The organism is Paractinoplanes hotanensis (assembly GCF_023717965.1).
In the GTDB taxonomy this organism is placed as follows: domain Bacteria; phylum Actinomycetota; class Actinomycetes; order Mycobacteriales; family Micromonosporaceae; genus Actinoplanes; species Actinoplanes polyasparticus.
Genome location: NZ_JAMQOL010000012.1, coordinates 113,479 through 212,163, shown reverse-complemented (window position 1 = coordinate 212,163; position 98,685 = coordinate 113,479). Strand labels below are relative to the sequence as shown.

Sequence of the window (98,685 nt, the reverse complement as noted above, 5' to 3'; positions counted from 1 at the left end):
ACCACTCCGGTCGAGCCTGGCCCGACCACTCCGGTCGAGCCTGGCCCGACCACTCCGGTCGAGCCTGGCCCGACCACTCCGGTCGAGCCTGGCCCGACCACCCCAACCGAGCCTGGCCCGTCGACCCCGGTCGAGCCCGGCCCGGCTACTCCGGGCGAACCTGGCCCGACGACCCCGGCTGAGCCAGGCTCTGGAGCTCCCGAGGCGCCGGCTCCGCCCGGCTCGACTCCGGTTGTCCCGGAGACGCCCACGTCCGGACCGGAGCCGTCGGCCGGCTCGTCGGCCCCGGCCGGGCCCGATCCCGCCCCGGCCGCCGCCGCCGAATCGGCCGACGCCACGGCCGCCGCCGAATCGGCCGACGCCACGGCCGCCGCCGAATCGGCCGACGCCACGGCCGCCGGCGCCGTCGTCGCGGGTGCGGTGACCGCCGGGGCAGTCACAGCGATCGCCGGAAGCTCCCCCTCGGCTCCGGCCGCAGCCGCTCCGGCACCCGCGACGGCCCCGCAGCCTGCGACCGCTCCGCAGCCCGCGACCGCTCCGCAGCCCGCGACCGCTCAGCAGAGTTCTCTGCCCAACCCCGTCCGGGACACCCCCGCGCTCGCCGATCACCGTGGCGGCGGCGTGGTCGGCAGCCCCGTCAGGCCCCCCAAGGCCGACGAGGACGACCGTGACGACCTGGAACGCCCCGCCCCCGCCGCCTTCCTCGGCGAGGACGACCGCGCGTGGGGGGCCACCGGCACCTCCCGCCAGACGGGCGACGACTACGTGCCGGTGGTCCGGCCGGACGAGGAGGACGACGACATGTCCGGATGGGACGACGCCGACGCCGCCTGGCTGAGCCCGGCGGGTGAGCGATGACCGGCCGCGCCGTCTGGCGACGGGCGGCCGCTGCCGCCGAGGAACCGGCCGAGGAGCGCCGTCTGCGCTGCGGGGGCCGTGAGCTGTCCGTCGAGGAGCGCTACCAGCTGATGCGGGAGCGGCGCCTGGCCCGCAAACGGGAGCAGCAGGAGGAGGCGGCGGCCGGCAAGCCCGAGCCGAAGCCTGACGAGGAGGAGGACGAACTGAGGGTGGCCGAGCGCTTCCGCAACGACCGGTACGCGGTGAAGCTGCTCAAGCAGGACGACGACGCCTGGGGCGGGCGCGCCGGCGGCCCGGGGGATCTCGGATGAGCACTGTCACCGTCAAGCGGCCGCCGCGCGCGGCCGGTCCCGAGGCGCCCGAGGGCCGCGTCGAACTGCAGGAGCCGCCGCTGATGGCGGAGGAGGCGCCGCTCGACTTCCGGTCGTTCGCCATGATCGTGCCGATGGGGCTCGGCATGGGCGCCATGATGGCCATGTTCGGCCTCTACAGCCGCGCCCCCGTCATGTACGTGATGGGCGGCGCGATGGCCGCAGGCATGCTGCTCATGGGCGTCATGCAGATCGGCCGCGCCGCCAGTGACCGCAAGCGGAAGATGCGGGGCGAGCGGCGGGACTTCCTGCGCTACATCGCCCAGCTTCGCAAGCAGGCCCGAACCGCCGCCGACCAGCAGCGCCGCCACGTGCTGTGGAACAACCCGCAGCCGAGCTGGCTGTGGTCGCTGGCCATGAGCAGCCGGCTGTGGGAGCGGCGGCCCAGCCACGACGACTTCGGCCGGGTACGGATCGGGCTGGGCCGGCAGAACGCCGTGCTCACGTTCAGCCCGCCGTCGACCAAGCCGATCGAGGATCTTGAGCCGCTGGCCTCCATCTCGCTGCGGCGGTTCTCCGAGGCGTACCGCACGGTGAACGGCATCCCCATCTCGGTCGGGCTGCGCAGCTTCACCAGCATCGAGTTCGAGGGGCCGGTGGACCCGGTCATCGACCTGGCCCGCGCGATGGTCGCCCAGCTGGTCACCTTTCACGCCCCGGACGAGCTGCGGGTGGCCGTGCTGGCCGAGGAGGTGCACAGCGCGCCCTGGGAATGGGTCAAGTGGCTGCCGCACAACGCGCACCCCACCGCCTTCGACGCGGCCGGGACGGTACGCCTGTTCGCCGGGGCCCACGACGACCTGATCGAGCTGCTCGGCCCGGAGATCACCGACCGCGGCGACCACGACCGCACCGCCCGCCCGAGCGCCACCGAACCTCTGCTGGTGATCGTGGCGCACCTGGCCGAGCTGCCCGACAGCTCGCGGCTGCTGGGCGCGGGCATCCGCAACGTGGTCCTGCTCGACCTGACCGGCGACATGCCGGGCGGCCCGAAGGTGCTCCGCCTGACCGTGGACGGGGACGAGGTGCGGTTCCCGGCCGGCGACACCACGGGGACGGCCGCCCGGGACGCGCTCGGTCCGGCCCAGTGCGACGCGCTGGCCCGGATCATCGCGCCGAAGCGCACGAGCGGGACACTCGACGTGGTCGACGAGCCGATGGACTCGAGCTTCGAGCTGACCGCCCTGCTCGGCATCCGGGACGCGTACACCTTCGACGTGCCGGCACTGTGGCGTACCCGTCAGCCGCAACGTAACCGGCTGCAGGTGCCGATCGGCGTGACCGAGGAGGGCGAGGTCATCGAGCTCGACCTGAAGGAGTCGGCGCAGGGCGGCATGGGCCCGCACGGCCTGCTGATCGGCGCCACCGGTTCGGGCAAGAGCGAGCTTCTGCGGACGCTCGTGTGCGCGCTCGCCGCCACCCACAGCTCGGAGATCCTCAACCTGGTGCTGGTCGACTTCAAGGGCGGCGCCACCTTCCTGGGCATGGAGAAGCTGCCGCACACCTCGGCCGTCATCACCAACCTGGCCGACGAGCTGCCGCTGGTCGACCGGATGCAGGACGCGCTGCAGGGGGAGATGACCCGCCGGCAGGAGGTGCTGCGGGCCAGCGGGTACGCGTCGCTGTTCGACTACGAGAAGGCCCGGGCGGCCGGAGCGCACCTGGTCCCGTTCCCGGTGCTGCTGATCATCGTGGACGAGTTCAGCGAGCTGCTCTCGAGCAAGGCCGAGTTCATGGACCTGTTCGTCTCGATCGGACGGCTCGGTCGCAGCCTCGGTGTCCACCTGCTGCTGGCCTCGCAGCGGCTGGACGAGGGCCGGATCAACCGGGTCGAGGGCCACCTGTCGTACCGGATCGCATTGCGCACCTTCTCGTCGATGGAGTCGCGGTCGGTGATCGGCGTGGGCAAGGCCTACGAGTTGCCGCCCGAGCCCGGCAACGGCTATCTCAAGCTGGACACCACCAACCTGGTGCGCTTCAAGTCCGCGTACGTCTCGGGGCCCTACTCCGGAACCGGCGCGCCCGGCGACCGCCGTGAGGACGACGAGCAGACCGAACTGGATGTCGTGCCCTTCACCACGCGGCAGGTGGACGTGCGCCGCGATCCGGGCCGCCCGAAGCCCGCGGCGCCGGCCGCGCCCGTCGCCGACGAGACCGGCCCGAGCCTGATCGAGGTGCTGCTCGACCAGCTGGCCACCTCGGGCCCGCCGGCCCGCCAGGTGTGGCTGCCCCCGCTGTCGGCCGCGCCGAGTCTCGACTCGCTGCTGCCCAGCGTGGTGCCCGATCCGGTACGCGGCATGACCGTCGAGGACCCGGCCGCCCGGGGTCGCCTGCGCGTGCCGGTCGGCGTCGTCGACCGCCCGCAGGACCAGCTGCGCGAGCTGCTGATCGCCGACCTGGGCGGCGCCGACGGCCATGTCGGCATCGCCGGCGCGCCACAGAGCGGCAAATCCACGCTGTTGCGCAGTCTGATCCTGGGCCTGGCCTTCGCCAACACGCCGCGGGAGGTGCAGTTCTACGGGCTGGACTTCGGCGGTGGCGGTTTGTCGTCTGTCGCCGGGCTGCCGCACATCGGCTCGATCGCGACCCGGATGGAGCGCGACCGCGTGGTCCGCACGATCCAGGAGATCGGCCAGGTGATGGAGCAGCGCGAGGCCGAGTTCGCTGCCCGCGGGCTGGACTCGATGTCGGCCTACCTGGCGGCCCGGCAACGGGGCGAGATCGACGATCCGTTCGGCCACGTGTTCCTGGTGATCGACGGCTTCTACACGATGAAGCAGGACTTCGCCGAGCTCGACTCCCGGTTCCAGGAGCTGGTCTCGCGCGGCCTGTCGTTCGGCATCCACGTCATCATCACGGCCACCCGCTGGTCGGAGATGCGCACCTGGCTCCGCGACCTGATCGGCACGAAGCTGGAGTTGCGGCTGGGCGACGCGATGGAGTCGGAGGTGGGTTCGCGCAAGGCGGCCACCGTGCCCAACCAGCCGGGCCGCGGTCTGACCGCGGACGGCCTGCATTTCCTGGGCGCGCTTCCCCGCATGGACGGCAGTTCCCAGGTGGACGACCTGGCCGAGGCGACCAAGGCGGTGACCGGGGAGATCGGCACGTTCTGGCCGGGGGCGCCGGCGCCCGGCGTCCGGTTGCTGCCGACCCGGCTGCCGGTCGGGCAGTTGCCCGAGCCGGAGCCCGAGTTCAGGGTCAGCCTGGGGCTGGACGAGCAACGCCTGGCCCCGGTGTGGCACGACTTCATGGCCACCCCGCACCTGCTGGTCTTCGGGGACAACGAGACCGGGAAGTCGAACGTGCTGCGGCTGGTGCTGCGGGCCATCCAGCGGCGCTACACCCCCGAGCAGGCCAAGGTGGTGCTGGGTGACTCGCGGCGTGACCTCGACACCGCGCTTCCCGCCGCCTACCAGGTGGGCTTCGGCTTCACCGGGGACAAGTTGTACGACCTGGCCGGCCAGGCCTCGGTGTCGATGAACCGGCGGGTGCCGGGCCCGGAGATCTCCTCGGAGCGGATGCGCCGCCGCGACTGGTGGGACGGCCCCGAGCTGTTCGTCGTGGTCGACGACTACGACCTGATGACCAAGGGGACCGGCGCCGGGTCCGCCCTGGACCCGTTGCTGCCGCTGCTCGCGCAGGGGCTCACGATCGGCCTGCACGTGATCGTCGCGCGCAGCACCTCGGGCGCGATGCGGGCCATGATGGACCCGGTCATCCGCCGCATGTGGGAGCTGGGCACGCCGGCCACGTTGCTGTCGTACCCCAAGGAGGAGGGCAAGTTCCTGGGCGAGGCGCCACCGCGGCGGCTGCCCCCGGGACGCGCTCAGCTGGTGACGCGCCGGGGCGTGTCCCTGATGCAGACCGGCCTGGTCGATGAGTAGACCCGGTGTCGTGAAAGGACTTCGCGGATGACCACCGCCATGGACCGGCAGCTGTGCCGGATCACCGTCATCGGCCCGGATCGCAAGATCGACCTGGCCGTGCCCTCGGCGACCCCGGTGGCCGGGCTGCTGCCGGTGCTGCTGCAGCACACCTCGTCCGGCCGCCGCCTCGAGAGCGACGAGCCCGAGGGCGCCTGGGTGCTGCAGCGGCTGGGTCAGACGCCGTTCGAGCTGACCGGCACCCCGGAGAGCCTGGACTGGCTCGAGGGCGAGGAGCTTCATCTGCGCCGGGCCGAGGACCCGTTGCCCGAGCTCGACTTCGACGACGTCGCCGAGGGCATCGCGACCACGGTGAACCGCCGCCCGGACCGCTGGCAGCCGGAGTACCGGCGGGTGCTGTTCCTGATCCTGTCGGTCGTGGCGATGGGCGTGCTGGCCGCGGTGCTCACCGACCGGGGTCCGGTGCTCCCGCAGGTGATCGCGGCGGGGGTGCTGGCGGCGGCGTTCCTGACGGCTTCGCTGGTGTACGCCCGCAAGGTCGCCGACGGCGCGTTCGCGCTGCTCTTCGGCCTCGGCGCGGCGGCCTTCGCGGCCCTGTCGGCGTCCAGCGCGGTCGACGGCGACCCGGCCGGCATCGCGGTCACCGGCCCGGCGCTGCTGGCCGCGGTGACCGCGGTGGCCGCCGTGGCCACGACGCTGCTGGTGGCCCAGCGCACGGTCACCCCGCACCTGCCGTTCGCGCCGATGATGGTCGTCGCGGTCACCGGGGCCGTGGTCGCCGGCGTGCTGCTGATGCAGCGCGGCTCGGGCATGACCTCGCCGCGCGCCGCGGCGATCGCGGTGGCGATCGTGGTCGCGGTGATCGTGGCGGCGCCGCGCGCGGCCGTGAAGCTCGCCCGGCTGCGCGGGCCGCAGCTGCCCAAGACCGGCTCCGACATGGCGTACGACGTCGAGCCGGCCCCCTCCGAGGTGGTCCGCCGCCGCACTGACGACGCCGACACCTACCTCACGGTTGCCCTGGTCACCTCGGCGCTGGTGCTGCCCGTTCTGTTCCACTTCACCCTCGGCTCGCCGGGCTGGCCGGGCTGGACCCTGGTGCTGGTGGTATCGGGTGCAATCCTGTTGCGCGCGCGTACCTTCCTCGGCCTGTGGCAGCGGCTCGGCCTCACCGCCGCCGGTACCGTCGGCCTCCTCATGGTGATCATGCGACTGTCCTCGATGCTCTCCGGCGGCTGGCGCTGGGTGCTGCTGTCGGGGTTGCTGGCGATGGTCGTCCCGCTCGTGCTGGCGGCGATGCGGCCCTGGCCCCGGCGCATGCTTCCGTTCTGGGAGTACGCGGCGACGTTCCTCGACGTGGCCACCGGCGTCGCCGTGCTGCCGATCCTCGCCCAGATCCTCGGCCTGTACGCCTGGGCCCGCGGGCTCTTCGGGTAGGCCGCGGTGCAGACCCAGCGGGACCACGTCCACGCCCACACCTTCATGATGGGCCGGCTCAGCTCGGCCCTGGTCGAGGGCGACCCCACCGGCGCCGAGATCCCCGGCCGCCGCGCGCAGACCGGCCTGCTCGTCGGCCTGATCCTGCTGCTGCTCCTGGTCGGCGGGTTCATGGTGTACGGCTGGATCGTGCCCGGCGGCAGCAAGGCCTACCGGCAGGCCGGGGCGATCCTGGTCGAGAAGGAGACCGGCAACCGCTACGTCTATCTGGACGGCGAACTGCACCAGACGCCCGACCTGACCTCGGCCATGCTCATCCAGGGCGCCGCCGCCAAGATCAAGCTGATCTCGCGCAACTCGCTGAAGGACGTGCCCCGCGGCCTGCCGCTCGGCGTGGCCGGGGCGCCGCAGCAGATGCCCGCGCCCGACGCGCTGACCAAGGGCCCGTGGCTGGCCTGCCTGCCCGGCTCGGTGGCGCCCGGCGCACGCGTGTCCGGGCTGGGCGTCAATCTGGACCCGGACACCCCGGCCACCCCCTTGGGCGAGAACACGTTCCTGGTCGTCCGGGATCCCGGCGGCACGCCCTACCTGCTGGCGAACTACCTCAAGTACCGCATCGACGACGACGCCGTGCTGGTCGCGCTGGGCGCCGGCGCCATCAACCCGCCGGTCGCGCCCGCGATGTGGCTGGGCTGGCTGGGCGACGGCCCGGCGCTCGCCCCGGCGAGGATTCCCGGCGCGGGCTCCGACGGACCGCGGGTCGGCGAACGGTCGTACGCGGTCGGGACGCTCTTCCGCGAGGGCGGCGACCAGCACTTCGTGCTCAAGCGGGACGGTCTCGCGCCGATCAGCCGCACCGAGTTCCTGATCGCCGACGCGAAGACCCCGGGCCCGCCGGTGGCGGTGGACCCGGCCGATGTCGTGAGCGCCCGCCGCTCGGCCGACCGGTCCCTGCTCGACCGGCTGCCCGACCTCGCGTCGCTGCGCCTGGCCGACGCCTCCGGCCAGGCGGTCTGCGTGCAGCAGCGGCCCGTCGCGCCCGAGGTGGTCGGCAGCATGGTCGTGCTCGCGCCGACCTGGGCGGCCGCTGTCTGGCCCGACGGGAAGACGACCGTGGTGGCCAGGCGCGGCAGCGGCATGGCCGTGCTGCCGGTGCCGCTCGCGTCCAAGGTGGCCGCGAAGAAGATCTCCTTCATCTCCGACGAGGGCGTGGCCCACCGGCTGGCCGACCAGACCACGGTCGCGTCGCTGAAACTGGCGGGCGCCGCCCCCGTCCCGTTCCCCAAGGAACTGCTAGCGGCCCTGCCCGAGGGGCCTGTGCTGAGCCGTGAAGCCGTCACCAGCCTGCCGAGAGGGTAGAAACCGTGGTATCCATCCGCAGCCTGCTGCGCGGTGACCGGGACAACCCGGGTCACGGCGTCGTCCAGCACACCGTCGGCAACGCGCTCGTGCTGCACACCGAGGACGCGATCAGCGCGGAGGCACAGTCGCTGGCCCTGACCGTGGTCGAGGACACCGAGAACGACGTGGTGGTGCTCGATCTGGGGGCGGGCCTGCCGATCAGCTCCTGGGAGTCGATGGCCGGGGTGCTGCCGCGCCGCCGCCGCGGGATCCGGTTGATGGCGTGCGGCGAGCAGCGCAACGGGGCCGCGATGGCCGGCCAGTGGTTCGCCGAGAGGCTGGGCCGCACGGTCATCGCCCCGGACGGCGACCTGATCCGCGGGGCCGCGGGCGGCCTGTTCGTGCACTCCGCGCCCGGGCCGTCGGCCGCGCGCAGCGGCTGGGTGCGGTTCCGGCCCGGGCGGACGCCGGCGTGGCACGCCAAGCGCTACCCGACACCGCTGTGGGACCAGGCCGTTACCGAGAGCCGGGTCTCCAGCTCGACCGGGGAGATCGAGCCGCTTCCGGGCGGCGTCTGGATCCACGACGTGCGGGAACCGGAGGTCGTCGCCGGGCACCGCGAGCGCCTGGTGGCCGACGTGCCGTGCCAGCCCGAGGTGATGACCGTGCTGCTGGGCTGCCCGGGCACGCCCGCGCTCTCGCTGGACGACGTCGTGCGGTTCTGGCGCGACCTCGACGAGGAGAGCCGGGCCCGGGCCCGCTTCGTCCAGTACGGCGACGTCCGGCTGCCCGAGGGCGAGGCTTTCGGGCAGGCGCTGGCCGATCTGCTCGGCACCCAGGTGGTCTGTTACACGGGCGTGCCGATCGGCTCACCGGCCAAGTTCGAGGTTCGCACCGTTCGCGAGGACGGCGTGCTCGGCTGGCCCCCGTTCGCGCTGGAGCTCAAGTATCAGCCCCGGGCCCACCCGAACTCGAAGGGCCGCCGGCCGTCGATCGTGAGCCACCGTGGCCCGCTGCGCTGGGTCGAGGAGGTCGAGGACCGGATCTACTGGTACGCCCCGGACGCCGTCATCGAGGTGGTGCAGGCGGGCCTGTGGATCCGCCCGGCCGAGGAGCCGCCGAACGCCGAGCGGGTCCGCGCCACGCGGCTCGACCCCGAGGGCCGCACGCTGATCTTCGACGACTCGGCCACCGAGCGCAGCGGCCGGATGCGGGAGCTGGCCGAGGACCTGGCGGCCCGGATCGACCCCGTTCTGGGGGAGGAGAGCGCGCTGTTCCCCGCCTCGGTGCTGGTGCCCGGGCAGAAGCCGGCCGGCCGGGCCGACGCGGTGCTCTCCGCGGCCCTGCCGGTGGCGCCCGAACCGGCGAAGGCGATCGAGGCGCCCACCGTGGCGCCGGCGTTGCCCGCCCCGCCGGAGGCGCCCGCCCTGCCGGTCGCGACGGTCTCGGTGTCGCCGGTCGACCTGGCGCCGCCGGTCTCGCCCGCTGCCCTTCGCATCCCGATGGCGGTCGCCCCGTCCGTGGAGATCCCGCCGCCTCCGGCCGCCGGTCCGGGAGCACCGGTGGAGTCGGCCGGGCGCCTGTCGCCGGCTGAGCCGGTCGCGCCCGCGCGACCCGCGCCTCCGGTGGCGCCGCTGTCCGTGCCGGCACCGGCCGAGCCGATGACCGTCCCCGGGGCCGTCCAGGCCGTCACCATCCCCGAGCCGGTCGTGCCGGCTGTCCAGGCGCCGGCCGTCGTTCAGTCCCCGGCCGCGAAGTCCCCGGCGGAGCCGGACCCCGCGCCAGCCGCGGACGAGGTGCGGCGCCAGCCCGTCCCCGCCGCGTCGGCCTCGGCCCTGCTGCCCGGGCGCCGGCCGCTCGACGAGGAGCGCTCCTGGCTGCGGCGCACGCTGAGCCGCGAGTTCGACACGATGGCCAGCTCGGTCGCCCGCATCATGTCGGAGCACCCGGGCCTGCAGGGCTCGGGCGGGGTCAGCGCCGACGACATCCTGTCCGATTCGGTGGCGGTCCGGCTCTACCTCTCCCGCCGGGGCACCGGCATCGACGCCGGGCTGCGGTCGGGGGTCAGCGGCCCGCACGTGCCGCTGGCCCGCTGCGTGGTCGCCGGCCTGTCGCGGCTGCCCTCGTTCCGGGGCACGACGGTCTATCGCACGACCCCGGCCGGCGTCGAGTGGGACCGCTACCGCGAACGCCGGCTGGTCACCGACTGGTCGTTCGTCAACGCGCTGACCGGCCCGTGCGAGAGCCAGCAGGGCGACACCGACGTGCTGTTGTGGTCGATGACCGCCCGGCGGACCGCGCTGCTCGAACCCGACGGTGACGAGCATGTCGACGACCGGGTGCTCTTCCTGCCCGGCACCCACTTCAAGGTCCTCGAGCTGCGCGAGCCGTCCGCCGACGGGCGCGGTGCGGTGCTGATGCGCGAGATCGGCGCCAACGAGATCGACGAGGACGGCCGGGTCGACCCCGAGCGGGTGTCGCTGGACGAGCTGGCCGTCACGTCGCTGCGGCGCAGCATCGAGCGCTGGGCCACGGCCGACCCCAAGCGGCGGGTCGGACCGGCGGCCGGGGACCGCTTCGGCCTGCTGCCCGGGCTGGACCGGGCGGGGGTGACCGCGCGATGAGCCGCCACCTGGTGGTCGGAGGTGGACAGCCGGGCGCCTTCTCGACGATCGGCGCCGCCCTGGCCCGGGCCGAAGCGGGCGCGACCATCACCGTCCACTCCGGTCGGTACGCCGAGAAGCTCGTGGTGGGACGCCGCGTCACGATCAGCGCGGCCGGCGACGGCCCGGTCGAGGTGCGCGTCGAGGAGGGCAGCGTGCTGGTCGTCCACGGCGAGGGCGCCCAGCTGCGGGGGATCACGCTGGCCAGCGCCGACGGCAAGCTGGCGGCGGTCGACGTGTACGCCGGCGAGGTAGCGCTCGACCACTGCGTGATCATCGGGGCCGCCTGGACCACGCTGCTGGCCCGGCTCGACGGCTCGCTCGCGCTGCGCGACTGCGAGGTGCGCAGCCCGGCCGGGGCGGGCGTGGTGGTCACCTCGGCCGCGCCCAGCACGATCGAGGACACCGTGATCACCGAGGTCGGCACCTCCGGGGTGGTGGTCACCGACAAGGGCGTGCTCACGTTGCGCCGCTGCGCCGTGCGGGGCACCGGCGCCAACAGCGTCTGTGTCAACGGCGACGGCCGGCTCACCGCCGAGCAGTGCGAGATCAGCGGGGCCGGCAAGCCCGCCGTCGTCGTCGAGCAGCGCGGCTGGGCCCGGATCCAGCGGCTCACCGTGACCGGCAGCGGGAACGTCGATCTGTTCCTGCGGGGCGAGATCGACGTGCTGATCAGCGACTCCCGCTTCACCGGGGCCGCGCTGCAGTCCGCCCACGTCGCCGATCGCGCCGCGCCCCGCTTCGAGCGGTGCGACTTCGAGGGCGCCGGGCACACTGCCGTGCACATCACCGGCCAGGCCAAGCCGAGCTTCACCGACTGCACGTTCGCCGACGCGCCGGTCGGCATCAGCGTCGAGGACGAGTCCGCGCCCCGCTTCGAGGGCGCCACGCTGCGCGCCCCGGCCGTGGTCGGCGGCTCCTCGGCGGTGGTGGTACGGCGGCTGCGCGCGTCCGGCGCCGGCCTGTCCGTCCAGGGCGGCGCCACCCTCGACGGCGCCGACCTCGACATCAGCCACACTCCGGCGCTGGAGCTGCGGGAGGGCGCCCGGGGCACGATCCGCGAGGCGCGGCTCGGCGGCCCGGTCACCGTCGACGGGGCCACCCTCGACCTTCGGTCGGCGCTGGTGCGCGCGGCGGGCGTCCGGGTCACCGGCGGCGAGCTGCGGCTGCGCGACACCGAGATCAGCGAGGCGCCGGCCGACGGCGTCGAGGCCGGCCCGGGGGCGGTGGTGCTGGCCACGGAGACCCGGATCCGGCGGGCCGGCCGGCACGGCGTCGCGCTCGGTGCGGGCAGCCGGGGCGAGTTCACCGACTGCGAGGTGCTCGGCAGCGGCGGCGCCGGGTTCGACGTCGAAACCACCGAGCCGGTCACCCTGACCCGGTGCGTGGTGCAGGACAGCGGCGGTGAGCAGGTGCGCCGGGCGGCCGGAGCGCAGGTGAGCGGTGAGGTGCTGAGCAACGGCCCGGTGTCGGCCCCGCCGGCCACCGCACCGGAGCCGGCTGACGAGGAGCCCGCGGGCGAGCTCGACGGGCCGCTGCGCGAACTGAACTCCCTGATCGGCCTCAAGGGGGTCAAGCACGAGGTCACCGCCGTCATCAACCTGATCAAGATGGCGCAGGTGCGGCAGCAGATGGGTCTGCCGATGCCGCCGATGAGCCGCCACCTGGTCTTCGCCGGCCCGCCCGGCACGGGCAAGACCACGGTGGCCCGGCTGTACGGCTCGGTGCTGGCCGAGCTGGGCATCCTGAGCAAGGGGCACATGGTCGAGGCGGCCCGGGCCGACCTCGTCGGGCAGTACATCGGCTCGACCGCCATCAAGACCACCGAACTGGTGACCAAAGCGCTCGGCGGCGTGCTGTTCATCGACGAGGCGTACACGCTGTCGGCCGGTTCCGGCGGGTCCGGGCCGGACTTCGGCCAGGAGGCCATCGACGCGCTGATGAAGATGATGGAGGACCATCGCGACGAGCTGGTGGTGATCGTGGCCGGCTACTCGGAGCTGATGGAGAAGTTCCTCGAGTCGAACCCGGGCCTGGCGTCCCGTTTCACCCGCACCGTGGAGTTCCCCAACTACTCGGTCGAGGAACTGGTCACCATCACCTCCAACCTGGCGGCCAAGCACTACTACGAGCTGACCGACGACGCGGTGGACGCGCTGCGCGCCTACTACAGTCGGGTGCCCAGGAATTCGACGTTCGGCAATGGCCGGGTGGCCCGCAAGCTGTTCGAAGCCATGATCAACAATCAGGCGTCCCGGCTGACCACCGCGCCCCCGGCCAAGGACAACGAGCTGAACCGGCTGACCGCGCTCGACCTCGCCCCGGAGGTGGAGCTGCTCGAGAACCTCCCGGTCGAGCAGCCGGGCCCGCCGGACGTGGCCGGCAACCCGGCCGGCGCGATCAACGCCACTCGCAGCTGGCGCCGGGTGTGCGGGCTGGTCGGCGCGGCGCCGGTGCGCGACGCCATCGGCGAGGCCCTGCTGCAGGCGTGCGAGCTGCGCAACCGCCGCCGGGCGTACGGGAAACAGGCGAACGTCCTGTTCACCGGCCCGCTCGGCAGCGGCCGCAGCGAGTTCGCCCGGCTCTACGCGGCCGGGCTGTCCGAGCTCGACCTGGTGCCGGTCGGCCAGCTCATCCGGGTGAGCACCGCCCGGGAGCTGGCGCCGCAGTGGCCCGGCCAGACCCGCAACCTCGTCGAGGCGGCGATGGCCGATGCCGAGGGCGGCGTCCTGCTGGTCGACTACGCCGGTGACGACGGCGCCGGCCCGGACGCGATGACCGAGCTGGTCGACGCCATGCGGCGAGCCCCGTCGGGCCCGGTCGTGGTGCTGCTGGCCGAGCACGAAGCGGCTCGTGTGTTGAGCACAGCCGTGCCCGCCCTCGACGAGGTTTTCGGACGGCGTTGGGACATGCCCGCCTACACCGCGCCCGAGCTGGCCGAGATCGTCGTGCGCCATCTGGTCCGGCGGGGGCACGAGGTACCCGACGACGTGCGGGCTGCCCTCGCCGAGATCGTGTCCGAGCTGCCGGACCGTACGGTCCGGGCGGCGCACCTGCTCTCCTGGGGCCTCACCCGCACCGCGGCGTCGCGCACCCTCGCGCTCGCCGACCTGACCGTCCAGCGGCACAGCGTGGGCCTGGCCGCCGTCTCCTAGGAGGTGCCATGAACCCCGGCCTGGAGGAGTTCTTCGAGCGTGCTCAGGCGTTCGAGCAGCAGCTGCGCGACGCTCAGGGGGACCTGACGCGGTCACTGGTCACCGGGCGGTCGGCCGACGGCACGGTGACCGTGCTGGCCACCGGGATGGGCAAACTGCACACCGTACGGGTGGATCCCGCGATCTTCGACCGGGGCGACGTCGAGGCCCTGCAGGAGGCGATCGCCCAGGCCGTCCGGGCCGCCGCCGAGAGCGCCGGCCGGCTGGCCGAGCAGAAGATGGGCCCGGTCGAGATCACTCTGCACTGACCGGGCCGGCCGGGCCCACACCGTACTCGGCCAGCCGCCGCCGGATCCGGCGCCCGTCCCACCGCGCGCCCAGCCGCTCGAACAGCGCCGCGGCCTCCCCGCCGGTCCGGGCCGCCTCGTGCGGACGCCGGGCGGTGGCCAGCAGCACTGCGGCGTCCTCCAGGGCGGACGCCAGCTCGGCCACCCGTCCCGCCGTCCGGTACTGCGCGGCCGCGGCCAGCGCGGGTTCCGGGTCGCCGGTGAGCAGCGCCCGGCACCGTGCCGCGGCCGTGAAGGCACGGGCCGGGCGCACCTCGCGCGCGGCCTCCTCGGCGCAGATCCGCCCGGCCCGCTCGGCGAGGTCGCGGCGTCCGGCGGTCAGAGCCAGCCGGGTTGCAGCCGGCAACCACTGGTGGCGCAACATCAGGGGCGCGTACTCGGGCACCAGCAGCGGGCCGAGAATCTCGAGCGCGTCGTCCGCCCGGCCCTGCTGCTCGGCTACCAGCGCGCGCGCCACCAGCAGGAAGTCGCAGCTCTCCCGTTCGGCGTCGCTGGCCGGCAGCGTCTCGGCCTGGTCGAGGTGTGCACGGGCCAGCACGGGGTCGTCGCGCCGGGCGGCGATCAGCGCCCCCACCCCGTGCAGCAGCATGCCGACCGCTCCGGGCTCGCGCATGCCCAGAAAGGTGACCCCCGGCGCGTCCTCGGTGGCCGCGCTCACCTCGGCCATCGCGTCGTCCCAGCGGCCGCGCCAGTAGAACTGCACCGCCGAGGCGACCGGCAGACCCGACGTCAGCTGGTGCCGGATGGCGTAGAGCGAGGCCGACCGCAGGGTCTGCTCGGCCTCGTCCAGCCGGTCCAGGTTCTGCAGCGTGAACATGCGGTTGTCGAGCAGGTCGAGATACATGCCGGGCAGGTCGGGGTGGTTGAGCATCAGGGCCAGCGCCTGGTCGGCGTAGGCCAGGGCGCGTTCGTGGTCGCGGCGGATCGAGTTGGTCAGCCAGGACGTCTGTAGCGCGTACGCCGCCTCGTAGAGCCGGCCGGCGGCCAGCGACCGCCGGTGGATCCCGGCCGCGGTCCGGTCGGCCCGATCCAGGTCGTCGAGCGGTCCCCGGTGGAAGTTGGCCAGCAGCACACGGTGCCGGGTGTGCCAGATGGCCGGCGTCCGCGCGTCGGACATGGCGTCCTCGAGCAGGCTGATCGCCGTGGTGCGGGCCTCCCGCCGGAACATCATCGCGGCCAGCAGCTGACGCATCTCGGCGCGGTCGGCCGGGTCGGTGGCCAGGCCGGCCGCTTCACGGGCCTCGTCGATCGGCCATCGCTCGTACCGGAAGTCGAGCTTGACCAGAGCGATCAGCAGCGTTTCCCGTTGCCGGGGTCCGGGCCGGCCGCTGCCGAGGGCGGCGCGCAGCAGCTCCCCGGCGATCCGCGGCGTCCGGCGCACGATTTCGGCGTGGTGCTGGACCAGCCACGACACCACCCAGTCGTCGATCACCGGCGTCTCCGCGGCCAGTTGCTCGGCCACCCGGGTGACCGCGCCGACGCCGCGGCGGGCCAGCACCTCGGCGGTGTGGCGGTGCAGACCGGCCCGCTCGCCGGCCGTGATGCCGTCGTGCAGCGCCTGCCGCAGGAAGGGGTGCCGGAACGCGAGCGCCGGCCCGGCGTCCACCACGATGTCTGCGCTCAGCGCCTCCTCCAGGTCGCCGATGAGGTCGAACGGAGACCGGCCGGTGACCGCCACCAGGTCCTCGACCGTGAACTGCGCGCCCAGCAGCGCGGCCATCCGCAGCACCTCGCGGGTGGCGGGCGAGAGGAGTTCGACGGTGGCGTACATCATCGCGAGCAGCGAGCCGGGCGCCCGCACCTCGACCGAGTCGGGGATCTCGGCCTGGCCGCCGGCCACCCGGACCAGGCCCCGGCGCAGCAAGGCGGTGGTCATCTCGGCCGCGCAGAGCGGGTTGCCCCCCGACTTCGACACGACAGTGCCCAGGTTCGGCCCCAGCGGGGCGCCGACCAGCCGGACTACCAGCTGGTCGACCGCCTCCGGGGGCAGCGCGCCCAGCCGCACCAGGTGCCCGTGCCGGGCCTCGACCCGGCGGCGCAGCTGGGTCAGCTCCCGGCCCTCCGGCTCGGGGCGGGCCGCAGCCACCAGCAGCAGCGGCAGCCGCCGGGTCAGTGCCACCAGCCGATCCCAGAAGACCAGAGTGGCCGGGTCGGCCCACTGGAGGTCGTCCACGACCAGCAGGAGCGGGCCGATCGCGCAAGCGGCCCGCACATAGGCGAGCAGCCGGTCGGCCGCCTCGTCGTCGCCGTCGGTGCGCAGCGCGGCGGCGACCGCCGCGACCCGGTGGTCCAGCGAGGACTCCTCGAGCCCCAGCGCCCGGATCAGCACCTGCCGGGGGACGTGCTGGTCGAGCTCGACGGCGATCGCCCAGCCGATCTGGACGCCGGTCGAACCGACGTCGGCGAAGGCAGCCGTCAGCAGCTCGGACTTGCCGATGCCGGGCTCGCCCTCGATCCAGACCGCGGCCCCCTGCCCGCCGGTCAGGTCGCGTACCAGACCGCGCAGCCGGCTCCGCTCGTCCTTCCGGCCGGCGAGCGGCGGCGCTCCGCCCAGCATCCGCGCGACCTGCGGCGGGAGCTGTGACGGCACCGGTTGTTCGGGAACGGGAGCGCGCATCCGCTCGTAGCTCTCGGTGAATCGGGCGCTCGGTTCCACTCCCAGCTCGGTGCGAAGCGTGCGGCGGGCCGAACGGTAGACCTCGAGCGCCTCGGTGTGCCGACCGGCTCGGTCCAAGGCGGTCATGAGCAACTCGTGGAGGGGCTCGTGCAGCGGATGGTCGCGGATCAGCCCGGTCAGCTCGGCCACCACGCCGTCGTCGCCCAGCTCGGTGAGCACCCGGGCGCGCTGCTCGACGGCGGCCAGCCGTTGCTCGGCCAGCCGGGCCCGGGCCAGCTCGAAGCGGTGACCGGAGAGCCCGGCGTACGCCTCGTCGCCCTGCCACAGCCGGAGGGCCTCGTCGAGAAGCGCCGCGGCCCGTTCGCCCGACTGCCCGGCGGCCTCGTCGCACAGAGCCGCGAACCGCTCGCTGTCGACGTCCTCGCGGAGAACCCGTAGCGCGTACCCGCCGGGGCCGGAGATCAGAAGGCCGGCGCCCAGCACCCGGCGCAACCCGGAGATGTACGTGTAGATGCTGCCGGCGGCGGTGGCCGGCGGGGACGTGCTCCAGATCCCGGCGATGAGCTCGTCGCGGCTCACGAAGCGGCCGGCCGCCGTGGCCAGCAGGGCGAACAAGGCCCGCTGCCGGGCCGCGCCCAGCGCCGGCTCGCGCTCACCGATCCAGGCCCGGACCGGCCCGAGAACGTGGGCAGTCAGTCGCTGTTCGCCGGTCATGAGCGCTCGGCGGCCAGCGCCGGGCCCGGCGTCGCGGCCGGACGGGGGATCCGGGCCAGGAGCGTCCGCAGCGCCTCGGCCCAGAACGGGGTGATCCGCTGCTCCCGCAGCGCCGCGCGGGCGATCTCGGCCGCGGCCTCGAACCGGCCTCGTTCCTCGTGCGACCGGGCCGCGATCCAGCGCATCTCACCCTCCAGTTCGGGGTCGGAAGTGCGGGCGGCCACCCAGCCCGCCTCGGCGGCAGCATTCCGGCGTTCGCGCAGCAACAGCCGGGCCAGCCACGCCGTGAGGGTAAGCCGGCGCGCGGGGGAGACGGCGTGGTGGGCACGGGCGCGCTGCAGCACGGCCACGACGGGCTGCGGCGCCAGCCAGGCCAGCGGCTCGACCCGGGCCAGCAGCCACGCGGCGATGGTGTCGTCGAGGGGGACATCGCCGGCCAGCAACTGCTCGACGATCAGCTCCGGCCGCCCCTCCTCGGCGGCCAGCCGGTCGGCGAACGAACGGTGCAGGGCCGTCCGCAGGGCGCCGGGCGTGCCCTCGTGCAGCGTGCGGGCGACGACCCGGTGCCGGAACTCGGCGCGATCCCCGTCGATGACTATGAGGCCGCCGTCGCGGGCGGGAGCGAGCGCCGCGGCCACCTCGTCCGGGTCGCGGTCGCCCGCGACGGCCAGTTCGGACACCGCGCAGGCGACGGGCCGGGCGCCGGGCCGGCTCAGCGCGTAGGCGCCGAGGAACGCGACGCCCCGCAGGGCGGTACGGGTGGCCTCGGGCAGCGACGCGAGGTGGGCGCCGACCGCAGCCGCGGTCGCGCCGGGCCGGTCCTCGGCGAGGTGACGCAGGTAGTAGGGGTTGCCGCCGGCGTCGTCGACGATGCGCGCCAGGCGTTGCGGCTCGGGCGGTTCCGCTGCGGCCGCCCGGATGAGCGCGGTGGCGGCGCCGGCGTCCAGCGGCGGCAGCGCGACGACATCGGCGGCCGGCCCGCCGTTCTGCCGTGTGGTCGCGACCAGGAGCAGCGAGGTCCGGCCGATGCCGGTGGCCAGCGCCGACCACACCCGAACGGTGTCGGGATCGGCCCAGTGCAGATCGTCGGCCACCAGGATCAGTGGCGCTCCGGCGGCCGCGTCGCGGATGAGCGCGGCGGCCCGCTGTACCCGGTCACCCGCGTGCTCCTCGACCGCGAGGGCCTGCAGCCGCTCGGCCAGTGGCGGGTCGGCGTCGGCGGCGCACTCGGCCAGCAGGCCGAGGGGTACCCGCTGGGCCAGCTCGTCGCCGACCGCCCAGCCGACCCGGGCGAGCCCGTCGAGCGCGGCGGCGACCAGCACCGTCTTGCCTGATCCGGGACCACCCTCGACACGGAGGCTGCTGCCGCGGCCGTGCCGAGCCTCGGTGGCGGCGCGGCGCAGGCGGCGTACCTCCTGGGTCCGGCCGACCAGGAAGAGGCGCTGCCGCGCGACCGGGGGCCGGCCGGACGATGGGGAGACCGGCGGACGGGCCTGGGGGCGGTCCCGCGGTCCGGCGCCGCCGGTCCCGGTCGTCAGCGCCGCCAACCGCTCGGCGGTGGCCAGCCGCAGTTCGGCCAACCGCAAACGCTGGGCCGCGGCGAACGGGCCGGGCACCCCGGCCATCGGCTCACCGTCCCAGAGCTCCAGCGCGGCCCGCACGGCGGCCAGTTCGGCCGCCGCGTCACCGGCGGCGCGGTGCTCGCGGGCGGTCTCCCGCAGCGCCTCGAAACGCAGCACGTCGATCGACTCCGGCCGGACCCGCAGCTCGTAGGTGCCGCCGCCCGAAGTCAGCAACTGGCCCGTCGCCCAGCGGCCGCGGGCCGGTTCGAGGGCCTGACGCAGCGCCGAGACGTACGTGTAGACGTTGGCGGTCGCGCTGGCCGGAGCGTCCTCGCCCCAGACCGCGGCCACCAACTGCTCCCGGGAGACCGCGCGCCCGGCGTGCAGGGCCAGCACGCACAATACGGCCGTGCGGCGGGCCGAGCCGAGGGCGATCTCCGTGCCGTCCCGCGACACCCGGACCGGTCCCAGCAGACGAAGGTCTATTCCTTCGTGCTCCGCCGACATTCTTCAGTTTTCCTTGTCTCAAGGGGATCGCTCCCGCTTTCCTGACCGCTGTGGAAATTTCGTAACGGTCAGGCCGTTATACCCCGTAGTCGACGTGACTCCGTCGGTGACGACAGTGATTCGTCTCACTGGATCGCCCATTCCGTGGCCCGCGTCCCCCCATTCTTAACCGTCTTTGTCGAACTTTCACAAGTGCCCGCACCCGATGTTCACCAGGGCGGCGGGTCAGGGTAAAGCGGGCAGTGAGCTGAGAAAGCGCTTCCGCGCGGATAGCCAGGCTGATGGACTCGCTTCGTGCCGGCCCGACCCGACAGCACCGCCTCCCCCTTCGCGGGCGAGCTGTTTCGCGCGCTCGCGGACGAGGGAAGGCTGACGCTGACTGCCGGTCAGGCCGACGCGGCCATCGCGGGCCTGGAGTTGACCCTGTCCGAGGTCCGTGCGCGGTTGCGCATCCTCCGGAGCCGGGATCAGACGTCACCCGGCCGGACCGGTGAGCTTTCCGACGACGTGGTGGACGCCGTTTTCGCTGATCAACTGGCTCCCGGGCGGATGGAACTGGCCATGGTGGAGATACCGAAATACATCGAGGCCCTGCGCCGCGCGCGCCGCTCCCTGTGACGGCTCGAATACCAATCCGTTACGCATCGACTTTCTTGATTGTGAATTCGGCTGTCCATTGCCGGGCGTGAAGGTGGCTTGGAGATTTTCTGAAGATCGCCTCCGTTGACTGGCCGGCGTCCCTCAACGCAGACGGAGGTTTCGGTGGAACGAGTTCGGGTGGTCCTGCAGGCTTCGGATCCGCTCAGCCACGCGGGACTCGCCAACCTGCTGCAGCCGGCTCCGGGTATTTCCCTGCTGAGCGTGGCCGACCGCCGTGATGCGAACGTTCTCGTGTTCGCCTACGAGCACCTGAACCCGGAGCTGGTGACGGTCCTGCGCCGCACCGCCCTCGAGACCGGCCTGCCCGTGGTCCTGGTGGTCAACGAGATCAGCGAAAGCGAACTGCTGACGGCGATCGAGAACCGGGTGGTGGCGATCCTGCCCCGCGGCGCGGTCAGTGCCGAGCGTCTGGTGCACAGCGTGCTGGCCGCCGCGACCGGTGGCGGGGTGCTGCCACCGAACATGGTCGGCGAACTGCTCAAGCACATCGACCGGCTGCAACGCGAGGTGCTCGCGCCCAACGGGCTCAACGCCTCTGGTCTCACCCCGCGCGAGGTCGACGTGCTGAGGCTGATGGCCGACGGCAAGGACACCCAGGAGATCGCCGGCGAGCTGTGCTATTCGGAGCGCACCGTCAAGAACGTCATCTACAACCTCACCCACCGGCTCAAGCTGCGCAACCGGTCGCACGCGGTCGCGTACGCGCTGCGCGCCGGGATGATCTGAGCCGGATGCGCAGACCCGCGCCGGTGGCGCCGATCGGCCGGCACACCGTGGGCAACGCGCTCGTGCTGCACGCCCGGGAGAAGATCGGCCCCGAGGCGCTGTCGATCGCGATGAGCGTGCCGGTCGACGAGGAGAACGACATCGTGGTCCTCGACCTGCACGACGAGCTGCCGATGGGTCTGTGGGAAGCGGTCGGCCGGGAGCTGCCCCGCCGCCGCCGCGGCATCCGGCTGGTCGTCTGCGGGGCCCCGCCGGACACGGTCGCCCTGGCCGGGCAATGGCTCGCCGACCGGCTCGGCCGCGCCGTCACCGCGCCCCACGGCCACGTGGTGCGGGGGAGCGCCGGGACCCTGCTCGTCCATGCCACGCACGACAGCGGCTGGGTGCGCCACGACCCCGGCCGCGGCCCGGTCTGGGCCGGTAAGCGCTACCCGCGCCCGTCGTGGGACGCCACGGCGGTCGACTGCCGGCCCACCGGAGCCCACGCCGCGGCCGAACCCCTGCCCGGCGGCGTCTGGATCCGGGACGTTCGCGACGAGGCCGCTTCGGCTGCTCACTGGCAGTGGCTGTCCACGGCCATGCCGTGCCAGCCGGAGGCCCTGACCGTGGTTCTCGGCTGCCCCGGCACCCCGGAACTTCCGCTGGACGACGTCGCCCGGTTCTGGCACGACCTGCCCGCGGGCGGCCGGCACCGGACCCGGTTCGTTCACTACGGCCCCGTACGCCTGGCCGGCGTGCCGCTCGGGCAGGCGCTGGCCGATCTGCTGGACGCCCCGGTGGTCTGCTTCACCGGCCTCCCCACCGGCCCGCCCGGGTACCCGCGCCTGGTCACGGTCCCGTTCGACGGCCGCCCGGGCTGGCTGACGCACACGCGAGAGCTCGGTTATCAGCCACGTTCGGGCACCACTGTGCCCTGGGTGCTGAGTTACAGCCCGCCGTCCGTGCTCTCCGAGGAGATCGAGCCGCGCGTCTACCGCTACACCGACGATGCGGTGGTCGAGTTGGTGCAGTCCGGCTTGTGGATCCGCCCGCCTCAGGCGCCGCCGCACGCCCGCCGCATCCGGGCCCGCGGAGCCGACCCGGTCCGTCACACGATGGTCGTGGACGACGCCGATCCGGCCCTGGTTCCCCGATTGAGCGAGCTGGCCGGCGACCTGGTGGCCCGCCTCGACCCGGACACGCGTGATCGCAGCATCCTGCACCTGGCCTCCGCCGTGGCGGGTTCCGCCGGCCGACGCCCGGCGCCGGCCGCCGCCGACGTGCACGGGCCGACGGTCGAGCTGCCCGTCGCTGGAGCCCGGCGGCTCCCGGTCTCGCGGCCGGCCCGTCCGAATCCGGTCGCGCCCGGTCCGGCCGCCCCGACCCCGCTTCCTGTGGTCGTGCCCTCCGTCGATGCTCCTACCGCCGAGCACGCGGTTGTGGCCTCGCGGCCCTGACCCCGGCCATCGGGTGCGGCGCCGTTGACGGCCAGGAGTATCGCGGCCATCATGCGGGCCGGACCGAGCTTCGGCCGGAGCGGGCAGCCCGCGATGGGTAGAGTGCTTCGCATAAAACACTTCAGCGATCGAAGCGAGGCGGGCGCCGGTGGCGAGCGAACGGGTCACCATCTATGAGGTGGCCGAACGCGCGGGCGTGAGCATCTCCACGGTCTCGAACGTGCTCAACAAGCCTGACCGGGTCAGTCCGGCCACCCGCGCCCGGGTTCTCGCGGCCGCCGACGAACTCGGGTTCGTGCCCAAGATGCAGGCCGTCTCCTTCGCCCGGCGCGCGGCCGGCCGGATCGGCGTCATGGCTCCCTTCACTTCCTACAGCTCGTATCTGCGCCGCCTGTCCGGACTGCTGGCGGCGGCCGCTCAGCTGGAGATCGACGTCGTGGTCTTCGACCACGAGTCGGCCGCCCTGGCCTCCTCACCGGTGCTGGCCAGCATGCCCATTCACGGCCGCCTGGACGGGTTGATCGTGATGGGGCTGCCGATCGAGGATGCCATCGCGGAACGGCTCCGGGAGCGGAACCTGCCGACGGTGGCCGTCGACGCCGACAGTGCGCTCTTCAGCCGGGTCGTGATCGACGACAGCAGCGGGGGCAGCCTGGCCGCCGCGCATCTGCGCGACCGCGGCCACCGCCGGGTCGGCTATCTGCTCGAGCGCCAGGTCTCCGACTACGAGTCCCAGGCGATCCGCCGGTTGTCCGGCTTCGAGCACGTCATCGGCGCGACGGGCGGGGACGTACGGGTGGCGACCAGCGACAACTCGGTCGCCGCGGCCCGGCAGGCGGCCGCCGCGCTGCTCGACGTCGCTGACCGGCCGACCGCCGTGATGGCCCATCACGACGCGCTCGCCGTCGGGGTGTTGCTGGCTGCCCGTGACCGCGGGCTCCGCGTGCCGGACGACGTCGCGGTCATGGGGTTCGACGACGGCGAGGCCGCGACCGCGGCCGACCTGACGACCGTACGGCAGCCCTTCGAGGAATCGGGCCACACCGCGCTCAGCGTGCTGCTCGGCCACATCGACGGCTCCGACCTGCGGTCCACGACCGTGCTCGACGTCCGGCTGGTCGAGCGTTCCACCACCTGACAGCCGGGCCGGAGCGCCTCGGCAGGCCCGGTGCGGTTCAAATAAAAGTGCTTTTATGGAAACGCTTGACACGCCGTGCCCGGTGAGGTTTCGTGCATGTAACACGGTGCTGGAGGCGACGATGCAACTGGACGAGGCGGTCCGGGCCTTCCTGGCCACGAAGCCGGATTCCGGCGACCCGGCCGCGCCGGTCGCCGCCCACCGCACAGCCATCCACGCCGGCACAGACTCGTTGTTCGCCCTGTGCACCCGGCCCAGCACGCGATCCTGGCAGGAAGACTTCCCGCGCAGCCTTCGCGAAGCGCATCACCCGCACATCTGAACAGTTCCGATTCCGCATCTCACCCTCGGCCGGCGGTGACGCCTCACCGCCGGACATTCCTTGCTCCTGGAGGCCTGCCATGGCTCATGGACCCATCAGCCGACGACTGAGTGCCACCCTTGCCCTTTCCGCCGTCCTCACGGTCACGGCCTGCAGCGCGCCGGGCGGCAGTTCGGACACGACCGACGCCGGCGCCAGCGCGGCCCCGGTCACGTCGGCCACCTGCGGCACCGATCCGGTCACCCTCTCCGGCTACTTCGAGACGGGTTTCCCGCTGCCCAAGGATCTGTCCGCCGAGTTCTCGAAGCAGTTCCCGAACGTCAAGTTCGACATCCGCGAGGACCAGTTCGCGGTGATCACCCAGAACGCGCCGCGGGTGCTGGCCGACGACCCGCCGGACCTGATGCGCCTGCCGCAGGTCTCCGAACTGGTCAAGGACAGCCTGCTGAAGAACCTGGACGGCTACGCCCAGGCCTTCGGGTGGGACAAGTGGCCGGCCTCGCAGTTGCAGCAGATGCGCGTGTCGCCGACCGGCGAGCGCGGTGACGGCCCGCTGTACGCGATGGGCCTCAACTTCAGCATGACCGGCATCTTCTACAACAAGAAGCTGGCCGCTCAGATCGGCATGACCAAGCCGCCGGAGACGCTGGCCGAGTTCGACGCCGTCCTCCAGAAGGCCAAGGACGCCGGGATCGCACCGATCAACCAGTTCAACGGCGGCGCGACCGGCGGCCTGGCCTTCCCGCTGCAGAACCTGATGGCCGCGTACGGCGAACCGGGCGCCATCAACGACTGGATCTTCCAGAAGCCCGGGGCCACCATCGACACCCCGACCAACCTGCAGGCGACCCAGCACCTGGAGAAGTGGATCAAGGCGGGCTACTTCGCGCCGGACATCAACTCGCAGGACTACGCGGCGATGATGAGCCGCTTCATCGGCGGCAAGAACCTGTTCATCTTCGACGGCGACTGGGAGTCGGGCAACCTCGACAAGCAGATGGCCGGCAACGCCGGCTTCTTCCTGATGCCGTCCGCGCAGGCCGGTGGCAAGCAGGCAGCGATGTCGGCCCCGCTGACGTACGGCATCAGCAGCAAGGCCAAGAACGCCGACTGTGCCGCCTTCTTCCTCAACTGGGTCGCGACCAACGAGAAGGCCCGCGACATCGCGGTCAAGGTGGGCGGTTCGCACCCGATGGGCCCGGCTGACGCTTACATGCCGGCCGTGCAGCAGGGAACCGTCACGGCGAGCACGCTCGAGGCCGGCGCGACCATCGGCGAGGACAACGGCGCCATGGACTTCATCGCCAACGCGACCGGGGCGATCTACGCCAAGGGCTGGACGCCGCAGCTGCAGAAGCTGGTGGCCGGTCAGCAGACCCCGGACGGTCTGCTGAAGTCCGTGCAGAAGGATTACGAGAGCCAGGTCAAGAAGTAATGTCGGCTCCCGCGACGGGGCGGCGCGTGCGACGTGCGCGCCGCCCCCGTGGCGCCTGGCTCGGCTGGCTGTTCGCGCTCCCGGCCGTCGTCATGTACGCCACTTTCGTGCTGCGCCCCCTGCTGCTCACGGTGCAGTACTCGCTGTACGACTGGAACGGCATCGGGGCGTCGACCTGGGTCGGGCTGGACAACTATCGCCGGCTGTTCACCGACTCCGAGCTGTTCGCCTCGATTCTGCACGCGTTCGAGCTGATCCTGTTCTTCAGCCTGATCCCGGTGCTGCTGGGCCTGTTCGTCGCGGCGACCATCCGGGGCATCGCCCAGAGCCGGTTGGCCACGGTCGCGCGCACCGTGCTGTTCCTGCCTCAGGTCATCCCGTTGGTGGCGGCCGGCATCATGTGGAGCTGGCTGCTGTCGACCACCGGCCTGGCCAACGAGCTGCTGTCCGCGGTCGGCCTCGACAGCGTCACCCGTGCCTGGCTGGGCGACTTCGACACCGCCCTCGCCGCGGTCGGCGTCATCGGCGCCTGGGTCCTGGTGGGTCTCTGCACGCTGCTGTTGCTCGCCGGCATGAGCAAGATCGATCCGGCGCTGTACGAGGCGGCTCGCCTGGACGGCGCGGGACCGGTCCGCGAGTTCTTCTCGATCACCCTGCCCAGCCTGCGCCAGGAGATCGGTGTGTGCGTCACCGTCACCGTGATCGCCGCGCTGGCCAGCTTCGACATCGTCTACATCGCCACCCAGGGCGGACCGGGCAACAGCACCATGGTGCCCGGCCTGGAGATCTACTATCTCGCCTTCTCGGAGCGCGAGGTCGGCAGGGCCTCGGCCCTCGCCGTAGCCCTGGTGTTCCTCGTACTCGCCGTCGTCCTTCCGTTGCAGCGACTCACCAGGGACGGTTCCCGATGATCGTCAACCGTCGCGAGACCTGGCTCGGGCGGGTGTTGCTCGTCCTGCTGATGGTCGTCACCGTCGTCCCGTTCCTCAGTCTGTTCGTCACGGCCCTGCACCCCGCCGGCACTTACCCCTCGGGACTGTCGTGGCCGGAGAGCCCGCAGTGGGGCAACTTCGCCGACGCGTTCCGCGCGGCCAACATGGGCACGCTGTTGCTGTCCAGCGGCTTGATCGTGCTCGGCGTCGTCCCGATCTCGCTGCTGCTGGGCACCATGGCCGGCTTCGCCTTCGGACACCTGCGGGTGCCGGGGCACCGGATCGGCTTCGTCATCTTCCTGCTGGGCCTCACGTTGCCGTTCGAGGGCATCATCACGCCGCTGTACTACCAGATTCGCGACATGGGACTGCTCAACACCCGCTGGGCCATCATCCTGCCGCTGATCGGCCTGTTCATGCCGTTCTCGGTGGTGTGGATGCGGGCGCACTTCGTCACCATGCCCGACGACCTGTCCGAGGCCGCGCGCATCGACGGCGCCGGCACCTGGCAGCTGTTCTGGCGGGTGCACGTGCCGCTGGCCATGCCGGCGCTCTCGTCGCTGGCCATCCTGCTGTTCCTCTGGACGTGGAACCAGTTCCTGCTGGCCATCGTGCTCGTCGACGATCCCGCCAAACGCACCATGGCCGGGGCGCTCGGCGCGTTCCAGGGCCAGTGGGGCACCGACATCCCGCTGCTGTGCGCCGGAGCGCTGCTGATCCTGGTGCCCACGCTGGCCGTCTTCCTCATCTTCCAGCGCCGCTTCGTCGCCGCGCTCCTGCAGGGCTCGATCAAGGGTTGACCATGGACCTGACACACCTGACCCCGAACGCTCCGCGGTTGCCGGAGACTGCCGTGGAGAGGGCCGCATGACCGGCGCTCAAGACTTCACCGACGACGACCGCCGGCATTTCGTCCGCTACACCCGGACCCGGTCGTGGCCGCTGCTGCAGCGTTTCCCGGTCAGCGACGAGCTGCACACCGAGCTCCTCGCCCAGATGCTGGACAGCTCGCCCGCGACGATCAGCTCCCTGGAGCTCTCGCTCGCCGAGGAGAGCCGCTCCGCCGCGGCCCGGCTGCTGGCCGACGAACCGTTCCGGCTTGCCCTGTCCCAGCTGCCGTTCCGGCCCGATGACGTGATCGTTGCGGTCGGTGACTCGATAACCGCGGATCGCCTCGGCTGGTTCGACCTCCTGGACCAATCGCTCGCCCTGGCCGGCGCGCCCGCGGCCACGCTGGTCAACCTCGGCGTCAGCGGCAACACCACCGCGGACGTGCTCGAACGCTTCGACCTGCTGGCGGCGGCCCAGCCCACCCACGTACTGCTGATGCTCGGCACCAACGACGCCCGGGCGCACGGCCGGGACAGCGGCTACCGCATGAGCACTGTGGACGAGACGGAACGAAACCTGCGGGCGCTGATCGATCTCGTCACCCGCGAGCTGGGTGCGGCGGTCACCGTCATGACCCCGCCGGCCGTCGACCAGCGCCGCATCGACGAGTTCTTCCGCGATTCGCCCGTACGCTGGCAGGCCGCCGCCGTGGCCGAGGTCGCCGACGTCGTCCGCAAGGTCGACCCCCGCGCCGTCGATCTGCACGCCGCCATCATCGATCCCGGCCACAGCGACCTGCTCGAGTCGGACGGCGTTCACCTCAGCCGAGCCGGCCAGCGGTTCGTCCTGGCCCGGATCGTCGAGCATCTCGGCGACGGCCGGCGCGCATGACGTTGTCCGCCCCGCGGTTGCAGGGTGGCTTCTCGTTCCTCGAGGGTCCCGTCTGGATCGCCGAGCAGGGCCACCTCCTCGTGTCCGATCTCGGCCCGGCCACCGGCGCCCAGCAGGTCCAGCCGTCGACGATCCACCGGTTGGTCCCGGGTGCGCCGGCCGAGCCGTTCGTCGTCGCCGGCAGCAACGGCCTGGCGGTCACCCGATGGCGACCGGACACCGAGGTGCGCGAGATCGATCAGTACGGCGGCGTGGGCCGTAAGCCGTAGTGCCGGCGGCCGGCCCGGCCGATCCCTGGAGGTCGGCCGGGCCGGGTCATCCGGCAACCATCGGTCATTGGAAAGAGGCGTCGTCGATCACCAGGTTGTCGGTTCCCGCCGTGGTCTCGACGTAGAGGACTGCCCTGGACAGCGTCCCGCTCCATGACGGTGTGGCACTGCCGGACAGCTGCGTCCAGCCGTTCGCGTTCACCGTCGCGGCCGGGGTGAGCTGGAGGTAGCTGGTGGTGCCGCCGGCTGTCAGGGCCAGGGTGGCCTTGGCGCTCGGTGTGCCGCTCTGCGTGCGGACCCACACGCTGGTGGTGTAGGCCCGGCCGTTGGTGATCCGGGACGTCACGTCCTGGGCCGGGCCGTTCCATGCTCCGGTGCGGCCGGTGATCGCGAGGGCCCGCGTTCCGCTGCGAACCGTGCCGGAGCCCGCGGTGAGTGTGCCGCTGCCGTTCACCTGCCAACCGGTGGTGCCGTCCTCCATCCCGGGGTTGGTGAGCAGATTCCCGCCGGTGGCGGCGCCGGTGAACTGCCACCAGTTCACGTTGAACAGGAAGCCGCTGCCGCCGGTGAACCTCAGGTAGAGGTCCTGGGCGCCGGCCAGGCCGGTCAGCCCGCACGAGACCGTCGTCCAGGCCTGCCAGCCGCCGGTGCCGGGCACGGTGCAGGTCCCGGCCAGGGCGCCGGTGGGGCCACCGGTGCGTACCTCGAGCCGCCCGCCGCTGGTGGCCGACGCGACCCGGGCCGTGAACGAGGTGGCCCCGCTGCCGAAGGCGACGCCCTTCACCTTGACGTAGTCGCCGTTCTCGATGTTGGCGACGTTCATCCCGCCCTCGGACGATGGTTCGGTCTCGACCCCGGAACTCCAGGCGATCGTCTCGGCCTCCTGCCGGGCGTACGGGTTGAGCGTGCCGTTCTGCGGGGCCCCGCCCGTGGTCATGGTCATCGTGGGGATGGTGCCGTCGGCGTTGTAGGTGAACTTCTCCACGGCTACCGAGCGGGTGTAGCCGCCCCCGCCGGGCAGGGCGCCGTTGTGGTAGAAGAAGTACGACCCGCCGTTGAAGTCGATGACTCCGGCGTGGTTGGTGAAGCTGCTGCCCTGGGTGGGCATGACCGTGCCGCGATAGGTCCACGGGCCGGTCGGTCCCGGCGCTGTGGAGTAGCCGATGAATTCGGAGCAGCACTTCGCGGCGAAGACGTTGTAGTACACGCCGTTGCGCTTGTAGACCCAGGGCCCTTCCTCGTACAGCGTCGGGCGGCTGGTGTTACCGGTGCGGGTGCCGAAACCCGCTGTGGTGAGCGGGATCTGGGTCACCCCGCCGCTGTAGCTGATCATGTCGCTGTTCAGCCGGACGTACCACAGGTTCGGGTTGCCCCAGTAGAGATAGGCCTGACCGTCGTCGTCGATGAACACGCTCGGATCGATCTCGCCGTTCTCGGCCAGGGGTCGCCCGATGGCGTCGGTGAAGGGGCCGGTCGGGCTGGTCGAGACGCCGACGCCGATGGCCATCCGCCCGGTCGTCCGGTTCTTGACCGGTACGTACCAATAGAACTTGCCGTTGCGGTTGACGACCTGGCCGGCCCACGCGTCGGCGCTGGCCCAGCCGAACGTGGCGACGCTCATCGGGGAGCCGTGGTCGGTCCAGTTCACCATGTCGGCCGAGGAGTACACCCGCCATTCCTTCATGGTGAAGTACGTCGAGTTGTCCTCGTCGTGGCCGGTGTAGAGATACACCCGGCCGTTGTGGACCAGCGGCGCCGGGTCGGCGGTATAGATCGTCTGCACGATCGGGTTGTCGGCCCGGGCCGGCTGAGCGCCGGCGGGGATCAGCGCGATCGCGCAGAGCGCGGCGGTGATCGAGGCGAGAGCACGACGGAGGCGGGCGGTCATCGCCGGCTCCACTGCTGGTTGGTCGCGCCCGTGCAGGTCCACAGCAGAGTCAGGGTGCCGTTGGCGGTCTGGTTGTTGTTCACGTCCAGGCACAGGCCGGACTGGTTGTTGCGGATGGTGCCGTTGCTCTGGAACGTCCACTGCTGATTGGTGCCACCGTTGCAGTCCCACACCTGCGCCTTGGCGCCCGCGGTGGCGCCGGCCGGTGAGTCGAGGCACTTGCCCAGCGCCTGCAGGGTCTGCCCGGAGGTGGTCCACCTCTGGTTGGCGGCGTTGTTGCAGTCCCAGACGACCGGCTGGGTGCCGTTGGCGGTGTTGCTGTTCGGCACGTCCAGGCAGCGTCCGGACGAGGTGCTGACCAGGCTGGTCGAGGCCGGTGTCTGCGGGTCGCCGGTGGTTCCGCCGCTGACCCGGTAGACGGCCGTGCCGTGTGCGGGCACGCTGGCGCTGATCGTGCCGCTGGTGGTGGTCGTGCCGCCGGTCCAGGCGTCGACCAGGGAGTACGACGACGCCCCGGTCTTCCCGATCGACGCGGCCGTGGTGGAGATGGTGCGGGTGGCGTTGCTCTGGTTGAACAGGGCCACCGCGACGTCGCCGTTGGACAGGCGCTTGGCGAGTACGCGCTGATTGCTGTCGCCCGCGACCTGGGCGCCCTGTCGGCCCAGCGTGTCCTGGTTGATGGCGATGAGCCGGGGGTTCTTCAGGATGGTCTGGGTGGCGGCGGACATGGAGCGGAGGTCGTTGCCGGCGATCAGCGGCGCGGCCATGACCGCCCACATGGCGAAGTGGGAACGCTGCTCGGTGTCGGTCAGCGTGCCCCGGCCGACCTCCATCATGTCGGGGTCGTTGAAGCCGCCCGGCTCCGCGTACCCGGCCAGGGGCACGTTGACGTCGATGATGTTCTGCACGCCCATCGGGTAGTCGTTGACCTGGTTGGTCTTCCAGACGAGCTGGATGTCCTCGGTGGTGCGCCAGATGTTCGCCACATCGCCCCAGTCGCGCTGGGGGCCGGTCTTCGAGTGGATGCTGTTCGAGTTGATGCTGTAGAGGATCGGCCGGCCGGTGGAGGCCAGCGCGTCGCGCATCTTGGCGAACGTGGCCACCTGCTCGTTGATGGTGCCGGTGGGGGAGCACCAGTCGTATTTGAGGTAGTCGACGCCCCAGGCCGCGAACTGCCGGGCGTCCTGGGCCTCGTGGCCCTGGCTGCCGGTGGCGCCCGGGTAGTTGCCGAAGTACTGCGCGCAGGTCTTGTCCAGCGGGGCCTGATAGATGCCGAACTTCAGGCCCTTGCTGTGGATGTAGTCGCCGAGCGCCTTCATGCCGCTGGGGAAGCGGGTCGGATCGGCCTGCAGGTTGCCGCTCGAGTCACGGTTGGGGTTCATCCAGCAGTCGTCGACCACCACATACTGGTAGCCGGCGTCTCGCATGCCGGTGGTGACCATGCTGTCGGCCATTCCCCGGATCAGCGACTCGTTGATGTTGCAGAAGAAGGTGTTCCAGCTGTTCCACCCCATCGGCGGCGTGCGTCCCACCCCGTTGTCCAGGGCCTGGGCCGGCGAGGCGGTCGCGACGGTCATGGTGCCCAGCAGCAGGAGGCCCGCCGCGAGCATGGTCTTCAGACGTCTCATGGCTTATCGACCCGTCCAGATCTGGTTGGCGGCGGCGGTGCAGGTCCACAGCTGGACGAGGCTGCCGGCGGTGGTGGCATTGCCCTTGACGTCCAGGCACAGCCCGGACGCGACGTTGCTGATCGTGCCGTTCGCGTTCAGGTTCCAGCGCTGATTCGCCGCACCGGAGCAGTCCCACAGCTGCGCCTTGACCCCGGGGCCGGCGTTCGTCGGCGAGTCGAGGCACTTGCCCAGTGACTGCAGCGCCTGACCGGAGACGGTCCACCTCTGGTTGGCGGCGCCGTTGCAGTCCCAGATGACCGGCTGGGTGCCGTTGGCGGTGTTGCTGCCCGGCACGTCCAGGCAACGCCCGGATCCGGCGCCGGCCAGGGCGCCGCCTGTCGGGGTGCCGCCGGGAGTGCCGATGGTGCCCGGCACCGACCGCAGCGCGGCGTACCAGACCGCGGCCATCTTGTCGTAGCCGCCGGCGGTGGGATGGATGCCGTCGATCAGATCCGCGGTCGTCAACGCGGCGTGCATGTCGACCAAGTGGACCCGTTTGCCGCTGCTCACCTTGCTCTGCACGATGCCCGGAAGGGTGGAGTTGAAGGTGCGGGCGGCCGCTTCCTGCCCGGCCGAGGCCAGGGGGATGAGCGTGGCCACGAACACGTCGGCGGCGGGTGCGGCCGCGGTGATGTGGTCGATCAGGGCCGAGAGCCGGCTCGGCGCGGACGCCACGTTGTAGTTCTGCAGGATGTCGTTGGTGCCGATGTGCAGCAGAACAGTGCGCGGGTTGGCACTGGCCAGCCACCGGGTGATGTTGGCGTCGATCTGGTCGATGCGCCAGCCCGGATGGCCCTGATGGTCGTGGTCGCCGAGCGCCGCCGGACCGTTGAACTGCGTGCCGACGAAGTCGACCCGGTAGCCGGCGCCGGACAACCGCTGCCACAGGCCGATGCGATAGCCGCCGGGAACCTGGGTCCCCTCGGTGATCGAGTCGCCGAGCGGCATGACGCGGACCCCGCCGTTGGACTCCGCCGCCGCGGCGACGCCGGGATGGGTGATGATGCCGGTGAGGGTGAGCGCGGCCGCGAGGACGGCGGCGAGGATCGGTCTTCTGGACCTGGGCATCGGTGCTCCTTTCGCAGGTTCTCCGGGGCTCAGCTGACCTGGACCAGGCGCCAGTTGTTGGCGGGGCTGCCGTTGTCGGCGTACTGCACCACCTGCGCGCCCCAGGTGCCGGAACCGTTGAGGATGGCGAGGACCTTGCCGCTGTTGACGTTGCGGATGCGGTGGGAGCCGTCGCTGTTGGCGACCAGGGTCCAGCGGTGGTCGGCGGTGCCGGTGTCACCCCACTGCAGGACGCGGGCGTTGTCACCGGTTCCCATGTTCTCGACGCCGAGCACCTTGTTGCTGTTGACGTTGCGGAACCGGAACGCCGAGCCGTCGGTCACCCGGACCCACCGATGGTCCGCGGTGCCGGTGTCGCCCCAGGCCACGGCCAGGCCACCGTCGGCGGTGGACATGTTCTGCACCCCGACGACCAGGCCGGTGCTGACGTTGACCAGCTTGAAGGTCGTGCCGGTGCCGCCGGAGGTCCCGGTGTTCCAGTAGACGGCGTAGTTGAAGCCCTGAGCGTCGTGGAACGGGCCGACGTTCACCGTGGCGCCGTTCGCCGTCGCGGTGAACGCGAGACTGCCGGTGCTGGTGCGGGCGATCGACGACACGTTCAGCGACGGCGCCGCGGACAGGGCGGTGTTGCCGTAGTTGCCGCAGAGCACCGCGGGTCCGTACGTGATGGCTTGGATGTTGGGGTTGTCGTTGGCCGCCTTCATGATCACGCGCATCGGCAGTCGCACCGTCACGACGTCACCGGCCGCCCAGGTTCTCGTGACGGTCGCGTAGCTGCCCGGGGTCGCGGTGACGTTCTGCACGGCGCCGTTGACGCTGATCACCGCGCCGGTGGTCCAGGCCGGGATGCGGACCCGGATGCTCCACGAACCGCTCATGGCGCCGGACAACGTCAGGGTGGAGGTGTCGCTGACCGGATAGGTCGTGGACTGGGTGACGGTGATCCCGCGCTGGCTCCAGGTGAGCACGGACGGCACGTACAGGTTCACCGTCAGCGTGGTGCCGTTGTAGAAGTAGATCGAGTCCATCAGCTTGGTGTTGGTCTCGATGCCGGTGCCCTGGCAGCACCAGAAGCTGTTGTAGTCCGTCGACCAGGTGCCCCCGCCCCACGCCGGGCCGACGCCGCGCCGTCCGCCGGGCTTGAGCGGGGTGAAGTACGTGATGTGGCCGTGGTTGTCGGCCGGGTTCTGCGCGCCGATCAGATGGTTCAGCAGCGCCCGCTCGTAGTAGTCGAAGTAGTCGGCCCGGTTCGGGTCGAGCAGCCACAGCTCGCGGGTCAACTTCAGCATGTTGTACGTGTTGCAGTGCTCGCATGTGTCGTTGCCGAGGTATCCGGCGATCGCGTTGGGAGGCCGGAAGTGCTCGGCCTGGCTGTTGCCCCCGATGGCGTACGTATGAGCGTTCGTGACCATCGCCCAGACGTTGGACGCGATGTCGCGGTAACGGGTCGTGCCGGTCGCCTTGTACTCGCGCGCGGCGCCGACCCACTTCGGGATGTTGGTGTTCGCGTGCTTGCCGTTGAGCTGGTCCTGGTTGGCGGCCAGCGGGTCGAAGATCGCGGCGTGGTCGAACCGTTTCGCGGTGGTGAGCCAGCGGGCGTCGCCGGTCTGCTGGTAGAGATCGGTCAGCACCTCGTTCATGCCGCCGAACTCGGTGTTCAGCACCGTCTGCATCTGGCTGTAGCTGAGCCGGCCGGTGCGCCAGTCGACCCAGCCGGCCAGCCTCAGCAGGACGTCGCGGGCCTGCGTGCTGCCCATGTACCGCCAGACGTCGAGCAACCCGGCCAGGGTCTTGTGGATGCAGTAGTACGAAACGGCCACGGGCGTGCCCGCTTCGATCGCGGTGATGTCGGACTCCGGAAAGCCGGACAGATAGCCGGCGTTGAATCCGGCGGCGCCGTTGTTCGCCTGACACTTGGCCAGCTCGGCGACCAGGTAATTGGCTTTGTCGCGGCAGGTGGTGTCGCCGAGCACCGCGTACGCCTGCGCCCAGGCGGTCAGGAAATGGCCCTGCATGTGACTGCGGAACGGGAAGTTCGGGGCATCCCATCCGCCGTTGGCGGCGGCCCCGTTCGTGGACAGCCGGTGGTTGGCGCGGAACACGTACAGCAGCCGGTCGACATCGACGAACCTGAGGTAGTTCAGGGTGCGTGTCTCGTTGTCCCGGAAGCGACCGGCAGTAAGCCTGACCTGTCCCAGGTCGAAGGGATAGGCCGACACACCGATGTCGGGCCGGGCCGGTGGCAGCACCGCCGCGCCGGCGGGTCCGGCCAGCAAGGCGCCGCCACCGGTGGAGGCCAGTGCGCCGACGCCGGCGGCCTGCAGCAGATGACGACGGCTCAGGGGTAACGAGGACATGGCGACTCCAAAGCACGGTTCAGCCGGATTCGGGGGCGGGCCGATTGTTAGGTGAACGTTAACAACCGCGTCGGGAATGTTACGGCACGGTCCGCTGAGTACTCAAGTAAGTGCCATGAAGTCGTGCATAAGCCGATGCACCGACGTCAATGCAATTTGGCATGCTGACGTGTTCTTGCAGGTGGCGGAGGGGTGCCGCGTCTCATATCAGTTTTTTAGTGATGACTTTTCGATAATGGCGAGAACACTTTTCCGCCGTGCGCCCGTCAGGTCTGGAAGAGCCGGGCTGACCTTCGTCCGTGATCAGACGGCGCCCAGCACGTGCTGGATGCCGGTCACCGCTGCTCCCCGCGCCCAGCCATGGAAGCTGGACGGCGCGATGGTGATGTCGAGGCGGCAGCGCTGGGTCTCGCCGGGCCCGGCGCGCAGCCGGTCGGCGACGGTTTCGGTCATGGCCGGCGAGGCGGCGAACGTGTCGATGTCCTCGCCGGCCAGGACGATGCGGGTCGTCTGCAGAGCGCCGGCGAAGGTGGCGGCCAGGTGCCCGAGAGCCCGGGCGGCATCGTCGATGAGCGTGGTCGCGGTGTTGTCGCCGGCGGCCTTGCGTCCGATGAGATCGGCGAGGGTGACGGGCTCCCCGGCGAGGGCGGAGGCGTGGCCTTCGAGGTCGTCCCGGTTGAGGTAGGCCGCAACGCAGCCGGGGTGCCCTATTCCGCATGGGGGGCCGTGGTTGTCCAGTGGCGCGTGGGCGAGCAGGTGCCCGTTGTCGATGAGCTGTTCGACGACGTGGCCCTCGCGGACGACGCCGAACCCGAGGCCGGCGCCCACGGTGATGACGCCGAAGGTCGCGTGGGTGCGGCCGCGCCGAACCACAGCTGCTCGCGCGCGAGCGCTGTCACGTCGTTGGTGATCACCACCGGCAGCCCGGTTCGTTCCCGCAGAGGCGTGGCCAGGTCGACGTCACGCCAGCCCAGGAATGTGCCCTCGCGGACGACGGACCGATCACGGACCACGCCGCCGAGGGAGATGCCGATGCCGTCCAGGGAGGGCACCCGCCGTCCCAGCCTGGCCACCAGCCGGGTCAGCACACGCACCGTCGCCACGACGGGGACCGAGCCGTCGGCCCGGCGCGCGGGCAGAGCCGCCTGCGCGGTCGCCTTGACGTCGCCGAGCATGTCGCACACGACGCCGTACGCCGTGGTGCCGGTGATCTTGCAGCCGGCGACGTGACGGGCGCCGGGCACCACGGACAGGATCTGGCGGGGCCGGCCGACGCCGGGAACCGGCTCGGCGTTCTCGGCGACGAGGCCTTCCTCAACGAGGGCGCGAGCCAGGCGGGACATCGACGCGGACGAGACCCGCAGCAGATCGCCCAGGTCGCCCCGGGTGGCCGGGCCGTGGGCCAGGAGATGGCGGGTGACCGCCAGTGCGCCGATGGACAGAGGTGCGTCCGCCGCCGGCTGTGGGAGAGTTGCGCCTCCGGTGGCGGCCGGGTCGATCTCGAGGTGCTGCAACGCGCGCAACGCGTGTGGACGTCCGACCAGAACGACGCCCTGGCCCGTCAGGCCATCCAGCGGTGGACCGCCCAACTGGTGCCGCCCGAGTATCTGGGCGCGCGTCAGCTCGCCCCGGTCCCACCAGACCCGTCGTACCCTGCCGTTGGCCTTCCGCGCGGGCACCGCCCTGTTCGGCCACTTCGGCATCGAGTGGGACCTCACCGCGGCCACCGACGACGACCTCGCCGGCCTTGCCGGCTGGATCGACGTCTACAAGGCGAACCGCGGCCTGCTGCACACCGGACGAACCGTCCGGCTCGACGCCACCGTCGAGGACGCGTGGACGTACGGCGTGGTCGCACCGGACGGATCGGCCGCCATCTTGGCGTACGCCCAGCTCGACGAGCTCCCGCACGAGCCGCCCCGATTCCGGATCCCGGGCCTGGACCGGTCGGCGCGGTACGCGATCGAACGGATCGACCCAGCCGCGTGGCCTTCCTACGAACCTCCGGCGGCCTCCGTCAGCGGTGCGGCCCTGGCCGACGTCGGGCTTCCCGGGCCACCCCCGGCGCCGCTGTCCATCGTCGTCCTCCGGCTCGTGGCCCAACGCTGAGGCGGCGGCCGCGTCTTGACTGTGTCCCTGGAACCCAGGCTGCACTCGAGGCAGCGTCGGACACGCCCGAGTTCCTCGTGGAGATCGAGGCCACCGCCGTCCTCGACTGAGGCGTGGCTGCTCGCCGCTCGACCGGGACACAGCGTCTGTGCGTACGCCGGTCGGCTCTTGACTGTGTTCCGACGACACGGTGTCGCATCTCTACCGAATGCTGACGAAGAATGGCAGGAGGTTGGACATGTACCGAAGACGTGGGCGTCTTCCTCGTCCACACCAACGCCTGCGCGCTGAACATCACCACGGATTGGCTGGCCGACGGCAGGATGCCGGCCCGGGACCTGTCCTGCCGAGCCGGCTGAGCACTCGTACGGGGAGCGCCTCCCGGCCGTCAGCTCGACGGCCGGGAGACGGCGAGCCGGTGGGTCAGCAGGCCGGCCATGGCACGTACGCCGTGACCGATCGCGCGTTCGTCGGGGGCGTGGGGCGCGCCGTTGATCCCCGTCGCGGTGTCGGCGACGCCGAGATAGAGCATCGCGCCCGGCGCCTCGTTGAGGAACAGGGCGAAATCCTCGCAGTTGAAGGGCCACGATGCCCGGGCCCAGACGACGGACTCCGGACCCAATGCCGTCGTCAGGTACTGGCCGGCCGCCGTGCTGAGCTCGGCCGAGTTCACCAGGGCGGGAAACGGGTCGACCGGGTGTTCGACGTGCCCGCCTGCTGCCACCGCGATCCGCTCGATCCGCGCGCGCAGCTCCGGAAGCCTTTCCTGCGGCCAGACCCGCAGCAGAACCTCGGTGGCGGGATGCCCATCGGCTGTCTGCGCGGTCCAGTGGGCGACGCAGACGGATTCCTGATCGGCCGCGGCGATCTGTGGCGCTACCAACGCTTGGAAGCGTGCTTGATATTCGTCGATGCTGCGGGGGAACTCGACGGTGCCGAGCGCGGCCACCTCGGACGCGACGGCGGCGGCAACCGATTCGTCACCACCCGGCAGCACCATCCGGACGTGGTCGAGCCCGGGCAAGCCGTATCCCGGCGAGACCGCGATGGTGCCGGCGGGGAAGGGGCTGCAGTGGACCGCATAGAACTCGCGCGGCGCGAGTCGTTGCACCAGGCCGGTTTCGAGCATCGCGCGTGCGCCCCGCAGGGGTTCCTCGGCCGGCTGGAAGACGAACACCAACCGGCCCCGTACGGGTTCGGATCCCCGAGCCAGCGTCCGGGCGACGCCGACGCCGATCGCGGTGTGCAGGTCGTGCCCGCACAGGTGCTCGACGCCGGGGGCGCGCGAGGCGAAGCCCTCGTCGAAGACCCGGCCCGACCGTGGGATGGGCAGCACGTTCGTCCGCGCGTCGACGGCGTCCATGTCCGCCCGGTACGCCACCGCCGGACCGTCCGCGGACCCGTCGAGCACCGCGACGACTCCGTGCCCGCCGACGCCGGTCGTCACCTCGAGCCCGGCCGCGCGCAACTGCTCCGCGACCAGCCCGGCTGTCTGCCGCTCGGCGCCGGCCAGCTCGGGGTGACGATGGATCTGGCGGCGGAGCGCGATCAGTTCCTGGTCGAGTTTCGTCACCGGCAGATCATGCCCTCCACCGTTGATCGGCCGCATCACCAATTCGCGGGCCGGCCGACCATGCGTTTTGCCGAAGCGGCATGCTCGAAGACATGAGCCATGAGAACCGGCGCCCGATCATCGGCGCACTTATTCTCGTTCTGGCCGGCGCGCTGCTGAGCGCCTGCGGCGTGGAGGCGGCGGATTCCCCGCCCACGCCGTCGAGCTCCCCGTCGCTGCCCGCGGTGGCAGCCTCCGACACCCGGCCCTTCCGGGAGCTCGAACGTCGATTCGGCGCACGCCTGGGCGTCCACGCAATCGACACGGGAACCGGCCGCACGGCCGGCTATCGCGCGGACGAGCGCTTCGCGCACGCGTCGACCTTCAAGGCCCTGCTGGCCGGGGTTCTGCTTCGCCGCCTGTCCGGCGCCGACCTGCGACGCGTCGTGAAATACACCGAAGCCGACCTGCTGGAGTGGGCGCCCGTCACCTCGAAGCACGTGGCCACCGGGATGACGGTCGACGCCCTGATCGCGGCCGCGGTACAGCACAGCGACAACACGGCCGCCAATCTGCTGCTGGAGCGGGTCGGCGGCCCCAAGGGACTGCAACGTGAACTGCGGAAGATCGACGACGACATTACCGATGTGAGCCGGAACGAGCCGGCGCTGAACGAGGCTGTCCCGGGCGACAAACGGGACACGAGCACGCCGCGGGCGCTCGGCACCGACCTGCGCCGGCTCGTCCTCGGTGACGTGCTGCCCGAGCCCCGGCGGCGGAAGATGGTCGACCTGCTGGTCGGTAACACGACCGGAGACCCGTACATCCGTGCCGGCGTGCCGTCCGGGTGGAAGGTCGGCGACAAGACCGGCAGCGGGGGATACGGCACCCGGAACGACATCGCCGTCGTCTGGCCCACCAGCGGTAGCCCCCTCGTCATCGCCATCCAGTCGGACCGCGGTGTGCCCGACGCGCCCTCGGCCGACGCCCTGATCGCCGAGGCGACCAAGATCGTCATCACGACCTTGAAAGGCACTCGATAGGTCGGCTCCGACGGTCGTGCGTGTCCTCATCGTCAGGCCTCGATGCGGCGGCCGGCCGTGTGCTATGCGGACTCCTCGGCCGCCTTGACCCTGTTCCGGGGACACAGTGTCGACTGGCGTGACTCGCGTATCCCGCCCATCGAGGAACTGCCGTGGATCTCTTGGCTCAGACATTCGACACCGTCACGCTGCTCTCGGGTCTGCTCGGCGCCGCGTACCCGCTCATCGCCGGCATCGCCGCCGCCCCGAGCAGATTTCCTCTGATCGCGCCCCTGCTCGGGGCCCTGCTCGTGACCGTGCTCGCCTGATGCCGCCCATGCCGTTGCCGCATCAGCTCTACCTGCTCAGTCATGAGCCCGCTCTGCGCCGGGCCGGGTGATCGGCTGGTGTTCGGCGAATGGCGCAGGCGGCGGGCCATCCAGCGCATCAAGCCCGGCGACGGGCGCCCGCTGAAGCGATTCCGCTGGTGGCAGACGCTGTCCCGATCCCTCCTCTATCTGCCCGCAGACGCCGCGGCGGGACGGCCCGTGGTCTACGCCGTGGAGGTCAACCACCTGAAGAGCGACGACAACGGCGACACCGAAGCGCACCTGTACCGCGATGACCTGCGCTACGCCCGGGTGCGGCTCCCCGCCGTCTTCCCGATCGAGGGCGGCACGATCGAGGTGATGACGTCGGCCTTCGGCATCCGGCGCTGCCACTTCGTCGCCGACGACGGATCCGAGCAGCAGCTCGTGCCCGACCCGCGCTCGGCCGAGGGGCGCCGCGCCCGCCTCGACCGCGAACGTCCCGCGCTCAGCCGCTGGATCGGTGTGCTGTCCCTCGTCCTGATCGTCGTTCCCCTGCTTCTCGGCCTGCCGCAGACCATCGAGTCGATCTCCCGATTCCCTCCGCTGGCCGAGCGCTTCGGCGTACTCGAGTCGCCCATCGACGGGCCGGCCTGGGTCAACATCGTGCTGGTGGTCAGCGCGACGCTCGGCAGCTCGGAGCGCGCCCTGCGCCTGCGGTACAACCGTTGGCTGGACACGGTGGCGGACTGAGGCCGGCATGTCGGGCGGCCGATCCGAGCACGCCCGGGCGGCGCGACTATGGTCGGACATGTCGCGTTCACCGAGCATCCGAGCGTTCCCGCCGGCGCGATTTCACGACGCGCCGAGAGGACCTCCCGATGCACCCACGATTCGCGGAACTGGGGTGGGCCCCCACCAGCATCGGCGAGATCAGCCTGCGCCGGCGGCTCGATCCCGTCACGAGGACCGAGGTGTACGAGGTCAAGCTCGACGACGAGTACCTGATGTCGAGCCTGTTCACCGTGGCCGAGGAGGAACTGGCCCGGCTCACCCTGGCGGTCCTGCCCGACGCCCCGCTGGAGGTCGTCGTCGGCGGTCTGGGCCTCGGCTACACCGCCCGCGCTGCTCTCGCCGACGACCGGGTCCGGTCGCTGACGGTGGTCGAGGCGCTGGCCCCGGTGATCGACTGGCATCGCCGGGAGTTGCTGCCGGAGGCCCGCAGCCTCACCACCGACCGCCGCACCACGCTGCTCGAGGGCGACTTCTTCGCCCTGCTGCGCGACGGCACGGGCTTCGACCCCGCCACCCCCGGCCGCCGCTTCGACGCGATCCTGGTCGACATCGACCATTCCCCGGTCAACGTGCTGAACCCGGCCCACGCCGACCTCTACACGCCCGCCGGCCTGGCTCGGCTCGGCGGGCGCCTGCGCCCCGGCGGCGCCTTCGGCCTGTGGTCGGACGATGCCCCCGACGACGCGTTCCTCGCCGTCCTGCGCGAGGCGTTCGCCACGGCCACCGCTCACGTGGTGCCGTTCGACAATCCGCTGACCGCCGGCACGTCCGCCAACACCGTCTACGTCGCCACCGATCCGCTCGGTTGACGGGGTCGTCCTGGTCGAGCGAACAGGTTGCCGGGGTGGTGCGACCACCCCGGCAACCCGGCGGAGACGTCAGGACAGGTGGAGGTAGTCGAGTTCGGCGTAGCCGGCGCCGCCGGTGAAGTTCGGGGCTCCCTTCGCGAGGCGGATGACGTTGTAGCCGGCGTTGAGCGTCACGGTGGTGTTCACGGTCGAGCCGAAGACGCCCCAGGCCGCCGTCGGGGGATAGCTGATCGTGGAGTAGGCGCCGCCGTTGTAGGCCAGGCCCTGGGTTGCCGTGGCGCCGGTGCCGTTGGCGTAGCCGAGCGTCATCGTGTACGACCGGGCCGCCGGCACGTTGACGATGAAGTCGACGAACGACTGGTTGCGGCTGTTGGCCGTGCCGTCGATCCGGCCGACGTACCCGCCGTTGGATGCCGAGCCCGACGAGAACCGGTTGGCGTTGACGGCTGTGGCGTTCTCCGCCTCGTAGCGCTGCTGCCAGGTGGCCGCGCCCGACGCCGGGGTGATGAGCAGTTGGTAGGCCGCCGCCGCGTCCATGCCGTTGACCGGCACGCTGATGCTGCCGTTGGCGACGGTGTAGGTCGCGGCGGACACGGTGACCGGCGCGCTCTGGTTGGTGGTGCGCCCGGTCGTGTTCGTCCGGGACAGGGTCACCCGGACCTGGGAGCCGAGTGCGCCGAGGCCGTTGACGCGTACGGTGTTGTTGCCGCTGTCGCCGCCCAGCACCACGTTCACGAAGCGCCGGGTGCTGTCGTACGACGCCACGCCGTCGAGCCAGGAGCCGGGGACCGTCTGCACGATGTTGCCGGCCATGTCGCCGTACCACTTGTAGGCCCAGTAGGACGCCGTCGGCGCGTTGTTGTGGAGCAGGCCGTTGAGCGTGCCCGCCTCGTACCAGTAGGCGCGCTCAGCCGACCGGACGCCGTGCCGCTCGAAGACCGCCATGTAGTGCACGGCGACGCTCGGGATGTCGACCTGGCTCGGCGACGCGTACTCGTTGATCGAGATGGGCCGGGGCGAGATGCCCAGCGACGACTCGATCGCCCGGTAGTCGGCCACGTGCGCCTGCACGTTCAGGTAGCTGTCGTTGCCCAGCTCATGCCACACGATCACGTCGGGGACGGTGTTCGTGTTCCGGGCGTTGGTGAGGAAGTCGACCATCCAGGTGTGGTTGTAGTACGAGTGGCTGGGCCCGACGATCGGGGTCACCGTGTCGATCGTGCGGATCAGCCGGTGGGTACGCGTCCAGCCGGCCAGGAACGAGCCGGCGGCGGCGGTGTTCCAGGTCCAGTCGGGCTCGTTCCACAACTCCCAGCCGTCGACGTTGGTTACCGAGCCGGCGCTGACGCGGGCCTGCACCATCGTGCGGACCTTCGACTCCCAGTCGGCCCAGCTGATCCAGCGGTACGGGAAGTTCGGATAGATGTCGGGCATGCGGTAGAACTGCTGCGCGCCGGCGCTGGTCACCTTGCCGGCGACCTGCAGACCGTCGCAGCACGGCTGGGTCGCGCCGTTGCCGAGCTGCTGCCCGCCGGGCGGTGGCTGGGTCAGGTGGTTCAGCTTGAGCGGGTACATCTGGCTGAGCGGCGGCTTGGTGCCGGTGTCGACGGCGTAGAGCCCGCCGGAGGCGACGTGGGTCACGGGGCGTACGACGGATCCGACGTTGACGGTCAGGGTGTTGCCCGCCGCCTGAGCGGGCACGGTCGTGGTGAGCAGGGCGAGGACGGTGAGCGTGGCCGCGGTCGCGGCCGTTCTTCGATAGCGCACAAGGCACCTCAGGGGGATAGGGATGGGGAGCGGGCGGTGGTGGCTCCGCCCGCTCGTTACGCCTCCCGTGCGGCGAGCGGGATCCAGACCCGCATGGGTCCGGCGGCCCGGTTCGCCCACAGGAAGTAGGGGATGGTGGTGACCAGACCGGACGGGCCGGCGCGGCGTTTCGCCGCCCGGGTCCGGTAGAGCGGACCGCCCTCGCTGATCCGGGCGATCATCGGCGCTTGGACGGTGACCGGGGAGAGCCCCGCGCTGTGGTAGGCGATGGTGAGGGACGCCCCCGGGTCCAGCTCCAGGTCTTCCAGCGGCACCCCGGCGAGCGGCCCGGACTCGGGCAGGTCGGCGCTCTCGAGGCAGTAGACGACGGGCCCGCGGACGAGGGCGGCGGTACCGCGGCTGGCGTCGACCCGCGGATGCGCGATCACCAGCCGGGGCGGCATGGCCAGGAGGAGCTCGATCCGGTCGCCGGGTTGCCACATCCGGTGCAGTCGCAGATATCCGTCGACGATCTGACCGCGGGCCGGGGCGGGGGAGCCGTTGATGCTCAGCCGCACGTTGGTGCACCAGCCGGGCACGCGCAGCGCGAGGGTCCAGGCGCCGGTGGCCGGCCCGGCCACGGTCACGGTGATCTGCTCGTCCCACGGATAGCTGGTCCTGACGTCGACGGTGTGCCCGCCCGCGCTGACCGTGCCCCCTCCGTAGAGGTGCAGCTGCAGGCCGTCCGGCCCGCCGGTGGCGACGTACGTGTGCAGCGACGCCATCAAGCGGGCGAGGTTGGGCGGGCAGCACGCGCAGGAGTACCAGGTGAGTCGTTGCGACGGCGCGTCCTCGTGCGACCCGTCGTGACCGGTGCGCAGTTGCAGCGGGTTGGAGTAGAAGAACGCGGTGCCGTCCACGGCGATGCCGGTAGCGATGCCGTTGTACAGCAGGCGTTCCATCTCGTCCGCGTACTTCACGTCACCGGTGGCCAGCAGCAGGCGCCAGACGAGCTGAAAGCTGCCGATCGCGGCGCAGGTCTCGGCGTACGCGCGGTCGGGCGGCAACTCGTACGGGTCACCGAACGCCTCGTCCCGGTGCCGGGAGCCCTGCCCGCCGGTCAGGTAGGTGCGACTGTCCAATGCGGAGTCACACAGGCGCTCCGCCGCGGCGAGCAGTTCGCGGTCGCCGGTCTCCACGGCCACGTCGACGGCGCCCGCGAGCAGATACAGCTGGCGTACGACATGCCCGGCGACCTCGGGAGCTGAGCGCACCGGCTCGTGGTCCTGGAAGTAGGCGGCTCCGAACCGGCCCTCGCCGAGCACGCCCCGCCCCCGGTTCTCGATGAACCGGGCGGCCAGATCGAGGTAGGGACGGTGTCCGGTGACCCGGTACAGCTCGGCCAGCGCGGTCTCCACCTCGGGGTGCCCGTCGACCTCGTCCGACGCGCCGAACCGTTGCACCAGCAGGTCGGCGAACCGGCGCGCGATCGACATGACCTGCTCGGCCGCCGCGTCGCCGGGGGCGCTGCGAACCGCGGCCACCGCTGCCTGGATCAGGTGCCCGGCGGTGTACATCTCGTGGCTGTAGTGCAGCTCCGCCCACTGCTTCCCGCGATGCTCCGGATCCTGGTAGTACGAATTGAGGTAGCCGTCGGGGTCCTGCGCCTTCTCCAGCAGCGCCGCGACCTCACCGGCGAAGGCGGAGGCGTCGCCCGATCGGCCGGCCTCCCAGAACGCGGCTTCGAGGGTCTTGTGGACGTCGCTGTCGGCGAACCACATGCCGGCGTAGGCATCCCCGCTGACCCGGCTCAGGTTGCTCAGGTTTCCGTGGGCGCCGAGCTGTTCGACGCAGTGCGGCAGCGTCGCCGTGGCGTTGCGCGCCTGCCAGCCGCCGAGCAGGCCGTCCCGCGCGAGCCGCACCGCACTCGCGGGCAGCGGTCGCAGCGCGGAGAGTGCCTGTTCGGTGGGCCGGACGGGCCCGTGGGTCTCGATGTCGCGCATGTGTTCCTCAGTCCTTGACGGCGCCGGCGGTCACACCGGCCGCGACGTAACGCTGGGCGATGATGAGCAGCAGCGTGGCCGGGATGGAGGCGATCACGGCGGTGGCCATGATGGCGTTCCACTGCTGGTTGTTGTTGCCGATGTACTGGTAGATGCCGAGGGTGATGGGCTGGTGGTCACCGCCGCCGTCGAGCGTGGTGGCGAAGACGAAGTCGGACCACGCCCACAGGAAGGCGAACAGGCTGACGGTGACGATCGCGTTGCGGCTGACCGGCAGGATCACCGACACGAAAGTGCGCCACCGGGAGGCGCCGTCGATCAGGGCCGCGTTGATCAGCTCGTCCGGGATGCCGGACATGAAGGCCGTGAAGATCAGCACGCCGAACGGCACGGCGATGGTGCTGTCGGCCAGGATCAGGCCGGGAACGGTGTTGAGAACCCCGAGCCGCAGGTAGATGGCGTAGAAGCCCATCGCCATGATGATGCCGGGGATCATCTGGGCGATCAGCAGCACGAAGCTGAGCGCGCCGCCGCCCCGGGGCCGCAGCTTGGCCAGCGCGTAACCGGCGGGCGCGGACAGAATCAGGGTCAGGGCGACGGTGCCCAGGCCGATGACCAGACTGGTGCCCAGGTACGGCATCTGGTGGGCGAGCACCGTGCGGTAGCCCTCGAGCGTGCCGTCGAACGGGAACAGGTGCGGCGGGTCGGCCCGCATCGCGGTGTCCTTGGTGAAGGACACGTTGACCATCCAGTAGACCGGGAACAGCATGATCGCGGTGAACAGGACGCCGAGCGACGTCTTCGCGTACGACCTCATGGGTTGAGCCTCTTCTGGAACCGGATGTACAGCAGGCCGAAGAAGAGTGCCATGACGATCAGCAGGTTGCCGACCGCGGCGCCGGGCCCGAACTCGGGCAGCAGGTTGCCGAACGACAGGCGGTACGACCAGGTGGCGAACGTCGTCGAGGCATCCGTGGGGCCGCCCCTGGTCATGATCCAGATGATGTCGAAGACCTTGAGCGTGTAGACCAGCCCGAGCAGCAGCGTGATCGCCGAGACCGGCCGCAGCAGCGGGAACGTGACCCGCCGGAACCGTTGCCAGGCGCTCGCGCCGTCCAGCGCGGCCGCCTCGTACAGCTCCTGCGGGATGGCTTGCAACCCGCTGTACAGCACGACGAGATTGAACGGGATGCCGATCCAGATGTTCGCGATGATCACACTGGTCAGCGCCCAGTCCGGCGAGGTCAGCCAGTTCACCGGGTCGGCGCCGACGAGCCCGAGCGTCCAGTTGACGATGCCCGAGTCGCTGTTGAGCATCCACGACCATGTCGAGGCACTGACGATCAACGGCAGCAGCCACGGTACGAGGAACAGCGCGCGCAACGTCGAGGACAGCCGGAAGTGCTGGGTGAAGAAGACGGCGAGCGCGAGCCCGAGGACGAACTGGAACGCGATGGAGACGAACGTGAAGGCCACCGTGTGCAGCAGGGCCGGCCCGAAGGTGGGATCGGCGAACACGGTGCGATAGTTGTCGAGCCCGCTGAACGGTGCGTCGCCGCGCACGAACGAGCGGACCGTGTAGTGGCGCAGGCTCAGGTCGAGGTTGCGGTACAGCGGGTACGCATAGAACGCCACCAGGTAGACGACGATCGGTGCCAGGAAGGCCCAGGCGGCCCACGCCCCGCTCCGGCGGCGCCGGGGTGCAGCCGGTGGCCGTACGGAAGCGGAGGCGCGGGTCATCAGGTCGTGTGCCATCGTTACCGGGCGGCCGAGCTCTGGGCGGTCTTGAGGGCGTCCTGCGGGGAGGCCGAGCCGCTCAGCGCGGCCTGGAAGGCGGTCCACAGCGGCTGCGAGATCTTCGGGTACTTCGTGCCGAGGTCGTCACTGGTGCGGCCCTTGGCCGCCTTGACCGCCTCGACCCAGACCTTCAGCTCCGGGTTCTCGGCGACCTGCTTCTGCTGTACGGCGTCGGTCGCGGCGATGTAGGACAGGGTGGTGTCCGTCGTGAGCGCGTTGTCCGCGCTCGTGAGACACGCGATCAGCTTCTCGCTGACGGCGTAGCGGCCGGTCTGCGACTGCACCGGCGCGGTGACGAACTCGCCTCCGGTCGGTGCCGGCGCGGTGCCCCCCACGGACGACGGGATCGGGATGATGCCGTACTCGAAACCGGTCTTCTTCGCGTTGGCCAGCTGCCACGTGCCGTTCTCGCTGAACGCGAAGTCGCCGGTGGCGAACTCCTGCCAGCTCGTGGTCTGCGTGTTGTTGAGCACCGAGTTCGGCGCGTAGCCCTGCTTCAGCCAGTCGGTCCACAGGGTGAGCGCGGAGACGGCCTGCGGCGAGTCGAGCTGGGTCAGGTTCGCGCCCGATCCCCAATACCAGGGCAGGAACTGGAACGAGCCCTCCTCGGTGCCGATCGCCGAGAACGTGATGCCCTTCTTGCCGGCCGCCTTCACCTTGGCCAGGGCGGCGGTCAGCGTCGCCCAGTCCTTGACGGACGCCGCGTCGACCTTGGCCGCGGCCAGCACCTTCTTGTTGTAGTAGAGCGCGAGCGTGTTGGCGCCGATCGGGATGCCGTACGTCTTGCCGCCGATCTGGCCCGCGGCGAGCAGGTTCGGCGAGACCGCCGAGGTGTCCACCTTGACCTCGTCGGTGGTGGTCAGCACCCCGGCGTCGGCCAGGGTCGAGACCACCGGGTTGTCGACGATCAGGACGTCGGGGGAGTTGTCCTGCTGGGCCGCGAGCAGTGCCTTGTTGGTCAGGTCGGTCGTGTCGTAACCGGTGCGCTCAACGGTGACGCCGGCGTCGGTCCCGCACCGGGTCAGCAGCTTGACCCAGTCCGAGCTGTTGTCGAACTGGGGGTACGGGTCCCAGATCGTGTACGTACCGCCGGCCTCCGAGCCGGCCTCGCCGCCGCCGTCGTCGGTGGAAGAGCAGCCGGCCAGCACACAGGCCAGGGCGGTGAGCGCGGCAACGGTCCGCACAGTCTGTCGGGATGTGGTCATGTCGGGGTTCCCCTTGCACGGTGGGCGGGAGCGGGGCGCAGTTGTTAACGTTCTCGGAAATCGATTGCCTCGACGCTAGGGATCAGCTTGCTTGCATGTCAAGGGCAAGTTACGGTCAGATCAACCGAGCCGCCGACACGTTGAGGAAACTCAGGAGGAAACGCTGAGCACCATGGATCGCGCCGTCACCATCAGCCAGGTGGCCGCGCTCGCGGGGGTCTCCACCGGCACGGCGTCCAAGGCGCTCAACGGCCGCGGCGCGCTGCGACCCGAGACCAGACTGCGCGTGCAACAGGCCGCGGAGCAGCTCGGGTTCGTGGCCAACGCGGCTGCCCGGAGCCTGCAGACGGGTCGCACCTACACGGTCGGCATGATCACCACCGACAGCATCGGCCGGTTCAGCATCCCGCTGCTGATCGGAGCCGAGGACGCGCTGGGCGCCGGGCAGATGTCGGTCTTCCTGTGCGACGCGCGCGACGATGCGATCCGCGAGCAGTACTACCTGCGTACGCTGCTCGGTCGCAAGGTCGACGGGATCATCGTGACTGGGCGCCGCACCCAGGCCCGCGTACCGATCGGGGTGGATCTGCCGGTTCCGGTGGTCTACGCGTTCATCAGCTCGGCCGACCCGCGCGACTGCTCGGTCGTCCCCGACGAAGCGGACGGGGCCCGGCGTGCCGTACGTCATCTGCTGTCCGTCGGCCGCCGCCGCATAGCGCACGTGACCGGTCCGGAGCATCACCATTCCGCGACGGTCCGCAGCGCCTCGGCCGCCGAGACGCTGGCCGCCGAGGGTCTGCAACCGGCTGTGCCCACGCTCTACGGCGAGTGGAGCGAGGCCTGGGGCCGTCAGGCCGCCGGCATCCTGCTGTCCACCGGCGCCGATGTCGACGCCGTGTTCTGCGGCAGCGACCAGATCGCCCGCGGTCTGGCCGAGGCGCTGCGCGATGCCGGCCGCCGGATCCCGCAGGACGTCGCGCTGGTCGGCTTCGACAACTGGGACGTCATGGTGGAGGGTTGCCGACCCGCTCTGACCAGCGTCGACATGGATCTCGAGGGAATCGGGCGCACCGCGGCCGAACTGCTGCTGACGGCGATCAACGGTCAGCCGGCGCACGGGCAGCATGCCCGCCCGTGCCGGCTCGTCCCGCGCGCATCGACCGCCGTGTGAGCCGCGTTTCGGCTCGTCCCGCGGCCTCCACCGCCGTCTGAGCCGCGGCAGGCGGATTCAGGAGGCGACCGTCAGCCATCCTCGGTGCACGGTCGGCGAGCGGTGGGCCGATCTCACGGTGCCGACGGGGGCAGGCTGAGCGGTAGTCCGAGAGCCACGAAATGCTCGGGCCCGATGAACGAGGTGACCGCGCAGACCTGCGGGCCGCGCAGCGTGAGGACGTCGATCGACCAGGCCTGGAACGTGCCCGCGGACTCTTGCCACAGGTAGCCGCCGACTGCCGGCTGGCCGTTGGCGCTGATCGGCTCCGAGTGGCGCCACTCGCCGCAACCGGTGAGCGGCACGCGGACGGCGAAGTCGGTGACCGCAGGCAGACCCGCGTACCAGTGCGGCAGCGGCGGCATCGACCACGTGACGTCCTCGGTGAGCAGCGAGACCAGCAGATCCGTGTCGCCCGACTCGAGGGCCCGGACGAAGGTCACCACCGTCTCGCGCAGCTGTGCGTCGCCGACCTGCCGCAACGTGCGCTGCTGGCTCACCGGCGGCACGCGCGCCGACACCACCGTGCGGGCCCGTGCCAGCGCCGAGTTCACCGAGGTGGGCGACGTGTCCATCATCGTGGCGATCTCGCCGGCCGAGAACCCGAGCACGTCGAAGAGCACCAGCGCGGCCCGCTGATTGCCCGGCAGGTGCTGGAGCATCGCGACGAACGCGAGCTCGACCGCTTCGCGCTGTTCGTAGCGCGCCTCCGGCGCTGCGGTTCCCTCGCTCAGACCCAGGTCCCCGTACGGTCCCAGCCAGGCCGTCTCGACCGAGGGCGCATCGTCGACAACCGTACGGGTGCTGGCCGGTCCCAGGTCCATCGGGAGTGCCCGCCGCGAGCGCGACTCGGCGGCGTCCAGGCAGACCCGGGTCGCCACCGTGTACAGCCAGGATCGCAACGAGCTGCGCCCCTCGAAGCCGGTCAGCCCGCGCCAGGCCCGCAGCAGCGCCTCCTGCAGGGCGTCCTCGGCGTCGTGGGCCGAGCCGAGCATCCGGTAGCAGTGCGCGTGCAGCTCGCGGCGGAGCGGCTGGACCAGGGCCGCGAAGGCGTCGTCGTCGCCCGTCCGGGCCCGCTCGAGAAAATCTTGGCTCACACCGACGATTCTGCCCGGTCGCGCCCGTCACTACCTCCGACGATGGTTCCGACCAGGGAGGACTCCCCATGACCCAGCTCAGCCGCCCCGACGCCGACCTCTACTACGAGCTGCGCGGCGACGGCCCGCTCGTGGTGCTGGCGGGCGCGCCGATGACCGCCGAGGCCTTCACCGGCCTGGCCGACCTGCTGGCGGTCGACCACAGCGTGCTGACCACCGACCCGCGCGGCGTCGGCCGCAGCTCGGTCCACGACCGCGAGGCGCCGTCGACACCGCGGGAGCGCGCGGCCGACCTGGCCGCCCTGATCGACCACGTGGGGCGGGGCCCGGCGACGCTGGTGCTGGGCTCCAGCGGCGGGGCCGTGAGCGTGCTCGCGCTGGCCGAGGCGTACCCGGAAAGCGCGGTCACGATGGTCGCGCACGAACCGCCACTGCTGGAGATCCTGCCCGACCGCGACGCCCTGTGGGCCGGCACCGAACAGATGCTGGCGACCTTCGAGACCGGCGACCGGCGGGCCACCTTCCGCAAGTTCATGGAGGTCGCGAACCTGCAATTGCCGGACGAGGTGGTCGAGATGATGGCCGGCGGCGAGGCAGGCGGCAAGGAGCTGGCCGACGAGGCGTTCCAGTACCGGAACATGTATCGCGGCACGGTCGGCTTCCGGCCCGACATCGAGCGGTTGACCTCGGCGTCCACGCGGGTGCTGATCGGCCTGGGCGAGAATTCGGCGGGGGAACTGTGCGACCGCACCTCGCGAGCCCTCGCCACGCTGCTCGGCAGCGAGCCGGTGATGTTCCCGGGCGGCCATGTCGGCTTCGCCGAGAACCCGGCCGCCTTCGAGCCGCAGCTGCGCAAGCTCTTGTGACGCGGAGACGACGTCAGCGCCGGGGCGTGCCCGACCCGGCCTCGACGCCGGTGCGGCGGGCCTTCGCGCGGTACATGGCTGTGTCCGCCTCGCGAACCAGGGCCGCCGCGTCGGCGAAGGGGGTGCGGCCGGCCCGGGCGACTCCGATGCTCGCCGTGACCACCAGCTGCCGTCCGTCCGGCCGGTGCGGGCGGTTCAGCGCGGACAGCAGCCGCCGGGCGGTCGCCTCCGGCGTGTGGTCGTCGTCGAGCGCGTCCAGCAGGACGAGGAACTCGTCGCCCCCGAAGCGGCCCGCGGCACCGTGGCGGCCGAGCTCGGCCCGCAGCCGGTCGGCGACCTCGACCAGGATCTGGTCGCCGACGTCGTGCCCGTACGTGTCGTTGATCTGTTTGAAGTCGTTCAGATCCACGAAGAGCACGGCCACCTCGGGGCCGCGCTCCATCGCGGCCGCCAGCAGCTGCAGGAAGTGGGTGCGGTTCGGCAGGCCGGTGAGGTGGTCGTGGAGCGCGCTGGCCCGCAACTGCTCCTCCTGGTCGCGGAGGGTGTGCAGCACGGCCTGGTAGTCCAGCGCGACCGTCAGCAGCGCCGCCCACTGGTTGATCGGCTCGCGCCCGGTGGCCGCCTGCAGGTCGACCCGGTCGACCGTGGCGAGCAGTCCCCAGTCACGGTTGCCCACCCGGACCGGCACGACGAAGGTGAGCGAGCCGGGCTCGGCGCGCGCCTCGTCCAGGATCTCCACCGGGGGGAATCCACTGGCCGTGACCGGCGGAAGCGGTGTGGCAGACGCCGGGGAGGACGCGGAACGATCGAAGTGACCGGCTATCTCGAGACCCGGTTCGCCGGGGGTCCACAGCCCGAGGCAACCGGCCCGGGCCGAGGTGCGGCGCAGCCAGCCCAGCTGCCGGGGATCCTCCTCGTGACTGCGCAACAGGTCGAGGCTGATGTCGTACTGACTGCTGAGCGAGCGCTGCAGCCGGGTGCGCTCCCGGTGCTGCGACTTCCCCTCGGCCCGCAGCGCGGCCGCACCGACCGACGAGGGACAGCCGCAGGACTCCCGCACCACGAGCTCCGTCGCGACCTCGTGGCGCGCCGGTGGCTCCCCGGTGCCGTCGATCGCCGCCAGCAGCACCCGCGCGGCGGTGGCGCCGACGTCGAACAGCGGCTGCCGCACGGTGGTCAGGCGCGGCTCGGTGAACGTCGCGTCCGAGAGGTCGTCGAAGCCGACGACGGCCTGGTCCTCGGGAAGCCGGCAGCCGGCCTCGGTGAGCACCCGGAGGATGCCTATCGCGTTCAGGTCTGTGCCGGCAACGACCGCGGTGGACGGCAATCCGGCGGCCAGCATCGTGCGGGCCGCCCCGGCGCCGCCGGCCTCCTGATTGTCGGCGGCCTCGAAGATCAGGTCCGGATCCGGTTCGATGCCGTGGGCCCGCAGCGTCCGGCGGTAGGTCTCGCACCGCTCCTGCTGGTCCAGCGCGCCCAGGAAGCCGGCGAACGCGATCCGGCGGTGCCCGTGCCGGATCAGATGCTCGACCGCGGCCCGCACCCCGACCCGGTTGTCGGGAAAGACGGTCGGGCAGTCCAGCTCGGGGAACTCATGGCTGATGACGACGATCGGGCGGCCGCCGGCCTGGATCTCCCGCAGGTACTTGGCGCTCGCCGCGTTCACGATGACGACGAAGCCGGCGGCGTGGTCACAGGCCAGCGGGTGCGGCGGGTGGGGCGGCTCGGTCAACTCCAGTTGGTCGGTGCCGGCGTCCAGGGTCTGCACGGCGACCACCGCGGCGCCGGCGTCGGCCGCGGCCCGCGCGATCCCCTCGATCAGGCCGCCGAAATACCATCCGCCCAGAAACGGGGAAAGAACACCCAGGACGGCCATCGTGCCCCCTCCGCGCCATTGCGTCGACAGATGACCATACCGTCGCCGGCCCACCCGGTTGCAGGCTGTGCTCCACCGAAATCTCAGGTCCCGGCACCGGTGGCCGAATGGTTGCTCGCCCGGATCCCCCCTGCGCGAGGTGTTTCTACCATGACCGCTGCTGTCTCCGCCGTTACCGATCTTCCCGCCGTCAGCACCCCGATGTTCCTCGTCCTCGGTGAGGGTGTGAACTTCCGGTCGCGTCTCGAGTCGGTCGACGACGACGGCTTCACGGTCACCGCGCCCCTGGAGACGGCCGGTCCCGGCGGTCTCGAGCCGGGCCGGCAGTTCGACGTCTTCTGGGCGCCGCCACGTACCCGCATCGTGCTTCCCGCCCGCCTGGTCGCGGTCTCCGACGAAGCCCCGTTCCGCTGGCGGCTCACCCCGGCCGGCCCTGCCCGCCAGAGCAACCGCCGGGAGTACGTACGCGGTGGAGGCGGCGCTGCCGTCCGGCTGGCCACCGAGGACGAGCAGATCGAGGGCGCCCTGCTGGACATCAGCGAGGGCGGCCTGCGCTGCTGGATCGACGAGCCGTCGGCGCTCGTGCCGGGCGACCGGCTGTGGGTGACCGTCTCGCTCGGCCCCGCCGGCGACATCGCGGCGAACGCCACGATCCTGACCGTCCGCGAGGCGCCGCACGGCGACCCCGGCCAGCACATCATCGCCACCCTGGACACGGCGGAGACCATTGCCCGGATGATCCGCCACTACGTGATGGACTGGGAGATCAACGAGCGCCGCCTTCGCCAGGAGATCAGCGGTGACGGCGCGAGGGAGGCGTGGGACGCTCCTATGTGACGCGGACCTTTTCGTACGAATCCTCGTGACCGGACGGGTGGGCCGGCCGGCCACTCTCCGGGCTCCTGCTGTTCAGCGCCGTCTTCATGGGCCTGCTCACGGCGACCACCGCGGCCGGCGTCGTCTCGGAGCTGAGGCGCGGCAACACGCGGGCGCTCTCATCGGACTCCGGCCGGCAGCGGATCGGTGGTCGGCGGCCTCAGGCGGGGGACAGACCGGCGTCGGCGAAGATGTGGCGGGCCAGGGCGGAGCTCAGGAACGACACCAGGGCGTCCGCGCCCACGGTGTTGACGCCGGTGCTGGGCCGGACGGCGGTGTACACGTCGGCCAGGCGGACTGCCTGCTCGAAGTCGACCGCCCGCAGGTCGCGGCCCGCCGCTACGACTTCCGTGCGGTAGGCCAGAGCCGCGTCGGCTGCGCCGGAACTGACCCGGGCCAGGGCGGTGGCCGCGTCGGGTTCGACGCTCGCCGGCCGTACGTCGACGGCGGCTGCGGCGAGGGCCGCGCGGCTCGCCCGGCCGCACGGGGTGGCCTCGGCGCACAGTGCCACCTTCGCGCCCCGCAGGTCGCCGATCGCGCCGATCCGGTCGCCGGTGCGGGGCTGCGCGATGACGATCGGGTTGCGGGCCACGACGGCGGGGGTGCCGCGGTCGTGCGCGGCGGTGACCATGCCGGTGGCGGCCTCGTCGGCGGAGAGGAAGACGTCGACGGGCATGCCGTGCAGGATGTGCTGGGCGTGTTCCAGGCCGGCGCCGTATTCGACGGTGACCCGCGCGCCGGGGAACGCCTCTTCGAACTTGGGGACGAGCCGGGTCAGCGTGTCGCGCAGCGGATCGGCGGCGTGCACGACGACGACTCCGGCCGGCGCGCCCGACGGTGGTGGGCCGGCGCTGTGCTGGTGATGGTGCGCCGCCGGGGTGGACGGCGGTGCCGATGCGGGGGCGGGCGCGGACGCCAGGGGTGCGGCGGGGCCGGAACACGCCGGCAGGCCGAGCGTGACAGCGACGGCGGCGAGGGTGAGGCTGCGAGGTGTCATCGGACTCCAGTCGGCCGGTGCCGTCCGGCCCGGACGAATCCGGGCCGGACGGCGGCTTGCGTACTGATCAGCGCGGGCGCCGTACTGATCAGCAGGCGCCCTTGTCCTGCCAGGCGCCCCACTCGCCGGTGGTTCCGGGCTCCTCGCCCTGGCTCCAGTAGCGCGCGGTCCAGGCGCGGCCGCGGTGTGAGACGTTCATGCCGCCGGTGTAGACCGCCGACGCGCTCCAGGCCGCCCCGCAGTTGGTGGGCGGGTTCGTCGGCGGGGTGGTGGGCGGGTTGGTGCCGCCGCCGACGTTGACGTCGACGCAGGCGTAGAACGCCATCGGGGTGTCGAAGATGTTCCAGACGGCGAGGATCTTGTGCCGTCCGCCCGGCAGTCCGGTCAGCTGGTGGCTGAGCACCTGCGGCGGCTGGGCGTTGCCGTTGGTGAACGTCTGGTGGAGCCGGCCGTCCACGTAGTACTGCCAGTTCTGGGTGCGGTGCATGGCGGTGTTGCGCCAGGTGAACGCCGTCGAGCTGCCGATCGAGGTGACCCGCCAGCCCTTGTTGTCGTCGTTGAGCACGGTGTACGAGCTGCCACCACTGCAGCTCAGCGAGCCCTTGGCCGCCTCGACGCTTTGCGGCTCGTACTGGATGGAACCGCAGTTGGCGACCGCGCCGGTGGCGCACTGGTCCTGGCGGCTCGGGGGACTGGTGATCCAGCCATGGGCGCTGGCCGGGCTCGCGGGGGCAATGACGGCGACGAGTGGGGCGATGAGGACGGCGGCCGCAAGCGCGGCCAGTCTTCGCTTCAGGCTCATGTCGCTCCCTTCGGGGGATCGCGGAGCATCGTCCCATCAGCGAACGTCAATACAGTTAACTTTGTCAACAGTTTCGCCACGCCGTGTTCACCAGCCTCGATTAAAAGCCGCGGTGGTCGCTCGCGAGAGCTGCGGCTCGGCCGATGTTATGCTTGGTCGATCGTCCAATACGATCGACCAAGGAGGCAGTGTGCCGGGGCAGACCAATGCCGAACGTGGGCGGGTCGTACGAGCGCGCCTGCTGGCGGCGGCCCGGGAGTTGATCGGCGAGCTCGGCTGGAGCGCCGTCAGCACTCGGGTGCTGGCCGAGCGGGCGGGGGTGCGTCCGGGCCTGGTGCACTACCACTTCGAGTCGCTGCAGGCGCTCCTGTGTCATGCCGCGCTCGAGGAGATGCGGCAGATGCTCGACGGCGCCACGGCACTCCTCGCTCAGGCTGAGAGCCCGGCCGACGGCATCGAGGCGATGTTGTTCGATCTCGACCAGTACGACGGGTCCGATCCGGCCTCTCTGCTGTTCATCGAGACCTACCTCGCCGCCACCCGCGACCGCGAGCTGCGCCGGAGGATGGGCGCGCTGCTGGACGGCTACCGCGGCGCGCTCACCGAGGCGCTGACCCGTTCGGGCCACGCCGACGCCGAGGGCGCCGCGAGCGCGGTGATGTCAGTGCTCGACGGCTTCGTCCTCCACAAGGGATTCGACCCGGGTCTCTCGGCGGCGCGCATCGCCCCGCTCCTGCGCCGGATCACCACCACCGAAGAGAAAGGGGAGCACCGATGAGAGCCCTCGTCTGCGGCGCCGGTATCGCCGGGCTGGCCCTCGCCCACCGCCTGCGCCACCACGGCTGGGACGTCCACGTCGTCGACCACGCCGCCGGCCCCCGCGACCAGGGCTACATGATCGACTTCTTCGGTCCCGGGTACGAGGCGGTGACGGCGATGGGCCTGCAGCGAAACCTGCGCGAGTTCGCCCACCCGGTCGAGCGCTTCCGCTACATCGACGCCCACGGCCGCACGACCGTCAGCGTCGACTACACACTCTTCGCCAAGGCTCTCGACGGCGAGATGGTCAGCATCATGCGGCCCGCCCTCGAACGCATGCTCCGCGAATCGCTCCAGGACCGCGTCGAAATTCGCTACGGCACGACGATCGACCGGATCGACGGCGACCGGGCCGAACTCTCCGACGGCGCGGTTGTGGCGGCCGACGTGATCGTGGGTGCTGACGGCGTCCATTCCCGGGTCCGTTCCCTGGCCTTCGGCGCCGAGCCCGGCTTCCTGCGTTACCTGGGCATGCACACCGGGGCTTACGTCTTCCGTGACCCCGCGGTGTTCGAGCAGGTCCGTGGTCAGTTCGTGCTCACTGAGACGTGCGGTCGCCAGGTGGGCCTCTACGGGCTCGACGACGATCGCGTCGCCGTGTTCGCGGTGCACCGTACCGAGGACGCGCGCCTGCCGGAGGACCCGCGCGGGGCGCTGCGCCGCAGTTACACCGGCATGGGGCCACTGGTCGACCTGGCCCTCGCTCACTGTCCTCCGCCGGAGGGCGTCTACTACGACCAGGTCGCCCAGATCGACGCGCCGCGCTGGACCGACGGGCGGGTCGCACTGATCGGCGACGCCGCCTGTGCGGTGTCGCTGGTTGCCGGGCAGGGCGCTTCGCTCGGGGTCGCGGGCGCGTACCTTCTGGCCGAGCGGCTGCATGCTGCCACCTCGGTGCAGGAGGGGCTGGCGGACTACGAGCGCCGCTGGAGACCGGTCGCGGAGGCGGTGCAGCAGTCGGCCCGGAGCCGGGTCGCGGAGTGGTTCCTGCCGACGTCGACGACCAAGCTCGTGCTGCGGCGCTGGGCATTCAAGGCGATGCGCCTGCCGGGCCTCGACCGGATCCTGATCGGTCCGTTGTTCCCGAAAGGCCGGCAGAGCATGGCCGAGCTCGTGAGGTGACGACCGGTGAGACCGAGCCGGCCGGGCGCGGTGATCCCGAGGCCTTAACGAAAACGACTTCCGTTACAGTGATGCGCACGGTGACCGCGCCGGCGGCTCCGCCCGACACCTTCACCGAGGTTGCCGATGACGTCCACGTCCCAGGAATCCACTGTTGCCACCCCGCTCGCGGTCCGGCGTGCCCAGTACTGGCGCCGATCCTGGGACGAGGTCATGAACGCGTGCCTGCCCGGTCTGGGTAGCTTCGAGGAGACGCTGATCGCGGCGGCCGAGGCGGCCCTCGGCGGCGCGCCCCGCGACGTCCTCGACCTCGGTGGCGGGCCCGGCCTGCTGGCTGAGCGTCTGGCGGCGCGGTGGCCCCGGGCCGAGGTGCGCCTGCTCGACCTCGACCCGGTGCTGTTGCTGCTCGCCCGGACGGCCGCTCCGGCCGGTGTCACGGTCCACCGCGGCGACCTGACGGGCGCGGACTGGCCGGGCGACGTGGCCGGCGGCGCTCCGGTCGATCTGGTCACCGTCGTCATGACGATTCACTATCTGCCCGAGGATCAGGCCCGAGCGCTCTATCGCCGGGCTCGGGCGGTGCTGCGTCCCGGCGGGGTGCTGGTGGTGGCCGATCTCATGCCGATCGACGAGCTGCCGTCGGTCAATCCGGTGGCCGACGAGGCCGCGGCCGGTCTGGCCTGGACCCGGTGGTGGGAAAGGCTGCGCGCCGAGCCGATCTTCGGACCGTGGATGCGGCAGCGGGAGGCGTTGTTCGCCGGCCGGGCGCCGGCCGAGTTCACGCCGGCGCAGGCGTGGCACTGCGAGGCGGCGCGCGAAGCGGGCTTTCGCGAGGCCGGCGTCGTCTGGCGCCGCGGCCCGCACGCGGCGGTGTGCGCAATCGCATAGACGCGCCCCGGCGATCACGCGGTGGTGTGCGCGATCGCATAGATGCGCTCCAGCGATCACGCGGTGGCAACCGGCGGGCCGGGCGACGTCGGGCGGGAGAACGGAATGGCGTACACGCGTATATGCGCAATTGATAATACGTCGCGGTGATGCACAGATTGTCATCTCGCTATTAGACGATTGTTTCTGAAAACGATTATCGTTCTGCTCCTCAGCGACAGGAGTGGAATTGATGAAACACCGCCCACGCATATTCTGGATCGCGGCCGCCGCGGCGGCCGCCACCGTCCTCGCCGGCTGCGGATCCGGCGACGGAGACGCAGTTCAGGCGAATTCGGCGGCGTCCGGCGGCACACCGCTGGCGGTGGTCGCCACGACCCCCGAGGTGGCCGATTTCGTCCGTAACATCGGCGGTTCCGACGTCTCCGTGACGCAGATCATCAAGCCGAATGTCGACCCCCACGACTTCGAGCCCACGCCGGCCGACATTCAGGCCATCGCCTCGGCCAAGGTCGTCGTCAAGAGCGGCGTCGGGCTCGAGGAATGGCTCGACCGCGCGATCGAGGCCTCCGGTTTCAAGGGTCCTGTCGTCGATTCGAGTCAGGGCGTGAAACTGCGCGAGGGCGGTCACCACGAGGAGGAAGGGGAGGAGCACGCCGAGGAGGAGGGCGAAGAACACGCCGAGGAGCACGACCCGCACATCTGGCACAACCCGCGGAACGCCAAGATCATGGTGACCAACATCGAGAAGGGTCTCGCGGCGGCCGACTCGGCCCGGGCCGGCGCGTTCGCCAAGAACCTCGACACGTACGCGACCCAGATCGACAAGCTGGACGCCGACAACGAGGCGGCGTTCGCCAAGCTGCCCGCCGCGGACCGCAAGCTGGTCACCAACCACGACGCTTTCGGCTACTACGTCGACCGGTACCAGCTGGAGTTCGTCGGCTCGGTCATCCCCAGCCTGGACACCTCGGCCGAGCTGTCGGCCAGGCAGCTCAGCGACCTGGTCGCGAAGATCAGGTCGACCGGCACGAAGGCGATCTTCACGGAGAGCTCGCTGCCGCCCAAGACCGCCGAGGCCATCGCCAAGCAGGCCGGCGTCAAGGTGATCGGTGGCGAGGACGCGCTGTTCGGCGACAGCCTGGGCGAGCCGGGGACGCCCGAGGGCACGTATCTGGGGGCCGAGCGGCACAACACCGAGGTCATCGTCTCGGCCCTGGGCGGCTGACATGCAGGCCGCCCTGCGGTACGTGGCGGTGAGTGTCGGCTACGACCGCACGCCGGTGCTCACCGACGTCGACCTCGACCTGCGGCCGGGGCAGCGCCTGGCGCTGGTCGGCCCGAACGGCGCGGGCAAGTCCACGCTGATCAAGTCGGTGCTGGGTCTGGCGCCGATCCTGGCCGGGCGGGCCTCCGTGCTGGGCGCCGATCCCGCCGCGGCTCGCGGCCGGGCCGGATACGTGCCGCAGACCGACACGCTGGACGCCGACTTCCCGGTCAGCGTCCGGCAGGTCGTCATGATGGGCCGCTACCGGCGCATCGGCTGGTGGCGGCCCGCCCGCGCCGCCGACCGCCGCGCGGTCGCCGAGGCTCTGGACCGGGTCGGGCTCGCCGGCCGGGCCGGGCATCGCTTCGGCACCCTGTCCGGCGGTCAGCGGCAGCGGGTGCTGCTCGCCCGGGCCATCGCCGCCGAGCCCCGGCTGCTGTTGCTCGACGAGCCGTTCAACGGTGTCGACGCGGTCAGTCAGGAGGCGATCGTCGCCGTGCTGCGGCAGCTGAGCGCCGAGGGCACCGCCCTGGTGCTCAGCACCCACGATCTCGGTGTGGCCCGCGAGCTGGCCGATCTGGTGTGCCTGGTCAACGGGCGGCAGTGGGCGGTCGGTCCGCCGGGTGAGACGCTCACCGCGGACAAGCTGCGGCTGACGTACGGCGGCCACGCGGTAGACCTGCCCGACGGCCGGATGATGCTGGTCGAGCCGTGATCGAGCCGTTCACGCTGCCGTTCATGGGCCGGGCCCTGATCGAGATCGTGCTGCTCGCCCTGATCTGCGGCCCGGTCAGCGTGTTCGTCTACGCCCGCCGCCTGGCCTTCGTCTCCGACGCGTTGACGCATACCGTCTTCCCGGGTGTGGTGATCGGTTTCGTTGCGGGCGGGCTGGACGGGGTCTTCGTCGGCGCGCTGGTCGCCGGGCTCCTGACGGCGGTGGTGCTGACCGTGCTGACCCGGGGCAACCGGGTGTCCGACGACGCGGCGACCGCTGTGGTGCTGACCGCGATGTTCTCGGTCGGCGTCGTGCTGGTCTCGCGCCGCACCTCGTACACCTCCGATCTGACCGCCTTCCTGTTCGGGCGCCTGCTCACCGTGACGCCGCGGCAGATCGCCGAGACTGCGGTCGTCGCCGTCGTGGTCCTGGTCGCCCTGCTCGTCGGGGCCCGGGCCCTGCTGTTCCGCACGTTCGACCCGGCCGGATCGGCGGCCGCCGGTTTCCGCGTCGGGTGGCTCGACTTGTGGCTCAACGTCGTCGTGGCGCTGGTCGTGGTGGCCGCCGTCCGCGCCGTCGGCACGATCCTGGTGGTCGCCCTGCTGATCGTTCCGGCTGCGGCGGCCCGGATGGTGACCGACCGGCTCGTGGCGATGGCTGTCATCGGGACGCTCCTGATCGCCGGGGCCGGTTACGCGGGACTCCTGGCCAGCTGGACCGCGTCTCTGCATTGCGGCGTCGCCCTGACCTCCGCCTCCTCGATCGTCCTGTTGCTGGTCGCCGCCTACCTGGTGCTGATTCCCGTACGCCTGCTGCGCACCCGGCGCGGCGGGCCGCCCGTTCCGGAGAGGAACTCCGCCCATGAGCTGGTGGGATGACGCCCTGCACCGGGCCACCGCCGAGGTGGTCCTGGCCGGAGCCCTGGCCGGCCTGGTCGGCGTGCAGGTCGTCCTGCGCCGGTTGTCGTTCTTCACGATGGCGCTCACCCACGCCACCTTTCCCGGTGTCGTGCTCGCCTCGATCATCGGCGTCAACATCCTGCTCGGCGGCGTCGTGGCCGGCGGCATCGTCGCGCTCGGCGTGGCGGCGCTGACCCGTCGCCGCGGTCAGGACGCCTCGGCCGCCACCGGGGTCCTGCTGTCGGCCGGGTTCGCACTCGGCGCCGCGCTCGTGGCCACGCAGAGCGGCTTCAGCCGCGACCTGTCCTCGTTCCTGGTCGGATCGATCCTCACCGTCGGCCCGCAGGACCTGGTCACCACGGCCGTCGCGCTGATCGTCGTCGCCGCGGTGCTGGCCGCCGGCGCACGTTCCCTGCTGCTCATCGGCTTCGACCGCGCCGGCGCGCAGGCGGCCGGGATACGCGTCGGCGTTTGGGACGTCGTTCTGCTGCTCACCATCCAGATCGCGGTGGTCACCATGGTTCCGGCGGTGGGAACGATCCTCGCCGTGTCGCTGATCGTCGCCCCCGCCGCGGCAGCCCGGTTGTGGTCGGACCGCCTGCCGGTCGTCACCGCGCTGTCGGTGGGTTTCGCCGTGGGCAGCGGGCTGGCCGGTCTCTGGGCCTCGAGCCGATGGGACGTCGCGGCCGGCGCGAGCATCTCGCTCACCGCGACGGCCGTGCTGGCGGTCTCCTGGCTGCTCGCCCGGGTGCGGACCACCCTTGGCCGGCTTGCTGTCGACGGCGCCGGAGCGCACCCGTGACGGGCATCAACCGAGTCGCGCTCGCCAAGGCCGTCGAGGCTCTGCAGGGCATGGCTTACGAGCACCGCCTGCACATCCTCATCCTGCTGCGGGCCGGCGAGGCCACGCCCACGGAGCTGGCCGAGGCTGTCCCGGCGCACTCCACCGCTGTGTCGCATCATCTGCGCCACCTGATCCACGCCGGCCTGGTGCGCCGCCGACGCGAGGGCCGGCAGGTGTTCTATTCACTACCGGACGAGGCCACCGGCCGGCTGGTCGACGACGTCCTGCGGTACGCCGCCGAATAGGCCCTCGTCACTGCGGCTTCTCGTCGGTGGCGACGAGCCGGAAGCACCGTTCGAACGGGTCGGGCAGGTCGGTCCAGGAGTCCCAGCCGTCGGCCAGTTCGGCGTCGGTGATCAGGCATCGAGTGAGCGCGCGGTGAACGCTGATGCCCCACGTCACGACGCGGCGCCCCGGGAGACTGCCGCCGGCTCCGGCTCGCTGTCGGCCGGGAAGAACCCGGCGAAGGGATCGGGCAGGGCGTGCCAGCCGTCGGCCCCGTCGGCGATCTCGGCGTCGGTGAGCAGGCAGCGCCGGAGCGTCGCGGTCATCGCTTCCACGTCGAGGTCGAGCCCGACGAAGGACAGCGCGGTGGTGCGATCGCCGTAGTAGGGATCCCAGTTCGCGTCGGCGGCCAGCCGGCGCATGTCGCTCGCCTCGCCCCAGCGTTCGCGGGGCAGGCTCGCCAGCCACCGGCCGAGGTTGCCGAGCCGCAGCCCGCTGCCGGACGACTCCCAGCCGATGGCGGCATCGGGCTGGGTGGCGATCCACAGATGGCCGCGGCCGCGCAGGGTCTCGCTCGTCAGATCGTCCAGGACGTCGTGCAGGCGCCGCGGGTGGAACGGCCGCCGGCTGTGGAACAGCATCGCGTTCACGCTGTGCTCGCCGGCCGGGTCGTGGATGCCGATCGGATAGCCCTCCAGGGCCCGCCCCAGCATGCCGGGCACGGCGGGATCGTGCCGGCTGGTGCGCAACAGGCGGGCGGCGAGGGCGGTGCAGTCGACCATGGGAGAGTCCCCGATGCGGACGTGCGCCGCCCAGGGGGCGAGCCGATGCAGCAGCGCGGTGAGCCGGTCACGCTCCAGGACGTCGATCTCCGGGCTGCTCCAGACCACGATCGTGTCGGCGAACTCGACCTGGCGGCTGACCACATCGGCGACCGCGCGATCGTCGTTGGCGGCGGCGTGCCGGTCGCGGTCTCGCAGACCGTCGGTGCTGGTCAGGTCGTCGAGCAGGCCGGCCGCCTCGACCACGGTGACGAAGGAGTCGAGACGCACCGCGTCGGCGCCGGACATCGCGTACGCCGCGGCCACCGCTTCGGGCTCGACGGCCGGGGGCAGCGCCAGGAGCAGATCACTGCCGGGGTGCCGGCGGCTCAGCCGCACCAGCGTCGGTATGACGTCCTCGCGCAGCGTGCAGGACACGCAACCGTGCACCAGCTCGGTGCTGTCGTCCTCGAGGACCTGGTCCGAGGTGCGCACGGTGCGGCGGACGACTCCGTCGCGGACGCCGGTGAGGTCGTGCGCGACGAGGATCAGCGTGGGATCGGTGACCAGCAGGCTGTGGGCCACAGCGTCAGTGGCGGCGGGCGAGAAGCCGGCGAGCACCGTGACGCGGGGTCGGGAGTCGGTCATGTCTCCATCTTGTTGGAAATGGTTTTCATTGTAAAGTCACCGGGGCGAGGCGAACTCCAGGAAAAGATCGCGATCGGCGGCAGCGGCAGCGCGGGCCCACCGCGTTGAGGAAGTGGAGTTGTCGCCGAAACAAGGAGTCGTCCATGTCTGTCCCCCACAGACGCCATCGGGTCAAGGCGCTGGCCGTCGCGGCCGCCGCGGTCATCCTCGCCGGTATCGGCATCGGCGCCGCCCATGCGGCCACCGACCGGGCCCGGCCCCAGCCCGAGAAGGCCGTCGCATCCGGCTGGACGGCGCCGCCCGCGAACGCGACCTTCGACTATCAGATCGGCTCGCCGTACACCCCGCCCGCCGGCGTCACCGTGGTGAGCCGCGACTACACCGCGGCCGCGGCCCCGGGTATCTACAACATCTGCTACATCAACGCCTTCCAGACCCAGGGGGCAGGCGGCGGCGAGGCCTCCCAGGGCTGGTGGGAGTCGAAGGGACTGGTGCTCAAGGACCGCAACGGCAATCCGGTCGAGGACGAGGACTGGGGCGAGTACCTGCTCGACTTCTCGACGGCGGCCAAGCGGACGGCGCTGGCCAGGGCCGTCGGTGGCTTCATGGACAAGTGCGCCGGTAAGGGATTCAAGGCCGTCGAGCTCGACAACCTGGACTCGTTCTCGCGCTCGAACGGCCTCCTGAAGCAGGCCGACGCGATCACCTACGCCAAGCTGCTGGCCGACGCCGCGCACGGCCGGGGCCTGGCCACCGGCCAGAAGAACTTCGTCGAGCTGAGCGCGGCGAACATCAGGACGATCGGCTTCGACTTCGCCGTGGTCGAGCAGTGCGGCGAGTACGACGAATGCGACGTGGTCACCGCCCGGTACGGCGACCGGGTCATCGTGATCGAATACTCCAGCGCCGGCTTCCGCACGGCGTGCTCGGAGTTCGGCAGTAGGTTGTCCATCGTCCTGCGCGACGTCAACGTGACCGCCCCCGGTTCGAGCTCGTACAAGTACAGGACCTGCTGAGCAATCATTCACATGCCGCTACCCCGTCAGATCCCCGGAGCCCCGGCGCGGGCTCCGGGGATCTCCGACGCCCGTACCGGCTCGCCCGACAGCTTCGACGAGTTCGTGCAGACGCGGGGGTGGGCCCTGCTGCGGTTCGCCTACGTGCTGTCGGGTGACTCGTACCTCGGCGAGGACCTCGTTCAGGAGGTGCTAGCCCGGATGCACCGGCGCTGGCCCAAGGTGGCCGCGATGGACAGCCCCGAAGCGTACGTGCGGACGGCGATCGTGCGGCAGTTCCTGTCCTGGCGGCGCCGGCGATCCGCGGGGGAGGCGATTCTGGCCGAGGTGCCCGAGCCGTCCGCCGCCGACGAGCCGCAGCATCGCGTTGTCGTCCGGGACCAGATGTGGCGGCTGCTGGCCGGTCTGCCGCGCTCGCAACGGGCCGTCCTCGTCCTGCGGTTCTACTGCGACCTTCCGGACGAGGACATCGCGGCCCTACTGAATTGCGGCGAGTCCACCGTACGGTCGCAGGCTTCCCGGGCGCTCGGGAAGATGCGCATCATGCTGGCCGAGAAGGGGGCGCGGGGCGATGGATGATCTGGACCGCATGCTCGCCGGCTCGCTGCACGACGCGGCCGGCCGCGCGCCGTCCCCCGAAGGCCTGTTGAACGCCGTACGCCGCAGGTCCGACCGCTATCGCCGCCGCCGGGTCGCCGCCCAGTTGTCCGCGCTGGCGGCCGTGGCCGCGCTCGGCATCCCGGCCGGAATCGTGCTCGCGAACCGGCCCGCCGCCCTGCCCGCGACGGCGACCCGGGAAGTCGTGCGGCTGACCGCCGGGTTCCAGCCGCCGGCGTTCCCCTACACGCTGCCACCGACCGGCGGCATGAAAGCGCCCACCGTCACGCTGCGGGACGGCGACCTGGTGGCCTTGTTCGAAGCGACCGATCAGCGCGACCACGCCGACACCACGGTCACCGTCACGAGCGGGAAGCCCGCATTCGCCACGGCCGCCGCCGAGACGCCGGTTCAGGTGCGGGGGCGCAACGGCCTATTGCGTACGGTCGACGTCCGGCCGGCCGCCCAGCTCACCCTGTACTGGCAGGAGTCCGGACGGTGGATCCAGCTCGCCACCGACGACACCTACACGCCGCAGGAGGTCGTGGCCCTGGCCGACGCGCTGTCCGCCGCGTCCATCGCCGTGCCGCCCCCGTTCCGGCTCGACTACAGCCCGGCCGGCATGGTGGCGGACACGATCTCCCCGTCGACGATGAGCTTCCGCCCGGCCGGCGCGTCACCGGGCTCCGCCGCGTTCAGCGTGGTGCTGCGCAAACCCCGCCCGCTCACCGGCGTCGATCGGACGATCGCCGGGCACGACGCACGGCTCACCCGCGACGCCGGCGTCGTACGCCTGGCCGTCGATGTGACCGACTGGGAAGCGACCCTGGAGATCACCGTCGGTGCGGGACTGACCATCAGCGACGACGACCTGGTGCGCTTCGCCGCCGGCGTACATATCCTGAATCGGTCCGATCCGGAGTGAGTCCGGCCCGGGTGGCGTGCCTATTATCTCTGTCTGACGGCCACCCCATCGAAGGGCTTCCTGATGACCGAACCGAGCATCGACACGAGCCGGCCGAGCAGCGCAAGGGTGTGGAACTACCTGCTGAACGGCAAGGACAACTTCGCCGTCGACCGCGAGCTGGGCGAGGCGCTGCGCTCGGCGAACCCGGCGATCGTCGCCGTCGCCCAGGCCCAGCGCAGGTTCCTCGTGGAGGCGGTCACGCTGTTCGCCGGTGAGGCGGGCATCCGTCAATTCCTGGACATCGGCACCGGCCTGCCGACGGCCAACAACACTCACGAGGTCGCGCAGCGGGTGGCGCCCGAATCGCGGGTCGTGTACGTCGACAACGATCCGCTGGTGCTGGTGCACGCCCGCGCGCTGCTGACGAGTTCCCCCGAGGGCGAGACCGCCTACATCGACTCCGATGTGGAGGACCCCGAGCGGATCCTCCGCGAGGCGGCCGGCACCCTCGACTTCAGCCGGCCGGTGGCGCTGACCATGATCGGCATTCTGGGCAACGTCGCCGACTACGCGCAGGCCCGCTCGATCGTCGCCCGCCTGCTCGATGCCGTGCCGTCGGGCAGCTACCTGGCCGTGAGCGACGGCACGAGCACCAGCGCGCAGAGCGTGGAGAGTCAGCGCGTGGCCAAGCAGAGCGGCCATCCGTACAACCTGCGCACCCCGGAGGAGATCGGCGGCTACTTCGAGGGCCTGGAACTGCTGGAGCCGGGCGTGGTGTCGACCTCGCTGTGGCGGCCGCAGCCGGGAACAGAGCCGGAGGCCCTCGACGTGTACTGCGCGGTCGGCCGCAAGCCCTGACCGTCGCTACGGGCGCCAGATCCAATTCCGCCGTACGTACAGGGGCTTCAGCCCGGCCCGCAGCATGTTCTCGTAGGACGGGTTGAACTGCCCCTCGGCGGGCTGCCCGGTCTCGCCGACGACGAACCGGCAGCCGAGTTCGCACGCCTTCCTGAGCCGGGCTGCGACGAGCGCCCGCTGCCCGCCGCGCCGCTGGAACTCCGGCAGAACGGCACCGGAGTTGAGCGAGCACACCTCGTGCCGATCTGCCGTGGTCGTGGTGCCGCTACCGGGCCGGCCCGCCGTAGCCGTATTCCCTCGGGTCTCGCCGAGTGACGGCTTGTGCGGACATCAAGGCGTCCGGTGGCACCGTCCGCAGAATTGCGGTCGGGGCGTCGGCAAGAATGCCGCTTCCGGACGCCGGCGGGTCCGGCTCATGGCGTTTCCTCCGGCGCGCGAACACCAGCACGAGCGCGCCCAGACCGGCGGCGATCAGGAGCCCGCCCAGCAGGGTGAACAGAAGCAGACCGTTGCCCGGGTCGTCGGTGGTCCCGGTGGTGGCCGGCGGCGCCGCCGCGGGGAAGCTCTCTGTCGCGGGCTCCTCGGTCGCTGCGGGCGGGCTCGCCGCGGCGGTGGGCGACGGTGGCGTCGTGGCGGGGGTGGCCACGGCAGCCAGGACCAGGCGTGCGGTCGCGGTGTCGCCGGCAGCGCCCCGCACGGTCGCGCGGGCGGTGCGATAGCCGTCCTTGGCCGCGACGACCGCGAGGGGACCGGTGACGATCGGCTTGCTGCCGCTCGATCTGATCGAGAATCGGCCACTTCCGTCGCTGGTCGTGCGGTAGGTGTGCCCGGCGCTGTCGCGGACGGTCAGGGTCGCACCACGGATCGCCTTGCCGTCGGCGTCGCGAACCCGGCCGGAGATCCGGCTGACCGCGGACGGCGGCTTCTTCGCGCCACCGACGAGGATCATCTGGTGGTCGAACGCGGTCTGCGTGCCGATCCGCACGCTGACCGCCAGGTTGAGGCCGCTCTGTTCGCCGGAGCGCACCTCGGGGGCGACGACTGTCGCCTCGAAGGTCCGGCTCCGGCCCGGGCCGATGTCGGGAGCCGCGGAACATCCGGCGGTGCATCGCAGGCCGCCGGAGACTGCCACGAACACCTTCTCGGTCCGCTCGTTGTTGTTCGTGGCCCGGAACCGCACACGCACCGACCCGCCGGACGGCACCGTGTCCGACGAAACGCTCTGAATGCTGATAGCCGGAGCGGCCGCCGCCGCGGGCGTCACGGACACCGCGAGTGCCGCCCCGGTCAGCGCGATCGATGCGGCGGCCAGCAAATGCCCGGCACGTGAGCGCGTCGTCACGTCGGACCACCTTCCTCATGACAAGCGACACCGGTCGATGACGTCGCGGAAGACTATGCCGTGTCGCGGACGGGTCGCGTGAACCGGGCGGGCCGCGAGGTCCTGGCCGGGTGATGCCGCGGCGTACGGCGACGCCGAACCTGCCGTCGTACGCTGGGACGATGGCGCGCCCGACCAGCTACGACGTGGCCCGGAGGCCGGTGTCGCGGCCTCGACCGTTTCCCGCGCGTGCGCCCGGCCGGGCCGGGGCAGCGCGCGCACCGCCCGGGCCGTCTTCGAGGCCGCCGAGCGGCTCGGTTACCGCACCGAGCGGCTCGACGGGCGCGGTCCGCCCGCCCCCGGCGACCCGGGCGATCGGCCTGGTCGTCGCCGATGTCACGAATCCGTTCTTCGGCGAGATCTCGACATGAACCACCGGGTGTTCGACGCCTGCGACGCCGTGGTCGGTGAGCAGGTGTGGAACTTCGCCGACTTCGTCACGAAGTCCGGCATCATGCGGGTCGGCGGCAACAAGAAGGGCGTCTTCACCCGCGACCGTCAGCCCAAATCGGCCGCCTTCGCCCTGCGCCGCCGCTGGCGAGCCAAGTCCTGATCGGACGGCGCGGGTGGGCGGATACCGCGGATCGGTCTCGACGACCGGGTCCGCGGTGTCCAGCGCCTCGGCTTCGCCGGCCCGGCGTTGCGCCATCTCGGCCACCGTGGTGCGGAGAGCCTTCTCGGTGATCGCTCCGAGCCGCACCTGCGGCACACCACCGAGTTGATCCGCGGCCGCACGCGGGCATCCGTTTCGGCGGCCGCGGACGCGGGTCGTGCGGACCCCGCCCGGGCATTCGAACCCTCGCTTACGCCGGTTCCTCCTCTCCCGCGCCGGTATCACCCGGCTGGTGATCGCTGTCCGGTTTCGCCGGGGCAGCCTGCGCGCAGGTTGGATTGATACCCTCCGGCTTCAGGTGGGTACCGGAGAAAACTTCGCGATCGCGCCGGCGGTCGCCGTCGTCAACGGAATCACGCCGGCATCAGCCGGTTCGACCGACCGACGAGTGGAAACGGCGATCGGCCCGACAACACGACCGAAAGCGTCTCATGAATACCTTGCACGGGGGAACGGCACGGACGCTCGGCGCGGTGACGGCCGTGCTCGCGGCGCTGGCCGCGATCGTAGTGGCCAGCCTGTCGAACCTGAACGGCGATGTGCGATACGTCCTGGGCGGGCTCGAGACGGCCGGCAAGGGCGGCGTCGGCATCTGGGATGTCTTCGTCTCGCGGCCCCTCGCCTACAAACTGTTCATGGCAGCGATCGACAAGCCCGTCGGCGGACCCTCGTCGGACTCGACGCACCTGGTGATCCGGCTCGAGGCGTACGCCCTGGTCGTCGCCGTCAGCGTGGTGTTGTACCTGGGCGTCCGGCGGGTTGCCGGACGGGCGGCGGCGGCCGGGATCGCGGGCGCCACCGGCCTTTCTCTGCTCATCTCGCCGCCCTGGCACTTCCTCGAGCCCGACTGGGTCGCCGTGCTCGTCGCCGTGCTGGCGGTCGGTGTGGCCTGCGTACCCCGGTGGCCGTGGCTCGGGGCGCTGCTGGCCGGTCCGGCCGCGATGCTGGTCGTGGCGGTCAAGGCTTCCACCTTTCCCATCGCGCTGGTGGCGCTGATCGTCATCGGGATGTTCGACCGGCGCCGCGCCGGCTGGACGACGCTGTCCACAGTGGTCTGGGTCGTGGTCTGGTATGTGGTCAGCCGGCACTTCCTGCCGTGGGAGTGGATCTGGCTGGAGGACCTGGCGTACCTCGTGCACGCCGAGCCGCAGCGGATCTACTGGGACGAACTCGTCAAGCTGCAGGTCGCGATCGGGGACGCGGCAGTGCTGAGCCCAGTCCTGGCGCTGTTCCCGGCGGCCGCGGCAGTGCTCATCCGGCGTGAGACGGGTCGCCGGCGGTGGGCCGGAGCGGCGGTCGCGGTGGTCGCGTTCCTGCTGACCCTGGCACCTGCGTACGGGCAGGGCGAGTTCTTCATGTACCACTTCGCCGCGACTGTCGTGCTCGCCGCGGGGACGTGCGGCGCTGCCTTCGCGCTCAGCCCCGGTTTCCGGCTGCCGCTGTCCGTCATCGCGGTCGTCGTCAGCGGCATCAGCCTCGTCCTGGTGCGCCAGCCCGACTCGTGGCGGCTGGAGCACGCCACGCCGGTCATCTGGGCGTACGAGATCGGCGCGCTGGTCCTCGCCGTCGTCGCCTGGTTCCTCGCCGGCCGGGAGTGGAAGTCGCTGCCGTGGTCCGTCGGCGTGGTCGTCCTCTGCTTCGCGCTGCTTCCGCCCGTGCTGCAGGGTTCTCCGTACGCGTTCAGCACCTACAACCACAGCGCCCTCAACGGCCGGTCGCCCGATGCGGCGCTGGTCGAACTCGGCCAACGGCTCGGCCCGGACACTCCGGTGCTGTACCTGACGTACGGCACCGTCAACCACGCCATGGGCAACCCGACGACCTGCCGGTATCCGTCGCCCATCTGGTTGCAGCGCGGCGCCGGGGACGACCGGATGCGCCTGCGCCCCAGCTACGACGACAACCTGCTCTGCCTGACCGAGGACATCAACGCCCGGTACCTGGTCGTGCAGACCAACTGGTACAGCCGTCCGAAGGCCGCCCCCGACGTGCAGGCGCTGCTCGACGAGCGGTTCGACTGCTCTGCGGCGGCTCAGATACCAGCCCCGCCGCCGGTCATCGTCTGCCCGGCCCGAAGGTAGGCGCTTCGCCGCTCGGCAGTGCGGACGATCAGCAACGCCCACCCGCTGACACGCTTCCGGCGGCCTGCGCCGGAGCGGCCTGATCCGCGCTAGGCGGGGCGGGGCCAGAGGCAGGCGGCGATGATTGCCAGGATCGGCCCGCGGCGCATGCGCGTCGAGGTCCACAGGGCGAGGATCGCGCCGAGCAGCCGGGACCGGCCGGGACCGGCCGGGACCGGCGGTGTCGAGCAGAGTGGCGATGATCTCCGGGCCGCGCTCGCGCCGGTAGGCGTGGGGATAGACCGACAGCCACCGGTGCCGGTCAGGAGGTGACCGACCGGAGTTCACCCAGTGCCGCCGAAGGCTCGCGGTCCTGGCGGTCCTGGCGGTCGTCGCGGCTGAGCACCCAGGTGCCCCGGCCCCCGCGCTTGGCCTCGTACATCGCCGCATCGGCCTGGCGGAGCAGGCCGGCCGTGCTCTGCGGGCCGGTTCCGCGATGCGCGGTGATGCCGACACTGGCCCCGACGACCAGGTCCGTGCCGCGGAAGGCGACCGGCAGGGCCATGTCCCGCAGCACCCGCCCGGCCAACTGGGTCGCTTCCCCGGCAGGCAGGCCCGGGCACAGCAGCACGAACTCGTCGCCACCGAGGCGGGCCACCACGTCGGTGTCGCGGACGACGCCCGACAAACGGTCGGCCACGGTGGTCAGGACCATGTCGCCGGCTTCGTGCCCGTACCGGTCGTTGATCTCCTTGAAACCGTCGAGATCGAGATAGAGAACCGCCACCGGGGCGCCCGGCGCCGACAGCACCCGATCGAGGCGTTCACCCAGCACCGCCCGGTTCGCCAGCCCGGTCAGCGGGTCGTGCTGCGCCTGGTACGCCATCCGGGCCTGAGCGTGTTCCTGCTCGCGCACCGCGATGGTGAACCGGGCCAGCACAAAGGCCGCACACAGGGTGGTGGCCAGCAGCGCGGCGATTTCGGCCCGGCCGAAACCGGCGTGCATCAGCGTGAGGGTGGGCGCGGTCATCAGAGCCAGGCCGAGGAACAGCACCCGGGCGGGGTGCAGGCTCGCCGTGGCATCGCTGGGAGTGGTCAGCTCGGCGCGCCGGGGATGCAGACAGGCGGCTACCAGCCCGGCGTTGCCGAGCAGGATGAGGGGGCCGATCCGCTCGACGACGCTGTAGTCGAGCACGTACGGCAAGGCGTTGTAGCCGATGTCGATCGCCAGGTAGAGCAGCACGGCGCCGAGCAGCAGGCGGGTCGGTGCGGTGCGCGCGCCCGGCGAGAGCGCGACGAACAGGATCCCGGCCAGCAGCACGACGTCGCCGACCGGATAGAGGACGGGCACGACCGTCTCCAGGACCGGGTAGCCCAGCCCGAGCGTCGGCTCGATGAGGAACTGCCATGCCGCCGCCGCGGCCGCGATCGTCATGGCCAGCGCGTCGAGCACCCCGCCCCGCAGCCGGCCGGGTGCGCGGCGGCGGACCATGAGCGTCAGCGCCACCGCCATCAGCGGATACCCGGACAGCCAGAAGGCGTCAGCGAGCCCGACGCTCGGCACGGCCGCGAAGACGTAGTAGTACACCAGCTCGATCGCGTCACCGGTGAGCCACAACGTCTGCGCCAGCGCGATCAGCAACCAGGGACGGCGGGCCGGACCAGGCGGCAACCGCAGGGGCGCCCACCATGCCACCGAACAGACGGCGAGATAGACCGCGGCGTAGAACAGGTCGCCGGGCTTGCTGCCGTAGCCGGCCACACTCGCCGCCACGGCGGCGATGACAACGGTCAGGAAGATCCATGTCGCGCGTACGCCCATGGCCGGTCCGTCGGCGTCCGGCCCACGCACCTGAGGCGATGTGATCCGGACGTCGCCACCGCGGAGCCTGGTGAACCGGAGGCACGGTCTCGACGGCGCAACCGACCGGCACCCATGGCGCAACTGTGCTGCACCGGTGGGACCGGAACGTTGGACTTTCCCCGATCCAGGAGTTCTGCCATGCGTATGCGCCGTCTCGCAGCCGTCGTCGCCCTGGCGACGGCCGCCACTGTTCCCGCCGCCTTGCCCGCACTCGCCGCGTCCGCGAAACCAGCCGCGTCAGCCGCCGCTTCCAAGCCGGCCAAGCCGGCCAAGCCGGCCAAGCCGGCTAAGCCCGCGACCAAGCCGTCCAAGCCCGCGACCAAGCCGTCCAAGCCCGCGACCAAGCCGTCCAAGCCGGCGGCCAAGCCCGCCAAGCCGGCGGCCAAGCCGGCCAAGGTCGCCTTCGCCGCCAACGGCATCGTGACCGCCGTGGCCGGCGACAAGGTCACGATCGCCGTCAAGGGCGGCACCAGCGACGTCAAGGGACGCACCGTCACGGTCACCGTGCCGGCCGGCGCCCGGGTGATCGTCAAGGGCGGACGCAAGAGTGTCGTCGCCATCGCCGTCGGACTCAAGATCACCGTGACCGGCGTCCGGACCGGCACCGTCTACACCGCCGTCAAGGTCCAGACCTCGGGCAAGGCAGCCAAGCCGGCTCCCGTCGTCACCCCGGCTCCCGTCGTCACGCCCAGCCCGTCGGACGAGCCGAGCCCCGTCGTCACCCCGAGTCCCGTCGTCACGCCGAGCCCGTCGGACGCGCCCGCCTCGGACGACGCCCCGGCGGACCAGCCGGCCCCGGAGCCCACCGACCTGCCGGTGGCATCCTGACGTACCCCCGGACCGGACCAGCAACGCGATGCGTCACCGGGCGGGAGGGGAACCTCACCGCCCGGTGATCGCGAAGCTGTCGAAAGCGGCGGCGGCGTTGTAGACGCGCACGCCGGAGGAGCCGGCGGCGTACGTGCCGTCGGTGACCGTGATTTTCGGGGTGGTCATGTCGTCGACGAACACCTTCAGCGATGTGCCCACCGCCTCGACCCGCAGGTGGTATCGCGTGCCGGGGGTGACGGTCAGGGACGCGGCGCCCAACCGGGTCCAGTTGTTGTTCGCCTTGCCCAGGACGACCTGGCCCGCCGGCGAGATGCCCGCGTAGTAGCCGCGGTAGCTGTCGGCGCCGACGGTGGGGGAGGTCGCCCGGAAGACCAGGCCGGCGTCGCCTCCGGTCGAGGTGACCGTGACGTCGGCGTCGTAGACCGCGTTGGCGTGGTTGTCGGTCAGCAGCGACTTGCCGCCGTAGGAGTGCTGGGCCCGGTACTGCCCGCCGGTGGCCGTCCAGGAGCCGCCGTAGGTCTTCCAGCCGATCGCGTTGTTGTCGTCGAAGTTGTCCTTGACGAGCATGGCGACCCGCTGGATGGTGCCGTCGGCGTTGAAGTTCATCCGGTCGTACGCCAGATAGCGCGCGTTGCCGTCGGTCTCGCCCAGCGGCCGGCGGTGGTAGAAGGTGTACCAGGTCCCGGTGCCCGGAATGTTCAGGACCGAGTTGTGGCCCGCGCCGCGCGCGACCGTGGCGTCCTGCGCGAGGATCCGGTCGAGGCGCTGGAACGGGCCGATGGGGGAGTCGGACATCGCGTACGCGACGGAGTAGTCCGGACCGGTCCAGCCGCCCTCGGACCACATCAGGTAGTACTTGCCGTTGCGCTTGAGCATCTGCGGTCCCTCGACGTACCCGGCCGGGGTGATCTCCTTGTAGACGGTGCCGTCTCCGAATGTGCCGAGGCTCGTCATGTCGCGGTTGAGCCGGGCGACGTTGGCGTGGCCGTGGCCGCCGTAGTAGATGTACGCCTGCCCGTCGTCGTCGATGAACACGTCCTGGTCGATCGGTTGCGCGCCGTTGACGAACCGGTCGATGAGCGGCCGGCCGATGGCGTCCACGTACGGACCCTCCGGCCGGTCCGCGACCGCGACGCCGATGCCACCGAGCTCGGCGTTGTTCTGGATGTCGTTCGCCGCGAAGTAGAGGTAGTACCGGCCGTCGCGCTGGATCGGCGCGGGCGCCCAGACCGCCTCCTTCGCCCACGAGACGTTCGTGGTGGTCAGCACGTTCGGGTGCCGGGTCCAGGTGACGAGGTCGGCGGAGGAGAAGGCGTCCAGGTACGTCTGCTCGGCGTAGCTGCGCGAGGCGGTGGGGAAGACCCAGTACCGGTCGTTGTAGATCGCCACGTCCGGGTCGGCGTACCGGCCGTCGACGAAGGGGTTGCCCGCCTCGGCCGTCGTGTAGGTGGGCGGGGCCGCCACGGGGGCGGGCGCGACGAGCAGGGCGACCAAGACTGCGGCGACTGTGTGCACGGCTATCCCATCGACGTATCCCGATGAATGGTGAGGATTGTTTACTTGTGTTCGGCCGTGTGGTCAAGGGATACGGCGCGAACTTTGGTCTCTGCCGTCAAAAGAACGTCGACTGCCGGAGAAAGTGCCCGTTCTTGACGTGGGGAAGATGAAGCAGCCCTCTGCTCATCGTCGGAGCCTTCGCCATCGGCGTGCGCACCGGTCACCGGCGCGGACAGGGCGTCAGCCGCCGCCGAAACGCTGAGCATTCCTGAGCCGAACGGTCGGGATGCGGTGACGGGTCAGTGACCCTAGGCTGCTGCCGTGCCCGATGCCCCGGCCCCGCAGCGGCTGACCAAGAGAACGCTCGTCACCATCTCCCACGCGCTGGAACGGGCGGCGCTCGCGGCCGCCGAGGACGGGCCGATGGTGGTGTTCGCGTTGTTCCAGCGGCTGCCCTACTTCGAACGCGAACGCCAGGTCTACGAGCGGATCGCGAGCCGGGCCGCGGCGACGGTGGTGGGCCTGGTCGCGGCGCAGGCGCCACAGCTGCCGGCCGGCACGTATCCGGTGCTGCTCGACGAGAAGGAGGAGTTGGCGCGGGAGTGGTCTGTCGTCGTGCTGACGCCCAGGTTCGGCGCGGTGCTGGTGGCTCACGACCTCGAAGAGTTCCAGGCGGGCGCCGCGACGCTCGAAAGTGGACGGCTCTTCGAGGGCCGTTCGAGCTTCCGCCGGGACGAGGCGTTGCACGAGGCGCTCCGCCTGCGTCATCAACTCGGCGACCGGCTGTCGCCGCAGGCTCTGTCCGCCGTGGACGGTGTGGTCGCCCGGGTCCGTGACCTGCCGGCGACGCCGGGCGAGAGCCGGACCGATGCGGCCCTCCAGCTGTTCGCCGCCCGGGCCGAGCAGGACCACACCCGTCTGCGGTCCGGCGCCCACCGTGCCGGGCCGGACGCACAGCGGGAATCCGGCGGGCGCGTCGACCCGGCGGACAGCCCGGCGATGCGGCAGTGGACGGGCGCGACCGGTGTCACGGCCTCCGGTGTGCTCGCGGTGGCGGTGCTGGCCGTCCGGGTCAGGCACGCGGAAAGCCAGGAGGGCCCGATCGGGCGTACGGCCACCCGGCAGCAGCAGGCCGCGGTCGAGCTGCTGCTGGCCCGGCTGCGACCGGCGGACAGGGCGACAAGGACCGGCCCGGACGACTTCCGGCTGTACCTGCCGGCGCTCGGGACCGAGGAGGCGGTGGCCTTCGCGTACGGGCTCATCGCCGATTTTCAAGCCGCCCAAGCGCGCAGCGCGTTTCTCTCCGCAACGGTGACCGTCGCACTGACCGTCACCCGCCGTCGGCCCCTGCCCGAGGACGAGCTGCGGAAGGCCCTGGACTGGGCCGTTACCCGCAATGCTCCGGTGGTGACCATCGCGGAGGAGTGATCATGGCCCCCTAGCTGCTTGAACTCCCGGATTCGTGCCACCCGGCCCGGCCTTATCCCGGCCTTATCGCCCCTCGATCACCGTGTTTGTCGTGAACTTCGCGACCGAGGGAGCCGCATGAGCGTCGATGTCACACCGTTGCTGTCCGTAGTTGTCCCCGTCTTCAACGAGCAGGATGTGCTGCCGCTGTTCGCCCAGCGGCTGCGTCCCGTGCTCGACGGCCTCGACGGGTCCTACGAGGTGCTGACCGTCGACGACGGCAGTCACGACGCCACGCCGGCCGTGCTGGAACGGATGCGCCGCGACTGGCCGCAGCTCCGGATCGTGCGGCTGCGCCGCAACGCCGGCCATCAGAACGCGCTCACCGCGGGCCTGCATCGCGCCCGCGGCCGATACGTGGTCAGCATCGACGTCGACCTGCAGGACCCGCCCGAGGTCATCGGCGACATGCTGACGCTGGCCCGGACCTCGAATCTCGATGTCGTGCACGGTGTGCGGACCGATCGCAGCACCGACAGCCTGTTCAAGCGGGGGACGGCGGGGTTGTACTACCGGCTGGTCCGGCGGGTGGTCGGGACCGCTGTGCCGCACAACGCGGGGGACTTCCGTCTGCTCAGCCGCACCGCCGTGGACGCCCTGACCGAGCTGCCGGAGCATCGTCCTGTCTACCGCCTGCTCGTGCCGTGGCTGGGCCTGCCGAGCGGGGAGGTGCCGTACGCCCGGGCGAGGCGCGCGGCCGGCCGCTCCAAGTATCCGCTGGCCAAGATGGTCAGGCTGGCGCTCGACAGCATCACCGGGTTCTCGGCCGCTCCGCTGCGGGTAGCTACCTGGCTGGGCTGCGCGGGCATCGCCCTCTGCGTCGTGCTGGGCGCGACCGTCCTTGCGGCGTACCTGTGGGGCAGCGTGGTGCCCGGGTGGACGTCGATGTTTGTCGCGCTGGTCTTCCTCGGCGCCCTGCAGTTGCTGTGCCTGGGGCTGCTCGGGGAGTACGTCGCTCGCATCTTCACCTCGATCCAGGGCCGGCCGGCGTACGTCGTGACCTTCGATTCCGCCGTGACGAGCGCCCGTCGCCCGGCCGGGATGCCGTCGTGACCGTTCTCGCCGTCGCTGCCGAGCCGGACCTGGATCTTCCGGCGAATGTCCGTGTCCGCCGTCCGTGGCGTTCGGCGTGTCTGGCCGCGCTGGCGGTGTGGTCGACCTCGGTCGTGGTGCACCTGGCGGTGAGCGCCCTCGCGTGGCTGACCTACCGGGGAAACGGCCCGGCTCCCGGGCTGTGGTCGATCGCCCTGAGCTGGAACGGGTGGGACGCCGGCCACTACGTGCGGATCGCCGAGAGCGGCTACCACCTGGGCCCGGGCTTCCCGGCGTTCTTCCCGCTGTACCCGATGCTGATCCAGGTGCTCGACCCGGTGCTGCCGGGCAGCGGTGTGGTCAGCGCCCTGGTGGTGGCCCATGCCGCCGCGTTCGGCGCCCTCGCTGTGCTGTACCGGCTGGCCGACTACGAGTTCGGGCCGCGGGTCGCCCAGCGGACCGCCTGGTACCTGGCCGCCTTCCCGATGGGGTTCTTCCTGTTCCTCGGCTACAACGAGTCGCTGTTCCTGCTGCTGATGGTGGGTGCGTTGTATGCCGGGCGTCGCGGGCACTGGTGGCTGGCCGGCGCACTGGGCGCGCTGTCGTCGGCGACCCGGCTGTTCGGCGTGCTGCTGATCGCCCCGCTGGCCGTGGAGTACCTGCGCCAGGTCGGCTGGCGGCCGAGCCGGCTCCGGCCGGACGTGCTGGGACTGGCCCTGGTGCCGCTCGGGGTGGCCGGCTACAGCCTCTACTGCCTGGTGGAGTTCGGCAACCCGCTCCAGTTCAGCGTCGCCCAGGACCAGTGGGGGCGGCGGTACACGTTTCCGGGCGGGGCGTGGCTGATCTCGGTCCGGCAGGCCGCCGGGCACGGGCCGCTCGACAAGGCGACCCTCGGCGCGGTCCTGGAGGCCGGCACGATCCTGATCGCCGTGGTGCTGCTGATCCTGTGCGTCAAGGGCCCGTTCAAGTTCCGGCCCGACCAGAGGTATCTGGTGGCGCAGGCCGGGATCACCCTCGTCATGCTGATGTCGACCGAGGTCGGGGGCCGCTCGATGCAGTCGTCGGCGCGCTACGCGATGGAGGCCGTGGCGATTTTCCTGGTGCTGGCCCGCATGGGCGCCAACCAGATGGCCGACCGGGCGATCCTCATGACCGGGGCGGCCCTGCAGGCCGTCTTCCTGGTCGTCTTCATGGCCGGCGCCTTCCTGGTGGCTTGACACCAGTCACCAAGGGCGTGACCTTATCGCCGCCTTATACCGATCATGGCAGCATGGCCCGCGTGCGAGTACTGGTGGCGGATGACGAGCGGCTGCTGGCCGACACGATCGCCGTGGGTCTGCGGCGCGTGGCCATGGCGGTCGACGTGGCCTACGACGGCGGGCAGGCGATCGAGAAGATCCAGGTCAATCGGTACGACGTCGCGGTGCTCGACCGCGACATGCCCGCGGAGACCGGCGACGACGTGTGCCGCTGGATCGCCGAGCACCGGCTCGCGACGCGGGTGCTGCTGCTCACCGCGGCGTGCGGCGTCTACGACCGGGTGGAAGGACTCGGGCTGGGCGCTGACGACTACCTGACCAAGCCGTTCGCCTTCGCCGAGCTGGTCGCCCGGGTGCAGGCGCTGGCCCGGCGCACCGCCCCGGCGCTGCCGCCCGTCCTCGAACGCGACGGGATCGTGCTGGACGTGGCGACCCGGACCGCGAGCCGTGACGGCCACCCGCTGGCGCTGACCAACAAGGAGTTCGGCGTGCTGCACACGCTGATGCGCGCCCAGGGACAGGCGGTCACCACCGAGGACCTGCTCGAGCAGGTGTGGGACGAGCATGCCGATCCGTTCAGCAACGTGGTCCGGGTGACCGTCTCCACGCTGCGCCGCAAGCTCGGCGAACCGCAGGTCGTGCAGACGGTGCCGCGGGCGGGCTACCGCATCGGGCTGCCTTGATGGGCCTCCGCGCGCGGGTCACGGTGGCCGCGTTCGCCGTGGTGACCTGGGTCTTCGTCGCCCAGTTCATCTACATGAACTCGCCGTGGAGCCTGCCTTCCTACGCCCCCTGCTACGACGACGACGTCGACGGCATGGCGTGCCGGATCACCCGCAAGATCCCGATCGACGGGCTCCCGCTGTACGGCCTCGTGCTGGTGGCCACCGTGCCGCTCGCGCTGCCGCTGGTGTGGTGGGTGCTGGCGCCGGTACGCCGGGTGCTGCCGGTCATCGCCCAGGTCGGTCCGCAGAACCTCGGTCACCGGATCCGCCCGGGCCGCGGCCGGGACGAGATGAAGCGGCTGGGCCGGGCGCTCGACACGATGATGGACGGCATCGCCGCCGGCTACGAGGGCCAGCGCAGCTTCGCCGCGAACGCCTCCCACGAACTGCGCACCCCGCTGGCCCTGCAACGCACGCTGATCGAGGTCGGCATGGCCGAGCCGCTCACACCGGAGCAGTCGGCCATGCTCGCGAGTCAGCTGCTGGAGACCAACGCCCGCAACGAGCGCCTCATCGAGGGCCTGCTGGTGCTCAGCCAGGCCGATCAGGGCCTGGCCGCGCGGACTTGGCAGCGCCTCGACCGCATCGCCGCCGACGTGGTCGACGCGCACGCCCGGGCCGCCGCGGACGCCGACGTGAAGATCACCGTCGAGGGCGGCCCGTATGACGTCGTCGGCGATGGTGTGCTGCTGGAGCGCCTGGTCCGCAACCTCGTCCACAACGCGATCAAGTACAACCGCCCCGGCGGCACGGTGGTCGTCACGGTCGGCGCGGCCGGCGTCGCGCTCGCCGTCGAGAACAGCGGCCCGCTGGTGCCGGCCGAGGATGTGGCGCGGCTGTTCGAGCCGTTCACCCGCCTCGCCACCGGGCGCATCGACCACAGCGGCGGCAGCGGGCTCGGCCTGGCGATAGCCCGCTCGATCGTCCGGGCCCACGGCGGCACGATCGCGGCGACGGCGCAGGCTGACGGCGGTCTGAGCGTCCGCGTCAGCCTGCCCCGGGCAGGGTGACGGCCGTCCCCTCCGATCAGAACTCCAACACGGCCTGGAGCTCCTGCCGCCTGCGGGCGGCGAGGTCGGTGAGCAGCTGGGGCCCCTCGTCGAACGGCACCACAGCGGTGACCAGATGCTTGCGGATCGCTCCGCCGTAGGCGTTCAGGAGGTCGATCGTCTCGGCCGACAGGCGTTCGCGGTCCCACGAGGCAGCGAGCCCGCGGGGCACCCGGCCGATCTGGGCGCAGCGCACGGCCAGACCGTTGTGGTGGAACTCCTCGCCGAGCCGGAGCTCGTCGGCTCCGCCCTGATAGAAGGCCAGATCGATCACGGTGCCTTGCGGGCGCAGCAGCCGCAGAGCCAGGTGCAGGGACGCGGCCTGTCCCCGGCACTGGAAGACCACGTCGGCCCCGCGGTCGTCGGTGGTGTGCCGCCAGGCGGTCTTCAGCGTCACCGCCGGGTCGCCGGCTGCCGGGTCCAGCGCCTCCAGCCCCAGCGCCACGGCGACCTCGCGTCGCGCCGGCGTCGGGTCGATCACGACTACCGACGCGGCGCCGTGCCGGCGCGCGAACAGCGCCGTCAGCAGGCCGACCACGCCGGCGCCGGTGACCACGACACGCCGGCCGGCGACCCCGTCGCCGAGTCCGCGTACCGCCGGTCCGTGCACGTCGGCCGCCGCGTGCAGCAGTCCGTTGGCGCAGATCGGGCCCATGTGGGCCACGTAGATGCCCAGCAGCGGGTCCAGCCCGGCGGGCAGCGGGACGACGCGGTCCCGCAGCGGGTCACCGGTCCAGCCGGTTCGGTGCCCGTACGTCATCGCCACGACGGTGCCCTCGGTGACCGCCGGAGTGTGGCTCTCGACGACCTGGCCGACCTCCATGTAGCCCAGCCGCCGCACCGGATAGGCCGACGCGGGTGAGCCGCCGAACAACCCCAGCAACGGGTCGAAGCCCTCGTGCAGCGCCGGATTGGTGTCCTTGACGAAACTCAGCTCGGTGCCCGCCGAGATGCCGCTGTAGAGCGTGCGTATCCGGAAGGGGCCGTCCACCACGGGCTCGTCGACGATCTCGAGCCGGCCCGGCCCGGCGACTATCAGGTTGCGGTCAGACATCGACGCTCCGGCCCGAGGCGGCCGACGCGGCCACGGCCAGCGCGAGCTCATGGGTGCGCAGCGCCTCGGCGTACGGCACGCGGATGTCCTGCTCCTCGCCGCGGACGGCGCGGATGAACGCGGCGTCGACCGCCACCCGGGCCGACTCGGGGTCACTGTCGACGGTGGTGATGTCGTCGCCGGAACGGATCGTCAGCTTGTCCTCGGCCACGGAGAGTGCGAGGCCGTCGGCGTAGATCTCCAGCCCGGCGCGTTCCTTCCAGCCGAGCACACAGGTCGCGGCGAGCGTCCCGATGGCGCCGCCGGCGAAGCGCAGGGTGGCCACGGTCGAGCCGTCGATGTCAGCACCCGGCACGGACGGGGGAGTGCCGCTGCCCACGGCGCTGACCTGGGTGACCTCGCCGACCAGATACCTCGCCAGATCGAGCACGTGGGCGGCCTGCTCCACCACCGGGCCGCCGGAACGGTCGCGGTGGGGCCACCAGCCGACCGGCGGCACCTTGTCGAGCCACGCGCCGGTGACCAGGCGTATGTCGCGGTCGGCGAGCAAGGCACGAGCTTTGTCGACAACGGCCAGATATCGCCAATGGTGACCGACGGCGGTGAGGACATTGCTCTCGGTGATTTTCCTCGCCAAGCTGACCGCAATGTCGTGATCAAGCGAAATAGGCTTTTCCACGAAGAGAGGAATTCCGGCCGCGATCACGGCTTGTTCGGCCGGCCCGTGCGCGAACGGCGGCACACACACGTAGACCGCGTCGACCCCCTCCGAGAGCAGCGCTTCGACATCGGGGAAGACCTTCGTCCCGTACGTCGAGGCCAGGCTCTCCGCCGCGGCCGGCACGACGTCAGTCACGCCGGTCACCTGCGCGTCCGGCAATTGGGAGAGCACTCGCGCGTGACGCTGCGCGACCCCGCCCGCGCCGACCAGTCCAACCCGTGCCACCGCCATTGATCCTCCAGCTGTGGGAAGCGCACCCGACGTGCCGACAACTCCCCGATCGGCCCCCGCCGAAACCTCAGACCGAATTCGTGCACACAGCCGTCGTCTGATCGCCATCTTCGATCAAGATTGATCGCGCCCCGACCGGGAAATGCCGGATCTCCATTCACAGACCTTCGGGGGTTTCATGCAGCAGGTGAGCGCGTTGCCTGTGGTCGAGGCCTGGGCGACCTACCGCACCAGCAGTGCGGCACAGTGGACGGCAGGACAGCTGGCCCGCCGTAAGAACGGCACCAAGGTCAGCGTCGTCATCCCGGCTCGCAACGAGCAGGCGACAGTCGGCGACATCGTCGGTGTCATCCGGCGCGCCCTGGTCGAGCGGGTGCCACTGGTCGACGAAATCATCGTGGTCGATTCCCGTTCGACCGACGGCACCGCGGAGGTCGCCCGGGCGGCCGGCGCCCGCGTGGTCGCTCAGGACGAGATCACCCGCGACCTGCCGCGGATGGAGGGCAAGGGCGACGCGCTCTGGGCCGGGCTGGCCGTCAGCTCCGGCGACGTCGTCGCATTCGTCGACGGAGACCTGCGCGACTTCTCGCCGGACTTCGTCACCGGGCTGCTCGGCCCGCTGCTCTCCGACCGTACGGTCGAATTCGTCAAGGGCTTCTACCATCGGCCGCTCGTCAGGTCCGAAGGCGTCGAGGTGGACGGCGGCGGCCGGGTCACCGAACTCGGCGCCCGGCCGTTGATCAACCTGTTCTGGCCCGAGCTGGCCGGCTTCGTCCAGCCCCTGGCGGGCGAATACGCGGGCCGCCGCGCCACTCTCGAGCGCATTCCGTTCGTCTCCGGCTACGGCGTCGAGATCGCCATGCTCATCGACCTGCTCGACCTCATCGGCCTGGACGCGCTGGCCCAGGTCGACCTGGGCGAGCGGCACCACCGGCATCAGAGCATCGACGCCCTGGGGCGGATGTCCGCGCAGATCATGGTGACCGCCTGGAGCCGGCTGCACCGCCGCGGCCTGGTCTCCGAGCCGCTGCCGCCGACCACCCTGCTCACCCAGTTCCAGCGCGGCGCCGGTGAGGGGCTGCCGCACCTGAACCGCGACATCGTGGTGACCGACGTGGGCGTCGACGAGAGGCCGCCTCTGGTTTCCCTGCCGCGACATGCGGTGCGCGCCGCATGAGGGTTCTGGTCAACGCCGGTCCGTGGCTTCCGGTGCCGCCGCGCGGTTACGGAGGCATCGAGAACGTGGTGGCCACGCTCGTGCCGGAGCTGCGCGAGCTCGGCGTCGAGGTGGTCCTGGCGACGGTGGCCGACAGCGAGCTGGCGGTCGACGAGCGGCTCGCGGTCTTCGCGCGCGGGCAGTTCCCGCTGCTGCAACGGCCGTACAACCAGGTCTGCGGTGTCGTGCCGGCGCATCAGAACGCTGTGCTGCGCCGGGTCGCGGCCGGCGACATCGACCTGGTGCACGACCATGTCGAGGCGGCCGGCCCGACCACCCTGGCCGCTCTGGGGCTCCCGTCCCTGCACACGCTCCACTGGGACCTGCAGAAGCACCCCGAGCTGTACGGGACGTTCGACAGTCACGTCCGGGTCAACGGCGTCTCCGCCGATCAGCTGAGCCACGCCCCGGACGCGCTGCGGCGGCACTCGGTCGGGCACGTGCACCTGGCCACCCCGCTCGCCGTGGGGGCGGACCGCAGGCAAGCGGTGCGCAAGGAGGCGTACGCGGTGGTTCTGGGTCGCATCACCGCGGGCAAGGGGCAGGACCTCGCCGCCCGGCTGGCCCACGAACACCGGTTCGACCTGGTGCTCGCCGGCCCGGTCGGCCCCTGCCACAACCCGGAGGACCTGGCCACCGCGGACCAGCAGAACCCGGACGTCATGTACTGGCGGGAGAAGGTCGCGCCGTATGTGGACGGCGCCCGGGTCCGCTGGATCGGCTCGGTCATGGGCAAAGCCCGCGACGAGCTGCTAGCCGGCGCGAGGGTGGCGTTGTTCCCGTTGCGCTGGAACGAGCCGGGCGGGACGGCCGTGGTCGAATCGCTCGCCCTGGGTACGCCGGTGGTCGGCATCGCCCGCGGCTGCCTGCCGGAACTGGTCGAGCACGGCCGCACCGGTCTGCTCACCGCCGACGAGGACCAACTCGGCGAGCTGATCGAGGCCGCGGACGCTCTCGACGAGCGCGAGTGTCGCGAGGAAGCGGCCCGCCGCTTCACCCCGGCGGTGATGGCGGCCCAGTATCTGCGGATCTACGAGCGCTTGATCGAGCAGCCGCCCGTGTGAGTCGCGGGCCCGGTCCGGCTCGGAGTTCACCTCTCCCGAGGATCCGTTCGGGTGAGGTGAACTTCGAGCCGTCGGGCCCGTCGAACATGGTGTGACCCCGTGACCGCTCCTACGACCTTGTAGTGGTGTGCAGTGTGCAATATATTGCATGTAGCGGGGACACTTTCCGGATCGCTCGGCCCGCACCGCAACGCGGCGCGGCAACGAAGGGACGAGTCTCATGAGCACCACCGGTCAAGAGATCAAGAACGTCGTGCTCGTGCACGGCGCGTTCGCTGATGGTTCCGGCTGGCGCGGCGTCCACGACAATCTGACGGCCCGGGGCTACCGGGTCACGATCGTGCAGAACCCGCTCACCTCGCTCGAGGACGACGTCGCGGCGACCACGCGGGTGCTCGACCGGCTGGACGGCCCGGCGATTCTCGTCGGCCACTCCTGGGGCGGCACCGTCATCACCGAGGCGGGTGTTCATCCCAAGGTCGCCGGCCTGGTCTACGTGTCCGCGCTGGCGCCTGACGCCGGGGAGACCACCTCCCAGCAGTACGAGGGATTCGCTGCGACGCCCGACTTCGTCATCGACGTGGCCGAGGACGGGTACGGCTTCCTCAACCCCGACAAGTTCAAGGCCGGCTTCGCCGCGGACGCGAGCGACGCCGACGCGGCCTTCCTCCGCGACTCGCAGGTGCCCGTCAACATGGCGGCGTTCGGCACAGCGGTGAAGAACGCCGCCTGGCGGGACAAGCCGAGCTGGGCTGCCATCGCGACCGACGACAGGGCGTTCGACCAGGCGATGCTGCAGCACATGGCCGAGCGCATCGGCGCGCCGGTCACCAACATCCCGGCCGGCCACGCCCTGTTCCTGACCCAGTCCGGGGCTGTCTCCGACGTGATCGTGACCGCCGCGCAGAACGCTGCCGGCGCTCGCTGACACACCGGCCACCCCACCCGGGCCGGCTCGCACATGCCCCCTCGCGGTCGTACTACAAGCCTTGACCCGGTCGTTCACGCCGCCGCCCGACTCGCAAGGGGTGGGCGGTGCCGGCCCGTCAATAAATCTCCCCAGAGGACGCCCTTCGGCGGATTCATGGTGGGAGGAGCATCGAGAAGCCGTAACAGTCCGCAGCATGGACGGCCTGCAGTCGGCCCACGGGTTCGAGCCCCGCCCGCCCCTTCAGCGGCTCGATGACGTGGTCAGACGCGACCGCTGCCCAACAGAATGCGAAAAATTCGATGGGTGGGAGTACGGACCGCTACCTCGTCTAGGGCCTCATCCCGGTTCGTCGGCGGCACCCTCGTAGTGCCCGCGGAGGAGTGCCGCGCGGATCGTCGAGCAGTGTCCATGCGCCGCGTCCGGTGCCGGCGGAGGCGGTGGCGGCCTGGGTGATCGTCGGCTTGATGAGTTCCTGGCCTGAGTCTGGGGATGGAACGCGATGGGCCGTGTCCGGCCATCTCGGATCCGCAGTCCCAGATCAGCGACCGCTTGATCTGCGGAGGTAGGTTCCCGGCGGCGACGATCCGCGTCGCCCACGGTCAGCGCGTCAAGGCCGGACAGCGGGGCCAGGACCAGCATCCGGGAGGTCCGCTCGACCAGCGTCGCGACCGCGGACTTGCCGCCCTTCCGATGACGAGGTCGCCCTCCCCATGACCCGGGACCTGCCGGTCCTCGACCTCAGCGAGGCGTTCGTCGAGGTAGCGGGGCATCCTTGATGCGCGGGGCCGGGCGGCGGGCGGTCGCGGGCGCCTGGGTAGGCCTTGTCGGCGAAGGTCATCACGTTCGCGCTGGTCAAGGCTTCGATGATGGTGTGGGTGCGGGCGGCGGTCAGGTCATGGACGGCGCCGGGCATGGCTGCCGATGCCCAGATGAGCCGGCCTGCCGCATCGGCTATGACCTGCACGTTGACGCCGTGGCGGCGGTGTTTTCCGGAGTAGTAGGGCTTCTGGTCGGCGACCCGGTCGATCGGGATGAGGGTGCCGTCGAGGATCACGTAGGCGAGCAGCGAGATCCTGGTCATCGCCGACTCGAGGTCGTCGGCGGTGGCGGCGAGCAGGTCGATGGCTTCGCGGACGTAACGCCAGGCGGTGGTTACGCCGATCTCGAAACCGCAGGCCAGGCGGGTCAGGGCGTCGCCGTTACGCAGGTGGGCCAGAGCGAGTAGGGCTTGCCGGGCGGGGTCGAGGCGCCGCCACCGGGATCTGCGCTGGTTGCGGCGGGCTCGGATGAGGCCGGCGAGGTGGTTCAGGCTGCGAGTGGACAACGGAATTGCGGCAGGGTCAGACAGCACAGCGAGGCTCCCGGTTGGCGCATCGGATCTTGGTCGACTGCTGTCGTGCCGGGAGCCTCGTCCTTTGTCGACTCCGACGCTCTGGCCCTGCCGTGACCTGCACCGTCACGATGAAAACGGCTCACTGGCGGATTTCGCGTCCGCGAATGTCGGCACCACGGACCCGATGAAGATGGTCTGACGCTATGGCTAGGCGTCGATGAGCGTGGCGGCCCAGGGTTCGGCTACGTCGGCGAGGCCGAGCATGGTGATGACGTTGTCGAGCATGCCGGTGGCGAACCACTGCCGGACCGCCTCGTCGTCACCGTCCAACAGCTCGCGGACGATCGTTACCTGCTGGGCATAACACGTGCGGACCGCATCGCGAATGACCGGTTCGTCGGTGGCACAGTTGGCGTGCATGAGGAAGCGCAGGACGTCACCGTCGGTGATGAGCGTGCTGTACGCGGCTCGCAGTGCTTGCGGCGGGCTCATCGTGTTGTTGGCGGTCTTGGCGGCGGTGAGCGTTTCGGTCAGCAGGCCGCCGACGTGTGTGACGGCAGCAGCGAAGATCGCCTGCTTGTTGGCGAAGAGCCGGTAGAGGTAGGGCTGCGAGATGCCGGCGCGCTCGGCGATCTCGTTCGTGGTCGTACCGTAAAAGCCTCTCCGCGCGAAACAGCTCACCGCCGCGTCCACAACGTGCTGACGGCGTTCATCGCTCTTCGTGGTCGTCCCGGCGGCAGGCATGGTGTCAGCCTATCCACGGCACCTGGACCGCCGGTTCGCTCCGCTCAGCTACCGAAAGAGCCGGCTACACCCACGGTTCCGGTTGCCTCGGGGTCGCTGGTTGTCAGTGCTTCAACGGCGGCCAGAGGGTTCCAGTAGTCGTCGTATCGAGTGATCAGCCCGTCGGCGTCGGTCTGCACGATCCCGAAGCAGTCCTGGTGAAAATGCTTCCCGGTGGGCGTCGCCGTCCCGTCCAGCGTCCACAACGCCACCGCGATCTGCGGGCTCGTAGTGGCGATGTAGCGCAGATTCACGGCCTGCACGTCGAAGGTGGCTACGAAGTTCCGCATGTGCGTGATGAGGGCTTCGCGCCCATGCAGTTCGGAGGCCATCCCGGCTGGCGCAAACGGAAACGTGAACGTGGCGTCGGCGGTGTACAGCTCAGCCCAGGCGTCCAGCCTGCCGGTGGTCAGAAGCCGCAGGTGGTCGGCCACCGCGTGCTGTGCCGGGGAGCGGTTCTCGGTCGTCTCGATCATGTACCCACCATAGCCATTAAGTTAGTGGTCGACCTATAACAGATCTGGTGAGAAGGATCGCGCCCGGTGCGGTTGTCTGATGACACCCATCCCTGCTCTGCATCCGGGACGGTCAGGGCAACCCGGCCACCACGTCTCGAGACCGTATCTGGCTGGCACCCCGCGTCGACCGGTTCAGCCAGGTCACCGTCCGTACGAGCCGGCATTCAGCCCATCCGGCTGACTGGACTGCGGCCCGGGACCTGTCCCAGGCGGTCGGCCATCGGGTGCACATGGTCCGCGCCAGGCTGGGCCTCGGCGACGCCGCCTATACGATGAACGACCGCCCCGCGGCTCGGGCGGCCTGGCTGGAGGCGCTCGCCCTGGGCAACGACTCCGATCCGCAGCAGGAGGAGCAGATCCGGCGGCGCCTGGCCGAGCTGGACCGCGACGTCGGCGGCGCAGCGGCCTAGCCAGGTCGCACGGCACTGCCGACCATGTTCGGCCGCGGTGTCGCGGACGGCTGCAGTCATCATCTCCGCTCCCGAGCGGCGCGGCTCGCTCATTGCCGACCGTCGGCAGGGAACGAGGAACTTAATCGCCGTCGCGGACCATGGTCGGAGGCATCGTTCCGGGCGAACCTTGGGGCACAGGTGACGCCGACAACCAGGGTGAGGACAGCCCGGAAAGGTGCCGTGATGCAGACCCGAACCGACGACGTGACAACGCGCAGCACGGCGTCCGGCGACCGCGACGACGCCGGGCTGGTCCGTTCCCGGGTCGGCCGGACCCACCCCTTCAGCGCCGAGCCGTTCCGGCCCGATCGGAAGCGTCGCCGACGCCGGGGTCGATGAAGGCATCGAACCTCCGCGAACACCCGGGCGAAGCTCTCCAGCTTCGCCCGTTTCTTTTCGGCACCACGACCAAGGAATGATGATGAGCGTCGACACGGAAACGTCCGGCCCGGGCCGCTTCACGGCGTTGAGAACGTCGCTGAGCGAGGAGTTCGCGGCTCAGACCACTCGGCTGAAGCAACTCACCACCGCCGGCGACCCCAGCGAGGCGGACAACCGGGCGGCTCTGCTGGTCGCCACCCGGCAGAGCCTGGAACACATCAGTGGTGCGCTGCGCCGCCTCGCTGAGGGAACCTACGGCATCTGCGAGGAGTGCGACGCCCCGATTCCGTCCGAGCGACTCGAGGCGCTGCCGCACGCCCGATACTGCGTGGCGTGCCAGCAGAAGCGCCATGGGTGAGCTGCCGCGACACAGCTTCTCGCCGCCTTGCACGGTGCGTGCAAGGCGGCGACAATGGCCAAGGAGTGTCCAGCGGTCTCGGACGCACAGGACGAGGGCAGGTCGTGCAGAATTCGTCTGCCGGTGACCGGGACGACCAGTGGCTCACTGCCGTCGCCGAGGGCGCGAGCCGGGACGCCGGCGGCGTCCCCGTGGAACTGCTCGGGGACTACCTGTTCATGTTGGCGGACGCCGCGATCTCGGGTCGACGGCCGAAGCGGGCCGAGCTCGACGCCGTGGGGGTTCTGGGGCGGCGCGCCGCCGAACAGGGAATCTCTGCCGGACGTGCGGTGCAGCTGTATCTGTCGGCGGCGCGCCGGCTCTGGCAGGACCTTCCAGCAGTCGTACGAAGCCGCGACCGCGAGGCCGTACGTGCGGCCGCTTCGGCTGTGCTGCATGTCGTCGACGATGCGGTGGCGACCCTCGCCGAGGGGTATGCGATGGCTCGCCGCGACCTCGTGCGACGCGAGGAAGCGCTGCGGCGGGAGCTGGTCGACGATCTGCTCCGAGGCGACTCCGACCCGGGCGCGCTGGTCGACCGGGCCGAGCCGTTCGGCCTCGACCTGGCCCGGTCGCATCAGGTCGCGCTGGCCTCGGCCGGTCAGCGCCTGCCGGACGCGGAGGCAGCCATCTCGGCTCTGGAGGCGGTGATCTTCGACCGGCTCGGCGACCGGGACGTGATGGTAGCGACCAAGGACGGTCTTCTCGTGGTGCTGGCACCCGCGGAAACCGTTGTCCCGGCCGGGTCACCGTCCCATCGCGACGCCACCGGCCTGGGCCGGTTGATGCACGACCAATTGCGCCGGCTACCGCGCGGACAACCGTGGCGCGTAGCGGTCGGCCGGCCCCATCCTGGCTTGTACGGCATCGCTCGTTCCTACGAGGAAGCTCGCGAGGCCTTGACGATGGCGACCCGGCTGCGGCTCGAAACCCCCGTGGCCGACGCCCGGGAGCTCCTCATCTACCGGGTGTTACTGCGCGATCAGCCGGCCATCGTCGAACTCGTGCACGCAGTGCTCAGCCCGCTCGAACAGGCACGAGGCGGAGCGGAGCCGCTGTTGACCACCTTGCAGGCGTACTTCGACACCGGCGCGGTGGCGACGGAGACCGCCAAACGCATCCATGTGTCCGTACGAGCCGTGACCTACCGCCTGGATCGCATCAAGGTGCTGACCGGCTACGACCCGGCCGATCCCGCGCATCGTTTCACCCTGCAGGCTGCGGTGCTCGGTGCTCGCGCCCTCGGCTGGCCGGCGAAGCAGCTCTCCGGACAGCCCTGAGACCCACCGCGCGCACGGCTCTCTGCCGACCATCGGCAGTCCGGAACGCCGATGGTGGCCGTCACCGCCCGTGGTCGACGGAGCACTCCGCGGCGATGATCGATGGCAGGGGAGTGTCCCTCGGAACGACGCTGAAGGAGGCATCGTGACAGCTGCGCCGCACGCCCCGGTCGAGCCGATGGAGCTGTTCCGCACCATGCTCGAGGACGAGTTCGCCGCTCAGACCACCCGGCTGACACAGCTGACGGTGTACGCCCGGCTGCCGCGACACGCCGGCTATGAGCCGCAGACTCTCGACGGGCTCATCACCTCGGCCCGTCGACGGATCGCGGACACGGCTCACGCGCTGCGTCGTATGTCCGAAGGAACGTACGGCGTGTGCGCGCACTGCAACAAGCCGATTCCCCTGGGCCGGCTGAGGATCGCGCCCAGCGCCATCCACTGCACGCGCTGCGAGCAGAGCGTCGGACGACGGTCGGGCGTAGGCGCCGCGCTGCGGTAGTCACGGTGGGCGTCGAGGCTCGCGAACCCGCTCGGATCGGTCAGCATGCGGGCCTTGGCATCCTCGTCGAAGCGTTGCGCCCGGTCCCGGAGCCGGCGCTCGACGATCCATCGACCGTCGTTGCCGAAGTCCGGCAACGTGGGCTCGGCTTCCGTGCGGTTCGTAGCCATTAACGGGCAACCAAGCCGACGCAACAATGGAAACAGACCTCACCGATGCCGCAGCCGTCCCGGCGCGGGCAGGGGAACGTCTTCGACCTATCGCCCGCCGCGCGGAGTCGCGGCCCGATGGCTTCGTCAAGGAGACCGGCCGACAGGCGTAATGCCCGGGGCCGGAACCATCACCAACAGAAGGGATTGACATGCGGCAATGGCTTGTTCAGGACGTGATGACCACTGACGTGATCACCGCTTCCGGTGATGCGCCGGTTGCGGAGCTCGTCGGTCTGCTCAGCGAGCGGGAGATCAGTGCTGTGCCGATCGTCGACGATTTCGGCGTCGTGCTCGGCGTGGTCTCCTGGAGCGACCTGCACGAGATCATCGAGATCGTCCAGCCCGAGCACCCACGACGATGGTGGCGTCGCGCGGTTCCGCCACGCCTGTTCTGGCCCGAGGGCACAGCGGCCGGGGTCATGAACGGTCCGCCGATGACGATCGGAGCGGATGCGTCGCTGACCGCCGCCGCCCGGCTGATGCACAAGCGCGCCGTCGGCCGATTGCTGGTGGTCGACGCCGACCACAGGCTGCGGGGCATCGTCAGCCGATCGGACCTGTTCAAGGTCCACGACCGTCTGGACGCTGTGATCCGCGACGATGTGGTGCACCACGTCCTGATCGGTGAGCTGCGGATCCGCCCCGGAGCGGTACGCGTCGGCGTGGACGACGGCACCGTGACCCTCACCGGACGCACGGCGCGGAGGACGACCGCACTGGCCGCGGCCCGGATGATCGCGCTGATCCCCGGCGTGACCGACATCGACAATCAACTGCTGTCGGATGTCGACGACACCGCAGCCGCCGGCGCCGCCGGTCACGCCCTCCGGCGCAATTACCTGGTGCTGGACGGCGGTCGTCGGAGTACGGCAGCGGCGGCGGTGTGACCCCGACCGAACGAGGCTGAGCGCTGAGCCTGCAGCCCACGGGTCTCCAGTTTGCCGGTCACGCCCCTGCTGGCGGATACCGAAGTCCGAGGTTCAACCGTCGGTGTGCGGGAGATAGCGCGCGCTCCACCGCGACAGCGGCTGGAGCGTGGCGATCAGCTCCTCGTCCCCGTCGGCGCCTGACGCCCGCAGCGGGCATGCCTCTTTTGACTCGCGTGCGTCGGCGGTGTGGAATATGTTGCATGCCGGTCCCTGCGCGTGTGGGTGTCATCTCGCGGTCGTTGCTGCGGGAGAACGCCTATCAGTCGATCCGGGACGCGATCGTCGACGGCACGCTGGCACCGGGGGAGCGGCTCAACGACGCCGAGCTGGCCCAGTGGCTGGGGGTGAGCCGCACCCCGGTGCGCGAGGCGCTGACCCGGCTCGAGGAATCCGGGCTGGTACGGACCAAGCCCGGCCGCTACACGATGGTGAGCCCGCTGGACGCCCGCGCCGCGCGATCCGCGCAGACGGTCACCGCGGCCATGCATGAGCTGGCTGTACGGGAGGCGGTGCCGCACCTGTCGGCCGGTGAGATCGAGGCGATGCGAGCGGCCAACGCCCGTTTCGCGGCGGCCCTGCAGGCGGACGACGTCGATGCGGCCATCGCGGCGGACGACGAGTTCCACGGTGTCGCGGTGACGGCCTCGGCCAATCCCGCGATCCGCGCGGTCGTCGAGCAGTTCACACCGGTTCTGCGGCGGCTGGAGCGGCTGCGGTTCTCGTCGCTCAACGGCCGGGCCTCGGTGGCGCTGCACGAGCGCATCGTGACCCTGTGCGAAGCGCGCGATGTGGCGGGCGCGGCCGTGGCCGCCCGGGAGAACTGGCTGAGTCTCGACGAGGTCTTCGACCTGGCCGGTGACGACGAACGGCCCGCGTGACCGGCGGTGCGAAACGGCTTGACCATCGGTGAGTTCTCCACGCTCAGTCACCTGAGTGTGCGGACCCTGCGCCGCTATCACGAGGCCGGGCTGCTGGAGCCGGCCACCGTCGACCCGTTCACGAATTACCGGTACTACCAGCCCGATCAGATCGGTACGGCGCAGGTCATCCATCGGTTGCGCCAGCTGGACATGCCCCTGGCCCAAGTCAGATCCGTCCTCGCCACCGACGACCCGGACAAGCGGGGCGAGCTCATCGCCGGTCACCTGCAGCGGCTGGAGGCCGAGCTCGACCGTACGCGCGCCGCGGTCGTGTCGTTGCGCCGGCTGCTGCGTCCGGACGTAGCCGAGGTCGAGGTCGAACTGCGCTCGGTTCCCGCCCGTTCGGTGGCGGCTATCAGGGCGCCGGCGGTCCGGCTCGAGGACTCGCCGGCGTGGTTCGACACGGCGATGAACGAACTGGACGCGGCCTTCCCGCCGGGCGAGCGCACCGGGGCGCCCGGCGGGCTGTACGAGAACGGATTGTTCACCGAGGGCGTCGGCGCCATGACTCTCTTCCGGCCGGTTCGCCGGCCCGGGTCCGCCGGCCGGATCGAGGTCGTCGAATTGCCGGCAGTCGATCTCGCGGTGGCGGTTCACGCGGGACCGCACGACGACATCGACGTCACCTACGGCCGGCTGGGCGCCTGGGTGGCCGCGCACACCCTCAACATCGACGGCCCGGTCCACGAGACCTACCTGTCCGGACCGCGGGACACCGCCGAGGCCCCGCGATGGCGCACCGAGATCGGCTGGCCGGTCTTCCGGGTGGCCCCGGCCTGACGGGCGCGCCTACGCTCGCAAGATGATCGGACGCCGTCGTGAGCTCGCCGTCGTGCACAGCCGGATTGCCGCGGCGGGTCTGACCGAACCACCGACCGTGGTGGGTCACTCGGTGAGCGGGATCATCGCCACTGCCTACGCCGCCCGCTACCACACCCGTACGGTCGTGAACCTGGACCAGATTTTGGCTTCCCGGACCCTTCGGCGGCATCGTGCGCGCGGCGGAGCCGGAGCCTCGGGTCCCGGGCTGGCGTGCGGTCTGGGAGCGAATGGTGGCCGGCATGGAGATCGAGGCGCTCGAGGGTGAGGCCAGGACAATCGCCGAGACGGCGGCGCTGCCCACGACCGTCGTCACGGTGCTGCCCGGCAGCCACCTGCCGCACCTGGAACATCCCGACGAGCTCGCGCTGCTGTTGTCGCGGAATTGACCCTCTCCCCGGGAGAGGGTCAATCGTGGGGACATGGACACGACATCGAACCGCGGCGCCGACCTCTCCTGGGACCAGTTGCCGACCGCCGTCACCACGTATCTTCCCGCGCACCAGGCGCACGATTCGAAGACGGCGATCGGCGCCTTCGCCGCCGACGCCGTCGTGACGGACGAGGGCCGCACGTACCACGGCCGCGACCAGATCGAGGACTGGCTGGACAAGTCGTCCGGCGAGTACACGTTCACGACCGACTTCGCCGGCGCTTCCCGGGACGGCGGAGCGGGATGGGACGTGCTGCAGCATCTGGAGGGCGATTTCCCGGGCGGGTCGGTCGATCTGCACTACCGGTTCACCGTCGACGGCGACCGGATCACCCGGCTCGTGATCGAGCCGTAGGCGCTTCAGACAGCGGGGAAGTCGGCTCCCCTGGAAAGCGCCTCGGAGGACCGGATGTCGTGAAGGTTTCCCTCGAGCGTGGCGACCGCCGCGTCGAACCCCTGGCTGCCGAGAACGAGGCGCTGGGGCGGAGAGTCCTGAGCCATGGCGGCCAGAACCGCTCGGACTCCGCGCGCCGGGTCACCGGGCTGGTTCCCGTCCTCGGCGATCATGGCAGCGCGGACCTTCTCGAGCATGGGCCGGTACGCCGGGATGGTCTCTCGGACGGGCTCGCCCGAGAAGCCGGTGTAGGCGCGGGTGCGGAAGGCGCCCGGCTCCACCGCCATGACGCGGATGCCCAGCGGCTCGACCTCCCCGCGGAGAACCTCGGTGACGGCCTCGAGGGCGAACTTGGAGGCGCTGTAGTAGCCGAATCCTTCGATGCCGCGCAGCCCGGCGACCGAGGACATGGTGATGATGCAGCCACGTCCCCGAGCTCGCATCCCCGGAAGGACGGCCCGCAGGACCGACAGCACAGCGAAGAAGTTCAGGTCGAACATGCGCCGGACGTCGGCGTCAGCCATGCCTTCGATCGACCCGAACCAGCCGCGGCCGGCGTTGTTGACCAGCACGTCGATGCCGCCGAAGCGTTCCTCGGCGGCCCGCACGGCCGGCTCGACGTGTTTCTCCTCGGTGACGTCCAGGGGCAGCACCAGGACCCGGTCGCCGTACGGCCGGGCCCAGGCGTCCAGCTCCTCGGGGCGCCTCACGGTCAGCGCCACACGGTCGCCGTTGTCCAGCGCAGCTTCGGCGTACGCCATGCCGAACCCGCCGGGAGTGCCACCAGTGATGAACCAGGTGTTCATGTCGCGCTTCAATCCCTTGCTTCCGGTGTCCGGCCGACGATGTGCCGGCCTCCCACAACCGTCGGCCCTCCCCCGGGGAGAGGGTCAACGACGCGAGTTTCAACGCACGGCGGCCGAGGGAACGCCGGCGAGGCCGAACTGATCCCTGATGCCGGCCAGGAAGGTGGCGTCGTCGGCTGCCCGCCGGGCGCTGAGCATCCGGATGCCGTCGGGGCCCGCTTCGTACCGGAGCTGGTCGGTGACCGCGGCGAAGACGGTTTCGGCGATGTGGGACGGGGCCGAGCCCTCGGCTGTCAGCGGGCCGACGTCGAACCCATGGTCGCCGTCGTGGTGGCGCCGGCGAGAAGCGGATGGCTCTGGCCGGGCACGAGTTCCGCTACGGCGCCGGCGAATACCTCGTCTTCTCGATGGAGCCGTCGGTCACGGCACGGATCACCCGGGCCGGCCCGTTCCTCGCGGCCGGGGTGCGCCTGCGTCCCGAGCTCATCGCCGAGCTGCTGCTCGAATCGCCCGAGTCGGCCGCGCGGGACACACGATCGCCCGGCGCACCCGCCCGCCGTCGGTCTGAGACCGGCGGCGGCCGGCCCGGCGCAGCAGATCCGGCGGCGAATGCGTTCTTAGCCCAGGGGCACCGGACGGGCGCCACCGACGGGGAGGACGGATGAGCTTCGAGGAATTCGCGGCGGCGCGGTCGGCCTCGCTGCTGCGATATGCGGTGCTGCTCAGCGGCGACCGCGAGGAAGCCCGCGACATCGTCCAGGAGGTGCTGGCCCGGGCGCTGGTGAAGTGGGGCCGGATCGGCTCGGTGCACGATCCCTACGGCTATGTGCGGCGGATGGTGACCAATGAGTTCCTGTCGCTGCGCCGCCGCCGGCGGGTGTGGACAGTGCCGCTGGGACCGGACGCGGTCGACGGCGCGTCGGCGCCGCGCGTGCCGGAGCCGGACGACGACCTGTGGCACCTGCTGATGAGGTTGCCACGCCAGCAGCGGGCGGTGATCGTGCTGCGCTACTACGAGAGCCTCAGCGATCTGGAGATAGCGGAGGTGCTCGGCTGCCGCACCGGCGGCACCATCGCGGCCCACGACCCGGGTACGTTCGACCCCACCCGGCTGCGCCGTGGCGAGCAGATCACCGTGCACGGCCACCCGGCCTTCTATGTGCAGAACCTGGACCCGCCCGCACCGTCCGCACCCGCCGGCACGAACGCGTCCGGCCCGGACTCGTCGTACCGGATCGGAGCGGCGGTGGGCTGGCAGGATTCGTCCGGTGCGTGGGTGACCGTCTCCGACGGCGCGAGCCGAGCCGCGATGCTGCGGCTGGCCGAGAGCGTCCGGCTGACGCCGCCGCGCACCGCGCGGGCGCCGGTGAGGTTCGGCTGGGTGCCGCTGGACCTGCCGGTCACCTATATCGAGAGCCGCGACGTGGCGGCCCACGGAGTGTCGGCGAACATCGGTTTCGGCGGCCCCGCCGAACCGTCCGGGCAACCGTCCAGTCCGTTCTTCACGATGCCGTACGACACCCCGCTGAGCGTGTCTGTGCTGCCGATGGAGGGCATCATGACCGCGTGGGGGGAGGACTACGCCGATCGCCCGATGCGCACCATCGCCGGCCATCGGACCTGGTACATCGAGGGTGATGCCGGTCCGTTCGGCAACCGGGACGGCAGTCACATGCTGATCCAGGCCGGCTCGTGCGGGATCACCATCGCGGTCCGGGACCGGGTCTCGATCCCGTCCGCGGCGCTCGAGAGGATGGTCGAGAACATGACCTTCGGAGGGTGCGACGACACATCGGACTGGCTGCCGATCGTCGGCTCC

87 protein-coding genes and 5 pseudogenes (1 of these 92 only partly in view) are annotated in these 98,685 nt (G+C 71.2%); 62 read left to right on the top strand and 30 right to left on the bottom strand.

Annotation, left to right across the window (positions count from 1 at the left end; all coding sequences use genetic code 11):
* The 8 genes and pseudogenes from LXN57_RS10775 to LXN57_RS10740 form a co-directional block, all read left to right on the top strand.
* A pseudogene (locus LXN57_RS10775) lies at positions 1-858 on the top strand (hypothetical protein); the annotation flags it as partial.
* On the top strand, positions 855-1,169 hold the full coding sequence (locus LXN57_RS10770) for a hypothetical protein (protein WP_251797895.1): 315 nt from the start codon (positions 855-857) through the stop codon (positions 1,167-1,169). The pseudogene LXN57_RS10775 and the gene LXN57_RS10770, both read left to right, overlap by 4 nt.
* Positions 1,130-5,113 carry a type VII secretion protein EccCa gene (gene eccCa / locus LXN57_RS10765; protein ID WP_251797900.1) on the top strand — a complete coding sequence of 1,328 codons (3,984 nt, stop codon included), beginning with the start codon at positions 1,130-1,132 and terminating at the stop codon, positions 5,111-5,113. The genes LXN57_RS10770 and eccCa overlap by 40 nt, the downstream gene beginning before the upstream one ends.
* A 27-nt stretch (positions 5,114-5,140) precedes the next feature.
* A complete protein-coding gene (eccD, locus tag LXN57_RS10760; protein WP_251797894.1) occupies positions 5,141-6,547 on the top strand; it encodes a type VII secretion integral membrane protein EccD in 1,407 nt (468 codons plus the stop codon).
* Positions 6,548-6,553: 6 nt separating this feature from the next.
* Entirely contained in the window at positions 6,554-7,906 is a 1,353-nt protein-coding gene (gene eccB, locus LXN57_RS10755) for a type VII secretion protein EccB (RefSeq protein ID WP_251797893.1), read from the top strand.
* 5 nt (positions 7,907-7,911) lie between these two features.
* The gene (locus LXN57_RS10750; protein WP_251797892.1) at positions 7,912-10,512 is read left to right on the top strand and encodes a hypothetical protein; all 2,601 of its coding nucleotides are present in this window, start codon (positions 7,912-7,914) and stop codon (positions 10,510-10,512) included.
* On the top strand, positions 10,509-13,706 hold the full coding sequence (locus LXN57_RS10745) for a right-handed parallel beta-helix repeat-containing protein (protein ID WP_251797891.1): 3,198 nt from the start codon (positions 10,509-10,511) through the stop codon (positions 13,704-13,706). Before LXN57_RS10750 ends, LXN57_RS10745 begins: the two co-directional genes overlap by 4 nt.
* An 8-nt stretch (positions 13,707-13,714) precedes the next feature.
* Positions 13,715-14,014, top strand: coding sequence for a YbaB/EbfC family nucleoid-associated protein (locus LXN57_RS10740; RefSeq protein WP_251797890.1), 300 nt, complete (start codon positions 13,715-13,717; stop codon positions 14,012-14,014).
* Here LXN57_RS10740 and LXN57_RS10735 read toward each other — a convergent pair.
* Together LXN57_RS10735 and LXN57_RS10730 are read right to left on the bottom strand one after the other, a co-directional pair.
* Positions 14,001-17,384 carry an ATP-binding protein gene (locus tag LXN57_RS10735; RefSeq protein ID WP_251797889.1) on the bottom strand — a complete coding sequence of 1,128 codons (3,384 nt, stop codon included), beginning with the start codon at positions 17,382-17,384 and terminating at the stop codon, positions 14,001-14,003. The genes LXN57_RS10740 and LXN57_RS10735 overlap by 14 nt on opposite strands.
* Positions 17,381-19,453 (bottom strand): ATP-binding protein, encoded by a 2,073-nt coding sequence (locus tag LXN57_RS10730; protein WP_251797888.1) that lies wholly within the window; start codon positions 19,451-19,453, stop codon positions 17,381-17,383. Before LXN57_RS10730 ends, LXN57_RS10735 begins: the two co-directional genes overlap by 4 nt.
* A 294-nt stretch (positions 19,454-19,747) precedes the next feature.
* On the opposite strand from LXN57_RS10730, the gene LXN57_RS10725 reads away from it, so the two are divergent.
* From LXN57_RS10725 to LXN57_RS10680, 10 genes are all read left to right on the top strand, one after another.
* A complete protein-coding gene (locus LXN57_RS10725) occupies positions 19,748-20,071 on the top strand; it encodes a hypothetical protein (protein ID WP_251797887.1) in 324 nt (107 codons plus the stop codon).
* A 144-nt stretch (positions 20,072-20,215) separates the two neighbouring features.
* A complete protein-coding gene (locus LXN57_RS10720; RefSeq protein WP_251797886.1) occupies positions 20,216-20,839 on the top strand; it encodes a helix-turn-helix transcriptional regulator in 624 nt (207 codons plus the stop codon).
* Positions 20,840-20,844: 5 nt separating this feature from the next.
* Entirely contained in the window at positions 20,845-22,275 is a 1,431-nt protein-coding gene (locus tag LXN57_RS10715) for a hypothetical protein (RefSeq protein WP_251797885.1), read from the top strand.
* A gap of 148 nt (positions 22,276-22,423) precedes the next feature.
* A complete protein-coding gene (locus tag LXN57_RS10710) occupies positions 22,424-23,413 on the top strand; it encodes a LacI family DNA-binding transcriptional regulator (protein WP_251797884.1) in 990 nt (329 codons plus the stop codon).
* A gap of 121 nt (positions 23,414-23,534) precedes the next feature.
* The gene (locus LXN57_RS10705) at positions 23,535-23,735 is read left to right on the top strand and encodes a hypothetical protein (protein ID WP_251797883.1); all 201 of its coding nucleotides are present in this window, start codon (positions 23,535-23,537) and stop codon (positions 23,733-23,735) included.
* Positions 23,736-23,814: 79 nt separating this feature from the next.
* Positions 23,815-25,170: an ABC transporter substrate-binding protein gene (locus tag LXN57_RS10700; RefSeq protein WP_251797882.1), complete on the top strand. Its 1,356-nt coding sequence runs from the start codon at positions 23,815-23,817 to the stop codon at positions 25,168-25,170.
* 26 nt (positions 25,171-25,196) lie between these two features.
* The gene (locus LXN57_RS10695) at positions 25,197-26,081 is read left to right on the top strand and encodes a carbohydrate ABC transporter permease (RefSeq protein ID WP_251797881.1); all 885 of its coding nucleotides are present in this window, start codon (positions 25,197-25,199) and stop codon (positions 26,079-26,081) included.
* Positions 26,078-26,902, top strand: coding sequence for a carbohydrate ABC transporter permease (locus LXN57_RS10690; RefSeq protein WP_251797880.1), 825 nt, complete (start codon positions 26,078-26,080; stop codon positions 26,900-26,902). Before LXN57_RS10695 ends, LXN57_RS10690 begins: the two co-directional genes overlap by 4 nt.
* 67 nt (positions 26,903-26,969) lie before the next feature.
* Positions 26,970-27,824 (top strand): SGNH/GDSL hydrolase family protein, encoded by an 855-nt coding sequence (locus LXN57_RS10685; RefSeq protein WP_251797879.1) that lies wholly within the window; start codon positions 26,970-26,972, stop codon positions 27,822-27,824.
* The gene (locus LXN57_RS10680) at positions 27,821-28,093 is read left to right on the top strand and encodes an SAM-dependent methyltransferase (RefSeq protein WP_251797878.1); all 273 of its coding nucleotides are present in this window, start codon (positions 27,821-27,823) and stop codon (positions 28,091-28,093) included. Before LXN57_RS10685 ends, LXN57_RS10680 begins: the two co-directional genes overlap by 4 nt.
* A 64-nt stretch (positions 28,094-28,157) precedes the next feature.
* On the opposite strand, the gene LXN57_RS10675 is transcribed toward LXN57_RS10680, so the two are convergent.
* The 5 genes and pseudogenes from LXN57_RS10675 to LXN57_RS10655 all read right to left on the bottom strand — a co-directional run bounded on the left by LXN57_RS10675 (position 28,158) and on the right by LXN57_RS10655 (position 36,251).
* Entirely contained in the window at positions 28,158-29,981 is a 1,824-nt protein-coding gene (locus LXN57_RS10675; protein ID WP_251797877.1) for a family 43 glycosylhydrolase, read from the bottom strand.
* Positions 29,978-31,591, bottom strand: a complete 1,614-nt coding sequence (locus tag LXN57_RS10670) for a glycoside hydrolase family 27 protein (RefSeq protein ID WP_251797899.1) — start codon at positions 31,589-31,591, stop codon at positions 29,978-29,980. The genes LXN57_RS10675 and LXN57_RS10670 overlap by 4 nt, the downstream gene beginning before the upstream one ends.
* Before the next feature lie 21 nt (positions 31,592-31,612).
* Positions 31,613-32,719 (bottom strand): ricin-type beta-trefoil lectin domain protein, encoded by a 1,107-nt coding sequence (locus tag LXN57_RS10665; protein WP_251797876.1) that lies wholly within the window; start codon positions 32,717-32,719, stop codon positions 31,613-31,615.
* Positions 32,720-32,748: 29 nt separating this feature from the next.
* Positions 32,749-35,076: a beta-L-arabinofuranosidase domain-containing protein gene (locus LXN57_RS10660; protein WP_251797875.1), complete on the bottom strand. Its 2,328-nt coding sequence runs from the start codon at positions 35,074-35,076 to the stop codon at positions 32,749-32,751.
* A gap of 303 nt (positions 35,077-35,379) precedes the next feature.
* Positions 35,380-36,251: pseudogene (locus tag LXN57_RS10655) on the bottom strand (ROK family protein).
* A 234-nt stretch (positions 36,252-36,485) separates the two neighbouring features.
* On the opposite strand from LXN57_RS10655, the pseudogene LXN57_RS48285 reads away from it, so the two are divergent.
* Both LXN57_RS48285 and LXN57_RS10650 read left to right on the top strand, forming a co-directional pair.
* A pseudogene (locus LXN57_RS48285) lies at positions 36,486-36,816 on the top strand (alpha-galactosidase); the annotation flags it as partial.
* An 18-nt stretch (positions 36,817-36,834) separates the two neighbouring features.
* On the top strand, positions 36,835-37,185 hold the full coding sequence (locus LXN57_RS10650) for a GH36 C-terminal domain-containing protein (RefSeq protein ID WP_369077274.1): 351 nt from the start codon (positions 36,835-36,837) through the stop codon (positions 37,183-37,185).
* A gap of 388 nt (positions 37,186-37,573) precedes the next feature.
* On the opposite strand, the gene LXN57_RS10645 is transcribed toward LXN57_RS10650, so the two are convergent.
* On the bottom strand, positions 37,574-38,758 hold the full coding sequence (locus LXN57_RS10645; protein WP_251797873.1) for a M20 metallopeptidase family protein: 1,185 nt from the start codon (positions 38,756-38,758) through the stop codon (positions 37,574-37,576).
* Between the two features lie 92 nt (positions 38,759-38,850).
* Here LXN57_RS10645 and bla point away from each other — a divergent pair, with 92 nt between their 5' ends.
* From bla to LXN57_RS10625, 4 genes are all read left to right on the top strand, one after another.
* The gene (gene bla / locus LXN57_RS10640; protein ID WP_251797872.1) at positions 38,851-39,780 is read left to right on the top strand and encodes a class A beta-lactamase; all 930 of its coding nucleotides are present in this window, start codon (positions 38,851-38,853) and stop codon (positions 39,778-39,780) included.
* 152 nt (positions 39,781-39,932) lie between these two features.
* Positions 39,933-40,088, top strand: a complete 156-nt coding sequence (locus tag LXN57_RS10635; protein ID WP_251797871.1) for a hypothetical protein — start codon at positions 39,933-39,935, stop codon at positions 40,086-40,088.
* Positions 40,089-40,130: 42 nt separating this feature from the next.
* On the top strand, positions 40,131-40,820 hold the full coding sequence (locus LXN57_RS10630; RefSeq protein ID WP_251797870.1) for a hypothetical protein: 690 nt from the start codon (positions 40,131-40,133) through the stop codon (positions 40,818-40,820).
* Positions 40,821-40,948: 128 nt separating this feature from the next.
* The gene (locus LXN57_RS10625; RefSeq protein WP_251797869.1) at positions 40,949-41,671 is read left to right on the top strand and encodes a polyamine aminopropyltransferase; all 723 of its coding nucleotides are present in this window, start codon (positions 40,949-40,951) and stop codon (positions 41,669-41,671) included.
* Positions 41,672-41,740: 69 nt separating this feature from the next.
* Here the strand turns inward: LXN57_RS10625 and LXN57_RS10620 are convergent, their stop codons facing one another.
* Genes LXN57_RS10620 through LXN57_RS10600 form a run of 5 tightly spaced genes read right to left on the bottom strand, consistent with a single transcriptional unit; the run spans position 41,741 to position 48,422 of the window.
* Positions 41,741-43,438: a CBM35 domain-containing protein gene (locus tag LXN57_RS10620; RefSeq protein ID WP_251797868.1), complete on the bottom strand. Its 1,698-nt coding sequence runs from the start codon at positions 43,436-43,438 to the stop codon at positions 41,741-41,743.
* Positions 43,439-43,494: 56 nt separating this feature from the next.
* Entirely contained in the window at positions 43,495-45,420 is a 1,926-nt protein-coding gene (locus tag LXN57_RS10615) for a glycoside hydrolase family 127 protein (RefSeq protein ID WP_251797867.1), read from the bottom strand.
* Between the two features lie 7 nt (positions 45,421-45,427).
* On the bottom strand, positions 45,428-46,237 hold the full coding sequence (locus LXN57_RS10610) for a carbohydrate ABC transporter permease (RefSeq protein WP_251797866.1): 810 nt from the start codon (positions 46,235-46,237) through the stop codon (positions 45,428-45,430).
* A complete protein-coding gene (locus LXN57_RS10605) occupies positions 46,234-47,175 on the bottom strand; it encodes a carbohydrate ABC transporter permease (RefSeq protein ID WP_438872859.1) in 942 nt (313 codons plus the stop codon). Before LXN57_RS10605 ends, LXN57_RS10610 begins: the two co-directional genes overlap by 4 nt.
* A 2-nt stretch (positions 47,176-47,177) precedes the next feature.
* Entirely contained in the window at positions 47,178-48,422 is a 1,245-nt protein-coding gene (locus LXN57_RS10600) for a sugar ABC transporter substrate-binding protein (RefSeq protein ID WP_251797864.1), read from the bottom strand.
* A gap of 172 nt (positions 48,423-48,594) precedes the next feature.
* Here LXN57_RS10600 and LXN57_RS10595 point away from each other — a divergent pair, with 172 nt between their 5' ends.
* Positions 48,595-49,593, top strand: a complete 999-nt coding sequence (locus LXN57_RS10595; protein ID WP_251797863.1) for a LacI family DNA-binding transcriptional regulator — start codon at positions 48,595-48,597, stop codon at positions 49,591-49,593.
* 113 nt (positions 49,594-49,706) lie between these two features.
* Here LXN57_RS10595 and LXN57_RS10590 read toward each other — a convergent pair whose 3' ends face one another.
* Positions 49,707-50,729: a sigma-70 family RNA polymerase sigma factor gene (locus tag LXN57_RS10590; protein ID WP_251797862.1), complete on the bottom strand. Its 1,023-nt coding sequence runs from the start codon at positions 50,727-50,729 to the stop codon at positions 49,707-49,709.
* 68 nt (positions 50,730-50,797) lie between these two features.
* Here LXN57_RS10590 and LXN57_RS10585 point away from each other — a divergent pair, with 68 nt between their 5' ends.
* On the top strand, positions 50,798-51,595 hold the full coding sequence (locus LXN57_RS10585; RefSeq protein ID WP_251797861.1) for an alpha/beta fold hydrolase: 798 nt from the start codon (positions 50,798-50,800) through the stop codon (positions 51,593-51,595).
* Between the two features lie 13 nt (positions 51,596-51,608).
* Here the strand turns inward: LXN57_RS10585 and LXN57_RS10580 are convergent, their stop codons facing one another.
* Entirely contained in the window at positions 51,609-53,471 is a 1,863-nt protein-coding gene (locus tag LXN57_RS10580) for a substrate-binding and GGDEF domain-containing protein (protein WP_251797860.1), read from the bottom strand.
* 150 nt (positions 53,472-53,621) lie between these two features.
* Here LXN57_RS10580 and LXN57_RS10575 point away from each other — a divergent pair, with 150 nt between their 5' ends.
* Positions 53,622-54,308: a flagellar brake protein gene (locus LXN57_RS10575; protein ID WP_251797859.1), complete on the top strand. Its 687-nt coding sequence runs from the start codon at positions 53,622-53,624 to the stop codon at positions 54,306-54,308.
* Positions 54,309-54,507: 199 nt separating this feature from the next.
* On the opposite strand, the gene LXN57_RS10570 is transcribed toward LXN57_RS10575, so the two are convergent.
* Complete coding sequence (locus LXN57_RS10570; protein ID WP_251797858.1) at positions 54,508-55,344, bottom strand: molybdate ABC transporter substrate-binding protein; 837 nt, start codon at positions 55,342-55,344, stop codon at positions 54,508-54,510.
* Between the two features lie 88 nt (positions 55,345-55,432).
* On the bottom strand, positions 55,433-56,146 hold the full coding sequence (locus LXN57_RS10565) for a lytic polysaccharide monooxygenase (protein WP_251797857.1): 714 nt from the start codon (positions 56,144-56,146) through the stop codon (positions 55,433-55,435).
* 190 nt (positions 56,147-56,336) lie between these two features.
* On the opposite strand from LXN57_RS10565, the gene LXN57_RS10560 reads away from it, so the two are divergent.
* The 8 genes from LXN57_RS10560 to LXN57_RS10525 all read left to right on the top strand — a co-directional run bounded on the left by LXN57_RS10560 (position 56,337) and on the right by LXN57_RS10525 (position 62,945).
* The gene (locus tag LXN57_RS10560) at positions 56,337-56,924 is read left to right on the top strand and encodes a TetR/AcrR family transcriptional regulator (RefSeq protein WP_251797856.1); all 588 of its coding nucleotides are present in this window, start codon (positions 56,337-56,339) and stop codon (positions 56,922-56,924) included.
* On the top strand, positions 56,921-58,087 hold the full coding sequence (locus LXN57_RS10555) for an FAD-dependent monooxygenase (RefSeq protein WP_251797855.1): 1,167 nt from the start codon (positions 56,921-56,923) through the stop codon (positions 58,085-58,087). The genes LXN57_RS10560 and LXN57_RS10555 overlap by 4 nt, the downstream gene beginning before the upstream one ends.
* A 126-nt stretch (positions 58,088-58,213) precedes the next feature.
* Positions 58,214-58,975 (top strand): methyltransferase domain-containing protein, encoded by a 762-nt coding sequence (locus LXN57_RS10550; RefSeq protein ID WP_251797854.1) that lies wholly within the window; start codon positions 58,214-58,216, stop codon positions 58,973-58,975.
* Between the two features lie 232 nt (positions 58,976-59,207).
* Positions 59,208-60,203, top strand: coding sequence for a metal ABC transporter substrate-binding protein (locus LXN57_RS10545; RefSeq protein ID WP_251797853.1), 996 nt, complete (start codon positions 59,208-59,210; stop codon positions 60,201-60,203).
* A gap of 1 nt (position 60,204) precedes the next feature.
* Positions 60,205-60,957 (top strand): metal ABC transporter ATP-binding protein, encoded by a 753-nt coding sequence (locus tag LXN57_RS10540; protein ID WP_251797852.1) that lies wholly within the window; start codon positions 60,205-60,207, stop codon positions 60,955-60,957.
* Positions 60,954-61,835, top strand: coding sequence for a metal ABC transporter permease (locus LXN57_RS10535; RefSeq protein WP_251797851.1), 882 nt, complete (start codon positions 60,954-60,956; stop codon positions 61,833-61,835). The genes LXN57_RS10540 and LXN57_RS10535 overlap by 4 nt, the downstream gene beginning before the upstream one ends.
* On the top strand, positions 61,819-62,658 hold the full coding sequence (locus tag LXN57_RS10530; RefSeq protein ID WP_251797850.1) for a metal ABC transporter permease: 840 nt from the start codon (positions 61,819-61,821) through the stop codon (positions 62,656-62,658). The genes LXN57_RS10535 and LXN57_RS10530 overlap by 17 nt, the downstream gene beginning before the upstream one ends.
* A complete protein-coding gene (locus tag LXN57_RS10525) occupies positions 62,655-62,945 on the top strand; it encodes an ArsR/SmtB family transcription factor (protein WP_251797849.1) in 291 nt (96 codons plus the stop codon). The genes LXN57_RS10530 and LXN57_RS10525 overlap by 4 nt, the downstream gene beginning before the upstream one ends.
* Before the next feature lie 7 nt (positions 62,946-62,952).
* Here the strand turns inward: LXN57_RS10525 and LXN57_RS10520 are convergent, their stop codons facing one another.
* Complete coding sequence (locus tag LXN57_RS10520) at positions 62,953-63,102, bottom strand: hypothetical protein (RefSeq protein ID WP_251797848.1); 150 nt, start codon at positions 63,100-63,102, stop codon at positions 62,953-62,955.
* A complete protein-coding gene (locus LXN57_RS10515; protein WP_251797847.1) occupies positions 63,099-64,334 on the bottom strand; it encodes a CobW family GTP-binding protein in 1,236 nt (411 codons plus the stop codon). The genes LXN57_RS10520 and LXN57_RS10515 overlap by 4 nt, the downstream gene beginning before the upstream one ends.
* 143 nt (positions 64,335-64,477) lie before the next feature.
* Between LXN57_RS10515 and LXN57_RS10510 the strand changes: the two genes are divergently transcribed.
* From LXN57_RS10510 to LXN57_RS10495, 4 genes are all read left to right on the top strand, one after another.
* Positions 64,478-65,350, top strand: coding sequence for an endo alpha-1,4 polygalactosaminidase (locus LXN57_RS10510; RefSeq protein ID WP_251797846.1), 873 nt, complete (start codon positions 64,478-64,480; stop codon positions 65,348-65,350).
* 12 nt (positions 65,351-65,362) lie between these two features.
* The gene (locus tag LXN57_RS10505) at positions 65,363-65,929 is read left to right on the top strand and encodes a SigE family RNA polymerase sigma factor (protein WP_251797845.1); all 567 of its coding nucleotides are present in this window, start codon (positions 65,363-65,365) and stop codon (positions 65,927-65,929) included.
* Positions 65,922-66,872: a hypothetical protein gene (locus LXN57_RS10500; RefSeq protein ID WP_251797844.1), complete on the top strand. Its 951-nt coding sequence runs from the start codon at positions 65,922-65,924 to the stop codon at positions 66,870-66,872. The genes LXN57_RS10505 and LXN57_RS10500 overlap by 8 nt, the downstream gene beginning before the upstream one ends.
* A 63-nt stretch (positions 66,873-66,935) precedes the next feature.
* Positions 66,936-67,712, top strand: a complete 777-nt coding sequence (locus LXN57_RS10495; protein WP_251797843.1) for an SAM-dependent methyltransferase — start codon at positions 66,936-66,938, stop codon at positions 67,710-67,712.
* 6 nt (positions 67,713-67,718) lie between these two features.
* Here the strand turns inward: LXN57_RS10495 and LXN57_RS10490 are convergent, their stop codons facing one another.
* A complete protein-coding gene (locus LXN57_RS10490; RefSeq protein ID WP_251797842.1) occupies positions 67,719-67,946 on the bottom strand; it encodes a GNAT family N-acetyltransferase in 228 nt (75 codons plus the stop codon).
* Between the two features lie 31 nt (positions 67,947-67,977).
* Complete coding sequence (locus LXN57_RS10485; protein WP_251797841.1) at positions 67,978-69,054, bottom strand: carboxypeptidase-like regulatory domain-containing protein; 1,077 nt, start codon at positions 69,052-69,054, stop codon at positions 67,978-67,980.
* Between the two features lie 406 nt (positions 69,055-69,460).
* On the opposite strand from LXN57_RS10485, the gene LXN57_RS10480 reads away from it, so the two are divergent.
* Together LXN57_RS10480 and LXN57_RS10475 are read left to right on the top strand one after the other, a co-directional pair.
* Positions 69,461-69,646 (top strand): glycoside hydrolase family 2 TIM barrel-domain containing protein, encoded by a 186-nt coding sequence (locus tag LXN57_RS10480; RefSeq protein WP_251797840.1) that lies wholly within the window; start codon positions 69,461-69,463, stop codon positions 69,644-69,646.
* A 533-nt stretch (positions 69,647-70,179) separates the two neighbouring features.
* Positions 70,180-71,787, top strand: a complete 1,608-nt coding sequence (locus tag LXN57_RS10475; protein WP_251797839.1) for a hypothetical protein — start codon at positions 70,180-70,182, stop codon at positions 71,785-71,787.
* Between the two features lie 301 nt (positions 71,788-72,088).
* Here LXN57_RS10475 and LXN57_RS10470 read toward each other — a convergent pair whose 3' ends face one another.
* Positions 72,089-73,618 carry a GGDEF domain-containing protein gene (locus LXN57_RS10470; protein ID WP_251797838.1) on the bottom strand — a complete coding sequence of 510 codons (1,530 nt, stop codon included), beginning with the start codon at positions 73,616-73,618 and terminating at the stop codon, positions 72,089-72,091.
* A gap of 150 nt (positions 73,619-73,768) precedes the next feature.
* On the opposite strand from LXN57_RS10470, the gene LXN57_RS10465 reads away from it, so the two are divergent.
* Positions 73,769-74,458, top strand: coding sequence for a hypothetical protein (locus LXN57_RS10465; protein WP_251797837.1), 690 nt, complete (start codon positions 73,769-73,771; stop codon positions 74,456-74,458).
* Positions 74,459-74,512: 54 nt separating this feature from the next.
* Here LXN57_RS10465 and LXN57_RS10460 read toward each other — a convergent pair whose 3' ends face one another.
* The gene (locus LXN57_RS10460) at positions 74,513-75,976 is read right to left on the bottom strand and encodes a family 43 glycosylhydrolase (protein ID WP_251797836.1); all 1,464 of its coding nucleotides are present in this window, start codon (positions 75,974-75,976) and stop codon (positions 74,513-74,515) included.
* A 303-nt stretch (positions 75,977-76,279) separates the two neighbouring features.
* Here LXN57_RS10460 and LXN57_RS10455 point away from each other — a divergent pair, with 303 nt between their 5' ends.
* The 5 genes from LXN57_RS10455 (at position 76,280) to LXN57_RS10435 (ending at position 81,451) form a co-directional block, all read left to right on the top strand.
* On the top strand, positions 76,280-77,386 hold the full coding sequence (locus LXN57_RS10455; protein WP_251797835.1) for a DICT sensory domain-containing protein: 1,107 nt from the start codon (positions 76,280-76,282) through the stop codon (positions 77,384-77,386).
* Between the two features lie 117 nt (positions 77,387-77,503).
* Entirely contained in the window at positions 77,504-78,478 is a 975-nt protein-coding gene (locus tag LXN57_RS10450; RefSeq protein ID WP_251797834.1) for a glycosyltransferase family 2 protein, read from the top strand.
* Positions 78,475-79,674 carry a mannosyltransferase family protein gene (locus LXN57_RS10445; RefSeq protein WP_251797833.1) on the top strand — a complete coding sequence of 400 codons (1,200 nt, stop codon included), beginning with the start codon at positions 78,475-78,477 and terminating at the stop codon, positions 79,672-79,674. Before LXN57_RS10450 ends, LXN57_RS10445 begins: the two co-directional genes overlap by 4 nt.
* Before the next feature lie 62 nt (positions 79,675-79,736).
* Positions 79,737-80,399, top strand: coding sequence for a response regulator transcription factor (locus tag LXN57_RS10440; RefSeq protein WP_251797898.1), 663 nt, complete (start codon positions 79,737-79,739; stop codon positions 80,397-80,399).
* Complete coding sequence (locus LXN57_RS10435; RefSeq protein ID WP_251797832.1) at positions 80,399-81,451, top strand: sensor histidine kinase; 1,053 nt, start codon at positions 80,399-80,401, stop codon at positions 81,449-81,451. Before LXN57_RS10440 ends, LXN57_RS10435 begins: the two co-directional genes overlap by 1 nt.
* A gap of 16 nt (positions 81,452-81,467) precedes the next feature.
* On the opposite strand, the gene LXN57_RS10430 is transcribed toward LXN57_RS10435, so the two are convergent.
* Together LXN57_RS10430 and LXN57_RS10425 are read right to left on the bottom strand one after the other, a co-directional pair.
* Positions 81,468-82,544, bottom strand: coding sequence for a zinc-dependent alcohol dehydrogenase (locus LXN57_RS10430; protein ID WP_251797831.1), 1,077 nt, complete (start codon positions 82,542-82,544; stop codon positions 81,468-81,470).
* Positions 82,537-83,496, bottom strand: coding sequence for a Gfo/Idh/MocA family protein (locus LXN57_RS10425; RefSeq protein ID WP_251797830.1), 960 nt, complete (start codon positions 83,494-83,496; stop codon positions 82,537-82,539). Before LXN57_RS10425 ends, LXN57_RS10430 begins: the two co-directional genes overlap by 8 nt.
* Positions 83,497-83,758: 262 nt before the next feature.
* Between LXN57_RS10425 and LXN57_RS10420 the strand changes: the two genes are divergently transcribed.
* From LXN57_RS10420 to LXN57_RS10410, 3 genes are all read left to right on the top strand, one after another.
* Entirely contained in the window at positions 83,759-84,673 is a 915-nt protein-coding gene (locus tag LXN57_RS10420; protein ID WP_438872862.1) for a glucosyl-3-phosphoglycerate synthase, read from the top strand.
* Positions 84,670-85,776 carry a glycosyltransferase gene (locus tag LXN57_RS10415; RefSeq protein WP_251797828.1) on the top strand — a complete coding sequence of 369 codons (1,107 nt, stop codon included), beginning with the start codon at positions 84,670-84,672 and terminating at the stop codon, positions 85,774-85,776. Before LXN57_RS10420 ends, LXN57_RS10415 begins: the two co-directional genes overlap by 4 nt.
* Positions 85,777-85,996: 220 nt before the next feature.
* The gene (locus tag LXN57_RS10410; protein ID WP_251797827.1) at positions 85,997-86,704 is read left to right on the top strand and encodes an alpha/beta fold hydrolase; all 708 of its coding nucleotides are present in this window, start codon (positions 85,997-85,999) and stop codon (positions 86,702-86,704) included.
* Positions 86,705-87,213: 509 nt separating this feature from the next.
* Here the strand turns inward: LXN57_RS10410 and LXN57_RS48580 are convergent.
* From LXN57_RS48580 to LXN57_RS10395, 4 genes and pseudogenes are all read right to left on the bottom strand, one after another.
* Positions 87,214-87,534 (bottom strand): annotated as a pseudogene (locus LXN57_RS48580) (transposase); the annotation flags it as partial.
* A pseudogene (locus LXN57_RS10405) lies at positions 87,513-88,058 on the bottom strand (transposase family protein); the annotation flags it as partial. The pseudogenes LXN57_RS10405 and LXN57_RS48580, both read right to left, overlap by 22 nt.
* Before the next feature lie 189 nt (positions 88,059-88,247).
* A complete protein-coding gene (locus tag LXN57_RS10400) occupies positions 88,248-88,784 on the bottom strand; it encodes a TetR/AcrR family transcriptional regulator (protein WP_251797826.1) in 537 nt (178 codons plus the stop codon).
* Between the two features lie 44 nt (positions 88,785-88,828).
* Positions 88,829-89,299: a nuclear transport factor 2 family protein gene (locus LXN57_RS10395; RefSeq protein ID WP_251797825.1), complete on the bottom strand. Its 471-nt coding sequence runs from the start codon at positions 89,297-89,299 to the stop codon at positions 88,829-88,831.
* A gap of 272 nt (positions 89,300-89,571) precedes the next feature.
* Between LXN57_RS10395 and LXN57_RS10390 the strand changes: the two genes are divergently transcribed.
* From LXN57_RS10390 to LXN57_RS10345, 10 genes are all read left to right on the top strand, one after another.
* Positions 89,572-89,751 (top strand): hypothetical protein, encoded by a 180-nt coding sequence (locus LXN57_RS10390; RefSeq protein ID WP_251797824.1) that lies wholly within the window; start codon positions 89,572-89,574, stop codon positions 89,749-89,751.
* A gap of 225 nt (positions 89,752-89,976) precedes the next feature.
* Complete coding sequence (locus tag LXN57_RS10385; RefSeq protein WP_251797823.1) at positions 89,977-90,132, top strand: hypothetical protein; 156 nt, start codon at positions 89,977-89,979, stop codon at positions 90,130-90,132.
* 82 nt (positions 90,133-90,214) lie between these two features.
* Positions 90,215-90,532 (top strand): TraR/DksA family transcriptional regulator, encoded by a 318-nt coding sequence (locus tag LXN57_RS10380; RefSeq protein WP_251797822.1) that lies wholly within the window; start codon positions 90,215-90,217, stop codon positions 90,530-90,532.
* Between the two features lie 104 nt (positions 90,533-90,636).
* Positions 90,637-91,851, top strand: a complete 1,215-nt coding sequence (locus LXN57_RS10375; RefSeq protein WP_251797821.1) for a PucR family transcriptional regulator — start codon at positions 90,637-90,639, stop codon at positions 91,849-91,851.
* A gap of 145 nt (positions 91,852-91,996) precedes the next feature.
* Positions 91,997-92,353, top strand: coding sequence for a TraR/DksA family transcriptional regulator (locus LXN57_RS10370; protein ID WP_251797820.1), 357 nt, complete (start codon positions 91,997-91,999; stop codon positions 92,351-92,353).
* Between the two features lie 361 nt (positions 92,354-92,714).
* A complete protein-coding gene (locus LXN57_RS10365) occupies positions 92,715-93,452 on the top strand; it encodes a CBS domain-containing protein (protein ID WP_251797819.1) in 738 nt (245 codons plus the stop codon).
* A gap of 242 nt (positions 93,453-93,694) precedes the next feature.
* A complete protein-coding gene (locus LXN57_RS10360) occupies positions 93,695-94,372 on the top strand; it encodes a GntR family transcriptional regulator (RefSeq protein WP_251797818.1) in 678 nt (225 codons plus the stop codon).
* Between the two features lie 18 nt (positions 94,373-94,390).
* Complete coding sequence (locus tag LXN57_RS10355) at positions 94,391-95,194, top strand: MerR family transcriptional regulator (RefSeq protein ID WP_251797817.1); 804 nt, start codon at positions 94,391-94,393, stop codon at positions 95,192-95,194.
* Between the two features lie 281 nt (positions 95,195-95,475).
* On the top strand, positions 95,476-95,622 hold the full coding sequence (locus LXN57_RS10350) for a hypothetical protein (RefSeq protein ID WP_251797816.1): 147 nt from the start codon (positions 95,476-95,478) through the stop codon (positions 95,620-95,622).
* A gap of 33 nt (positions 95,623-95,655) precedes the next feature.
* On the top strand, positions 95,656-96,021 hold the full coding sequence (locus tag LXN57_RS10345) for a nuclear transport factor 2 family protein (RefSeq protein WP_251797815.1): 366 nt from the start codon (positions 95,656-95,658) through the stop codon (positions 96,019-96,021).
* A gap of 5 nt (positions 96,022-96,026) precedes the next feature.
* Here LXN57_RS10345 and LXN57_RS10340 read toward each other — a convergent pair whose 3' ends face one another.
* On the bottom strand, positions 96,027-96,866 hold the full coding sequence (locus tag LXN57_RS10340) for an SDR family NAD(P)-dependent oxidoreductase (RefSeq protein WP_251797814.1): 840 nt from the start codon (positions 96,864-96,866) through the stop codon (positions 96,027-96,029).
* A gap of 290 nt (positions 96,867-97,156) precedes the next feature.
* On the opposite strand from LXN57_RS10340, the gene LXN57_RS10335 reads away from it, so the two are divergent.
* Together LXN57_RS10335 and LXN57_RS10330 are read left to right on the top strand one after the other, a co-directional pair.
* Positions 97,157-97,531 (top strand): AraC family transcriptional regulator N-terminal domain-containing protein, encoded by a 375-nt coding sequence (locus LXN57_RS10335; RefSeq protein ID WP_369077273.1) that lies wholly within the window; start codon positions 97,157-97,159, stop codon positions 97,529-97,531.
* A protein-coding gene (locus LXN57_RS10330) for a SigE family RNA polymerase sigma factor (RefSeq protein WP_251797812.1) crosses the window boundary here: on the top strand, positions 97,528-98,685 show its 5' portion. 3 nt of this gene lie beyond the right edge of the window; the window shows 1,158 of its 1,161 coding nt (coding positions 1-1,158); its start codon is at positions 97,528-97,530; the stop codon falls past the right edge of the window. The genes LXN57_RS10335 and LXN57_RS10330 overlap by 4 nt, the downstream gene beginning before the upstream one ends.

What these genes read in the sequence shown, in the direction of transcription:
- LXN57_RS10770 (WP_251797895.1), top strand. Translation starts at nt 855, where the DNA reads ATGACCGGCCGCGCCGTCTGGCGACGGGCGGCCGCTGCCGCCGAGGAA.
- eccD (WP_251797894.1), top strand. Translation starts at nt 5,141, where the DNA reads ATGACCACCGCCATGGACCGGCAGCTGTGCCGGATCACCGTCATCGGC.
- LXN57_RS10745 (WP_251797891.1), top strand. Translation starts at nt 10,509, where the DNA reads ATGAGCCGCCACCTGGTGGTCGGAGGTGGACAGCCGGGCGCCTTCTCG.
- LXN57_RS10740 (WP_251797890.1), top strand. Translation starts at nt 13,715, where the DNA reads ATGAACCCCGGCCTGGAGGAGTTCTTCGAGCGTGCTCAGGCGTTCGAG.
- LXN57_RS10735 (WP_251797889.1), bottom strand. Translation starts at nt 17,384, where the DNA reads ATGACCGGCGAACAGCGACTGACTGCCCACGTTCTCGGGCCGGTCCGG.
- LXN57_RS10730 (WP_251797888.1), bottom strand. Translation starts at nt 19,453, where the DNA reads ATGTCGGCGGAGCACGAAGGAATAGACCTTCGTCTGCTGGGACCGGTC.
- LXN57_RS10715 (WP_251797885.1), top strand. Translation starts at nt 20,845, where the DNA reads ATGCGCAGACCCGCGCCGGTGGCGCCGATCGGCCGGCACACCGTGGGC.
- LXN57_RS10705 (WP_251797883.1), top strand. Translation starts at nt 23,535, where the DNA reads ATGCAACTGGACGAGGCGGTCCGGGCCTTCCTGGCCACGAAGCCGGAT.
- LXN57_RS10700 (WP_251797882.1), top strand. Translation starts at nt 23,815, where the DNA reads ATGGCTCATGGACCCATCAGCCGACGACTGAGTGCCACCCTTGCCCTT.
- LXN57_RS10690 (WP_251797880.1), top strand. Translation starts at nt 26,078, where the DNA reads ATGATCGTCAACCGTCGCGAGACCTGGCTCGGGCGGGTGTTGCTCGTC.
- LXN57_RS10685 (WP_251797879.1), top strand. Translation starts at nt 26,970, where the DNA reads ATGACCGGCGCTCAAGACTTCACCGACGACGACCGCCGGCATTTCGTC.
- LXN57_RS10680 (WP_251797878.1), top strand. Translation starts at nt 27,821, where the DNA reads ATGACGTTGTCCGCCCCGCGGTTGCAGGGTGGCTTCTCGTTCCTCGAG.
- LXN57_RS10675 (WP_251797877.1), bottom strand. Translation starts at nt 29,981, where the DNA reads ATGACCGCCCGCCTCCGTCGTGCTCTCGCCTCGATCACCGCCGCGCTC.
- LXN57_RS10670 (WP_251797899.1), bottom strand. Translation starts at nt 31,591, where the DNA reads ATGCTCGCGGCGGGCCTCCTGCTGCTGGGCACCATGACCGTCGCGACC.
- LXN57_RS10665 (WP_251797876.1), bottom strand. Translation starts at nt 32,719, where the DNA reads ATGCCCAGGTCCAGAAGACCGATCCTCGCCGCCGTCCTCGCGGCCGCG.
- LXN57_RS10660 (WP_251797875.1), bottom strand. Translation starts at nt 35,076, where the DNA reads ATGTCCTCGTTACCCCTGAGCCGTCGTCATCTGCTGCAGGCCGCCGGC.
- bla (WP_251797872.1), top strand. Translation starts at nt 38,851, where the DNA reads ATGAGCCATGAGAACCGGCGCCCGATCATCGGCGCACTTATTCTCGTT.
- LXN57_RS10630 (WP_251797870.1), top strand. Translation starts at nt 40,131, where the DNA reads ATGAGCCCGCTCTGCGCCGGGCCGGGTGATCGGCTGGTGTTCGGCGAA.
- LXN57_RS10625 (WP_251797869.1), top strand. Translation starts at nt 40,949, where the DNA reads ATGCACCCACGATTCGCGGAACTGGGGTGGGCCCCCACCAGCATCGGC.
- LXN57_RS10615 (WP_251797867.1), bottom strand. Translation starts at nt 45,420, where the DNA reads ATGCGCGACATCGAGACCCACGGGCCCGTCCGGCCCACCGAACAGGCA.
- LXN57_RS10610 (WP_251797866.1), bottom strand. Translation starts at nt 46,237, where the DNA reads ATGAGGTCGTACGCGAAGACGTCGCTCGGCGTCCTGTTCACCGCGATC.
- LXN57_RS10605 (WP_438872859.1), bottom strand. Translation starts at nt 47,175, where the DNA reads ATGGCACACGACCTGATGACCCGCGCCTCCGCTTCCGTACGGCCACCG.
- LXN57_RS10600 (WP_251797864.1), bottom strand. Translation starts at nt 48,422, where the DNA reads ATGACCACATCCCGACAGACTGTGCGGACCGTTGCCGCGCTCACCGCC.
- LXN57_RS10595 (WP_251797863.1), top strand. Translation starts at nt 48,595, where the DNA reads ATGGATCGCGCCGTCACCATCAGCCAGGTGGCCGCGCTCGCGGGGGTC.
- LXN57_RS10585 (WP_251797861.1), top strand. Translation starts at nt 50,798, where the DNA reads ATGACCCAGCTCAGCCGCCCCGACGCCGACCTCTACTACGAGCTGCGC.
- LXN57_RS10580 (WP_251797860.1), bottom strand. Translation starts at nt 53,471, where the DNA reads ATGGCCGTCCTGGGTGTTCTTTCCCCGTTTCTGGGCGGATGGTATTTC.
- LXN57_RS10575 (WP_251797859.1), top strand. Translation starts at nt 53,622, where the DNA reads ATGACCGCTGCTGTCTCCGCCGTTACCGATCTTCCCGCCGTCAGCACC.
- LXN57_RS10570 (WP_251797858.1), bottom strand. Translation starts at nt 55,344, where the DNA reads ATGACACCTCGCAGCCTCACCCTCGCCGCCGTCGCTGTCACGCTCGGC.
- LXN57_RS10565 (WP_251797857.1), bottom strand. Translation starts at nt 56,146, where the DNA reads ATGAGCCTGAAGCGAAGACTGGCCGCGCTTGCGGCCGCCGTCCTCATC.
- LXN57_RS10555 (WP_251797855.1), top strand. Translation starts at nt 56,921, where the DNA reads ATGAGAGCCCTCGTCTGCGGCGCCGGTATCGCCGGGCTGGCCCTCGCC.
- LXN57_RS10550 (WP_251797854.1), top strand. Translation starts at nt 58,214, where the DNA reads ATGACGTCCACGTCCCAGGAATCCACTGTTGCCACCCCGCTCGCGGTC.
- LXN57_RS10545 (WP_251797853.1), top strand. Translation starts at nt 59,208, where the DNA reads ATGAAACACCGCCCACGCATATTCTGGATCGCGGCCGCCGCGGCGGCC.
- LXN57_RS10540 (WP_251797852.1), top strand. Translation starts at nt 60,205, where the DNA reads ATGCAGGCCGCCCTGCGGTACGTGGCGGTGAGTGTCGGCTACGACCGC.
- LXN57_RS10530 (WP_251797850.1), top strand. Translation starts at nt 61,819, where the DNA reads ATGAGCTGGTGGGATGACGCCCTGCACCGGGCCACCGCCGAGGTGGTC.
- LXN57_RS10515 (WP_251797847.1), bottom strand. Translation starts at nt 64,334, where the DNA reads ATGACCGACTCCCGACCCCGCGTCACGGTGCTCGCCGGCTTCTCGCCC.
- LXN57_RS10510 (WP_251797846.1), top strand. Translation starts at nt 64,478, where the DNA reads ATGTCTGTCCCCCACAGACGCCATCGGGTCAAGGCGCTGGCCGTCGCG.
- LXN57_RS10505 (WP_251797845.1), top strand. Translation starts at nt 65,363, where the DNA reads ATGCCGCTACCCCGTCAGATCCCCGGAGCCCCGGCGCGGGCTCCGGGG.
- LXN57_RS10500 (WP_251797844.1), top strand. Translation starts at nt 65,922, where the DNA reads ATGGATGATCTGGACCGCATGCTCGCCGGCTCGCTGCACGACGCGGCC.
- LXN57_RS10495 (WP_251797843.1), top strand. Translation starts at nt 66,936, where the DNA reads ATGACCGAACCGAGCATCGACACGAGCCGGCCGAGCAGCGCAAGGGTG.
- LXN57_RS10480 (WP_251797840.1), top strand. Translation starts at nt 69,461, where the DNA reads ATGAACCACCGGGTGTTCGACGCCTGCGACGCCGTGGTCGGTGAGCAG.
- LXN57_RS10465 (WP_251797837.1), top strand. Translation starts at nt 73,769, where the DNA reads ATGCGTATGCGCCGTCTCGCAGCCGTCGTCGCCCTGGCGACGGCCGCC.
- LXN57_RS10450 (WP_251797834.1), top strand. Translation starts at nt 77,504, where the DNA reads ATGAGCGTCGATGTCACACCGTTGCTGTCCGTAGTTGTCCCCGTCTTC.
- LXN57_RS10435 (WP_251797832.1), top strand. Translation starts at nt 80,399, where the DNA reads ATGGGCCTCCGCGCGCGGGTCACGGTGGCCGCGTTCGCCGTGGTGACC.
- LXN57_RS10430 (WP_251797831.1), bottom strand. Translation starts at nt 82,544, where the DNA reads ATGTCTGACCGCAACCTGATAGTCGCCGGGCCGGGCCGGCTCGAGATC.
- LXN57_RS10425 (WP_251797830.1), bottom strand. Translation starts at nt 83,496, where the DNA reads ATGGCGGTGGCACGGGTTGGACTGGTCGGCGCGGGCGGGGTCGCGCAG.
- LXN57_RS10415 (WP_251797828.1), top strand. Translation starts at nt 84,670, where the DNA reads ATGAGGGTTCTGGTCAACGCCGGTCCGTGGCTTCCGGTGCCGCCGCGC.
- LXN57_RS10410 (WP_251797827.1), top strand. Translation starts at nt 85,997, where the DNA reads ATGAGCACCACCGGTCAAGAGATCAAGAACGTCGTGCTCGTGCACGGC.
- LXN57_RS10400 (WP_251797826.1), bottom strand. Translation starts at nt 88,784, where the DNA reads ATGCCTGCCGCCGGGACGACCACGAAGAGCGATGAACGCCGTCAGCAC.
- LXN57_RS10395 (WP_251797825.1), bottom strand. Translation starts at nt 89,299, where the DNA reads ATGATCGAGACGACCGAGAACCGCTCCCCGGCACAGCACGCGGTGGCC.
- LXN57_RS10390 (WP_251797824.1), top strand. Translation starts at nt 89,572, where the DNA reads ATGGTCCGCGCCAGGCTGGGCCTCGGCGACGCCGCCTATACGATGAAC.
- LXN57_RS10385 (WP_251797823.1), top strand. Translation starts at nt 89,977, where the DNA reads ATGCAGACCCGAACCGACGACGTGACAACGCGCAGCACGGCGTCCGGC.
- LXN57_RS10380 (WP_251797822.1), top strand. Translation starts at nt 90,215, where the DNA reads ATGAGCGTCGACACGGAAACGTCCGGCCCGGGCCGCTTCACGGCGTTG.
- LXN57_RS10365 (WP_251797819.1), top strand. Translation starts at nt 92,715, where the DNA reads ATGCGGCAATGGCTTGTTCAGGACGTGATGACCACTGACGTGATCACC.
- LXN57_RS10360 (WP_251797818.1), top strand. Translation starts at nt 93,695, where the DNA reads ATGCCGGTCCCTGCGCGTGTGGGTGTCATCTCGCGGTCGTTGCTGCGG.
- LXN57_RS10350 (WP_251797816.1), top strand. Translation starts at nt 95,476, where the DNA reads ATGGAGATCGAGGCGCTCGAGGGTGAGGCCAGGACAATCGCCGAGACG.
- LXN57_RS10345 (WP_251797815.1), top strand. Translation starts at nt 95,656, where the DNA reads ATGGACACGACATCGAACCGCGGCGCCGACCTCTCCTGGGACCAGTTG.
- LXN57_RS10340 (WP_251797814.1), bottom strand. Translation starts at nt 96,866, where the DNA reads ATGAACACCTGGTTCATCACTGGTGGCACTCCCGGCGGGTTCGGCATG.